109 protein-coding genes and 1 tRNA gene (1 of these 110 cut by a window edge) are annotated in these 113,803 nt (G+C 60.2%); 53 read left to right on the forward strand and 57 right to left on the reverse strand.

Translation table 11 applies throughout. The features are described from left to right. Positions 1–68, forward strand: partial view of a DUF1491 family protein gene (locus tag AC13RE_RS08775; RefSeq protein ID WP_112335631.1) — the end only. The gene continues 292 nt to the left of window position 1, outside the view; 68 of the gene's 360 nt are visible here — the last part of the coding sequence; its start codon lies off the left edge, out of view; it ends in the stop codon at positions 66–68. A gap of 7 nt (positions 69–75) precedes the next feature. Here the strand turns inward: AC13RE_RS08775 and AC13RE_RS08780 are convergent, their stop codons facing one another. Then, on the reverse strand, positions 76–1,083 hold the full coding sequence (locus AC13RE_RS08780) for a DUF2336 domain-containing protein (protein ID WP_488562670.1): 1,008 nt from the start codon (positions 1,081–1,083) through the stop codon (positions 76–78). Positions 1,084–1,525: 442 nt separating this feature from the next. After that, positions 1,526–1,732, reverse strand: coding sequence for a hypothetical protein (locus tag AC13RE_RS08785; RefSeq protein WP_015339216.1), 207 nt, complete (start codon positions 1,730–1,732; stop codon positions 1,526–1,528). 523 nt (positions 1,733–2,255) lie between these two features. On the opposite strand from AC13RE_RS08785, the gene AC13RE_RS08790 reads away from it, so the two are divergent. Continuing rightward, the gene (locus AC13RE_RS08790; RefSeq protein WP_015339217.1) at positions 2,256–2,423 is read left to right on the forward strand and encodes a hypothetical protein; all 168 of its coding nucleotides are present in this window, start codon (positions 2,256–2,258) and stop codon (positions 2,421–2,423) included. 146 nt (positions 2,424–2,569) lie between these two features. Here the strand turns inward: AC13RE_RS08790 and AC13RE_RS08795 are convergent, their stop codons facing one another. From AC13RE_RS08795 to AC13RE_RS08805, 3 genes are all read right to left on the reverse strand, one after another. Next, positions 2,570–3,118, reverse strand: a complete 549-nt coding sequence (locus tag AC13RE_RS08795) for a DUF1254 domain-containing protein (RefSeq protein WP_112335632.1) — start codon at positions 3,116–3,118, stop codon at positions 2,570–2,572. After that, entirely contained in the window at positions 3,111–3,698 is a 588-nt protein-coding gene (locus AC13RE_RS08800) for a DUF1214 domain-containing protein (protein ID WP_488562671.1), read from the reverse strand. Before AC13RE_RS08800 ends, AC13RE_RS08795 begins: the two co-directional genes overlap by 8 nt. Before the next feature lie 215 nt (positions 3,699–3,913). Next, positions 3,914–6,133: a transglycosylase domain-containing protein gene (locus AC13RE_RS08805; RefSeq protein WP_488562672.1), complete on the reverse strand. Its 2,220-nt coding sequence runs from the start codon at positions 6,131–6,133 to the stop codon at positions 3,914–3,916. A gap of 163 nt (positions 6,134–6,296) precedes the next feature. On the opposite strand from AC13RE_RS08805, the gene AC13RE_RS08810 reads away from it, so the two are divergent. Continuing rightward, positions 6,297–6,785 carry a YcgN family cysteine cluster protein gene (locus tag AC13RE_RS08810; RefSeq protein ID WP_488483554.1) on the forward strand — a complete coding sequence of 163 codons (489 nt, stop codon included), beginning with the start codon at positions 6,297–6,299 and terminating at the stop codon, positions 6,783–6,785. On the opposite strand, the gene AC13RE_RS08815 is transcribed toward AC13RE_RS08810, so the two are convergent. Beyond that, entirely contained in the window at positions 6,763–7,122 is a 360-nt protein-coding gene (locus AC13RE_RS08815; RefSeq protein WP_488562673.1) for an MmcQ/YjbR family DNA-binding protein, read from the reverse strand. The genes AC13RE_RS08810 and AC13RE_RS08815 overlap by 23 nt on opposite strands. 126 nt (positions 7,123–7,248) lie before the next feature. Between AC13RE_RS08815 and AC13RE_RS08820 the strand changes: the two genes are divergently transcribed. From AC13RE_RS08820 to AC13RE_RS08880, 13 genes are all read left to right on the forward strand, one after another. Further along, positions 7,249–7,557, forward strand: coding sequence for a Dabb family protein (locus tag AC13RE_RS08820; protein ID WP_488562674.1), 309 nt, complete (start codon positions 7,249–7,251; stop codon positions 7,555–7,557). 566 nt (positions 7,558–8,123) lie between these two features. Further along, positions 8,124–8,378, forward strand: coding sequence for a hypothetical protein (locus tag AC13RE_RS08825; RefSeq protein ID WP_015339224.1), 255 nt, complete (start codon positions 8,124–8,126; stop codon positions 8,376–8,378). Between the two features lie 123 nt (positions 8,379–8,501). Further along, complete coding sequence (locus AC13RE_RS08830; RefSeq protein ID WP_015339225.1) at positions 8,502–9,173, forward strand: response regulator transcription factor; 672 nt, start codon at positions 8,502–8,504, stop codon at positions 9,171–9,173. Continuing rightward, positions 9,163–10,560 carry an ATP-binding protein gene (locus AC13RE_RS08835; RefSeq protein WP_112335636.1) on the forward strand — a complete coding sequence of 466 codons (1,398 nt, stop codon included), beginning with the start codon at positions 9,163–9,165 and terminating at the stop codon, positions 10,558–10,560. Before AC13RE_RS08830 ends, AC13RE_RS08835 begins: the two co-directional genes overlap by 11 nt. Positions 10,561–10,651: 91 nt before the next feature. Then, positions 10,652–11,083: an RT0821/Lpp0805 family surface protein gene (locus AC13RE_RS08840; protein WP_488562675.1), complete on the forward strand. Its 432-nt coding sequence runs from the start codon at positions 10,652–10,654 to the stop codon at positions 11,081–11,083. A gap of 95 nt (positions 11,084–11,178) precedes the next feature. Then, a complete protein-coding gene (gene ccmI / locus AC13RE_RS08845; RefSeq protein WP_488562676.1) occupies positions 11,179–12,321 on the forward strand; it encodes a c-type cytochrome biogenesis protein CcmI in 1,143 nt (380 codons plus the stop codon). Continuing rightward, positions 12,318–12,767, forward strand: coding sequence for a cytochrome c maturation protein CcmE (gene ccmE / locus AC13RE_RS08850; RefSeq protein ID WP_132716150.1), 450 nt, complete (start codon positions 12,318–12,320; stop codon positions 12,765–12,767). The genes ccmI and ccmE overlap by 4 nt, the downstream gene beginning before the upstream one ends. Beyond that, complete coding sequence (locus tag AC13RE_RS08855; protein WP_488562677.1) at positions 12,764–14,752, forward strand: heme lyase CcmF/NrfE family subunit; 1,989 nt, start codon at positions 12,764–12,766, stop codon at positions 14,750–14,752. The genes ccmE and AC13RE_RS08855 overlap by 4 nt, the downstream gene beginning before the upstream one ends. Positions 14,753–14,961: 209 nt before the next feature. Further along, positions 14,962–15,417: a cytochrome c-type biogenesis protein gene (locus tag AC13RE_RS08860; protein ID WP_488562678.1), complete on the forward strand. Its 456-nt coding sequence runs from the start codon at positions 14,962–14,964 to the stop codon at positions 15,415–15,417. Between the two features lie 168 nt (positions 15,418–15,585). Next, positions 15,586–17,139, forward strand: a complete 1,554-nt coding sequence (locus AC13RE_RS08865) for a Do family serine endopeptidase (protein ID WP_488562679.1) — start codon at positions 15,586–15,588, stop codon at positions 17,137–17,139. 104 nt (positions 17,140–17,243) lie between these two features. Then, positions 17,244–18,002, forward strand: coding sequence for a response regulator transcription factor (locus AC13RE_RS08870; protein WP_041677311.1), 759 nt, complete (start codon positions 17,244–17,246; stop codon positions 18,000–18,002). Continuing rightward, positions 17,999–19,414, forward strand: a complete 1,416-nt coding sequence (locus tag AC13RE_RS08875; protein ID WP_015339234.1) for a sensor histidine kinase — start codon at positions 17,999–18,001, stop codon at positions 19,412–19,414. Before AC13RE_RS08870 ends, AC13RE_RS08875 begins: the two co-directional genes overlap by 4 nt. Before the next feature lie 255 nt (positions 19,415–19,669). Continuing rightward, on the forward strand, positions 19,670–22,630 hold the full coding sequence (locus AC13RE_RS08880; RefSeq protein WP_488562680.1) for a bifunctional [glutamine synthetase] adenylyltransferase/[glutamine synthetase]-adenylyl-L-tyrosine phosphorylase: 2,961 nt from the start codon (positions 19,670–19,672) through the stop codon (positions 22,628–22,630). Here the strand turns inward: AC13RE_RS08880 and AC13RE_RS08885 are convergent, their stop codons facing one another. Next, positions 22,631–24,946 carry a PAS domain-containing sensor histidine kinase gene (locus tag AC13RE_RS08885; RefSeq protein ID WP_132716155.1) on the reverse strand — a complete coding sequence of 772 codons (2,316 nt, stop codon included), beginning with the start codon at positions 24,944–24,946 and terminating at the stop codon, positions 22,631–22,633. A gap of 229 nt (positions 24,947–25,175) precedes the next feature. Then, a complete protein-coding gene (gene pepN / locus AC13RE_RS08890) occupies positions 25,176–27,824 on the reverse strand; it encodes an aminopeptidase N (RefSeq protein WP_488562681.1) in 2,649 nt (882 codons plus the stop codon). Between the two features lie 470 nt (positions 27,825–28,294). Here pepN and AC13RE_RS08895 point away from each other — a divergent pair, with 470 nt between their 5' ends. Further along, entirely contained in the window at positions 28,295–29,152 is an 858-nt protein-coding gene (locus AC13RE_RS08895; RefSeq protein ID WP_488562874.1) for a hypothetical protein, read from the forward strand. A gap of 9 nt (positions 29,153–29,161) precedes the next feature. On the opposite strand, the gene AC13RE_RS08900 is transcribed toward AC13RE_RS08895, so the two are convergent. From AC13RE_RS08900 to AC13RE_RS08930, 7 genes are all read right to left on the reverse strand, one after another. Next, positions 29,162–29,317, reverse strand: a complete 156-nt coding sequence (locus tag AC13RE_RS08900) for a hypothetical protein (protein WP_488562682.1) — start codon at positions 29,315–29,317, stop codon at positions 29,162–29,164. A gap of 60 nt (positions 29,318–29,377) precedes the next feature. Further along, positions 29,378–29,569 (reverse strand): hypothetical protein, encoded by a 192-nt coding sequence (locus AC13RE_RS08905; protein ID WP_041677312.1) that lies wholly within the window; start codon positions 29,567–29,569, stop codon positions 29,378–29,380. Positions 29,570–29,709: 140 nt separating this feature from the next. Further along, a complete protein-coding gene (locus AC13RE_RS08910; RefSeq protein ID WP_488562683.1) occupies positions 29,710–30,597 on the reverse strand; it encodes a uracil-DNA glycosylase in 888 nt (295 codons plus the stop codon). A gap of 54 nt (positions 30,598–30,651) precedes the next feature. Continuing rightward, positions 30,652–31,941: an Hsp70 family protein gene (locus AC13RE_RS08915; protein WP_488562684.1), complete on the reverse strand. Its 1,290-nt coding sequence runs from the start codon at positions 31,939–31,941 to the stop codon at positions 30,652–30,654. Positions 31,942–32,158: 217 nt separating this feature from the next. Beyond that, complete coding sequence (locus tag AC13RE_RS08920) at positions 32,159–35,278, reverse strand: efflux RND transporter permease subunit (protein ID WP_132716159.1); 3,120 nt, start codon at positions 35,276–35,278, stop codon at positions 32,159–32,161. Further along, positions 35,275–36,504 carry an efflux RND transporter periplasmic adaptor subunit gene (locus AC13RE_RS08925; protein WP_488483535.1) on the reverse strand — a complete coding sequence of 410 codons (1,230 nt, stop codon included), beginning with the start codon at positions 36,502–36,504 and terminating at the stop codon, positions 35,275–35,277. Before AC13RE_RS08925 ends, AC13RE_RS08920 begins: the two co-directional genes overlap by 4 nt. Before the next feature lie 426 nt (positions 36,505–36,930). Then, on the reverse strand, positions 36,931–37,719 hold the full coding sequence (locus tag AC13RE_RS08930) for an SDR family oxidoreductase (RefSeq protein ID WP_488562685.1): 789 nt from the start codon (positions 37,717–37,719) through the stop codon (positions 36,931–36,933). A 291-nt stretch (positions 37,720–38,010) separates the two neighbouring features. Here AC13RE_RS08930 and AC13RE_RS08935 point away from each other — a divergent pair, with 291 nt between their 5' ends. Both AC13RE_RS08935 and AC13RE_RS08940 read left to right on the forward strand, forming a co-directional pair. Continuing rightward, positions 38,011–39,675 carry an electron transfer flavoprotein-ubiquinone oxidoreductase gene (locus AC13RE_RS08935; RefSeq protein WP_488562686.1) on the forward strand — a complete coding sequence of 555 codons (1,665 nt, stop codon included), beginning with the start codon at positions 38,011–38,013 and terminating at the stop codon, positions 39,673–39,675. 6 nt (positions 39,676–39,681) lie between these two features. Beyond that, on the forward strand, positions 39,682–40,209 hold the full coding sequence (locus AC13RE_RS08940; RefSeq protein WP_488562687.1) for a GNAT family N-acetyltransferase: 528 nt from the start codon (positions 39,682–39,684) through the stop codon (positions 40,207–40,209). Positions 40,210–40,292: 83 nt separating this feature from the next. Here AC13RE_RS08940 and AC13RE_RS08945 read toward each other — a convergent pair whose 3' ends face one another. Next, positions 40,293–41,207 (reverse strand): DMT family transporter, encoded by a 915-nt coding sequence (locus tag AC13RE_RS08945; protein WP_488562688.1) that lies wholly within the window; start codon positions 41,205–41,207, stop codon positions 40,293–40,295. A gap of 144 nt (positions 41,208–41,351) precedes the next feature. On the opposite strand from AC13RE_RS08945, the gene AC13RE_RS08950 reads away from it, so the two are divergent. Next, on the forward strand, positions 41,352–41,825 hold the full coding sequence (locus AC13RE_RS08950; RefSeq protein ID WP_132716165.1) for an Lrp/AsnC family transcriptional regulator: 474 nt from the start codon (positions 41,352–41,354) through the stop codon (positions 41,823–41,825). 51 nt (positions 41,826–41,876) lie between these two features. Here the strand turns inward: AC13RE_RS08950 and mgtE are convergent, their stop codons facing one another. Together mgtE and AC13RE_RS08960 are read right to left on the reverse strand one after the other, a co-directional pair. Next, positions 41,877–43,250, reverse strand: coding sequence for a magnesium transporter (gene mgtE / locus AC13RE_RS08955; protein WP_488562689.1), 1,374 nt, complete (start codon positions 43,248–43,250; stop codon positions 41,877–41,879). A 354-nt stretch (positions 43,251–43,604) separates the two neighbouring features. Then, positions 43,605–44,618 (reverse strand): zinc-binding alcohol dehydrogenase family protein, encoded by a 1,014-nt coding sequence (locus tag AC13RE_RS08960; RefSeq protein ID WP_488562690.1) that lies wholly within the window; start codon positions 44,616–44,618, stop codon positions 43,605–43,607. A 104-nt stretch (positions 44,619–44,722) separates the two neighbouring features. On the opposite strand from AC13RE_RS08960, the gene AC13RE_RS08965 reads away from it, so the two are divergent. Next, positions 44,723–45,127: a winged helix-turn-helix transcriptional regulator gene (locus AC13RE_RS08965; RefSeq protein WP_488483737.1), complete on the forward strand. Its 405-nt coding sequence runs from the start codon at positions 44,723–44,725 to the stop codon at positions 45,125–45,127. Here AC13RE_RS08965 and AC13RE_RS08970 read toward each other — a convergent pair. Continuing rightward, positions 45,092–46,309, reverse strand: a complete 1,218-nt coding sequence (locus AC13RE_RS08970; RefSeq protein ID WP_488562691.1) for an MFS transporter — start codon at positions 46,307–46,309, stop codon at positions 45,092–45,094. The two genes, AC13RE_RS08965 and AC13RE_RS08970, sit on opposite strands and share 36 nt — an antisense overlap. Before the next feature lie 318 nt (positions 46,310–46,627). Here AC13RE_RS08970 and AC13RE_RS08975 point away from each other — a divergent pair, with 318 nt between their 5' ends. After that, entirely contained in the window at positions 46,628–47,575 is a 948-nt protein-coding gene (locus tag AC13RE_RS08975) for a diacylglycerol/lipid kinase family protein (RefSeq protein WP_132716170.1), read from the forward strand. A 5-nt stretch (positions 47,576–47,580) separates the two neighbouring features. On the opposite strand, the gene AC13RE_RS08980 is transcribed toward AC13RE_RS08975, so the two are convergent. Then, positions 47,581–48,921: a glutamine synthetase family protein gene (locus AC13RE_RS08980; protein ID WP_488562692.1), complete on the reverse strand. Its 1,341-nt coding sequence runs from the start codon at positions 48,919–48,921 to the stop codon at positions 47,581–47,583. Between the two features lie 288 nt (positions 48,922–49,209). Between AC13RE_RS08980 and AC13RE_RS08985 the strand changes: the two genes are divergently transcribed. Then, positions 49,210–50,577 (forward strand): aspartate aminotransferase family protein, encoded by a 1,368-nt coding sequence (locus tag AC13RE_RS08985; protein ID WP_488562693.1) that lies wholly within the window; start codon positions 49,210–49,212, stop codon positions 50,575–50,577. Here AC13RE_RS08985 and AC13RE_RS08990 read toward each other — a convergent pair whose 3' ends face one another. Both AC13RE_RS08990 and AC13RE_RS08995 read right to left on the reverse strand, forming a co-directional pair. Then, entirely contained in the window at positions 50,578–51,192 is a 615-nt protein-coding gene (locus tag AC13RE_RS08990) for an NUDIX hydrolase (protein WP_488562694.1), read from the reverse strand. A 50-nt stretch (positions 51,193–51,242) separates the two neighbouring features. After that, positions 51,243–52,262: a glycosyltransferase family 2 protein gene (locus AC13RE_RS08995; protein WP_488562875.1), complete on the reverse strand. Its 1,020-nt coding sequence runs from the start codon at positions 52,260–52,262 to the stop codon at positions 51,243–51,245. A gap of 96 nt (positions 52,263–52,358) precedes the next feature. Between AC13RE_RS08995 and AC13RE_RS09000 the strand changes: the two genes are divergently transcribed. Continuing rightward, positions 52,359–53,327, forward strand: a complete 969-nt coding sequence (locus tag AC13RE_RS09000; protein WP_488562695.1) for a lysylphosphatidylglycerol synthase domain-containing protein — start codon at positions 52,359–52,361, stop codon at positions 53,325–53,327. Between the two features lie 15 nt (positions 53,328–53,342). Here the strand turns inward: AC13RE_RS09000 and AC13RE_RS09005 are convergent, their stop codons facing one another. The 4 genes from AC13RE_RS09005 to AC13RE_RS09020 are packed head-to-tail and all read right to left on the reverse strand — an operon-like array spanning position 53,343 to position 55,719. Then, a complete protein-coding gene (locus AC13RE_RS09005; RefSeq protein ID WP_488562876.1) occupies positions 53,343–54,584 on the reverse strand; it encodes an RNA polymerase sigma factor in 1,242 nt (413 codons plus the stop codon). A 10-nt stretch (positions 54,585–54,594) separates the two neighbouring features. Further along, positions 54,595–54,972 carry a YciI family protein gene (locus AC13RE_RS09010; RefSeq protein WP_488562696.1) on the reverse strand — a complete coding sequence of 126 codons (378 nt, stop codon included), beginning with the start codon at positions 54,970–54,972 and terminating at the stop codon, positions 54,595–54,597. 14 nt (positions 54,973–54,986) lie between these two features. After that, positions 54,987–55,349: a YciI family protein gene (locus AC13RE_RS09015; protein ID WP_488562697.1), complete on the reverse strand. Its 363-nt coding sequence runs from the start codon at positions 55,347–55,349 to the stop codon at positions 54,987–54,989. A 10-nt stretch (positions 55,350–55,359) separates the two neighbouring features. Next, complete coding sequence (locus tag AC13RE_RS09020) at positions 55,360–55,719, reverse strand: YciI family protein (RefSeq protein WP_488562698.1); 360 nt, start codon at positions 55,717–55,719, stop codon at positions 55,360–55,362. Between the two features lie 156 nt (positions 55,720–55,875). Here AC13RE_RS09020 and AC13RE_RS09025 point away from each other — a divergent pair, with 156 nt between their 5' ends. Next, on the forward strand, positions 55,876–56,106 hold the full coding sequence (locus tag AC13RE_RS09025) for a hypothetical protein (protein ID WP_488562699.1): 231 nt from the start codon (positions 55,876–55,878) through the stop codon (positions 56,104–56,106). 17 nt (positions 56,107–56,123) lie between these two features. Here the strand turns inward: AC13RE_RS09025 and AC13RE_RS09030 are convergent, their stop codons facing one another. The 3 genes from AC13RE_RS09030 to AC13RE_RS09040 form a co-directional block, all read right to left on the reverse strand. Further along, a complete protein-coding gene (locus AC13RE_RS09030) occupies positions 56,124–57,626 on the reverse strand; it encodes an AMP nucleosidase (protein ID WP_488562700.1) in 1,503 nt (500 codons plus the stop codon). Positions 57,627–57,745: 119 nt separating this feature from the next. Then, on the reverse strand, positions 57,746–57,922 hold the full coding sequence (locus AC13RE_RS09035; RefSeq protein WP_015339266.1) for a hypothetical protein: 177 nt from the start codon (positions 57,920–57,922) through the stop codon (positions 57,746–57,748). A gap of 204 nt (positions 57,923–58,126) precedes the next feature. Beyond that, positions 58,127–58,465: a DUF2147 domain-containing protein gene (locus AC13RE_RS09040; RefSeq protein ID WP_112335671.1), complete on the reverse strand. Its 339-nt coding sequence runs from the start codon at positions 58,463–58,465 to the stop codon at positions 58,127–58,129. Positions 58,466–58,929: 464 nt separating this feature from the next. On the opposite strand from AC13RE_RS09040, the gene AC13RE_RS09045 reads away from it, so the two are divergent. Continuing rightward, on the forward strand, positions 58,930–59,193 hold the full coding sequence (locus tag AC13RE_RS09045; RefSeq protein WP_015339268.1) for a sel1 repeat family protein: 264 nt from the start codon (positions 58,930–58,932) through the stop codon (positions 59,191–59,193). A gap of 244 nt (positions 59,194–59,437) precedes the next feature. On the opposite strand, the gene AC13RE_RS09050 is transcribed toward AC13RE_RS09045, so the two are convergent. Continuing rightward, entirely contained in the window at positions 59,438–60,550 is a 1,113-nt protein-coding gene (locus tag AC13RE_RS09050; RefSeq protein ID WP_488562701.1) for a pyridoxal phosphate-dependent aminotransferase, read from the reverse strand. 242 nt (positions 60,551–60,792) lie between these two features. Continuing rightward, the gene (locus tag AC13RE_RS09055; RefSeq protein ID WP_488562702.1) at positions 60,793–61,545 is read right to left on the reverse strand and encodes an SDR family oxidoreductase; all 753 of its coding nucleotides are present in this window, start codon (positions 61,543–61,545) and stop codon (positions 60,793–60,795) included. Between the two features lie 97 nt (positions 61,546–61,642). On the opposite strand from AC13RE_RS09055, the gene AC13RE_RS09060 reads away from it, so the two are divergent. Beyond that, the gene (locus AC13RE_RS09060) at positions 61,643–62,551 is read left to right on the forward strand and encodes an AraC family transcriptional regulator (RefSeq protein WP_488562703.1); all 909 of its coding nucleotides are present in this window, start codon (positions 61,643–61,645) and stop codon (positions 62,549–62,551) included. Between the two features lie 16 nt (positions 62,552–62,567). Here the strand turns inward: AC13RE_RS09060 and AC13RE_RS09065 are convergent, their stop codons facing one another. Then, positions 62,568–62,966: a PilZ domain-containing protein gene (locus AC13RE_RS09065; protein WP_488483515.1), complete on the reverse strand. Its 399-nt coding sequence runs from the start codon at positions 62,964–62,966 to the stop codon at positions 62,568–62,570. Between the two features lie 310 nt (positions 62,967–63,276). Here AC13RE_RS09065 and AC13RE_RS09070 point away from each other — a divergent pair, with 310 nt between their 5' ends. Both AC13RE_RS09070 and AC13RE_RS09075 read left to right on the forward strand, forming a co-directional pair. Further along, the gene (locus AC13RE_RS09070; RefSeq protein WP_310229199.1) at positions 63,277–63,711 is read left to right on the forward strand and encodes a glyoxalase superfamily protein; all 435 of its coding nucleotides are present in this window, start codon (positions 63,277–63,279) and stop codon (positions 63,709–63,711) included. Positions 63,712–63,776: 65 nt separating this feature from the next. Further along, on the forward strand, positions 63,777–65,144 hold the full coding sequence (locus AC13RE_RS09075; RefSeq protein WP_488562704.1) for an MATE family efflux transporter: 1,368 nt from the start codon (positions 63,777–63,779) through the stop codon (positions 65,142–65,144). Between the two features lie 62 nt (positions 65,145–65,206). On the opposite strand, the gene iolB is transcribed toward AC13RE_RS09075, so the two are convergent. The 5 genes from iolB to AC13RE_RS09100 all read right to left on the reverse strand — a co-directional run bounded on the left by iolB (position 65,207) and on the right by AC13RE_RS09100 (position 71,919). Then, positions 65,207–66,004 (reverse strand): 5-deoxy-glucuronate isomerase, encoded by a 798-nt coding sequence (iolB, locus tag AC13RE_RS09080; protein ID WP_488562705.1) that lies wholly within the window; start codon positions 66,002–66,004, stop codon positions 65,207–65,209. A 68-nt stretch (positions 66,005–66,072) separates the two neighbouring features. Beyond that, positions 66,073–66,990, reverse strand: a complete 918-nt coding sequence (iolE, locus tag AC13RE_RS09085) for a myo-inosose-2 dehydratase (RefSeq protein WP_488562706.1) — start codon at positions 66,988–66,990, stop codon at positions 66,073–66,075. Positions 66,991–67,056: 66 nt separating this feature from the next. Beyond that, positions 67,057–68,907: a 3D-(3,5/4)-trihydroxycyclohexane-1,2-dione acylhydrolase (decyclizing) gene (gene iolD, locus AC13RE_RS09090; RefSeq protein ID WP_488562707.1), complete on the reverse strand. Its 1,851-nt coding sequence runs from the start codon at positions 68,905–68,907 to the stop codon at positions 67,057–67,059. Between the two features lie 25 nt (positions 68,908–68,932). After that, positions 68,933–70,867: a bifunctional 5-dehydro-2-deoxygluconokinase/5-dehydro-2-deoxyphosphogluconate aldolase gene (locus AC13RE_RS09095; RefSeq protein ID WP_488562708.1), complete on the reverse strand. Its 1,935-nt coding sequence runs from the start codon at positions 70,865–70,867 to the stop codon at positions 68,933–68,935. A 179-nt stretch (positions 70,868–71,046) separates the two neighbouring features. Then, on the reverse strand, positions 71,047–71,919 hold the full coding sequence (locus AC13RE_RS09100; protein WP_132716191.1) for a MurR/RpiR family transcriptional regulator: 873 nt from the start codon (positions 71,917–71,919) through the stop codon (positions 71,047–71,049). A 233-nt stretch (positions 71,920–72,152) separates the two neighbouring features. On the opposite strand from AC13RE_RS09100, the gene AC13RE_RS09105 reads away from it, so the two are divergent. The 3 genes from AC13RE_RS09105 (at position 72,153) to AC13RE_RS09115 (ending at position 74,851) form a co-directional block, all read left to right on the forward strand. Then, the gene (locus AC13RE_RS09105; protein ID WP_488562709.1) at positions 72,153–73,271 is read left to right on the forward strand and encodes a Gfo/Idh/MocA family protein; all 1,119 of its coding nucleotides are present in this window, start codon (positions 72,153–72,155) and stop codon (positions 73,269–73,271) included. 143 nt (positions 73,272–73,414) lie between these two features. Then, positions 73,415–74,632: an NAD(P)/FAD-dependent oxidoreductase gene (locus AC13RE_RS09110; protein ID WP_488562710.1), complete on the forward strand. Its 1,218-nt coding sequence runs from the start codon at positions 73,415–73,417 to the stop codon at positions 74,630–74,632. A 129-nt stretch (positions 74,633–74,761) separates the two neighbouring features. Beyond that, positions 74,762–74,851: transfer RNA gene (locus AC13RE_RS09115), tRNA-Ser, on the forward strand. 67 nt (positions 74,852–74,918) lie between these two features. Here the strand turns inward: AC13RE_RS09115 and AC13RE_RS09120 are convergent. Then, on the reverse strand, positions 74,919–75,830 hold the full coding sequence (locus tag AC13RE_RS09120; RefSeq protein WP_488562711.1) for a LysR family transcriptional regulator: 912 nt from the start codon (positions 75,828–75,830) through the stop codon (positions 74,919–74,921). Between the two features lie 117 nt (positions 75,831–75,947). On the opposite strand from AC13RE_RS09120, the gene AC13RE_RS09125 reads away from it, so the two are divergent. From AC13RE_RS09125 to AC13RE_RS09140, 4 genes are all read left to right on the forward strand, one after another. Then, the gene (locus AC13RE_RS09125) at positions 75,948–76,676 is read left to right on the forward strand and encodes an SDR family oxidoreductase (protein WP_488562712.1); all 729 of its coding nucleotides are present in this window, start codon (positions 75,948–75,950) and stop codon (positions 76,674–76,676) included. Next, positions 76,676–76,999, forward strand: coding sequence for an Atu4866 domain-containing protein (locus AC13RE_RS09130; protein ID WP_488562877.1), 324 nt, complete (start codon positions 76,676–76,678; stop codon positions 76,997–76,999). The genes AC13RE_RS09125 and AC13RE_RS09130 overlap by 1 nt, the downstream gene beginning before the upstream one ends. Before the next feature lie 540 nt (positions 77,000–77,539). After that, positions 77,540–78,589 carry a porin gene (locus AC13RE_RS09135; protein ID WP_112337966.1) on the forward strand — a complete coding sequence of 350 codons (1,050 nt, stop codon included), beginning with the start codon at positions 77,540–77,542 and terminating at the stop codon, positions 78,587–78,589. Between the two features lie 462 nt (positions 78,590–79,051). After that, positions 79,052–80,119 (forward strand): porin, encoded by a 1,068-nt coding sequence (locus AC13RE_RS09140; protein WP_132716197.1) that lies wholly within the window; start codon positions 79,052–79,054, stop codon positions 80,117–80,119. 121 nt (positions 80,120–80,240) lie between these two features. Here AC13RE_RS09140 and AC13RE_RS09145 read toward each other — a convergent pair whose 3' ends face one another. Together AC13RE_RS09145 and AC13RE_RS09150 are read right to left on the reverse strand one after the other, a co-directional pair. After that, on the reverse strand, positions 80,241–81,134 hold the full coding sequence (locus AC13RE_RS09145) for an alpha/beta fold hydrolase (protein WP_488562713.1): 894 nt from the start codon (positions 81,132–81,134) through the stop codon (positions 80,241–80,243). Positions 81,135–81,210: 76 nt separating this feature from the next. After that, the gene (locus AC13RE_RS09150; protein ID WP_488562714.1) at positions 81,211–83,262 is read right to left on the reverse strand and encodes a lytic transglycosylase domain-containing protein; all 2,052 of its coding nucleotides are present in this window, start codon (positions 83,260–83,262) and stop codon (positions 81,211–81,213) included. 216 nt (positions 83,263–83,478) lie between these two features. Between AC13RE_RS09150 and dapA the strand changes: the two genes are divergently transcribed. Beyond that, positions 83,479–84,363 carry a 4-hydroxy-tetrahydrodipicolinate synthase gene (gene dapA / locus AC13RE_RS09155; RefSeq protein WP_015339290.1) on the forward strand — a complete coding sequence of 295 codons (885 nt, stop codon included), beginning with the start codon at positions 83,479–83,481 and terminating at the stop codon, positions 84,361–84,363. Positions 84,364–84,494: 131 nt separating this feature from the next. Then, positions 84,495–84,974, forward strand: a complete 480-nt coding sequence (gene smpB, locus AC13RE_RS09160; RefSeq protein ID WP_015339291.1) for an SsrA-binding protein SmpB — start codon at positions 84,495–84,497, stop codon at positions 84,972–84,974. Positions 84,975–85,251: 277 nt separating this feature from the next. Here smpB and AC13RE_RS09165 read toward each other — a convergent pair whose 3' ends face one another. After that, positions 85,252–85,836, reverse strand: coding sequence for a LabA-like NYN domain-containing protein (locus AC13RE_RS09165; RefSeq protein WP_015339292.1), 585 nt, complete (start codon positions 85,834–85,836; stop codon positions 85,252–85,254). Between the two features lie 311 nt (positions 85,837–86,147). On the opposite strand from AC13RE_RS09165, the gene rpoZ reads away from it, so the two are divergent. The 11 genes from rpoZ to recO all read left to right on the forward strand — a co-directional run bounded on the left by rpoZ (position 86,148) and on the right by recO (position 95,372). Further along, entirely contained in the window at positions 86,148–86,546 is a 399-nt protein-coding gene (rpoZ, locus tag AC13RE_RS09170) for a DNA-directed RNA polymerase subunit omega (protein WP_015339293.1), read from the forward strand. A 100-nt stretch (positions 86,547–86,646) separates the two neighbouring features. After that, positions 86,647–88,878, forward strand: a complete 2,232-nt coding sequence (locus AC13RE_RS09175; protein ID WP_488562715.1) for a RelA/SpoT family protein — start codon at positions 86,647–86,649, stop codon at positions 88,876–88,878. Between the two features lie 181 nt (positions 88,879–89,059). Then, positions 89,060–89,209 (forward strand): DUF3563 family protein, encoded by a 150-nt coding sequence (locus AC13RE_RS09180; RefSeq protein ID WP_015339295.1) that lies wholly within the window; start codon positions 89,060–89,062, stop codon positions 89,207–89,209. 222 nt (positions 89,210–89,431) lie between these two features. Continuing rightward, positions 89,432–90,019 carry a DUF2062 domain-containing protein gene (locus AC13RE_RS09185; RefSeq protein ID WP_488562716.1) on the forward strand — a complete coding sequence of 196 codons (588 nt, stop codon included), beginning with the start codon at positions 89,432–89,434 and terminating at the stop codon, positions 90,017–90,019. 40 nt (positions 90,020–90,059) lie between these two features. Next, the gene (gene acpS, locus AC13RE_RS09190; protein ID WP_488562717.1) at positions 90,060–90,464 is read left to right on the forward strand and encodes a holo-ACP synthase; all 405 of its coding nucleotides are present in this window, start codon (positions 90,060–90,062) and stop codon (positions 90,462–90,464) included. 114 nt (positions 90,465–90,578) lie between these two features. After that, positions 90,579–91,325: a signal peptidase I gene (gene lepB, locus AC13RE_RS09195; RefSeq protein WP_015339298.1), complete on the forward strand. Its 747-nt coding sequence runs from the start codon at positions 90,579–90,581 to the stop codon at positions 91,323–91,325. After that, positions 91,322–92,041: a ribonuclease III gene (gene rnc / locus AC13RE_RS09200; RefSeq protein ID WP_488562718.1), complete on the forward strand. Its 720-nt coding sequence runs from the start codon at positions 91,322–91,324 to the stop codon at positions 92,039–92,041. The genes lepB and rnc overlap by 4 nt, the downstream gene beginning before the upstream one ends. A gap of 20 nt (positions 92,042–92,061) precedes the next feature. Further along, complete coding sequence (gene era / locus AC13RE_RS09205; RefSeq protein ID WP_488562719.1) at positions 92,062–93,006, forward strand: GTPase Era; 945 nt, start codon at positions 92,062–92,064, stop codon at positions 93,004–93,006. An 83-nt stretch (positions 93,007–93,089) separates the two neighbouring features. Further along, a complete protein-coding gene (locus tag AC13RE_RS09210; RefSeq protein ID WP_488483501.1) occupies positions 93,090–93,845 on the forward strand; it encodes a Crp/Fnr family transcriptional regulator in 756 nt (251 codons plus the stop codon). Positions 93,846–94,063: 218 nt separating this feature from the next. Beyond that, positions 94,064–94,546 carry a response regulator gene (locus tag AC13RE_RS09215; protein WP_488562720.1) on the forward strand — a complete coding sequence of 161 codons (483 nt, stop codon included), beginning with the start codon at positions 94,064–94,066 and terminating at the stop codon, positions 94,544–94,546. 58 nt (positions 94,547–94,604) lie between these two features. Further along, positions 94,605–95,372: a DNA repair protein RecO gene (recO, locus tag AC13RE_RS09220; protein ID WP_488562721.1), complete on the forward strand. Its 768-nt coding sequence runs from the start codon at positions 94,605–94,607 to the stop codon at positions 95,370–95,372. A 73-nt stretch (positions 95,373–95,445) separates the two neighbouring features. Here the strand turns inward: recO and AC13RE_RS09225 are convergent, their stop codons facing one another. From AC13RE_RS09225 to AC13RE_RS09245, 5 genes are all read right to left on the reverse strand, one after another. Then, entirely contained in the window at positions 95,446–96,126 is a 681-nt protein-coding gene (locus AC13RE_RS09225) for a peroxiredoxin-like family protein (protein WP_132716207.1), read from the reverse strand. A 73-nt stretch (positions 96,127–96,199) separates the two neighbouring features. Beyond that, positions 96,200–99,445, reverse strand: a complete 3,246-nt coding sequence (locus AC13RE_RS09230) for an adenylate/guanylate cyclase domain-containing protein (RefSeq protein ID WP_488562878.1) — start codon at positions 99,443–99,445, stop codon at positions 96,200–96,202. A 122-nt stretch (positions 99,446–99,567) separates the two neighbouring features. After that, complete coding sequence (locus AC13RE_RS09235) at positions 99,568–100,416, reverse strand: MOSC domain-containing protein (RefSeq protein ID WP_488483499.1); 849 nt, start codon at positions 100,414–100,416, stop codon at positions 99,568–99,570. Positions 100,417–100,425: 9 nt separating this feature from the next. After that, positions 100,426–101,079, reverse strand: coding sequence for an HD domain-containing protein (locus AC13RE_RS09240; protein WP_488562722.1), 654 nt, complete (start codon positions 101,077–101,079; stop codon positions 100,426–100,428). Between the two features lie 70 nt (positions 101,080–101,149). Next, the gene (locus AC13RE_RS09245; RefSeq protein ID WP_488562723.1) at positions 101,150–103,894 is read right to left on the reverse strand and encodes a DUF2339 domain-containing protein; all 2,745 of its coding nucleotides are present in this window, start codon (positions 103,892–103,894) and stop codon (positions 101,150–101,152) included. Positions 103,895–104,189: 295 nt separating this feature from the next. On the opposite strand from AC13RE_RS09245, the gene AC13RE_RS09250 reads away from it, so the two are divergent. Both AC13RE_RS09250 and AC13RE_RS09255 read left to right on the forward strand, forming a co-directional pair. After that, entirely contained in the window at positions 104,190–104,528 is a 339-nt protein-coding gene (locus tag AC13RE_RS09250) for a hypothetical protein (RefSeq protein WP_015339309.1), read from the forward strand. 151 nt (positions 104,529–104,679) lie between these two features. Next, on the forward strand, positions 104,680–105,192 hold the full coding sequence (locus tag AC13RE_RS09255) for a superoxide dismutase family protein (RefSeq protein WP_488562724.1): 513 nt from the start codon (positions 104,680–104,682) through the stop codon (positions 105,190–105,192). Positions 105,193–105,308: 116 nt separating this feature from the next. On the opposite strand, the gene AC13RE_RS09260 is transcribed toward AC13RE_RS09255, so the two are convergent. From AC13RE_RS09260 to AC13RE_RS09290, 7 genes are all read right to left on the reverse strand, one after another. Continuing rightward, positions 105,309–105,827, reverse strand: coding sequence for a tyrosine phosphatase family protein (locus AC13RE_RS09260; protein WP_488562725.1), 519 nt, complete (start codon positions 105,825–105,827; stop codon positions 105,309–105,311). Beyond that, a complete protein-coding gene (locus AC13RE_RS09265; RefSeq protein WP_112337952.1) occupies positions 105,824–106,441 on the reverse strand; it encodes a YfbR-like 5'-deoxynucleotidase in 618 nt (205 codons plus the stop codon). The genes AC13RE_RS09260 and AC13RE_RS09265 overlap by 4 nt, the downstream gene beginning before the upstream one ends. Then, positions 106,438–107,277, reverse strand: a complete 840-nt coding sequence (ygfZ, locus tag AC13RE_RS09270) for a CAF17-like 4Fe-4S cluster assembly/insertion protein YgfZ (protein WP_488562726.1) — start codon at positions 107,275–107,277, stop codon at positions 106,438–106,440. The genes AC13RE_RS09265 and ygfZ overlap by 4 nt, the downstream gene beginning before the upstream one ends. 177 nt (positions 107,278–107,454) lie before the next feature. Then, complete coding sequence (locus AC13RE_RS09275; protein WP_488562727.1) at positions 107,455–108,213, reverse strand: hypothetical protein; 759 nt, start codon at positions 108,211–108,213, stop codon at positions 107,455–107,457. 16 nt (positions 108,214–108,229) lie between these two features. After that, positions 108,230–108,487, reverse strand: coding sequence for a hypothetical protein (locus AC13RE_RS09280; RefSeq protein WP_015339315.1), 258 nt, complete (start codon positions 108,485–108,487; stop codon positions 108,230–108,232). A 104-nt stretch (positions 108,488–108,591) separates the two neighbouring features. Next, positions 108,592–109,026, reverse strand: a complete 435-nt coding sequence (locus AC13RE_RS09285; RefSeq protein WP_488483493.1) for a TIGR02301 family protein — start codon at positions 109,024–109,026, stop codon at positions 108,592–108,594. A 94-nt stretch (positions 109,027–109,120) separates the two neighbouring features. After that, complete coding sequence (locus tag AC13RE_RS09290; RefSeq protein ID WP_488562728.1) at positions 109,121–109,540, reverse strand: NUDIX hydrolase; 420 nt, start codon at positions 109,538–109,540, stop codon at positions 109,121–109,123. 164 nt (positions 109,541–109,704) lie between these two features. On the opposite strand from AC13RE_RS09290, the gene AC13RE_RS09295 reads away from it, so the two are divergent. Both AC13RE_RS09295 and AC13RE_RS09300 read left to right on the forward strand, forming a co-directional pair. After that, the gene (locus tag AC13RE_RS09295; RefSeq protein ID WP_488562729.1) at positions 109,705–110,025 is read left to right on the forward strand and encodes a YnfA family protein; all 321 of its coding nucleotides are present in this window, start codon (positions 109,705–109,707) and stop codon (positions 110,023–110,025) included. A gap of 44 nt (positions 110,026–110,069) precedes the next feature. Beyond that, positions 110,070–110,834, forward strand: coding sequence for an SOS response-associated peptidase (locus AC13RE_RS09300; RefSeq protein WP_488562730.1), 765 nt, complete (start codon positions 110,070–110,072; stop codon positions 110,832–110,834). Positions 110,835–110,909: 75 nt separating this feature from the next. On the opposite strand, the gene AC13RE_RS09305 is transcribed toward AC13RE_RS09300, so the two are convergent. The 4 genes from AC13RE_RS09305 to pyrE all read right to left on the reverse strand — a co-directional run bounded on the left by AC13RE_RS09305 (position 110,910) and on the right by pyrE (position 113,703). Further along, a complete protein-coding gene (locus AC13RE_RS09305) occupies positions 110,910–111,050 on the reverse strand; it encodes a hypothetical protein (RefSeq protein ID WP_015339320.1) in 141 nt (46 codons plus the stop codon). Between the two features lie 327 nt (positions 111,051–111,377). Beyond that, on the reverse strand, positions 111,378–112,238 hold the full coding sequence (pssA, locus tag AC13RE_RS09310; protein ID WP_015339321.1) for a CDP-diacylglycerol--serine O-phosphatidyltransferase: 861 nt from the start codon (positions 112,236–112,238) through the stop codon (positions 111,378–111,380). Between the two features lie 20 nt (positions 112,239–112,258). Then, positions 112,259–112,957, reverse strand: a complete 699-nt coding sequence (locus AC13RE_RS09315; protein ID WP_132716218.1) for a phosphatidylserine decarboxylase — start codon at positions 112,955–112,957, stop codon at positions 112,259–112,261. A 203-nt stretch (positions 112,958–113,160) separates the two neighbouring features. Further along, the gene (pyrE, locus tag AC13RE_RS09320; protein ID WP_132716219.1) at positions 113,161–113,703 is read right to left on the reverse strand and encodes an orotate phosphoribosyltransferase; all 543 of its coding nucleotides are present in this window, start codon (positions 113,701–113,703) and stop codon (positions 113,161–113,163) included. Positions 113,704–113,803 lie beyond the last annotated feature (100 nt).

Consider the following 113,803-nt stretch of genomic DNA (forward strand, 5'->3'; position numbering starts at 1 on the left):
AGCTTGAGACGGACGATATCGGCGATATCGTCCCCTTGGCCGGCTTCCGCGCCAATCCGTTGGATTGAGCCGTCCTTATCGACGGTTCGCCACGCGTAACGCGCGTGTGGACGCCGAATTCGGCCCGAACAGCGGTGTTGCAGGACGCTGGGAAGGTTTTTCCTGTGGCAGGTAGGTGTAGCTGTCGGCGCGGCGCCAGGCCTCGACGCGCGCCTGACTTTCTTCTGCATCGATATCATCGAGCACCAGCCATGCCCGACTGACGCTGCCGTGCCGTTCGGCCAGGTGTGGATAGAAGCGCTCGAGCGAATAGACGGCATCGGCGATACCCATGCCGAGGCTGACGAGCGTGACGGCGAGTTGTTGCCCCGAAGTGTCGAGCAGGATGCGTTCGGCGAGCCAATAGCTCGAGGAGAGGGCATCGGCGAGCGTCGTTGCGAATTGCACCGCATCGCGCTCGCGCGCAAAGCGGACGAGGAGTGCCTCCTGCGTCTCGCTGAGGCTGCGCAGACCGAGCCGGTCGCTGTCGTCGCGGGTTAGATGGCGCGCAGCCTGTTTGATCTGCTGGCGCAGGATTTCCTCACGCGATTGCCGCTCGGTTTCCGACGCCTGGGCCTGCGATGAAACCATATCAACTGGCTGCTCCGCCACGGTCATACCGCGTTCCGGCTCGGCCTGATGCAGACCGACGAGCGCGTCTATGACTTTCGGGGACAAGGACGAGCGGCGGACGATCGCGCGCACATGGGCGGCCCCTTGCGTGCGGGCAATGGTGATGAGCGTATCGTCATCGATCGCTTGCGAGCTTGTCAGGAAGGGCGCGGCGATCGCGATCGGCTGACAGCCGATGAACAGGGCAACGGCCTGCGGCACTGTCTCGCATTGGGAAAGGGCGGCAACGGCCTGTCGCTTCGCTTCGTCGGAGGACGCCTGGAAAACGGGGGTGAAAAGCTCGGCGAACTGTCGAAGCTCCGATTTAGACGGATGGCCCATGCCCTCGAAGCTGGTGATCGTCGCCATCAGAACCACGTCCTTCTTGCGGACAGTCGCAGGCTCTTCAAGGTCTCGAAACCGATCACGCACGCCAACACCCATACTGATACGCCGAACAAAAAAGCAGGGAGCCCCAAGATCGACCATGGCTTCCGCTTCAATTCACTCCAGTCGAACCTGACGACTCTTTCGATAAAGAGGGCATCGTCGGTGATGACTGTCGAAACGGGTATGGACACGGTCGTCCTTATCTGGCTTTCGCGAAAGACTAAGGCCGGCAGGGTTAATGGTTCGTGAAAACTTTATTAAAATCCGAATAAAAATTGCGCGTTAAGCTTGCGCGAGGAGCGCAGCAGCATTTTGCCCGTATGGACGGCAGTTTGGGGCGCAAGCGGGCCTGTGGAAAACCTTTCTCGGCATAGGCGCCCACAGGCAAATTCAACCTATGGGTGTTTCCAGTGCGGAGATAGTCAAAAGCGACGTCACCCGCTGCAAAAGCGGAGATCCGGCCTATCGATACCGATGGGATTCTTTAGATGCCCTTATGCTCGCGCAAGGCCGCGAGCAGCTTTTCCGAGGTGTTGTAGCCGGATTGAAAAAGGCCGATTGCCGCTGTGGCCGCGAACTGGGCTTCCGTACTTTTAATATCGATCCGCTTTTCCAGGCACCACCCGTCCAGCGCATTACGCAGGACCGTGACATCCTCCGGCGAAAAGACGGAACTGCCCGTCGCAAACATTGATTGCCCTCGAATTTCAATTCTTACATTACGTTAATTTTTCGTGGGCGCAAATAATATTTGTGTGACGCTTTTTTGCAACGCGAAGCCTCTCGTTCTATTGCGTGGAAGCTCATCGTCGCGGTTAAGTATGTAATATTATTAGACTTTATACGGAAGTCGGTTGTTGGAATTTTTCCGCTGGTAATGAAACCAAAACTGTCGCCGAAGCGTTAATAGGGCATGTCGAACGATACCGGAAATGACACGCGACGAGAATTAGCATTCTGTTAACTGCGATATGTATGAATTCCGATTGACAGCAGCCATTAGCAGAATGTGATCGAGTGTAAAGACAGCATGGGAGCCAAAAATTGGTGCTCATGCCACGGTGTAAGGGAAATGCCGTGAGAAGGCGTAGATGCCTCCATCGAAGCCCCTAGCAGAGAGGCCGGATGGAGGGAAGCGCTAGCCCGCTTCAGCAGCGGGCAGGGTGAAATCCAGTCGCAGGTTCATCCGTCTCGAGACGTTAATGGAGACGAGAATGGCAAAGATCATATCTCTTTCGGATTGGCGTTTGCGCCTGCCGCCGCGCGCCCAGAAGGAACCGGTGGAGGCGAGAATACTCTTGTTCACCGGCGTGCGTTACGAACATCTTGATACGCCAACGCATCGTCCCGGCGCGGGACCGAAGCGGGCAAAAGGGAAATAATCACTTCAAACGAGCAAGTGCGCAGTGCATTCGCGCGCACTGCCGGCTGCTGCCGCAATCAGCTGGTCGGCGCTCATCCCGGCAGCTATCCCAGATCAACCTAGCTCCAGCCGCGGTTCCAAGAATATCTCAGCCCCAGCAATATCTCAGCCATTGTCGAATTCATCGCATCCGGCTTGGGAGAGAAATTCTCTGGCCGCATCGTCGAAGCTCGCCTGCGGCGCCATCGTGCGTAGGACCGCATAGCCTTGAGACCGCGGCACTTCCACCAGGATCGATTGGGCAAGGGCGGGCGGTAGCGCCTTGCGTATGCCCGTCAGCTGAACGGGGGATGCAAGCAGCAGATCGAGCGCTCCGCCGACCGATGTGCGGTCGCTCATGCTGAACACTTCATTGGATGCCGCGTCATAGATGGCAAGCGACCAGAACGGCACCTTGCCCTTCGCAGTCAAATGAACGGGCGTATCCTCGATGTCGAAAGCGCAGACGGCTGTGCGGATGTAGGGATCAGTGTTGGAAAGTCCCGCGTCATCGTCCTTGTTGTCGAGCATGTAGAAATGGTTCTCGTCGCCCTCATCAGACACGCGCGTATAGGCGTCACGATCGGAGAAGTGCGGCAGCGACAGAATGATGATGATATGCAGCAGTACCGCACCGAATAGGCCGGTCAGGATCGCGAAGACGAATCTAAACATTGCCGCACCCGATCTTCTCGAGTTTCGGCATGCCGAGGTCAATCAGGCCGGAATTGCTGGCCGCCGGCGAATCCAGAAGCGTCCATACCAGACGGAAATTCCCGGCTGTGGGCAAGGCTAGCCAGTTGCCCGCCTGCGCAGAGGATGAAACGGTGATGTTGAAGGTCGAATCCGGCTTGCGCAGCACCACCCAGGAATTGATGGTGGAGGGGCGGCCGGCAGCATCCTCGATCGGCCGGCCGTCATTGCCGGCGATGAAGAGGGTCCACAGTCTTGCCGGCGGCGTCTGGCCGCTGATGCGGTAGGTACAGTTCGCCGTCAATCTCGCGCCGCCATCGTCGTCGGAGGCGGTAAACACAAGCCCTTCGGCGGTGCCATAGAGCAGCCGCCCGGCACGCGCTCTATGGGATTTCGCATAAGGGTCCGCATCCACCGTCTGCATTTCGGGGAAAGCCTGCCAGGCGCCAAGCTTGATCGCGCCGAAGCCGGAGGTGGCATCCAGCGCCAGAAGCGTGAACACGATCCCGCCGCCAAAGGCGATGACAAGCGAAAGCGCAACAAGAAGGGGAACTCGGAACACCCTGGGATCGTCCTCGTGACAAATCAGTGCCGATTTATTCCTGATTCTGGCGGTAGGGGGAAGGGCAAGCCACTATTTACGGCTGTCTTGAGAGCAATGGCGAAGATCGGGAATAGCAGCGGACATGCAAAACACCAGCCTCCGTCCTTCAGTTCGACGGCGGGTTTGCCACTGTCATCTGCGTCGCGCCGCGGCGCATTTTCTGGGGAAACTGGTCATTCAGGCGCCGTCGTGTTGCGATGCTCCGCCGTCGCCACCTTCTGCGCCCCGAGCGGCGTCGCGGCCTTCAGCCTCTCGCCGATATCGCGCAGGATGCTCGTGGAGTCGACCGAAAGCGAGCGCGGACGCACCAATGGTGGCAGGCCGCTATTGGCAGGGTCGGCGGGCTTCTTGGCCGCAACCGTTTGTGGTTTCTGTACGGGGAAGGGGTTGGCGATGCCGGGGATCGGCTTCAGCACGATGCCCTGATTGGCGTAATCCATGATCTTCTTGAAGGTCATGGCCGGCAGGGTGCCGCCCGTCATGTTGTTGGTGGAGGTATAGTCGTCGTTGCCGAACCAGACGGCGCAGGTGTAATTGCCCGTAAAGCCGATGAACCAGGCGTCGCGATAGGCCTGAGTGGTGCCGGTCTTGCCGCCGACCACGATGCCGTTGTCGAGGGCTGCCTTCCGGCCGGTGCCGATCACCGGAACCTGCGTCAGCATCTGGTTCATGTAGGACGTGGCTTTTTCGCTGAGAACCCGTTTTGCAGGGAACTCGTCGTGACTGAAATCGTAGAGCACCTTGCCGTCATAGCCGGTGATCTGCTCGATGCCGTGACGCCGCGACTGCATGCCGTTGGCCGGGAAGACGGCATAGGCGGTCGCCTGGTCGAGAACGGTCACTTCCGATGTGCCGATCGGAATGGTCTTGTCGTTGCGGATCGGCGTCTCGACGCCCATGGCCTTGGCCATGTTGCGGATCGGCTGAATGCCGAATTTCTCCTTGGCGAGCCGTACGGGGATGGTGTTGATCGACTGCGTCAGCGCCTGGGTGAGCGTCACCTTGCCTTCGTAGCGGTTCTCGTAATTATGCGGGCTCCAATTGCCCCAGCTGATCGGCGCATCGACGATGGTGGATGTCGGCGTCATGCCATTCTCCATCGCCACTGAGTAGGTATAGATCTTGAAGGATGAACCGGGCTGGCGCAGCGCCTTGGTCGCGCGGTTGAACTGGCTTTCGCCGTAGTCGCTGCCGCCGACCATGGCGCGCAGAGCGCCGCCGTTTTCGATGACGACGGAAGCGCCCTGTTTGGCCTTATAGCGCTCGCCGAACTCCATCAGACTGGATTGAACCGAATCCTCTGCCGCTTTCTGCAGCCCCATATCGATGGTGGTGCGCACGATCAGCGAGCGTTCGGGGAAACGCGTGGCAAGCCGCTGCACTTCATCGAAGGCCCAATCGAGGAAATAATCCGGGGATTCGATCTGGGCGCGGTCGACCACCGAAGCCGGGTTGCGCCGCGCGGCGACGACCTGTCCCTCGGTCATCAGCCCGCTCTGCACGAGATTGGACAGCACGTCGTTGGCGCGGGCACGCGCCGCCGGCAGGTTAACATGCGGCGCATATTTCGCCGGCGCCTTGAAGAGGCCGGCGAGCATTGCAGCTTCGGCCAGATTGACGTCGGTGATGCTCTTGCCGAAATAGAATTGCGCCGCCGCCGCTGCGCCGAAGGTGCCGCCGCCCATATAGGTGCGGTCGAGATAGAGGCTCAGGATCTCCTTCTTGGAGAGATTGGCCTCGAGCCAGATAGCCAGAAAGGCTTCCTTGACCTTGCGTTCGATGGAGCGCTCGTTGCTGAGGAAGATGTTCTTGGCAAGCTGCTGCGTCAGCGTCGAACCGCCTTGGACGACACCACCGGCTTGCGCATTGACTGTCACCGCGCGGAACAGGCCGATCACATCGATGCCGAAATGGTCGAAGAAGCGCCGGTCCTCGGTCGCCAGTACCGCCTTGATGAAATAATCCGGCAGCTGGTCGACCGGCACGGAATTTTCGTGAATGATGCCGCGATGGCCGATGACATTGCCGTAGCGGTCGAGGAAGGTGACGGCGAAATTGCCGCGGTTGCGCCAGTCGCCCTGGGTGGCCTCGAAGGCCGGCATGGCGAGCATCAGCATGACAACGGAGCCGGCGGTCCCCAGCGTCAGGCCCTCACCGAGCAATTCGAAAAAGATACGTTTCCAGCCGCGAACGCGGAAGCGGCGGAAGAAGATGGTGATCTCTTCCCATGCCTGGGCGAGACCGAAGCCGGCATTCCATAAAGTGGAATCGATCCATGAATCGAGGCGCAAGAAGAAATAGCGCTTTCGACGCCGTGGCTTTTCGGCCCCGTTATCCCTAGGCGTCTCGGGCCCTCTGTTCGGCCCGTTTTCTGGATTGGATGGGTCTTCCACGCTCTACTTCCCGACCACATTACTGCTGCGTGTCTCCTTGTGGCACACGCAAAGCCCATTATCTCATAGAACGGCTAATTGAATAATTGGTTGATTTAGAGAAAAGAACAAGAGACATGCATGCCGCAGCCCGAATTCCTCTCGGGTGGCGAGGACGATGACGATGACAGACGAAGTGCCCTTCTGGAAAAACAAGACCCTGGCGGAGATGACTTCGTCGGAATGGGAGAGCCTTTGCGACGGCTGTGGCCTCTGTTGTCTCAACAAGCTCGAGGAGTGGGATAGCGGCGACGTCTATTTCACCTCGATCCGCTGCAAGCTGATGGATAGCGAAAGCTGTCGTTGCACCAGCTATCCGAACCGCTGGGATTTCGTGCCGGACTGCGTGCAACTGACGCCGGAGAAAGTGCCGGAGCTGCAATGGCTGCCGCCCACCTGCGCCTACCGCCTCGTCAACGAGGGCCGCGATCTCTATTGGTGGCATCCGCTGATCTCGGGCGATCCGGAAACGGTGCATATAGCGGGTGTCTCCGCTCAAGGGCGCACCATCAGCGAAAACGATGTCGCTCTCGATGATTTCGAGGATTATGTCGTCGACTGGCCGCTGACCGTCGAGGACGACATGATGCCTAATCCTCCGGCAAAGCCATAGATTTCGGCGCTGTATTCCGCCAGGCCTGACGCACCAGCATTCTGACCTCCTCGCTTCCGGCATCGCGATGGAAAAGTCGCGTCCACCCTTTCAGGCCCCAGCTGCCGGGCACGGCGGCGACACGTTCAGGTATGATGGTCGAAGCCATCTGCTGCTGATCCGGCGTCAGCTTGACGACGCAGAAATCGGGCCCCCGAACTGTCATGAAGATCTTGCCCCGCACGCGAAAGTCACGGGTTCCGAAGTGTGAGCTCTCTTTTGCCTCCGGCAGGCCAAGGGCAAGGGATATAAGGTCCTCGTCGGTCATGGCCGCGATGATAACACGCCGCGTCGCCATGCCGTAAATGGGCGCTTGCGTGACCTGCGACGAAACGGTTCGGGAAGCGAAGGGGCCTGTTTATTGAATTGCACCCATACGCATGGTATCGCGCGATGCCCTCGCATATGCACAAGGAGCCGCCGCGTGATCCGTCATATCGTCTTTTTCACCGTTCCCGATCGCGCCAAGCTTGAGGAGGTCCGTTCCGGCCTCTCGATCCTCACGGCCATTCCGCATGCGCGGCTTTTGGAGATCGGCACGAACGTCAAGACCGATCAGCTCGGAACCGAAGTCGATCTGGTGGTCTACGGCGAATTCGACGACGAGGCGGCATTGGCGGCTTACAAGGCCCATCCGAATTACCAGCGCTCCATCGAGCGCGTTCGTCCGCTGCGCGAAATGCGCATTGCGGCAGACTATGAGACGGTGACAGCCGTCCGTAAACCTTTCTGAACGTCTGGCCCCGCAGAACCATTTCCCGCCAGCCCTTTCAACGGATTGAGCACGCGAGCGGAATCGGATTGTCGGCTACCGGATTCTCGGCTTGAGGTTCTTGAATCAACTTTTGAAGCTCCGGATTCAACTTGAGAAGAAATCGCGGCAAGCGATTCAAAGGACTCAAGGAAATCGCCACGCCTTATGTCGATAAGACGCTTGCAGGCCGGTTGCATTGGCCACGAAAGGCGACGTTTCATCCCGCCTCTATGAACCGATGATAAGCAAGAATGATTAAAAATGGCTAAGCCTTCGGCTCAGGGCGTGTGGTGCCTGCGAACGCGGATACGTATCGATTCACGCAGATCGCCGATAGATTGTATGGATGCGGCGCTCCGGAACGACAGCCGGTTGCCGTTGTCACGCTACGGCAGATTCGCATTCAATAATTTCAAATGGTTAGAGCATCATTCAGGTGGCCTCCACGCATGGCGGCCCGAAAAATTACAGCCCATTCATTTGCCATTCAGACGTGTTTAGGTAAATAATCGGCCAAGTTCATATCCCTGTGGGAAGTCCGAAGCATGGCCTCATTTTCAAGCATAGCAGCAGCGGCCCTCGTTCTGGCCGGCTCGTCTGTTCTGCCGGCGCCAGCACCGACGTCGACCTTGGTCGCGCGCGCCAACAGCGATTGCAGTGAGGCCGCTGACGAGGTCGTCGCCAAGACCGGCGGCCAGCTTCTCTCGGTACAACCATCCGGCGACAGCTGCATCATCACTGTCCTTGTGCAGGGCAACGGCCAGCGTCCGCGCAAGGTGACGATGAAGGTGCCGATGTGATCCCCGCGCGTTTTGGTGCCAACCTAAAGCCTTGAATCTTACACGAAATCTTATTGTTTCCGTGATTCCACTGCACCACGATTTGCGGTACTGTTTCTCGAACCGGGGAAATTGGATTTAGAGATGCGCATTCTCATAGTCGAAGACGATATCAACTTGAACCGTCAGCTCGCCGAGGCCTTGAAGGAGGCAGGCTATGTGGTCGATACGGCCTTTGATGGCGAGGAAGGGCATTTCCTCGGCGATACAGAGCCTTACGATGCGATCATCCTCGATATCGGGCTGCCTGAAATGGATGGCATCACAGTGCTTGAGAAATGGCGCGGCGCTGGGCGCACCGTACCAGTGCTCCTCTTGACCGCACGTGATCGCTGGAGCGACAAGGTGGCAGGCATCGACGCCGGCGCCGACGACTACGTCGCCAAGCCTTTCCATGTCGAGGAAGTGCTCGCCCGCATCCGCGCTCTCATCCGCCGCGCCGCCGGCCATGCCTCTTCGGAAATCGTCTGCGGCCCGGTGCGGCTCGACACCAAGAGCTCGAAGGCAACTGTCGACGGCAAGCCGCTGAAGCTCACCTCGCATGAATATCGCCTACTTGCCTATCTCATGCATCATAAGGGAGAGGTCGTCTCACGCACGGAGCTGGTCGAGCATATGTACGATCAGGATTTCGATCGGGATTCCAATACGATCGAGGTATTTGTCGGTCGTCTGCGCAAGAAGATGGGTGTTGACCTGATCGAAACGGTTCGCGGCCTTGGTTACAGAATCCAAGCTCCGACCAATGCGAATTAAGTCGCTCACCGCTCGCGTCCTGCTGCTGACCACGCTTTGGTCGGCCGTGGCGCTGGTGGTGATCGGCCTCGTCATCTCGAATATCTATCGCAAGAGCGCCGAGCGCGGTTTCCAGGACCTATTGCGCGCGCAGCTCTATAACGTCATCAACTCGGTGACGATCGGCGACCAGGGCACATTGTCAGGCAGCCCGCAGCTCGGTGATTTGCGTTTTGCCCAGCCGAAGACCGGCTGGTACTGGATGGTCGAGCCGCTTGGCACCTATACGGCGACGCCGCTGGTTTCGCCGTCGCTCGGCGCATCGAACCTGCCTGTTCTCTCCGTGCTGGAAGCGCCCTTCGACAAGAATTACGAACGCTATTACATCGTCACCGATGCCTTCGGAAACCGCGTCCAGGTAGCCGAAACCGAAGTCGTGCTCGACACGGACGGCCGCGCCGCACGCTTCCGCGTAACAGGCAATGTCGCCGTGGTCGAGGACGACGTCCGCAATTTCTCCCACAGCCTCTACTTCGCACTCGTCGGCTTCGGCGTCGGAAGCTTGATCGTCAATGCGCTCGCCATTCTCTACGGCCTGAAACCGCTCGATAAGGCGCGCGCCGCGCTGGAGCGCATCCGCGCCGGTGAAAGCGAACGCTTGCAGGGCGATTTCCCGCGTGAGATCCTGCCGCTTGCCAATGAGATCAACGCGCTGATCGAGAGCAATCGGCGTATCGTCGAGCGCGCCCGCATGCAGGTCGGCAATCTCGCGCACTCGCTGAAAACGCCGATAGCGGTGCTGCTCAACGAATCCCGCGTCCTGGAGCGCTCGCATGGCGATCTGGTGAAGAACCAGGCAGAAGCCATGCAGGGGCAGGTGCAATCCTATCTCAATCGTGCCCGCATCGCCGCCCAGCGCGAATCCGTGCTGGCACGCACCGAAGCCGAGCCGGCGCTGGAGCGACTGGTCCGTGTCATGCGGCGGCTGAACGCCGACAAGGAATTCGAACTCTCCGTCTCGCCCAATCTGGCGCTCGCTATGGAGCAACAGGATCTCGAGGAGACGGTCGGCAATCTCCTCGAAAATGCCGCCCGCTTTGCCGAACACAAGGTGCGTCTGGTTGCAAACGAGGCGCCGGCCGAGATCAAGGGCATCGATCCGGCGCGGCGCCACTGGGTGGAACTGGTGGTTGAGGACGACGGTCCCGGGCTGGAGCCGGATCAGATCCGCGAAGCCCTGAAGCGCGGGCGCAGACTGGACGAGAGCAAGCCCGGCACGGGGCTTGGGCTTTCGATCGTCAGCGAGATCACCAACGAATATCAAGGCCGTTTCGAACTCTCCCGGGGGAGCTGGGGCGGGCTTCGGGCGAGCCTAATTTTGCCGGGCCTGATGAAGGATGTTGCGTGAGGAACGGCATGATGCCAAAAGACGTTGTGGGTCATGATGATGCCGCAGCGCAGTACCTATTGGTTTTGCTTTTTGATACTGGTTCGGTTGTATGAAGCTTCGTACCTTTTTCCTGGTCGTTCCCTCTCTTTTCGCCGCACTTGCGCTTTCCGGTTGCTCGACGACGGGCGGCCTGGGAGGCAGCAAGAGTCTGTTTTCATCCGCGAAGCCTCCAGCCTCCGCGACCTTCATCAATGCTCTTGATGGTGGTATCGTCGAGCGCACCGGCGTCAAGCTCAGCGACAGCGACAAGCAGCGCGCGCTGGAAGCCGAATATCGGGCGCTTGAGACCTCGCCTCTCGGCCAGCCTGTGGCATGGAAGGGCAGGAATGCAAGCGGCGAGGTTGTTCCCGCCGCGCCCTATCAGGTCGGCTCGCAGAATTGCCGGCAATATACGCATATAGTCACAGTCGACGGCAAGCCGACGACGGCGAGGGGCGCGGCCTGTCGCAATGACGACGGCACCTGGACGCCGCTTGAATAGGCGTCTGCACTGAAAGGCGCGGCCAAACGCCTCAAATCTTCGTCAGATGGCCTTTCCCGGTTGGAATAAGCGCCCCGTTAAAGTATTGGGCGTCTATGCTGTTCTGGATTCTCGTGGCCGTTCTTACGGCGATTGTCGGCGCTGTGCTGCTCTATCCTCTTCTGCGTGGTGCGAAGGAGGCTGAGGGCGGTCGTTCCGGCGAGGCCGAGGTCTACCGCGATCAGCTTCGTGAACTGGAGCGCGATCTTGCCGGCGGCCTGATCTCCGCACAGGAGGCAGGCTATGCCCGCGCCGAAATAGGACGGCGGCTCATCGCTGCGGCCAAAGACGAGAAGACGGCAACGAAATCGGCGGCGCATGGCAGCTATCGCCTTGCTCAAGCCTTCATCATCGTCCTTCTTCCGGCCGTTGGTCTCTGTCTTTATCTTGTCAACGGCGATCCCGGCCTGCCGGCGCAGCCGCTGGAAGCGCGGCTGGAGAAGCCAGGAAACGATCTCGCCATCTCGATCGTCAAGATCGAGCAGCATCTGGCCAAGAACCCGGATGACGCCAAGGGCTGGGAAGTCCTGGCGCCCATCTATTTCAAGACCAACCGTGTCGGCGATGCGGAGCTTGCCTATCGCAATGTCATTCGTCTGTTGGGGCCGAATGCGGCCCGGCTTGGCGATCTGGGCGAGGTGCTGGTCGTCAAGGCCAATGGCATAGTAACGGCGGAGGCGCGCGGCGTGCTGCAGCAATCCCTAGCGCTCGATGCCGCCAATCCGCGCACGCTTTTCTATCTGGCGCTCGCGCTGGAGCAGGAGGGCAAGGCTGCCGATGCGAAGACGGCATTCGAGGCTCTGGCCAAGCAATCGCCACCTGACGCGCCCTGGATTGCTGTCGTTGATCAACACATCGTCAAGAATGGCGGCCGGCCGACGGTATCGGCGAACGACAAGGCTCCTGGCAATCCGACGGCGGAGGACGTCGCTGCGGCCAATGCGCTGAGCAGCGGCGATCGCCAGCAGATGATCCGCGGCATGGTCGACAGCCTCGATGCAAAGCTCAAGGAAGATCCCAAGAATTTCGAAGGCTGGATGCGGCTGATCCGCTCGTATGCGGTGCTGAATGATCGGGAGCGTGCAGCGGATGCGTTGAAGCGAGGTCTCGCGGCCTTTCCGGCCGATGGCGGGGAGGGCCAGCAGCTTCTGGCACTGGCGAAAGAATTGGGATTGCCGACAGAGGTGACGCAGCAATGACCCGCAAGCAGAAACGTCTGGCTGTGATCGCCGGCGGCATGGGTTTCATCGCCGCCGCCGTGCTGCTCGTGCTGTTCGCCTTCAGTCAGTCGGTCGCCTACTTCTATATGCCGGCGGATCTTGCGAAGACGCCGGTCAATGCCGGGACGCTGATCCGCCTCGGCGGCCTTGTCGGCGAAGGATCGATCGTGCGTGGTCAGGGTACGCAAGTGCAGTTCTCCGTCACGGACGGCACCGACACGATCAAGGTCAAGTATGACGGCATTCTGCCAGACCTGTTCCGCGAAGGGCAGGGTGTGGTGACCGAAGGCAGGTTCGAGCCGGGCAGCGACGTTTTTGTTGCCGACAGCGTGCTCGCCAAGCATGATGAGCGCTATATGCCGAAGCAGGTCGCCGATAAGCTGAAGGCTGATGGCGTCTGGAAGGGCGAGGAGGCCACCCGATGATCATCGAGCTTGGACATTATGCCCTCGTGCTGGCGCTCGCCACCGCGCTCATCGTCTCCATCCTTCCCGTGATCGGCGCCCGGCGCGGCGACGTGTCCATGATGGATATCGCCCCGGTCGGCGCGATCGTCATGTTCCTGCTGGTCGCCTTTTCTTTCGGCGTGCTGACCTATGCCTATGTCGCCTCTGATTTCTCCGTCCTCAATGTCTGGGCCAACTCCCATTCGCTGATGCCGCTGGTCTTCAAGATCTCCGGCGTCTGGGGCAATCACGAGGGATCGATGATGCTCTGGCTGCTGATCCTGGCGCTGTTCAGTGCGTTCGTCGCACTGTTCGGGCGCAATCTGCCCGACGTGCTGCGCGCCAACGTGCTGGCCGTGCAGTCGTGGATCTCCTCGGCCTTCCTGGTCTTCATTCTGCTCACCTCCAATCCCTTCATTCGGCTCAACCCGGCGCCGGCGGAGGGCAAGGATCTCAATCCCGTCCTCCAGGATATTGGCCTCGCGATCCATCCGCCGCTGCTCTATCTCGGCTATGTCGGCTTCTCCGTCTGCTTTTCCTTCGCTGTCGCCGCACTTTTGGAAGGTCGCATCGATGCCGCCTGGGCGCGCTGGGTCCGCCCCTGGACGCTCGCCGCCTGGAGCTTCCTGACGCTCGGCATCGCCATGGGCTCCTACTGGGCCTATTACGAGCTCGGCTGGGGCGGTTGGTGGTTCTGGGATCCGGTGGAAAACGCGTCCTTCATGCCATGGCTTGCCGGCACGGCCCTGCTGCATTCGGCTGTTGTCATGGAAAAGCGCGATGCCCTGAAGATTTGGACGGTGCTGCTGGCAATCCTGACGTTTTCGCTGTCGCTGCTCGGTACCTTCCTCGTCCGCTCGGGCGTGCTGACATCCGTCCATTCCTTCGCCAGCGATCCGACCCGCGGCATTTTCATCCTCTGCATTCTCCTGATCTTCATCGGCGGCGCCCTTTCGCTTTTCGCGCTGCGAGCACCGAAGCTTGCTGCCGGCGGACTGTTCGCGCCGATCTCGCGCGAGGGCGCGCTGGTGCTGAACAACCTGATCCTCACGGTCGCCTGCGGCACGGTTTTGACCGGTACGCTCTATCCGCTGGCGCTCGAAACGCTGACCGGTGACAAGATTTCCGTCGGTCCACCCTTCTTCAATATGACGTTCGGGCTATTGATGACCCCGATCCTCATTGCTGTGCCGTTCGGCCCGCTGCTCGCCTGGAAGCGCGGCGATCTGCTCGGTGCGCTGCAGAGGCTTTATGTCATTGCGGGCCTAGCCTTCCTGGCCGGCCTTGTCCTGTTCTATGTCGAGCATGGTGGGCCGGTGCTTGCCGCTCTCGGTCTCGCCGCCGGGTTCTTCCTGGTCTTCGGCGCCTTGGCCGATCTCTGGTATCGCGCCGGCGTCGGCAAGGTGGCGGCGGGTGTCGCCTGGCGTCGCCTGAGCGGGTTGCCGCGCTCGGCCTTCGGCACGGCACTTGCCCATGCAGGTCTCGGCATCAGCGTGCTCGGCATTGTCGCGGTGACGACCTTCGAGGCGGAACACATCACCAGCATGAAGCCGGGCGAGACAGCCGAGCTCGGCGGCTACAGCCTGCGCTTTGACGGCGTGCAGCCCGGCGTCGGCCCCAATTTCACCGAGGATCGCGCCCACTTCACGGTCAGCCGTGGCGGGGTTGCCTTTGCAGAAATGTCGTCCGCCAAGCGCGTCTTCACTGCAAGCCGCACGGCGACCACCGAATCCGGCATTCTCACGCTAGGTCTCAACCAACTCTATGTATCGGTCGGCGATGCCAGCAAGGATGGCGGCATGGTCGTGCGCATCTGGTGGAAGCCGTTCATTCTCTGCATCTGGCTTGGCGCGCTCATCATGGCGATCGGCGGTTTCGTATCACTTAGCGACCGTCGTCTGCGCGTCGGCGCCCCGAGCCGGAAGGCAAAACCGGTTCGCCCGGCGATGGAGCCGGCAGAATGATAGGTTTGACCGTCACCCCCTCATCCGCCCTTCGGGCACCTTCTCCCCGAGGGGAGAAGGGAAAACCGCTGCATTCCTCGATTGGCTTTTGTGCGATACCGGCACCACAGCGGCAATTTCCCCTTCTCCCCTCGGGGAGAAGGTGCCCCGTAGGGGCGGATGAGGGGGTATTCCGTGTCAAGAATAGCGGAGCCGGGAAGAAGGTAGCGGTGGTCGCGCGCCTGCTTATGCTGCTGGCATTGCTCTTTGCCGCGGCCCCTGCCTTTGCGGTCAACCCGGATGAAGTTTTGCCCGATCCGGCCTTGGAGGCGCGAGCGCGGACGATCTCGGCCGAACTGCGCTGCATGGTCTGCCAGAATCAATCCATCGATGATTCCAATGCCGATCTCGCGCGGGACCTGCGCTTGCTGGTGCGAAAGCGCCTGAGCGATGGCGACACTGATCAGCAGGTGCTCGACTACATCGTCTCCCGCTATGGCGAGTTCGTGCTGCTCAAGCCGCGCCTGAGCGAAAAGACATACATTCTCTGGGGTGCGCCGATCGCGCTCTTCGTAGCGGGCGCATTGGCTCTTGCCGTTTACGCACGCCGCCGCGCGGGCAAGCCCACCGGTAGCTCTCTTAACGCCGATGAAGAGGCGCAGTTGAAAGATATCCTCGGCAAGTGACGCGGCCGTCGTCTTTCGTCATAACGTTGCATCGATGCCTTACATTACGAATTTTTCATGGGGCGGACAGTTCGTTGTAAGGTGCCGTGCCCTATATCTTCATTATGACGCACCATAGCCGGTTCCACCCGGCGGAAATCCGACGAGAAACGAAAAGGTAATTCGCATATGTTCAGGAATATCAAGGACACTTTGTCGCGCAGCACGGCTATGAAGGCTTCCGTCGTCGCAGGTCTCGCTGTCGCTGCTCTGGCAACGGGTGTTCCGGCCGTTGTCACCGGTGCCTATGCCGATGCCGTCAATGTTCAGGCGCCGCAGGTTCCGAGCTTTGCCAATGTGGTGGATGCCGTTTCGCCGGCCGTCGTGTCGGTTCGCGTCGAATCCCGCGTCAATCCGGTTGCCGACGAGGACGATTCTTTCGGTCTCGGCCGCGGCTTCGATGACCTTCCGGACGATCACCCGCTGAAGAAGTTCTTCCGCCAGTTCGAGCAGCAGCAGGGCCGCGGCCAGCAGCGCGGCCAGAACCAGCAGAAGAATTCCGACGACAAGGGCCACCTGCGCCCGGTCGCTCAAGGGTCCGGCTTCTTCGTTTCGGAAGATGGCTACATCGTCACCAACAACCACGTCGTTTCCGATGGTGCAGCTTTCGTCGTCGTCCTCAACGACGGCACCGAACTCGACGCCAAGCTCGTCGGCAAGGATAGCCGTACCGATCTCGCTGTCCTGAAAGTCGACCCCAAAGGCAAGAAGTTCACCTATGTCGGCTGGGCCGATGACTCCAAGGTTCGCGTCGGCGACTGGGTCGTTGCCGTCGGCAACCCGTTCGGCCTCGGTGGCACCGTGACCGCTGGTATCGTTTCGGCCCGCGGCCGCGATATCCATTCCGGTCCCTATGACGATTACATCCAGATCGACGCGCCGGTGAACAAGGGCAATTCCGGCGGCCCGACCTTCAACCTCAATGGTCAGGTGGTCGGCATCAATACCGCCATTTTCTCGCAGTCGGGCGGCAGCGTCGGCATCGCCTTCGCGATCCCTGCAACGACCGCCAAGGATGTCGTCGCTGACCTGATCAAGACCGGCACGGTTTCGCGCGGTTGGCTCGGCGTCCAGATCCAGCCCGTCACCAAGGATATCGCCGAATCTCTCGGTCTGTCCGAGGCGAGCGGTGCCCTCGTGGTTTCTCCGCAGGATGGTTCGCCGGGCCAGAAGGCCGGCATCAAGAACGGAGACGTCGTCACCGCCGTGAATGGCGACCCGGTCAAGGATCCACGCGATCTGGCTCGCCGCATCGGCGCCATGCAGCCGGGCTCCAAGGTCGAGGTTTCCATCTGGCGCGCTGGCAAGTCGCAGTCGGTCACGGTCGAGCTCGGCACGCTTCCGGCCGATCAGAACCAGGCCTCCAATGACGACTCGCAGCCGAGCCAGCCGCAGCAGCCGTCCTCCGAGAAGGCGCTGGCTGACCTTGGCCTTACCGTCGGCCCTTCCGATGATGGCAAGGGCGTAGCGATCACGGCAGTCGATCCCGACTCCGATGCTGCCGATAAGGGCGTGAAGGAAGGCGAGAAGATCACGTCGGTCAACAATCAGCAGGTCTCCAACGCCGGCGATATTGCCAAGATCATCGAGCAAGCGAAGAAGGACGGTCGCACCCGCGCCCTCTTCCAGATTCAGTCCGGTGACGGCAGCCGCTTCGTTGCTTTGCCGATCAACGCCGGTTGATCCTTCAGACGGATGAAATGCATTGGGAAAGCCGCGCAGGCCACGGCTTGTGCGGCTTTCCCTTTTAGAACATGCCAAATGACTGGTTCCAAGGCAGGTGAAAGATGACAACCGCTAGCCAACATGCCGTGAGTTCTCCCGATTCTGGTTGTGCCGAGGCAGCGTCGGCAGGTAATGTCGCTCACATGAAGATTCTGATCATCGAAGACGATCTTGAAGCGGCGGCTTACCTTACCAAGGCGTTTCGCGAGGCCGGCATCGTTGCCGATCACGCGAGCGACGGCGAGAGCGGTCTCTTCATGGCCACGGAGAACACCTATGATGTCGCCATCATCGATCGCATGCTTCCGCGTCGGGACGGGCTGTCGGTCATCAGCGAATTGCGCCGCAAGGGCGTGCATACGCCGGTTCTGATCCTTTCCGCGCTCGGCCAGGTCGATGATCGTGTCACCGGCTTGCGTGCCGGCGGCGACGACTACCTGCCGAAACCCTATGCCTTCAGCGAGCTTCTTGCCCGTGTCGAAGTACTCGGCCGCCGCAAGGGAACGCCGGAGCAGGACGTTCTCTATCGGGTCGGCGATCTGGAACTGGACCGCCTCTCGCATGAGGTACGCCGTGGCGGCAAGGAAATCTTGCTGCAGCCGCGCGAATTCCGTCTCCTGGAATATCTGATGAAGAATGCCGGCCAGGTCGTCACCCGCACCATGCTGCTCGAGAATGTCTGGGATTATCATTTCGACCCGCAGACGAACGTCATCGACGTCCACGTTTCGCGCCTGCGCTCCAAGATCGAGAAGGATTTCAGCCAGCCGCTGCTGAAGACGATCCGGGGCGCCGGATACATGATCAAGGACGAGGGATGAGCCGCTTCCGCGTCCTCTTCAAGTCCACAGCAGTTCGCCTTTCCGCCCTCTACATCCTTCTTTTCTCGCTTTGCGCCGCGACACTGGTCTTCTACGTGACGGCCATGTCCGAGCGGCTGTTGACGGGGCAGATCCGCGATGCCGTTCAGCAGGAAGTCAGCCAGGTCAAGCGTGCCTATGACATCGGCGGCCTGAATCTGCTTCTGCGCACCATGGAGCGCCGCGCGCGCCAGCCGGGTGCCAATCTCTATGTCATTGCCGGTCCTTCCGGCGACATCCTGGCCGGTAACGTTGCTTCCGTACAGCCAGGCGTGCTCGGCCAGGCCGGCTGGACGGAGCTGCCCTTCTCCTACGAGCGCTACACTGACGCCTCCAACGATCCGGAGCGCCGTCATCTGGCAATTGCCAATATCTTCATTCTCGACAATGGCTTGCGCATCCTCATCGGCCGCGACCTCGGCGAGCCGGAGCGCTTCCGCGTGCTGGTACGCCAGGCACTGATGCTGGCACTGGCGATTATGGGGCTCGGCGCGCTGGTCATCTGGTTCGGTATCGGCCGAAACGCGCTGAAGCGCATTGATCGGATGACGGATGCTGGCCGCAAGATCATGGCGGGCGATCTCTCGCAGCGCCTGCCGGTCGGCGGTTCCGGCGACGAGTTCGACCGGATGTCGGCATCGCTGAATGCCATGCTCGAGCGCATCGAAAAGCTGAACGAAGGGCTGCGGCAGGTCTCCGACAATATTGCCCACGACCTCAAGACCCCTTTGACGCGCCTGCGTAACAAGGCGGCCGATGCGCTCGACAATGCCGATAGCGAAGGCCGCCGCACAGCGCTTGAGGGCATCATCGGCGAATCCGATCAGCTGATCCGCACCTTCAATGCGCTTTTGATGATTTCCCGCGTCGAGGCGGGTTCCGTGGCTGCAGAAATGACTGCGGTCGATCTTTCCTCCATCGTTGCCGATACAGCGGAACTTTACGAGCCGGTGGCGGAGGAGGCGGGTCTGGCGCTCACGGCCGAGATAGAGCCGGAAGTCGAGGTGCAAGGAAACCGCGAGCTGATCGGCCAGGCGTTGTTCAATCTCATCGACAATGCCCTTAAATACGCGTCGGGCTGCAACGGAAAACCGGCGATTACTTTCAAGCTGGCGCGCACGAGCGACGCGGTGACGCTCGCCGTTGCCGATCACGGGCCGGGCATTCCTGCCCATCAGCGTGCCGATGTGGTCAAGCGTTTCTTTCGGCTGGACGAAAGCCGCTCCAAGCCGGGAACCGGCCTTGGCCTAGCGTTGGTGGAAGCCGTAATGGAGCTGCATGGCGGCCGGCTGGAGCTTTCCGATACCGATCCCGAAAATCCAGATGCCAAGGGATTAACGGTCACCATGATCTTCCCCATGCAGAAACAATAGGTTAATCCTGCGCTAGAGCCGGATGATTTTAGGTCGAAACGACCTAAAATCTGAATCCGCTCTAGGGCAACTCCAGGAAAAGTGCGCAGCGGTTTTCCGTCCGGAATTGCGTCAAAACAAAGAGATAGAGCGGTTCAGAGATTCCGCGAAAAGCTGAACTGCTCTAGCGTCAAAGAAGTGGAGCATAATGCTGTCCGAAAACCCCTGACACTTTTCGGCATCATGCTCTATCCGCTTGCTGTTGGGGAGAACTGCATGACGACGACGCAAAGCGATTTGCTGCGGGAGGTTTCGGCCGGGCGGCTGCGGGCGTTGAACCAGACGGAGACGAAGTCTGTACTGGCGGATCTCAAGCAGATCGCCGGAGGCGAGCCCGTCATTGCCGATCTGCTTGCGGGCGAAAGCGCATTGCGGGATTTTGTCGTCGCTGCCCTCACTCTCTCTCCTCATCTGTGGGAAACCGCCAGTCTCGAACCGTCTCTTCTGGTTGCCGCCATCGAGAAGCCGCTGTCGCCGCAGATCGAAGCATTGGTTGGGGAAGCCCGGCAAGCCTGGCTGCCGAGGGAGGACGGGGGAGTTTCGCCTTCCGAATCCGAGGTGATGAGCCGCTTGCGCATCGCCAAGCGCCGCGCTGCCTTTCTCATCGCACTCGCCGATCTCGCTCGCATTTATGATGGCAAGCAGACCACCCGTTGGCTGAGCCGGCTCGCCGAGGCCTCTATTTCAGCGGCCATCGACCATCTGCTGCTGTCGTCGCATGAGGCCGGCAAGATCACGGTTCCCGATCCCGCCACTCCGAGCGAAAATTCCGGCCTAATCGTGCTCGGCATGGGTAAGCTCGGAGCAGAAGAACTGAACTATTCCTCCGATATCGATCTGGTGGTCTTCTTCGATGAGACCGCGGGCATCGTTCCCGATCCCGACGATGCCATCGATGTCTTCCCGCGGCTGATGCGGCGGCTGGTGCGGATCCTCCAGGAGCGCACGGCGGATGGCTATGTCTTCCGCACCGATCTTCGCCTGCGTCCCGATCCCGGCTCGACGCCGCTCGCGATCCCTGTGGACGCGGCAATGATCTATTACGAGGGCAGGGGGCAGAACTGGGAACGCGCCGCCTTCATCAAGGCGCGGCCCGTCGGTGGCGATGTCGTCGCCGGTCAGGCCTTCATCCGCGATCTCGTGCCCTTCGTCTTTCGTAAATATCTGGATTATGCCGCGATATCAGACATCCACTCCATCAAGCGGCAGATCCACGCGCATAAGGGACATGGCGCGATCGCGGTCAAAGGTCACAACGTCAAGCTCGGCCGCGGCGGCATTCGCGAGATCGAGTTCTTCGTGCAGACCCAGCAGCTGATCGCCGGCGGGAGAATGCCGGCCTTGCGCAGCCGATCGACGGAGCAGACGCTTGCCGAATTGACCGAGGCAAAGTGGATCGATGCGGAAACCCGCGACGAGCTGACCTCGGCCTACTGGTTCCTGCGCGATGTCGAGCATCGTATCCAGATGGTGCGGGACGAGCAGACGCATCTGCTGCCGGAAACCGATGCCGAGCTGAGGCGCATCGCCTATATGATGGGCTTTGCCGATGTGTCGGCTTTCTCCGAAGCACTGGTGACGACATTGAAGACGGTTGAGCGCCGCTATGCGCGCCTCTTCGAACAGGAAACGAAGCTGTCGAGCGAAACCGGCAACCTCGTTTTCACCGGCCAGGGCGACGATCCGGATACGCTGGAGACGCTGCGGCGCCTCGGCTTCGAGCGACCGTCCGACATCGCCAATGTCATCCGCACCTGGCACTACGGCCGGTATCGCGCCACGCAATCGGTCGAAGCGCGCGAGCGACTGACGGAATTGACGCCGGAGCTGTTGCGCGTCTTTGGCGAAAGCAAGCGTGCCGACAAGGCTTTGCTGCGCTTTGACAGCTTCATTTCCGGTCTGCCGGCAGGCATCCAGCTCTTCTCGTTGCTCGGAACCAATCCGGCGCTTCTCTCGCTCATTGTCAACATCATGTCGTCGGCACCGAGGCTTGCCGAAATCATCGCGGCCAAGCCGCATGTCTTCGACGGCATGCTTGACCCAAGGCTTATGGCCGAACTGCCGACGCGCGATTATCTCGCCGAACGCCTGAAAAGCTTCCTGGCCCCGGCGAGACATTATGAAGAGACGCTCGATCTGCTGCGCATCTTTGCATCCGAACAGCGCTTCCTGATCGGCATTCGCCTGCTGACGGGCGCAATTGGCGGAACGATGGCGGCCCGCGCCTTTACCTATCTCGCCGATCTCATCGTCGAGGCGGCTCTGGATGCCGTCATGAAGGAAATCCGGGCAGCGCATGGCGAATATCCCGGCGGCCGCGTCGCTGTCGTCGGAATGGGCAAGCTCGGCAGTTTCGAGCTCTCGGCCGGTTCCGACATCGATATCATCCTGCTTTACGATTACGACGATACGGCCGGCGAATCCGATGGCCCGAAACCGCTGGATGCGACGCGCTACTTTACCCGTATCACGCAGCGTCTGATCGCGGCCCTTTCGGCGCCAACGGCCGAGGGCGTACTCTATGAGGTCGATATGCGTCTGCGGCCTTCCGGCAATAAAGGCCCGGTCGCCACGCGCATCAACTCTTTCGAGAAGTACCAGCGCGAGGAAGCCTGGACGTGGGAGCATATGGCGCTTTCGCGCGCTCGCCTTATCTGCGGCGACGAGGAATTGGTGAACGATGCGGAGCGCGTCATCGGCGAGGTTCTCTCGATCAAGAGAGATGTCGCCCAGATCGCTAGAGATGTTCGCGAGATGCGCACCCTGATCGAACAGGAAAAGCCGCCGGAGAGCATTTGGGATCTGAAGCTTATCCCTGGCGGGCTGATCGATATCGAATTCATCGCGCAATATCTGCGCCTGATCGCGCCTGCACGTGGCGTCGGCATCGATGCAAACGGCCTTAGCACGGCCGAGGCGTTGAAATTGCTGGGCGGCAGCCTGATGGACCGCAACGATCTCGACGTCTGTCTGGAGGCTCTGCAGCTCTACACGGAAGTATCGCAGCTTATCCGGCTTTGCATCGACGGTACGTTCGATCCGAAAAACACGCCTTCCGGCCTGATCGAACTGGTCTGCCGCGCCGGCGATTGTCCGGATCTCCGCACGCTGGAAGCCGAGCTGAAGCGCCTGTCGAAAGCGGTGCGGAAAGTATTCCAGGCGACGGTGGGAAGCTGATCAGCTCTGATCCGGGATGCGGATCGCGATCACGGTGCCGATGCCCTCGCGGGAGCGGATGCGCATGCGGCCGTGATGCAAAGCGGTCAGTGAGCGCGAAATGGCGAGTCCGAGGCCGGAGCCTCCCTTGCTCTTCGCATATTGGCTCTGCACCTGTTCGAAGGGCTGGCCGATCTTGCTCATCGCCGATTTCGGAATGCCGATGCCTGTATCGGCGATGACGAGCATGACGGCATCCCCGATCCTGCGCGTGCGAACCGAGATGCGGCCGCCGTCGTTGGTGAATTTCACCGCGTTGGATAGCAGGTTGAGCACGATTTGCTTCATCGCCCGACGGTCAGCGCTCAGCTTGATGTCGGAAGAGATGCGCTGTTCGACGAGAATGTTCTTCTGCGCTGCCGGAATGCGGGTGAAACGCAGGCATTCCTCGATGAGCGGCGCGAGATTGATCCGCTCGCAGCTGAGTTTCATATGCCCCGCTTCGATCTTCGACATATCGAGGATGTCGTTGATGACGTTAAGTAGATGCTTGCCGCTGTCGTGAATGTCCTTGGCATATTCATTGTAGCGGGCCGAGCCGAGCGGACCAAACATCTGATCCTGCAGGATTTCCGAGAAGCCGAGAATGGCATTGAGCGGCGTGCGCAGCTCATGCGACATGTTGGCCAGGAACTCCGATTTCGCCTTGTTGGCGGCTTCGGCGCGTTCCTTCTCCGCAAGATAATTGGTGTTGGCAGTCGAAAGCTCCGCCTTCTGCTTTTCCAGAATCCGCCGCGATGCCGAGAGGTCGTTGATGGTCGCCATCAGCCGGCGTTCCGATTCGCGAAGCCGCTCCTGATTGCGCTTGAGTTGGGTAATATCGGTACCGACCGAGACGAGGCCGCCGTCGCGGGTGCGCCGCTCGTTGATCTGCAGCCAGCGCTCGTCGGCAAGCTGCACTTCCGTCGTCTGCGAGTGATTGGAGCGGCCGGGATCGACGATACGGCGCTCGATGACCGGCCGTGCGGCAGCGGCATTGACGACGGCGCGCTCGGTGCCCGGCACGAGCACATTGTCCGGCAGGCCGTATGCCTGCTGGAAATGGGCGTTGCACATGACCAGGCGATCGTTTTTGTCCCACAGCACGAAGGCTTCGGAAGTGCATTCGATGGCGTCGGCCAGGCGCTGATCGGCCTCTGCATAGCGCTGCGCCAGCCGATGCTGCTCAGTCACGTCCATGGCGATGCCGATCATGTGGACGCGGCCGGAATTGGTCCGGATCACCTGGGCGCGGGCGCGCATCCAGACATAATGTCCCTTGGCATGGCGGATGCGCAGGATCTGGTCCACTTGGCCGGCATTGCCGCGGGTGACGGTCCGGGCGAGCATATGCAGGCTGTTGTCGTCCGGATGCATCAGCCGGGCCGCGTCCGTGAAGGCCAGCGGCTTGTCGGCGACCGGCAACCCGAGCATGTCGTACATCGACCGCGACCAGAAGAACTGGCGACTGGTAAAATCGAAATCCCAGAGGCCGCAGCGGCCGCGCGACAGCGCCGTTTCGACACGCAGGTTGGATTCGAGAAAGATTTCATCCGCATCCCGGGCGCGCTTTACCTGCGTGTAATAGGCATAGAGAATGACGAGCAGGATGGAGGATATGCCGGCAAAGAGCGTGACATTCAGGGTCAGCTCGTCGCGCCAGAGCTTTTCGATCTCATCCATCGATGCGGCCGACAGAATGAAATCGCCTTTGTCGCCGATCAGAGAAATCGCGGCATAATAGGGCTCGCCGCCGATCATGGTTTCGATCACGCCGGCATGATCGCCGAAACTGCGGATGGCCGTTACTTCGGGAAAGAAGTCGGAAACCAGCATGCCGATATAGCCGGAGCCGGCGGCCGACGAACCGAATACACGGCCGCTCGACTGCACCAGCAGGACGAAGGCGCCGCTGTCCAGCCGATCCTGCGGCAGGTAGGAGGCGAGTTTTCGCTCCGCGCCACGACGGTCGCCAGCCTGAAACAGGCTAGGATCGTTCGAAAAGGCTGCTGCTGCTGCTGCGATGGAAAGCGAGGTCGTTCGGCGGGCGGAAGCCGCCATGCGGCTATGTTCCGTGATCATGCCGAAGAAATGCGAGGCGGCAACGACCATCAGGAAGGAAACGATGAGGACGGGGATGATGCGCTTGAGAATATGTTCCGTCTGCGGAAAACGACGCGAAATCGTCTCCATCCGCACTCCGGTTCGATCAGTAACGCCGCTATGCCAGGATTTCAGACCGTCGAAATTAACACGCAGCCGTCCATCGGCCGCGGTTGCCCGCCGCACGTCCACCATCGCTTTAGCCTTGTCCCTCGTGTGATTCGCTGCGCCGCTCGCCCGAATCTGCCTTAATGAATCATTCGTGATTCGGCTTGTCCAGAGGGTGCGGTAAAACTTTCTTAACCATCTGCGATTTCAGCGCATTTTACACACGCAGCGGTAAGTTGCACGCGTTCGGGACTCGTTGAAGCTGAAAAGGCCGATGCAAATCAGCCTTTGAAATCAGTGCGCCGGCTGATCGAAATCACTCCTTGAGGATACGTTCGACGATGTCACGCACGTCGGTCGAAAGACCGGCCGCGCGCTCGATCCGCATCAGCGCCGAGCGGGCATAATCGGCGCGCACGGGTTCGAGCAACCGCCACGAGCGCATCGAGGTCAGGATGCGGGCCGCAAGCTGCGGATTGCGCTGATCGATCTCGAGGATTTCGTCGGCGAGAAAATTGTATCCGGCGCCGTCCGCCCGGCCGAAACCCGTGGGATTCGCAAAGACAAAAGTGCCGATAAGCGAGCGGACGCGATTGGGGTTGGTCCGTTTGAAGAGCGGCGTTTCCATAAGCAGCCGGATGCGCTCCAACGCCCCGGCGCCCGGGATTGCCGCCTGAATGGCGAACCATTTGTCGATGACGAGCGCATTGTCGGCGAAGCGGTCACGGAAATGCGCAAGCGCTGCCGCCGTCTCCGCTGTGTCGGGGAAGCGCTGGGCGAGAATGGTCAGCGCGGCGCTGAGATCGGTCATGTTGTTTGCCGCATCAAAGGCGGCCTTCGCCCTCGCCGGCGTTTCATCCAGCTGCGACAGATAGCCCAGTGCCGCATTGCGCAAAGCGCGGCGGCCGGCGCTTGCCGCGTCGGGGCTGAACGGCTCCGGCGTCTGCATCCCATCGTAAAGCGCGGTGAAGGCGTCCTTACCGGCCTCGGCGATGCGCTTGATGATCGTCTGGCGCGCTGCATGGATGGCATCAGGATCATTGTTGCCGCCGAGTTCGCGGGCAATGTCGGATTCACTCGGCAAGGCGAGCGCCTGGGCGCGGAAAGCCGGCTCCAGACTTTCGTCGGTTGCAGCCGCCAGCAAGGCGTCGGTGAAGGCCGAGCCGCATGTTATGTCGGCACCCTGGCGGGCATCTCGCGCCGCCTGCAAGAGGTTGGGCAGGCCAAGATCGATCAGCGCCTGCCAGCGGGCGAAATGATCGGCCTCATAGCGGGCGATCAATGCGAGATCCTCAGTGCTTTGGCTGAACTGCAGATTGATCGGCGTCGAGAAGCTGCGGTTGAGGGAGAGGACCGGCCGGGAGGGAACGCCGTGGAACGTCACCGTTTGCGCCTTCTTTGTCAGGTGCAGCACGTCGTCGGTCAGCTCTGCTCCGGTCACGGATGCCGGCGTGATGAGACTGCCGTCTTCGGCGAGCAAGCCCAGGCGGAGCGGAATGTGCATCGGCTTTTTGATGGTCTGGCCCGGCGTTGCCGGCACCATCTGTTCGAGCGACAGAGTGAATGCCTTGGCATTGGCATCATAAGCGCCCGATGCGGTGACGAGCGGCGTACCGGCCTGATGATACCACAGCGAAAACTGCGTGAGATCGCGCCCGCTGACATCCTCGAAACACCTGACGAAATCTTCGATCGTCACCGCCTGTCCGTCGTGCCGATCGAAATAGAGATCCATGCCTTTCTTGAACAGATCGCGGCCGAGCAGCGTCGCGATCATGCGGGTGACCTCGCTGCCCTTCTCATAGACGGTCGTCGTATAGAAGTTGTTGATTTCGCGGTATGTCGTCGGCCGCACCGGATGGGCAAGCGGGCCACTGTCCTCCGGAAACTGTTCCGATTTCAGATGGCGGACTTCGGCAATCCGCTTGACGGGACGCGAGCGCTGGTCGGCGGAAAATTCGTGATCGCGATAGACGGTCAGGCCTTCCTTGAGGCAGAGCTGGAACCAGTCGCGGCAGGTGATGCGATTGCCGGTCCAGTTGTGGAAGTATTCATGCGCGATGATGGCTTCGATATTGGCGTAGTCGGCGTCAGTTGCCGTCTCGGGATCGGCCAGAACATATTTGTCGTTGAAGACGTTGAGGCCTTTGTTTTCCATCGCTCCCATATTGAAGTCCGACACGGCGACGATCATGAAGATGTCGAGATCGTATTCGCGGCCGAACCGCTCTTCGTCCCACTTCATCGAACGCTTCAGCGCATCCATGGCATAAGTCGCGCGCGGTTCCTTGCCGTGTTCGACATAGATCTTCAGCGCCACCTCACGGCCGGATAACGTCGTGAACGTGTCCTCGACGACACCAAGATCGCCGGCAACGAGCGCAAAGAGATAGCTCGGCTTCGGATGCGGATCGAACCAGGCAGCAAAATGCTTGCCTTCGCCATAGCCAGCACCACCGAGGAAATTGCCGTTCGACAGCAGCAGCGGGTTTGCTTCCTTGTCGGCGATGATATTGACCGTATAAGGGGCGAGCACATCCGGCCTGTCGGGGAAATAGGTGATGCGGCGAAAGCCCTCGGCTTCGCACTGCGTGCAATAGATGCCGCCGGTGCGGTAAAGGCCCATCAGCTGGGTGTTGGCTTCCGGATTGATGACGGTCGTGATCGTCAGTTCGAAAGGTGCGCTTTCCGGCAGGTTGCGGACGGTCAGGCTTTCTGGCGTCGCATCATATTGCTCCGCCGGAAGTTCGCTCTGATCGAGCAGCAGGCCGGAGAGAACCAACTCGTCGCCATCAAGCACAAGCTGCGCATTCGCATCGACACCCTCGCGCCGATGGAAGATCAGCCGCGCCTCTACCTTCGTTTCTGTCGGATGGAGATCGAAGGTGAGATCCACGCGCTCCAGAACGAAGTCGGTGGGACGATAGTCTGCCAGATTGATGATCTGGCCGGTGTCTGTGCGCATGGTCTATCCTGATCAGGCTATGCTTTGGCGGGCACGGTCCGAAGCTGTCCTTCGAACCGAAAGTGGCCGCATCATTACATCGAAATCTGAACCAAAGTTAAAGTCATATCGCAACATCAATTTGTTTTGTTATGGCACGGTAAGTATTTGCCCGCTGTGCTGTTCCCGTTTCAGCTATTCGAACGAAAAACAGAAAATCTGAAGCTGCATTTGCAGGTCAACAGTAGAATTGCTAACATAATGTTTAGGTTAAACATCATGGTTGCATTACCATCAAATGTTGACCGTTACGGTAAGGAAACGATAATTTAAAGTAAATTATCGTTTAACCTCTTGTGATATTGGCAGGCTTGCATAACTATAGCATGCTATTAGATATCGGAATTATGATCGATTCCGGCAAGTTTGTTCATAAAAATGAAACATCAACTTTCTGCTGCTTTTTAAGAAGGGCGCCCAGGGAGGCCCGATTGAGTTTTCCCATCGAGCAACTTGCTCGCCATCCCAAGTTCGTAGCGTCCTTGCGCTTTCTCTCCGAGACATTGCGTAACCGTTACGACAACGGTCCGAGGATTGCGCGTATGCTCGCCTCACATCAGCGCTGGCTGCTAAGCCAATCCGCCTATGCGCTCCATCTTGAACATGATCCAGATCGTCCCCGCTCCGGGCTGACTGTCGTCGCCCTGCGTGACCTCATCACTCATTATCGCATTGCCAGCCGCAATACGGTCTTGAGTTTTATCGAGGAGTTGTTGACCTATCGCTTTCTGGAGTTGGCTCCTGGGCCGGCTCGCCGCCCGCGGCGTTACGTGCCGACTGAAACTGCCTATTCGGCGATGTTCGGCTGGTATCTCGCCAATTTGGCGGCGCTCGATCTGATTGACGATGGTAGCCGTGCTGCTGCGCTGGTCGCCTCACCGATGCTTCTGGACCTGGCGCAGCCGCGCATGGCACGCACATGCTTAGGAGCCGATCTTTGGCGTGAGCCGCCGGAAAGTGTCGGTCTGTTTCTTTGGACGGAATCGGGAGGTCTGGTCGTCGATTACATTATGTCGAGGCTCGAGCTCGAGGGGCAGGTGGGTGATCGGATCGATATCGGTCACGTCGATGCACGCGCTTTGGCGACCCATTTCATGATATCGCGAACGCATCTGCAACGTATCCTGCGCAAGTCGGCAGATCGCGGCGATGTCGGCTGGTATGAATCCAAGAAGACCCAGATGTGGATCTCGCGCAATTTTCTCGATCAATATTGCGGCTGGCAGGCCATAAAATTGGCGGCGGTCGATGAGGCTTTTGCCTGGGCGCAATCAACCTCCCGAGGCTGATCCCGATCCTTAAAGTGGGATGCTGGCTGCCGCACTTCGTGCGTGAGAGGTTCCGTCTTTGCAGACGTTGCGCGCGCGCTCGAATTCTTCGGCGGCCCGAACCGCCGCGCCGATATGGCCGACGGAATCGAACAGGGCGATGAATGGACGCAAACCCGAAGACATGGTGTCGTTCCTGATACTCAAACTTTTTTGCTGGATTACTGGCCTAGTCGCGCCTGTCGGTCAGCAGGCGCGGAAATCGGCGAAGATCGTCGTCGGGCGGCTCACACGAGCCGATAGCCCGGTGCCTCGCGCGGTCATCTGCTCATTGGCAGCGATGCCGAGGTTGCGATGTCCATTTGATGCGCGCACAGGCTCCAGCGCGCGGCGCAGGGTATCAAACCCGCAGTGGATGGGACGAAAACGTGCAGTCATGGCCTTGGTTCCTTTCGAGATTCCTCCCAAGACACCAGCATATATTGCAATGCAACATTGATTTCGCAATGCACAACAAAAGAAGACTGCCATGCGAAAAATGCATGACTATGATCATGTTTCGTTAGTAATTGGGAGAATCAGCCTAATATTTCAGCGGCGATATAATTCTTGAAGGTAAGAAGATCGCTCCAGGCCAGCCGCTTGTTGACCGGCGCGGTCAGTAATTCCTGGGGATGAAGGCTGGCGATGGCCGGTATTACTCGACCGAGAACGCTTATTTCCCGCCACTCTCCACGCAATCCATGGATGGTTTCAGTACTTCCGAAAAAATGCCGAGCGGTGAAATTGCCCAGCAGAAGCACTGCCTTGGGCTCGGCCAGCGCAATCTGCCTTTCTATGAACGGACGGCATATCTCGATTTCGGGTGGGGAAGGGGCTCGGTTGCCCGGCGGCCGCCACGGAATGACGTTGGTCAGCAGGATCTCATCGCGCTTCAGGCCGATGGCGGCAAGCATTCTGTCGAGCAACTGTCCCGCGCGGCCGGCAAACGGCGCCCCCTCACGATCGTCGTCGGCACTCGGCATCGGCCCGATTACCATGATGCGGCCCTCCGGCGTGCCGCTGGCAAAGATCGTCGAGCGCGCGCTGTTCTTGAGATTGCAGCCGTTGAAGGCTTCGAGTGCAGTTTTCAACTCGCTGAGTGACCGCGCGCTTTCGGCAGCGAAGCGGGCCTGCTCTACAGCTTGCTCGTCAGGAATGGCGGGCGTCGCACGCGGCGGCGCTGCTGCGGGAGATGCCGTCGGCTTGGCTGCCGGGCGGCGCTCGGTTTGGGGCCGCGCCGCAGCTGCTGTAGCTTCAGGCCGAGGCTGCGTTGCCCGCGCGCCCTGTCTTGCCGCGCGCATGGCCTCGAATTCGGCAAACCGATCCACCGGCTGATCTTCCAGCAGCCAGTCGATTCCGGCATCCGCATGGAAATGCAGAAGGGCGGCAAGCTCGGCCGGTGTGAGGTCGCTGGCGGAAATCATGCGCGAACTCTATCCAATGCGGCGCACGAACGAAAGGGCAGGGTGGGTGCTATGTCAGGCCGTCCACTGGGCGATATCGTCGCGCTCGCCGATCAAGGCCAGGCCATGGGCGATGGACAGCAGTTCGCCGCCCGTCTCGATCCGCTCCTGGCCGAAGCGTTCCGTGAAGATGCGCCGAACGGCCGGCACGAAGGAGGTGCCTCCCGTCAGAAATACTTTGTCGATCGCATCGGGTGACGTGTTCGTCGTTGTCAGCACGTCGTCCAGCGCCCCTTCGATGCGGGCGAGATCGTCGGCGATCCAGCTTTCGAAGTCGGCGCGGCGAACGTGCTTGCGGCCGGCCTTGCCGAGCGGCGGGAAGTTGAATTCGGCCTCTTCCTCGCTCGAAAGCGCCATCTTCGTCGCCGATACCGCCTGATAGAGCGGATAGCCTTCGTCATGCTCGACGAGTTCGATGAAGGTCTCCAGCTTCTCCGGCTCCAGGCTGCTGCGCACCAGCGTCTTCAGGTCGGCATATTCGCGCGAGGTCTTGAAGATCGAGAGCTGGTTCCAGCGGCCGAAATTGGCGTAGTATGAGGTCGGCACTTCCAAAAGCTTGTCGAAGCTCTTGAAGAAGCTGCCCTTGCCGATGGCCGGCGAGACGACGTTGTCGATCATCCGGAAATCGAAATGATCGCCGGCGATGCCGACGCCGGAATGGCCGATCGGCGTCGCCGTCAGCTTTCCGCCGTGGGTTTCGAAGCGGATCAGCGAATAGTCGGTCGTGCCGCCGCCGAAGTCGGCCACCAGCACGGTCGCATCCTTCTTCAGGTGTTGGGCGAAGTAGAAGGCTGCCGCTACCGGTTCGTAGACGTAGTGGATTTCCGGAAAGCCGAAACGCGCAAGAGCGGCGTTGTAGCGCTCCGTCGCAAGGGCAGGGTTCGGATTGGCGCCGGCAAAGTGCACCGGCCGGCCGGTAACGATGCGCGAAACATTCTCCGGCCATCCCTCTCCGGCATAGGCGCGCAGACGGCGCACGAAGATCTCCATCAGGTCTTCGAAGCTGTGGCGCTTGGCGAAGATCAGCGTGCCCTGGAAGAGGGCGCTCGCCGCAAAGGTCTTGATCGACTGCAGGAAGCGACAGTCACCGGGATTGTCGATGAACTGTTGGATGGCCGCGTGTCCGGCTTCGACCTTGAGTGCGGCCGCGCCCAATCCCGGATCCTTCATGAAAGAGAGCGCCGTACGCATGCTGTCCGCCATGCCGGCAGCGCTGTTGAAGGCGACCGATTGTGTCGCGGGTCCATCGGCCATCGCCAGAACCGTATTCGTCGTGCCGAAGTCGAAACCAAGCGCCCGAGCCATGCCCGCACTCCCTTCCGTCCAAATTGTCTGGATTGGGGCCAAGCCCCTATGAGACGCTGACGCGCCCTGTCGCAAAGAGGGCGCGTCATGACATGGCTAAGCTTCAAGTTCAAGCCGGGATGATGCTTTTATTTTTGCCCGCAGCGACGTCAGCCGGCGGCGCTTCCGCACCCGGTTGACTGGCAAAAGAACGGGCGCCTTTTGGCGCCCGCTGACCTTATTCGGCGGCGATGGCCGCTGGCGGATCCTTGTGATGCGGGTCCGCCTCCTTGCGCTTGGTGAGACGGGCAAGGAAGTCGTTGAGGCGATTCATCTCCAGGAAGATGACGGGTGTGATGAAGAGCGTGAGAAGCTGCGAGACCACCAGGCCGCCGACAACGGCGATACCGAGCGGCTGCCGGAGTTCGGAGCTCGCGCCGCCGCCGACCGCGATCGGCAGGGCGCCGAGCAGCGCGCAGAAGGTCGTCATCATGATCGGGCGGAAGCGGCGCACGCAGGCCTCATGGATGGCCTCAGCGGGCGATATGCCTGTTGTCGAACGCAGCGTTTCCAGTGCGACGTCGATCATCATGATCGCATTCTTCTTCACGATGCCGATCAGCATCAGCAAGCCGATGAGCGCGATGATCGAGAGGTCGAAGCCGAACACCTTCAAGGCGAGAAGGGCGCCGAGAGCAGCAGCCGGCAGGCCGGAAAGAATGGTCAGCGGATGGATGAAGCTTTCATAGAGAACGCCAAGGACCACGTAGATCGTCAGCACGGCAGCCAGGATCAGGTAAGGCGTGCTGCCCTGCGACTGCTGGAAGATCTGTGCTGTACCGCCGTAGGACGTGAAAATGTCCGCCGGCATGTTGATGTCCTTCTTGATCTGATCGATCCGCGCGGTCGCATCGCCAAGCGCTTCGCCGGCCGGCAGGTTGAAGGAAACCGTCGTCGACACGAGCTGACCCGTCTGGTTGATGGTGACCGGGCCAGTCGTGCGTTGCACATGAGCGAAGTTCGACAACGGCACCAGAGAGCCGTTTGACGAAGCAACGTGGATATCCTGCAGTCTCTGGTCATCCCAGGGCTTGCTGGTGTCGAATTCGACCATCACGTCATAGCTGTCGCCAGTGGTCTGAATCTGCGCCGCATCATAGCCACCGAACGCTTCTTGCAGCGTCGTGCGGAGCTGATTGTTGTTGATACCGTATTGCGCGGCTTTCTCCGTGTCGACGACGATGTTTGCCTGCAGCGCGTTGTTCTGTTCGTCCGATGCAACGTCGGTAAAGCGCGGATCGCGCCGCATCGCATCCAGCATCTTATCGGCCCAGAGGTTGGTCTGGTCGGCACTCAGGGCTTGAATGACCAGCTGATATTGGCTGGCCGTCTGACGGCCGCCGAAGCGCAGGCTCTGCTGCGGCGTAATATAGGCCTTTATGCCGGCTATCTTGCCGATGCTGGCGCGGAGTTCGCGTAGCGTCTGGTCCAGCGGTGCCCGCTGCTCCTTCGGTTTCAATTGGACAAACATGGTGCCGTTGTTCAACGGCTGACGGACGCTGCCGCCGACGATCGACATGACGTGGTCGACGGCGGGGTTCTGCCGGACGAGTGCTGCTGCCTGGTTCTGCAGGTCACGCATCGCCGGATAGGATATGTCCTGGCGCGCCTGCGTGCTTATCTGCAGGCGGCCGATGTCCTCGGTCGGAAAGAAGCTCGCCGGCAATACCATAAAAAGATAGGCCGAGAGTGCAACCGAACCGAGGAAGCTCAGGAGAACGAAACCGCGATTGCGCAGGCACCAGGCGACGCCCTTGTCATAGCCGCGCTGCGTCCAGTCGAAGCCGCGATTGAACAGGCGTACCGGATAGGGGGGCTGGCTGTGGCCCGCCGAAAGACGCGAGCTGAGCATCGGCGTGACCGTGAGCGACACGACCGCGGAAGACACGATGGCGATGGCGACGACCATACCGAACTCGTTGAAGATGCGGCCGACCACGCCGCCCATCAGCAGGATCGGGATGAATACAGCGATGAGCGAGATGGACATGGAAATGATGGTGTAGCTGACTTCGGCCGAGCCTTTGATCGCCGCCTGCAGCACCGGCATGCCGTCTTCGACATGCCGCAATATGTTTTCCAGCATGACGATTGCATCATCCACCACAAGGCCGACAGCGAGCGTCAAGCCGAGCAATGATATGTTGTCGATGCTATAGCCGAGCACATACATCATGCCGAAGGTCGAAACCAGCGACAACGGCACGGCAAGGCCGGGGATGATCGTGGCCGTGACGTGACCGGTGAACAGATAGATCACCAGCACGACCAGACCGATGGTCAGCATCAAGGTGAATTTCACGTCCTTGATCGCATCGCGGATCGGCTGTGCCGAGTCGTTCATGATATGCGTCTGCACCGAAGCCGGAATTTCCGCATGGAGCTGCGGCAGCTTGGCGTTAATCGCATCGACCACGTCGACGGTGTTGGCATCCGGTTGACGCTGGATCGCAAGAATGATCGCCTGCTTGCCGTCATACCAGGAGCCCGCATTGGTGTTCTGCACGCTGTCCTGCACGTCGGCGACATCGCTCAGGTGGATCGGTGCGCCCTTAGGATTTGCAATGACCAGCGACTTGAACTGTTCAGCATTGGTCCTCTGCGTGTTGGCATTGAGCGTCATGCTCTGCTTGCTGTTTTGCAGGGTTCCGACCGGGACCTGGCTGTTGGCGCTGACGATTGCGGAGTTGACGGTGTCGATACCGATACCGCGAGCCAGCAGCTTGTCCGGATCGACCTCGACCCGCACTGCGTAGGTCTGAGCGCCATAGACGGTGACCTGCGCGACACCGGGCAGGGTCGACAGCGATGGTGAAATGATGTCTTCGGCAACTTCGTCGAGTTTGCTGCGCGGCATCGTATCGCTCTGCACGGCAAGCAGCATGATCGGCGCGTCGGCCGGATTCGTCTTCCTGTAGCCGGGCGGCGTCGTCAGATTGTTGGGCAATTGACGTGTCGCGTTCGAGATCGCGGCCTGAACGTCGGCCGCAGCGGCGTCGATGCTGCGGTTGAGATCGAACTGCAGCACGATGCTCGTATTGCCGAGCGAGTTCGTCGCCGAGATTTCGCTGATGCCCGGGATGGTTTCGAACTGCTTGATCAACGGCGTGGAAACCGAGGTCGCCATCGTCTGCGGCGAAGCGCCGGTCAGCTGGGCCGAAACGTTGATGGTGGGAAAATCCACCTGGGGCAGCGCGGCAACGGGCAGCAGCTGATAACCGGCGAGGCCGGCCATAACTACACCCAACGCCAGAAGTGTGGTCGCGACCGGTCGCTGGATACAGAATTGCGGGATCATTGCTGTGCTCCAACGGAAATCGTTTCGCTCTTCTGGCTCGACTGATCGTTGGCGGCGGCCACCTTCTCAGGCTTTTCGTCATTGAACTGCTCGACGACCGTCTGTCCGTCGATCAGCTGCACCTGTCCTTCAGTGACGACATGATCGCCTTCAGAAAGCCCCTTGGCGACTGCGGTGAAGCTGCCGTTCTGCCGTTCCACGGTGACGGGCGTCAAATGAACCTTGTTGTCCTTGACGACATAGGCATAGAAACCATCCGGACCGGGGCTGATCGCAACCGTCGGAGCGACGATCACCGGCTCGTTGTCGGTCAGATGAACGACGACGTTGACCGATCTGCCGGGCCAGATCGCGCCGTTGGCATTGTCGAACTTTGCCTTGACGAGGATGGTGCCGGAGGCGGTATCCACGGAATTATCGAAGAAGCTGACTGCGCCCTGGCGGGATTTGCCCTTGCTCGAATTCGGCACGGTGCTGACCGGCACCGTGCCGGCCTTCATCGCTTCCTCCAATTCCCGCAGCTGATTCTCCTGCATGTGGAATTGCACGTAGATCGGATTGTATTGCGTGATGGTCACGATGGCAGTGCCCGGCGTCACATAGGCGCCGGGGCTAGGAACGACATTGCCGAGGCGCCCGTCATAAGGGGCGCGGATCTCAGTGTTTTCCAGGAGAACCTGGTCGGATGCGAGTTGGGCCTTGTCGGCATTGACATCGGCAGCCGCGGTATCGCGGGCCGCCACGGCCTGATCGACGGTCTGCTGCGTTCCGGCATTGTTGAGCAGGCTCTTGGCTCGGGTGAGCGCGGCTTCCGCCGCAACGAGCGTCGCCTGATCCTTGATGATGGTCGCCTGGTCCTTGTCGACGGCGGCCTGCGCGGTTCGCGCATCGAGCTTGGCGATCAGGTCGCCAGCCTTCACCATCACGCCGTCCTGCGCTTCGATCGATGTAATGATGCCGGATTCCTGCGCGGCGATGGTCGTCGTATTCTGCGCAACAGCCGAGCCTGTTGCTGTAATATCGTTCGGCAGAGTTCTCTTCTCAACCGCGGCCGTCTTGACGACGGAAGACAGCGCCTTGTGTTTGCCTGCCGCCTTTCCGGCATCTTTGGTTTCTGCGGAGGCTTGATCGACAAAGGCGGAAAGGAAAGGAATACGGTCGCGATAGCTCCATGCTGCAAGGGCTGCGACGACAAGAAGGCCGAGGGGAAGCCAAAGTTTTTTCATATTTAAAGAACCGGTCGGGGCTTGTTGCAGGAAGCGCGGTGACGGTGAAGTGTATCTGCCGCGCCGCACAACAAAGACGCGCTTCGCCGCAGTTCATCACATCGCCGTCGCCGCTAACGTTCGGTAATTCTGTCCCTTTTTACGCGAATTCATGAACGCTGTTGCCGTGCAATTTATCACAGTTCCGGAGGGCGAAAAATTAAAGCTTGGAAAGCTTTGGAACAGGTTCTGTTTGTGCAGTGCAGCAAATAATCAAATGACTATTTTTTGATTGCCATTGCGTAATATTCGGCTGGAAAAACAGCCTTAGGCAGCATTTATACTCTGGAGACGTGCTGCAGCGTGTAAAGAAGCGTCGCGCCGCTCACGGAATTGTGTTGTCAGGCCCTATTGCAAGGGCCTGCACTCTGTTCGCCGGTGGCAGCCTCAAAGTGAGCGAGCAGCTCCCCCATCGCAGCGAACCATGGTGCCCGTGACGTAGCTTGCCGGTTGGCTGCAGAGGAATGCTGCCGTAGCGGCGAACTCCTCGACGCGTCCGTAGCGGCCGGCCGGGATGCGCTGCTGGCGTTCGGCGCTGACATCTTTCAGGCTTCTGCCTCCGCGCTTGGCCGTCGCGGTATCGAGCTCCGCCAACCGGTCGGTCGCAATGCTGCCCGGCAGCAGCATGTTGACCGTGACGCCATGCGCGGCCACTTCGCTGGCCAGCGTCTTGCTCCAGCCGGCAAGCGCCGGGCGTAGCGTGTTGGAAAGCGCGAGATTGGGAATGGGCTCGATGACGCCGGAGGAGGCGACGGTGAGAATACGTCCCCAGCCTTGTGCCTTCATACCTGGCAAGAGCGCATTGGTCAGGGTGATGATCCGCGACACCATCGAGATGAAATAGGTCTCCAGCCGGTCGGCAGTCATATCCTCAGTCGTCCCCGGAGTCGGCCCGCCGCTGTTGTTGACGAGGATATCGATGCCGCCCAGCTTCTCTATGGCTGCCTTGGTGACGACATCCACGAAGTTCTCATCATTGAGGTCGGCCCAGATCCAGTCTGCCCGACCCTTGCCTTCAGCATTGATGGCCTTGCAATTGTTCTCGAGCCTGTCTCCACTTCGGCCACAGAGCAAGACATTCGCGCCTTCGCGCGCCAGCGCTACCGCGATGCCATGGCCCAGCCCCTTCGACGACGCGAGCACCAGCGCGCGCTTTCCGCCAATACCAAGATCCATCTTGATCACCCTTCATGCTATTCGGATTGTCTGATCGGCATTTATAGAGCCATCGGAGGACTATGGAAGGCGCACTTTGCAGGTGGTCGCAAATACCAGCGGAATATTGACGTTAACGTAAGAGTAATTTAACTTGTTTTACGTGTTGGGCGAATTGGGGGATTGCCTGTCGCTTCCCGGCTCGACAATTCCCTCCCATTTTGACAAGAGATAACCGAAATGGGGAAGACGCCCAAAGGGGATGAGGCCGTGGTCCGAGATCATCGGACGCCGGCCAAGCGGAGAAGATGAATGACTGACGCCAGCGAGCTGCCGGAACGCGAGAGCATGGAATTCGACGTTGTGATTGTCGGCGCAGGTCCAGCGGGCCTGTCGGCGGCGATCCGGCTGAAGCAGATCAATCCGGATCTGACCGTCGTCGTGCTCGAGAAGGGAGCCGAAGTCGGCGCGCATATCCTGTCGGGCGCCGTCGTCGACCCGATCGGCATCGACCGGCTGCTGCCGGGTTGGCGCGAGGAGGAGGGGCATCCCTTCAAGACCGAGGTGACATCGGATCACTTCCTGTTCCTAGGCCCCGCCGGCTCCGTCCGCCTGCCGAATTTCCTGATGCCGCCGCTGATGAACAATCACGGCAACTATATCGTCTCGCTCGGCAACGTCTGTCGCTGGCTGGCCGAAAAGGCTGAAGCCCTCGGTGTCGAAATTTACCCCGGCTTTGCCGCGACCGAAGTGCTCTATACTGACGAGGGCGCCGTCATCGGCGTCGCCACCGGCGATATGGGCATCGAGAAGAATGGCGAACCCGGCCCGAACTATACGCGCGGTATGGCGCTCTTAGGCAAATATGTGCTGATCGGCGAAGGCGTGCGCGGCTCGCTCGCCAAGCAGCTCATCGCCAAGTTCGATCTTGCGCGGAATAGCGACGTGCCGAAGTTCGGCATCGGCATCAAGGAGCTCTGGGAGGTTAAGCCGGAGAACCACAAACAAGGCCTCGTGCAGCACTCCTTCGGCTGGCCGCTCGGCATGAAGACCGGTGGCGGCTCGTTCCTCTATCATCTGGAGGACAATCTCGTCGCCGTCGGCTTCGTCGTGCACCTGAACTACAAGAACCCCTATCTCTATCCCTTCGAGGAATTCCAGCGCTTCAAGACGCATCCGGCGATCCGCGGCACCTTCGAGGGTGGCAAGCGCATTTCCTATGGCGCGCGCGCCATCACCGAAGGCGGATATCAGTCGGTGCCGAAGCTGACCTTCCCGGGCGGCGCCCTGATTGGATGCTCGGCCGGCTTCGTCAACGTTCCCCGCATCAAGGGCAGCCACAATGCGGTGCTGTCGGGCATGCTGGCGGCCGACAGGATCGCCGCGGCGATCGCGGCCGGTCGCGGCAATGACGAAGTGATCGAGATCGAGAACGAATGGCGCTCTTCGGATATCGGCAAGGACCTGAAGCGCGTCCGGAACGTCAAGCCGCTGTGGTCGAAGTTCGGCACGGCGGTCGGCGTAACGCTCGGCGGCCTCGACATGTGGACGAACCAGCTGTTCGGCTTCTCCTTCTTCGGCACGCTGAAGCATGGCAAGACGGATGCCGCCTCGCTGGAGCCTGCCGCCCAGCACCAGAAGATCGACTATCCGAAGCCGGATGGCGTCCTGACCTTCGACCGTCTCTCCTCGGTCTTCCTGTCGAACACCAACCACGAGGAAGATCAGCCGGTGCACTTGCAGGTCAGGGACATGGCGTTGCAGGTGTCGTCGGAGCATGATGTCTTCGCCGGTCCGTCGACGCGCTACTGTCCGGCCGGCGTCTATGAATGGGTCGAAAAAGACGGCAAGGAAACCTTCGTCATCAACGCCCAGAACTGCGTCCACTGCAAGACCTGCGACATCAAGGACCCGAACCAGAACATCAACTGGGTTCCCCCGCAGGGTGGTGAAGGACCGGTCTATCCGAATATGTGAGATGCAATGACGGAGATCGAACAAGGCGCCTGGACGATCCGTTCGGCCAGGGCAGACGAACTGCATCTCCTCGCTGCCATCGAGATCGATGCCTTTTGGGCTCTGCATGAGACCGGCGCGATCGCCTGTGAGCCGACGTCGCTGCCGCTTGACGTGTTGGAGCAATCCCTTGCGGAAGGCTTGCTGTTCGTCGCCGTCGACGATGAAGATCAGCCATTCGGTTTTCTGGCCGGCGTTATGAAAGATGGCTCGGTTCACATCGCCGAAGTCGATGTCGTCAGGCGCCGGCAGAAGCAGGGCGTCGGACGGCGGCTGATGGAAGCTGCGATTGCGGCGGCGAGAACGCAAGGGGCCGCTGGCGTCACTTTGACGACGGACCGGCAGGTGGCTTTCAACGCGCCATTCTATGCGTCCGTAGGATTTCAAATCCTCGATGCTGGAGAAAGGCCGACCGCTCTCACGCAGATCCTGGAGAATGAATTGGCCCACGGCGCCGATCCGGCCAGACGCGTGGCCATGGCGCTTCGATTTTGATCCTGGCTCCATGAATTTCAGGGCAAATAGAAAGAGCGGCTCAGCACTTCGCTGAACCGCTCCATATCTCCGCAAGATGCGATTTAATGCTGGACGGCCTTCCGGGCGAGCAGGCCTGTGGAAAGGGCAACGCCGACGCCGGTCACGATTGCGGCTGCAATGCCGGCCATTCCGATTTCCTCGCCGAGCAGAAAGCCGCCGCCGATAGTGGCGAGAACCGGCGTAATTGCGGTGAAGGCTGCGGCCTGCGTGCCACCGAGAGCCTGGACGGCAAGACCATAGGCAAGCGTGGCAGCAAGACCTGACAGCAGCCCTTGGCTGACAACCTGCAGACCGATTTCCGGTAGCGGCACCGAGGCAAGCGAGCTGCCGAAGATGGCGGCCAGTGCGACATGGATCAGGAACGACCAGACGGCGATGATGGCGCTGGATTGCACGGCGCTCAGCCCGGAGCGGCGGAAGGCGTGGGTATAGGTTGCCCAGAGCAGGGCGGCAAGCGGCAGCAGCGTAAAGCCCTCCCAGGAAATCTGCACGCCATAGAGGCTGCGGACAAGCAGGATGACGACGCCGGCGACGATGCCGCCAAGACCGAGCCAGCGCGTGATGTCGAGCCGTTCGCGGAACAAAACCATGCCGATCAGGGCGGCTGCCAGCGGCATGGAGCCGCCGAGCAGAATGCCGGCCGACGATGCCGGCGTGAACTGGATGGCGAAGGTGGTGAGCTGGAAGAAGAGGGCGCCGGAGCCGCAGACCATCAGCGCCAGCAGCTTCAAAGGCACGCCCTTCGGCAGCAGGCCTGTCCGCCACCAGACGGGAGCCAGTACCAAGGCCGGCACGCCGTAGCGGATCAGGCCGAGATCGATGGTGCCCATCTGCGTTTCGGCTGTATGACGGGTGGCAAGAATCCAGTTTGCCCAGATCAAGACGGTCACGATGGCACCTGCATAGCCGACCATGGTGGGGGTTGCCTTGCGGGTGGAGAGAGACAAAGCGGTCATCGACATATCCTTTCCAACGATCCGGTTATCTTTCGAATGAAGAGAAGATAGCGCCGAAGCCCGAGGCATGTCCTTGCTAGTTATGGCTCTAAAATTGTGTTACGAGCAATGATCTGCCAAAATTTATGATTGAGTTTCCCGGAAATGCCAAAACTGGATAAATTCGATATTGCGATCCTCAACTGCCTGCAGGAGGATGCGCGCGCCACCAATGTCGAGATTGCCGAGCGCGTAAATCTCTCGCCGTCTCCCTGCCTCAGGCGCATCCGAAATCTGGAAAAATCCGGGCTCTTGCGCGGCTACCGCGCGGATATCGACCGCAAGCAGGCCGGCCTCGGCCTCACGGTCTTCGTGGAACTCAAGGTCGGTCATCATTCAAAGGAGAATTCCGAGACGCAGCAGGCAGCATTGCTCGCCATTCCGGAAGTCGTCGCCTGTCATCTAATTTCGGGCACGGCCGATTTCCTGGCTGAAGTCGTAGTGGAGGATCTTGCGGCTTATGAAAAGGTGATGTCGGAAAAGCTGCTTGTTCTTCCCGGCGTGGTGGATCTGCGTTCGAACTTCGCCATCCGCACCATCAAAACCAATGGTGCTCTGAAACTGCCAGAGCCTGAATGAAAATGAAAAGGGGCCGTTGCCGGCCCCTTTGTCGTGAGAGGTTTGTTGTCCTCAGAGCATCGTTCCACTGAGGATCAGCAGCGCGACCGAGAAATAGATCACCAAGCCGGTGACATCGACCAGCGTCGCGACGAAAGGTGCCGAGGCGCTGGCTGGGTCGAGCCGCAGTTTCTGCAAGACGAATGGCAGCATCGAGCCGGCGAGCGAGCCGAAGGTGACGATGCCGATGAGGGCAGCGAAAACCGTAAGGGCGACCAGCTGCCAGTGCGGGCCATAATCGAAGAGGCCGATGTTCTGCCAGAGCACGATGCGGGCAAAGCCGACAAGGCCGAGGATCGCGCCGAGCACGATGCCCGTCGGCAACTCCCGGAAGGCCACGCGCCACCAGTCCGAGAGCTTGAGTTCGCCGAGCGCCAGCGCCCGGATGATGAGCGATGTCGCCTGCGAGCCGGAATTGCCGCCCGAGCTCATGATCAGCGGGATGAAGAGCGTCAGCACGACAGCCTTCTCCAGCTCTCCTTCGAAATGCTGCATGGCGCTTGCGGTCAGCATTTCGCCGAGGAAGAGGGCTGCAAGCCAGCCGGCGCGCTTCTGGATCATGCCCGCAAAGCTGATCTTCATATAGGGCTGGCCGAGGGCTTCCATACCGCCGAACTTCTGGGCGTCCTCGGTGGTATCGGCGATCATCGTGTCGATGACGTCGTCGACCGTGACGATGCCGAGCATGTGGCCCTTGTCGTCGACAACAGGAAGCGCCAGCAGATCGTGGCGGCGGATCAGGCGGGCGACGTCCTCCTGCTTCATCAGCGGCGGTGCCGTGACGGGCACGCCCTTCTGGGCCACGGTCAGGATGCAGGCATCCGGCTCACCGGTGATGAGGCGACGCAGCGTCACGACATGCAGCAGCACGTGCGTTTCGTCATCGAGCACATAGATCGCATAGACGGTTTCGCGAGAGCGCTCGACCTGGCGAACGTGATCGAGCGTCTGGGCCACGGTCCAGCTCGCGAAAACGCTGACGAATTCCGTCGTCATGATGCCGCCGGCCGTGCGCGGCGGATAGCCCATCAGGCTCTGAATCGCCTGCCTTGCATGCTCGTCGAACGTTGCGAAGAGACGGACGCGCGCGTCGACATCCATTTCGAGCAGCACGTCGGCGACGCGGTCGTTTGACATGCCATGCAGCAGGCGGGCGGCATCCGCATTGCCCATGACTTCGAGAATGGCGGGGGCGTTGCGCAGTTCCGGCCGGTCGAGAATGCGCACGGCGCGCTCTTCCGGCATTTTGGCGAGAATGCGAGCAGCCTCTGCCACCTCTGTTGCGTTCAGAGCCTCGACGCGTTCCGCGATGGTAACGGCGCGATTATTATTGATGAATGCACGAGCGGCATTGCCGGCCCGCGCTGGAAAGCTGTTGATGTTCATTATAGCTCGCCTTTCCGGTCGATCCGCCGTCGCAGCGGATCGTGGCGAGCCGACAGGAGTCGGTTAGTGCACGAATGCTACTGACGGCAAAGGCAATCGACTACTACTGTCGCTAGGCATCGAAAGATGGCTCCGGTTAATCGGTATGGAAAACGCTGTTCCCCACGTGCGGAGAAGTCGCGCCGAAGGCATCAAAAGTCAAGAGGCGGACCTGCCTAAACGCTCGATCCTGCGATAAAAATTTGTTTAGGCGGCTGCAAATTTTTGCGATGCAACAAAACCTAGTGCCAATGCGTTAAAACAATGCGGCCGGACGATATTCGCCCGGCCTGATCTGTCGCGAATATTGGTCGCTCAGAAGCCGGCCAGAACGACCTTGCCCTTCATCTTGCCGGTCTCGACGAGGGCATGCGCCTTCTTGAGATTGGCGGCGTTGATCGTGCCCGCGGTCTCGGTCAGCGTCGACCTGATCTTGCCGGCATCCACCAGTTCGGCGATCTTCGTCAACAGCTTGTGCTGCTCGATCATGTCGGCCGTGTTGTAGAGGGGGCGGGTGAACATCATCTCCCAATGGATCGATATCGCCTTCCACTTGAAGGGCACGACATCGAGCGTTTTCGGATCGTCGATAAGGGCGAATCGGCCCTGGGGCGCGATGGCCTCCGCGATCGAGGCGATGTGATCCAAGGTGTTGGTCGTCGAGAAGACGAAGGCGGGGGCGCCGATGCCGAGCGCCTCGATCTGTGGCGCAAGCGGCTTCGAATGATCGATGACGTAGTGGGCGCCCAATTCCTTCACCCAGGCCTGCGTTTCCGGGCGGGATGCTGTCGCGATGATGGTGAGATCGGTCAGCGCGCGGGCGATCTGGATGGCGATCGATCCGACGCCGCCAGCCCCGCCGATGATGAGAATGGTATTGGCCGTGCCGGGAACCGGATCCTGCACCTTCAGCCGGTCGAACAGCACCTCATAGGCGGTGATCGAGGTCAGCGGCAGTGCGGCAGCCGCCGGAAAATCGAGGCTCTTGGGCTTGGCGCCGACGATGCGCTCATCGACGAGATGGAATTCGGCATTCGAACCGTCGCGATTGATGGCACCCGCATAGAAGACTTCGTCTCCCGGCTTGAACATGGTGACGTCGGGTCCAACCGCCCTGACGATGCCCGCCGCATCCCAGCCAATGATCTTGTATTCCCCCTCGGGCGGGGCAACGTTGGCGCGGACCTTGATATCGACCGGATTGACCGAAACCGCCTTCACCTCGACCAGCAGGTCATGGCCCTTTGCCTCGGGCGTCGGCAGTTCGATGTCGATCAGCGATGTCTCTGCGGAAATGGGTTGTGGTTGCTTATAGGCGACTGCGCGCATGGGAGAAGCTCCTGGGTTGGTTGCACAGAGGCTAGATGCGCATTATCCTTAAAAGGCGCAAGAATGCACAATTTCTGTACGTAGGTACAAAAAGGATACTGTCGATGTCGGTTCCCCGCTCCAAGCTCGTCGGAAATTTTCCAGGTTGCCCGGTCGAGGCGACGCTGAGTGTGCTCGACGGAAAATGGAAGGGCGTGATCCTGTTTCACCTGATGGAAGGAACGCTGCGCTTCAATGAAATCCGCCGCAAGCTGCCATCGGTGACGCAGCGCATGCTGACCAAGCAACTGCGCGAACTGGAAGAATCCGGGCTGCTGTCACGCACCGTCTTTCCGGTGGTGCCGCCTCGCGTCGAGTATGCGCTGACGCCGCTTGGCGCCAGCTTGGGGCCGATCATCAAGGCGATGGCCGTGTGGGGTGAGGAGAATGTATTTTGCCATGACGGGCGCCAGCAGCTGGGCGCCTCTGGCATGTCATGCGCGCCCGGTACGGCGCTCCAGGCCAACTGAAACGGCGAAGACTGCGAGGCCCGCGACGGAAAGCACCGCGCCGACATAGCCGGTCGCAGCCGCCGTGAAACCCCAGGAGATCACCAGCCCACCCAGCCAGGCGCCGAGCGCATTGGCGATGTTGAAGGCGGAATGATTGGAGGCGGCGGCCAGCGTCTGTGCATCCGCGGCCACATCCATCAGCCGCGTCTGCACGGCCGGGCACGCTGCAAAGCCGCAGCCGATCAGGAAGACGCATATGCAGAGCATGATCGGGTTAGCCGCCGTCAGCGAGAAGAGCGTCATGATGACGATGTTGAAGATCATCATGCCGCCGATCGTGCCCTTGATCGAGATATCGCCAAGGCGCGAACCGACGATGTTGCCGACATTCATGCCGATGCCGAAGAGAGCCAGCACAACCGGCACCATGGCGGAACCGAGTCCGGCAACATCGGTCGTCGTCGTTGCGACATAGCTGAAGATCGAGAACATGCCGCCGAAGCCGACGGCAGCGACGCCGAGCGAAAGCCAGACCTGGATGCGCTTCAGCGCACCGAGTTCACGGGCGATGCTGGCGCCTTCCTCGACCCTGTCCTTGGGAAGGAAGAGGGCGATCAGCAGCATGGTGGCGAGGCCGATGGCGCCGACCATCGTGAAGGCCGCGCGCCAATTCAGAAGCTGTCCCAGGAAGGTGGCGATCGGCGTGCCGATCAGCGTCGCGATCGTGAGACCAAGCATGACCTGGCCGACGGCGCGCACGCGGCGATGCACCGGCACCATCGAGGCGGCAACGAGTGCAGCGACGCCGAAATAGGCGCCATGCGGCAGGCCGGTGATGAAGCGAAGCGCCGTGAAGCTTTCGAAGGTCGGCGCAAAGGCGCTGGAAATATTACCGGCAGCAAAGATCGCCATCATCAAAAGGAGCAGCGTGCGTCGCGCCATCTTGGCGGCAAGCACGGCAATGATGGGCGCACCGACGACGACGCCGAGCGCATAGGCGCTGATGACATGGCCCGCTTCCGGGGTTGTCACGCCAAAGGTGTCGGCTACATTCGGCAGAAGTCCCATGATGACGAATTCACCCGTGCCGATACCGAAGCTGCCGACGGCCAACGCCAAAGTTACCAGCGCGATCGCGGTGCGCGACGGCGCTTCCAGGGCGGTTTGGGTGTCGAGGGCCTCGACGGCAATATCGCTCACGAAAACTCCTTGGGCGACATACGAAGATCACATGCCGCGAATCAGACGGTAAACTCCGGTTATGCGGTGTTCAGTGCATCAAACTGGGATATGGGACTGGCGAGGCACGGACATGCCCCGTTGATACTATCAGTGACCGAGGCGCATCTGTCGCGTGCGTTTTTTGCAGTGCAGCATGTCGGATCGCGCATAAGTGTGCTGCAGTCGAGATCGGCGAAACGGCTATAACGCTTGAAATCGGTCCATCCAAAACCATCTGAGAAGAAGCGCACGGGGCCTCAGCCCCTGATACAATTTGCGGAAAGACCGAGAGCCCCAATGAAGTTGATCGGCTTTTTCAATCGCGATGGCGGAACGTTCCGCACGACTGACATGGCTGCCTATGAAAAGAAAGCGGAACAGGTCTTCCGCGACGCCGGTCACGATTTCGAAGCTGTTGTCGTAGAGGGGCGCAACGTCGTTTCGGCGATGGAGCGCGCTGCACGCCGCGACGACATCGACGGGATCGTTGCGGGCGGCGGCGATGGCACCATTTCGGCGGCCGCGGCCATTGCCTGGAAAAACGGCGTCGCCCTCGGCGTCATCCCGGCCGGCACCATGAACCTCTTTGCTCGTTCTCTGCGCCTGCCGCTAGACATCTGGCAGACGCTGAACGTTCTTGCGACGGGGGAGGTCGACAATGTCGATATCGGCAGCGCCAACGGTCGCGCTTTCATTCATCAGTTTTCAGCGGGCTTGCATGCGCGCATGGTCCGTTACCGCAATGGTTATACTTATCGCTCGCGCATCGGAAAGATGTCGGCCAGCACGCGCGCGGCCTTCGGCGTCATCGCCAATCCGCCGGAATTCGACGTCGACTTCGAGGCCGTCGGCATTCGCGAGCGCCGGCATGTCTCGGCGATCTCGGTTTCGAACAATCCCTTCGGCGCCAATGCGCTGCTGTACGCCGATAGCCTGCGCAGCGGCGAGCTGGGCTTCTACACTGCGAAACCGCTGCGACCGCTCGGTGTCGCACGGCTTGCCATCGACATGCTGCGGGGCCGGGTTCGCGAGAATGCCGATGTCATGGTCATGCACGCGCCGGAAGTGAATCTGCACTTCCCGAAACTGCGCCAGCTCGCCAATTGTGTGATGGACGGCGAGCTGTTGCCGCTCGAGCGCGATGTGACGCTCAAAGTGCATCCCGGCGAACTCAAGGTGATGGTCCGAGAGGGGACGGCCGCCAGCGTTGCGCGCGAAGGCGCCGTCGACAGCGTCGCCCTCTGACGGCTTCAGAGGCGGGGCAGGTAGGTCCTGTAATCGAAATCGGAAACCGTGCGCAGGTGGCCGAGCGCTTCCTTATGCTTCGTCTCGCCGTAGAGCTTCCGATACCGCTCACCGAAAACATCGGCGATGAAGGCCGAGGCGCGGAAACGCTCGACGGCAGTCAGGAAATCATGCGTCAGCTTGGGCGCATCGGTCGGCACGTGAGCCGGCGTCGTCTCCTCACCGGGATCGAGGTCGTTCTCAAGGCCCAGCAACATACCGCCCAGGATCGCCGCCAGCATCAGATAGGGATTGGCATCCGCACCTGCGACACGGTGCTCGATGCGCGCGCCCGGCCCGTCTTTTTCCGGGATGCGCACGGCCGTGCCGCGATGGCCGAAGCCCCAGGTGAGATCGACCGGGGCAAACGAGCCCGGCTGGAAGCGGCGGTAGGAGTTGGCATAAGGCGCAAACACCAGCTGAGCATCCTGCAAGGTCTGCAGGAGGCCCGCGCAGATCGACTTCAGCCTCTTCGGCTCGCCGCCGGCCGCATCGAGGACATTGCGCCCCTGAGCGTCGATGATACTCGCATGCACATGCAGCCCCGAGCCGGCATGGTCGGTATAGGGCTTTGCCATGCAGGTCGATTTCAGGCCATGCTTGCGTGCCGCCTGTTCCGCCACGCGCTTCAGCATGATGCAGTCATCCGCAGCCGCCAGCGCATCCGGACGATGCAGCAGGTTGACCTCGAACTGGCCGGGGCCGAACTCCGCCGTCGTCGCATCCGCCGGCAACCCCTGCGCCCGGGCGTAGGCGCGCAGCGTTTCGAGGTAATCGTCAAGGAGATCGACGGCATCCATATCGTAGAGCTGAAAGCCGTTCGGTTCGCCCCGATAGGTCAGGGCCGGCGGCGGCGAGGGAATGCCTTTCTCACGCCAGTCTCCGGCCAGAAGGTAGAATTCCAGTTCGGTCGCGATGACGGGCGTCAGGCCGAGCGCCTTGTAGCGATCGACCACGGCCGAAAGAATGGCGCGCGGGTCCTGGAAGCTCGGGCTGCCGTCGAGCTCGTGCATGGTCGCCAGCACCTGCTTCGATCCCGCCGGCGCCCAGGGCATATCAGCCAGCGTGCGCTTATCGGCAACACAGGTACCGTCCGGATCACCGATCGTCAGCGACAGGCCTGTGATATCGTCATTGTCGTCACCCCAGATATCGAGCGATTGCGTCGAGGTCGGCAGCCGCACGGCGCCGGACCAGACCTTCTTTTCGGCTGAAATCGGGATCTGCTTGCCGCGCAGCCGGCCGTTCATGTCCGAGATCAGCACTTCGATGCGCGCGTTACCTTCGGTTGCGTTGTCGGCCGCCATGCTCTTGTAAATCCCCAATGCTCACGGCATGGTCGTAAACCAAGATAGCTTGCAGTCAAGTCCGGCTGCGTTGCGCTCCGGTGCTTAGCCCCTCACCCTAGCCCTCTCCCCGCACATGCGGGGAGAGGGAACTCTCCAGTGCTCAGCTGTGCTCAAAGCGGCATGGGGCAGGATAACCCCCTCTCCCCGTTCGACGGGGAGAGGGCTGGGGTGAGGGGCCATGCACAGAGTCGCGGCGCTCAAGGATTTGCCTGACAGGCACCAATCGCAATGAGGTGAGTTTCAACCATGTCCGATACGTCCAGCCGCTCCAATCTCGCCGCCCTCGATGCCGCCCATCACCTCCATCCTTTTGCCGATATGCGCAAGCTCAATGCCGAGGGTGCCCGCATCATCCAGCGCGGCGAGGGTGTCTATATTTTCGATGCGGAAGGGCGAAAATATCTCGACGGTTTTGCCGGCCTCTGGTGCGTGAATATCGGCTATGGCCGCACCGAAATCGCCGACGCTGTCGCCAGGCAGATGAACGAACTGCCCTATTACAACACCTTTTTCGGCACCACGACCACGCCGGCGACGCTTCTCGCCGAAAAGGTCTGCGCCCATGCGGGGCCGCAGTTCAACCATGTCTTCTTCACCAATTCCGGCTCGGAGGCCAACGATACCTGGTTTCGCATGGCGAGGGTTTATTGGGCTGCGGTCGGCAAGCCGACGAAGAAGACCATCATCGCCCGCAAGAACGGCTATCACGGCTCGACGGTCGCCGGCGCCAGCATGGGCGGCATGAAATATATGCACGAGCAGGGCGACCTGCCGATCCCTGGCGTCGTCCATATCGGTCAGCCCTATTGGTATGCCGAGGGTGGCGATCTCTCGCCGGAGGAATTTGGTCTCAAGGTCGCTCGCGAACTCGAAGCCAAGATCGACGAGCTGGGTGAAGACAATGTCGCAGCCTTCGTCGCCGAGCCGGTGCAGGGTGCCGGCGGCGTCATCATTCCGCCGTCGACCTATTGGCCCGAGATCGCGCGCATCTGCAAGGTGAGGAACATCCTGCTCGTCTGCGACGAGGTGATCTGCGGCTTCGGCCGCCTCGGCGCATGGTTCGGCCATCAGCACTTCGGCGTCGAGCCGGATCTGGCCCCGATCGCTAAGGGACTGTCGTCGGGCTATCTTCCGATTGGCGGCGTGCTGGTCAGCGACCGCATCGCCGATGTGCTCATCAATGAAGTCGGCGAATTCAATCACGGCTTCACCTATTCAGGCCACCCGGTCTGTGCGGCAGCCGCCCTCGAAAACCTGCGGATCATCGAGGAGGAAAGGCTGGTCGAGCGCGTGCGCGACGATATCGGCCCTTACTTCGCCAAGGCTTGGGGCAGCCTCGCCGATCACGACATGGTCGGCGAAGCCGTCAGCATCGGCTTGATGGGCGGCCTGCAGCTCGCCGCCGATAAATCGACGCGTCGCCGTTTCGAAAAGCCTGACACCATAGGTTCCGCCGTCCGCAACTATGCCCTGGCGAACGGCCTGGTCTTGCGCGCCACGGGCGACCGCATGCTGGCCTCGCCGCCGCTCGTCATCAGCCATGAGGAGGTGGATACCATGGTGCGGATCGCGCGTGGGGCGCTCGATGCCGTGTGGGTGGAGAATAAATCGTAGTCAGGGCTTAGGTTTCGGCACGTCCCACTTGCCCGCCTTATGAAGGGCAAGGGTCAGCGCCGCAACATGGATGACCTGGATCATCTTGCCTTCCAGCGCCAGCTCGATGGCTTGGCGGATCGGCATGCGGATCAACCGGATGCGCTCGGTCGGGTCGTCCGCCGGCCTGCTTGCAAGTTCGACATTGCGGGCAATAACGATATGCGAGTGGTTTGTATGCGTGGCAGGATTGGGTGCAAGCTTACCGACATAATCCCATTCGGTGGCTGAAAGCCCCGTTTCCTCGCGCAGTTCGCGCGCGGCCGCTTCGACCGGACTTGCATCATTCGCATCCACGGCTCCGCCAGGGAGCTCGAGCGCCACGACGCCGAGGCCGTGACGATACTGCTGAACAAGATAGATATGATCCTCGGCATCAAGCGCGATGATCCCGACCCAATCGGGATATTCCAGCACGTAATAGGGCGCGATCTCCACGCCCTCCGCTGTCACGCAGTTATCCGCACGAACCTTCAGCCAGCGATCATGAACAAGGCGTGTCGAGCTTGTTGTCCGCCATGATGGCAGGTCTGCCGTGTCCGATAGCTGGCTGTTGATGTCGTCTTTCGAGCTCATGCGCGGCTCAGCTCCTGTTGCCGATAGACGCGGGCCTAAGCACGATAGGCCTAGGCGTCCTGATGATCTCGATCGAAGATCTTGCGCACGATATAGTTCGGCGAGAGATCGTCGCGATAATAGATGCGGGCGATCATTTCGGCGAGGATGCCTGTCGTGATCATTTGCACCGACGACAGGAGCAGCACGACGCCGACCATCAGCAGCGGGCGGCTGCCGATATCGTCGCCGAAGATGAACTTGTCGATGAAGAGCCAGAGCAGGATGATGCCGGCAAGCGCGCCGAGGCCGAGGCCGAGCGAGCCGAAGAAGTGTCCTGGCCGCGCCTTGTAGCGCATGAAGAACATCACCGACAGCAGATCGAGGATGACGCGGAAGGTGCGCGAGATCCCGTATTTCGACGTGCCGTGCTGGCGGGCGTGATGGGTGACCGGAACTTCGCCGATGCGCGAGCTCGGCACGACACCAGCAACCCAGGCGGGGATGAAGCGGTGCATCTCGCCCATCAGCTTTACCTGCTTGATGATGGAGGAGCGATAGATCTTCAGGCTGCAGCCATAGTCGTGCAGCTTGACGCCGGTGATGCGGCCGATCAGGTAATTGGCGCACCAGGAGGGGATCTTGCGCAGCAGCAGGCCGTCCTGACGGTTCTTGCGCCAGCCGACGAGCAGGTCGAGCTGGCGCCGCTCCAGTTCGTCGACCATCGAAGGGATATCCTTCGGGTCATTCTGCAGATCGCCGTCCATGGTGGCGATCAGGCGGCCGTTGGCCGCATCGATACCGGCCTGCATGGCCGCGGTCTGCCCGAAATTACGCTGAAGCTCGACGATGCGCAGCGTGAGCCCTTCCTGCGAAAGCGAGCGGCGGGCGTTGACGAGCGTCGCGTCCGTGCTGCCGTCATCAACCAGGATCAGTTCCCAGGATTTGGCAAATCCGCTCATGGCGGCACAGATGCGCTCGATGAGCGGTCCGACGCTTTCTTCCTCGTTGAAGACGGGCACGACCAGCGAAAGCTCGAGAGGGCTTTCCGGATCGGCCTGGGGGAGGGTCGACTCTGCCGTTGTCTGCAACACTTCTTTCTCCTAAAAGACCGGCAGTACTTGCCGGACGAAACGAGCGAAAAGTCCGGTTTCAGCCTTCCGCTCGCATTTGGGTGCCCTAACTACATGAAGACTCCGACGGTTGCCAGCCGACAGAATTGGTTTATTCGCAACCGAATGACGCTGCTGACGCTCGCAGTCGTCCTTGCCTATGCCGTCTTCATCGAATGGTTCTGGGGCTGGACCTCGATCCTGGCGCAATGGGGTAAGGTCGGCGCCCTGCCGATCCTTCTGGCGCTGGCGCTCCTGACGAGCACCTATTTCCTGCGCACCTGGCGCATCTACGATTACTTCCCAAAGGAAACCTCCGGTCATTTCGCAGCGCTGTTCCGTGTGACGCAGGTCCATAATCTGCTGAATATCATGATGCCCTTCCGAACGGGGGAAACCAGCTTCCCGGTGCTGATGCGCTCCGAATTCGGCATTCCTCTGGCGCGGGGAACTTCGGCGCTGTTCGTCATGCGGCTGCTCGACCTGCATGCGCTGCTGGCCGCAGCCGGCGTCGGCCTTGCGCTTGCTTCGCCCTATCATGTCCTGGCCTGGATCGTATGGGCAGCCTTCCTGCTGCTGCCGGTCGGTGGCTTCGCCTCTCGTCGGCCCCTGATCCGCCTTGCCGCCCGCGCCCTGCCAAAGAAGGCGCAAGGGCTGGTGCATGAGCTTGAGCGCGGCCTGCCGGTTGATGCCGGCGCCTTTGCGCGCGCCTGGCTGACGACGATCGTCAACTGGCTCGTCAAGGTCGTGGTGCTCGCTTGGGCGCTTGGCCTCATGAACGTCACGCCGCTTTCAGCAAGCTTCGGCGGCGCTCTCGGCGGCGAATTATCATCAGTCCTGCCGGTGCATGCGCCCGGAGGCGTCGGCACTTATCCGGCCGGGATCACTGCCGGCGCCATGGCTTTTGGTGCTTCGAGCGCCAAGGAGGCAATCGAAAATCTCGCACAGGCGAGCATCAACGCTCACCTGCTGATCGTGGTTTCTGCGTTGACGGGAACGGCGATCGGATTGCTGATCTCGCGCAAGCGCGTACCCATGGCTTAAAAAACAGCAGCATTTTTAGTGCCGGATCTGGTCGCCGAGCTCGGCCAATCGCTTTCGTAGGAATGCCTGCTCCGGCGTCTGCTGGCATAGCGAAAGCGCCGTTTGATAGGATTGCCGCGCCTCATCCGTCCGGCCAAGCTGGCGCAGAAAATCGGCTTTTGCGGCGTGGGTGAGGTGATATCGTGCCATCCGTTCCTCTTGCAGCAGCCCATCGACGATGGAAAGCGCTGCCAGCGGACCGTCGCGCATGGAGACTGCCACCGCCCGATTAAGCTCGATCACAGGGGAGGGGTTCGCCGTCAGCAGCAGATCATAGAGCATCACCAGCTTTCGCCAGTCGGTATCCTCTGCAGTCATGGCGCGAGCATGTTCCGCCGCGATCGCCGCCTGCAGTGCATAGCTGCCGACGCTATCTGCCGCCATCGCTCTTGCTGACAGCGCCAAACCTTCGCGGATCTGACCATGATCCCACAGCGCACGATCCTGATCGACGAGCAGCACGAGATCGCCGGAGGTATCGGTGCGGGCATGTCGCCGCGAATCCTGCAGCAGCATGATTGCCAGCAGTCCTTCGACTTCCGAATCCGGCAATAGCTGCAGCAAAAGCCTGCCGAGGCGTATGGCCTCCACGGCGAGATCGGTCCGCACGATCGCAGCACCCGATGATGCCGAATAGCCCTCGTTGAAGACGAGGTAGATGACATGCAGCACCTGCGCCAGCCGCTCCGGCAGCTCGGTCTTGCCGGGAACCTCATAGGGAATATGTTCGGTGCGTATGCGGGTTTTGGCGCGAACTATGCGCTGAGCGACTGTCGGAGCAGGAATCAGAAAGGCATGGGCGATCTCTTCCGTCGTCAGCCCGCAGACCTCTCGCAACGCCATCGCCATCCGCGCTTCGGCTGGAATAAGCGGGTGGCAGCAGGTGAAGATCAGTCGCAGCATGTCGTCCTCGATCTCCTCGCTTTGCGATGTCTCCATTATCTCGCCCTCCGGATAGAGGCTGTCGGCAATGTCGGCCTGGGCAGCGTCGAAACGCGTGCGCCGCCTTATATTGTCGATGGCGCGAAAACGTCCGGCGGAGACGAGCCAGGCATAGGGATTGGCCGGGATGGTCTCCTCCGTCCATTGCTGCGACGCTGCTGTAAAGGCATCGTGAAGGGCTTCCTCCGCTCGGTCGAAATCGCCAAGCAGACGGATCAGCGTTGCCAGCACGCGGCGTGAATGGCTGCGATAGATGCCGTCGATGGTTTGGTTCAGCGACACGGCGTCAGCCTTCCTCTGCCATATCTCCCCGAAGGGTCAGGATACGAACCGGACGGATTTCGACGGCGCCATAGCGCGCCGAGGGAATGCGTTTGGCGATATCGACAGCGTCATCGAGGTCTGCTGCTTCGATGAGGTAGAAGCCGGCCAGATGCTCCTTGGTCTCCGCGAACGGTCCGTCCGTTACCGAAAATGTGTCGCCGTCCGGACGGACGACGATCGATTTGTCTCGGAGCGCCAGTGCATCGGAAACGATCATGGTGCCGTCCCGCCGCAAGCCCTCGTCGAAGACGAAGTGCTCGCCGATCAGATGGTTCATCTCGTTCGGCGTCAATCGTCCGTCGACATCGACTGTTGTGTAGATCAGGCATAGAAACCGCATGTCTTCTCCTCTCGCTATTCATTCGGAAAGCGGATGTCGAAGGCGGCGCGAACCTCGATCATGCCGTAGCGGGCAACGGGGAAGGTGGCGGCGATCGCGGTCGCTTCCTCCATATCTCGGGCTTCGATCAGCACGAAGCCGCCGAGATGTTCCTTGATCTCCGCGAACGGGCCGTCGGTAACGGCGGTTTCGCCCCTGCGTACGCGGACGGTTTTCGCAGTCTCCGGCTCGCGCAAGGCATTGGCGACGATGAGGTGGCCGCTCTCGCGCAGCCGGTTGTCATTGTCGACCGAATCCTGCGTCAGCTTTCGTCCTTCCTCTTCGGAAAGCTTGGCGATTTCTGCGCTCTCGAACCAGACCTGGCAAAGAAATTTCATGGTAACCTCCTCAAACGTCCGGGCCGAAATTATAGATCGGCCGTACCTCGATAGCGCCGAGCTTGGCGAGCGGAATGCCGGCGGCAATCCGAATCGCATCGTTCAGATCCTTCGCCTCGATCAGGATGAAGCCGCCAAGATACTCCTTGGTTTCGATGAAAGGTCCATCCGTCACCGCCGTCTCGCCGTTGCGGACCCGCACCGTTACCGCAGACTTCGGCGATTGCAGCGCTTCGGCGTGGATCATATTGCCGCTCGCCATCAGGTCGCGGTCATAGCCGAGCGAATCCGAATCGAGCTTGTGCTTTTCATCCTTGGTCATGACGTCGAGCGTCGTGCCATCGAACCAGACCTGGCAGAGATATTTCATCGCAGCGTCTCCTCTTTCAATTTGCTGACAGCCATAGACGAGCGGCCGCCAAGCAAATCGACATCCCGATCCGCAGCATGACAAAAATTTTCGGTGCTGTCGAAAAAGCCTGAGCCCGGTCGACCAGTTCCGTCAACACCATAAGGAGAGACGGAAATGTACAGTCTGGAAGCCGCAATCGTGCATAACTGGCAAAAGAAGACACTGTCGGAAGAGGAGCTGCTAGACGCAGCCGATGTCGGCAGGGTCGTGTTCCGCATCTGGGTCGGCTTGGCGGGCTTTGCCCTGCTGATCCTGTGCCTGAGCTGGGGTGCGCAGCCAAACGACGAGCGGCCGCAAGTCGCGGCCGCTGCTAATGCATATTCGGTGCCCGTGGATGGGCAGTAGGAAGCAAGGGCTGTCGTTTACTGGAACGCCGTTTCGAAGAAGCTGCGCAGCTTGCGCGAATGCAGTGCTTCCGGCGGCATGGCAGCCAGTTTCTGGATCGCGCGGATGCCGATCTGCAGATGCTGGTTGACCTGGGTACGATAGAAGGCGGTCGCCATGCCCGGCAGCTTCAGTTCGCCATGCAAAGGCTTGTCTGAAACGCAGAGCAGCGTGCCATAGGGAACACGGAAGCGGAAGCCGTTGGCAGCGATCGTTGCCGATTCCATATCGAGCGCGACGGCGCGGGCTTGCGACAGCCGCTTGACCGGGCCGGCCTGATCGCGCAGTTCCCAGTTGCGGTTGTCGATGGTGCCGACAGTGCCCGTGCGCATGATGCGCTTCAGCTCGAAGCCCTCATAGCCGGTGATTTCGGCGACGGCGGCCTCAAGCGCGACCTGCACTTCGGCGAGCGCCGGGATCGGCACCCAGACCGGCAGGTCGTCGTCAAGAACATGGTCCTCGCGCATATAGGCATGGGCGAGCACATAGTCGCCGAGCCGCTGGCTGTTGCGCAAGCCCGCGCAATGGCCGAGCATCAGCCAGGCATGTGGGCGCAGCACGGCCACGTGGTCGGTGATCGTCTTGGCGTTGGAAGGGCCGACGCCGATATTGATCATGGTGATCCCGGCATGGCCCTTCTTCTTCAGATGATAGGCCGGCATTTGCGGCAGTCGCGGCGCGGCCACATCGCCCTCGGGCTGGCTGGAACCAGCCTTCGTGATGATATTGCCCGGTTCGACGAACTCGGTATAGCCATCGCCGCCGCTCGCCATCAGGTCGCGCGCCCATTTGCAGAACTCGTCGATATAGAACTGATAGTTCGTGAACAGCACGAAATTCTGGAAATGCGCCGCACTGGTCGCCGTGTAGTGGACGAGGCGGGCCAGCGAATAGTCGATGCGCTGCGCAGTAAACGGCGCAAGCGGCGAGGGCTCGCCCGGCGGCGGGATATATTCGCCGTTGGCGATTTCGTCGTCCGTGGTGTTCAAGTCCGGCGTGTCGAAGAGGTCGCGCAGCGGAATGTCTTCGAAAACGGTGGCGGTTGCTTCGACGTGAGCGCCTTCGCCGAAGGCGAAATGAATTGGGATAGGTGTCGTCGATTCTGACACGACCACCGGAACATTATGGCTGCGCATCAGGAGCGTCAGCTGCTCCTTGAGATAATGCTTGAAGAGCTGCGGGCGGGTGATCGTCGTCGTGTAGACGCCGGGTGCCGTGACATGGCCGTAGGAGAGGCGCGAATCGACATGGCCGAAGCTCGTGGTCTCAATGCTGACCTGCGGATAGAAGGCGCGGTAGCGCGCGGTGATCGGCGCGCCTTTGGCAAGCTTGGTGAAATTGTCGATCAGGAACGCGGTGTTGCGATCGTAAAGCTCCGTCAGCGCTTCCACGGCCTTGCCCGGATCATCGAAGGTCCGTGGCTGGAACGGGCTGGGAGAGGAAATGTCGAGGGGTGAAAAGGGAGAGATTCTGTTGCTCATGCGCCATTATAGAGTGTCGTTGGTTACAAGCAAACGACGTTGCAACAAGCGGCCCGGATTCTCGCAGCTATTTTTAGAGCCACCCACTGGCCTGCGCGAGGATTACGCGCAGACGTTTGTTACTGTACCGTCGTGCAGTAAGGCGCGCCGGTCTGCACGCAGGTGAAGCTTGCGCCGAAATGCGATTGTGCGCCGCTGCGGCCGGCGTGTTCGACCGCAACCGAGAAGCTGAATGCGAAGACGGCAGCAAACAGCATGATAACAACGAAGCGCCGTGCGATGATGATCGAGTCCATATTCCTGGCCTACCCGTGCCCTATACTGGACACTGTTTTGCCATGGTCAGGCTGAACAGGTGCTGAGATACCGGTTCATCCGGCGTTCAGAAATATTACCGGTTTCGAATGGTCGCCGGCCACTCCTCGCAGGCTAATAATAAGAGCCCGCCGGCGCCAGGCGGCAGGCACGTCGAGTGCTTTCTGGGACAGGCAGGGGCTGTTTTAGAGCTTCGTCCAGGTCTGCGACTTGCAGAATACCTTCAGCACGCAGCCCTGCATCTTGATCTTGTTGCCGCTGACCGTGCCGGAGCCGCTATAGGTTTTGTCTTCGGAAGGGTCCGTAAGCTCGCCCGTATAGCTGTTACCTGTGCCCTGCATCTTGCCGATCTGCTTGCCGGCATATTTGCCTGTCTTCAGGGTCACGCAATAGCTGTCGCCGCAGGGAGCGATGGCAGCCGTGTCGCCAGCCACCGTTTTCCAATTGCCGACGATCGGTTCTTCGGCAAGAGCGGCACTCGCACTCATCAGCAATGCGATCGCGAGAACGGTAGTGCGGATCATGGTGTCATTCCTCCCCCAAGGCGCATCCGGTTCTGTGACCGGGAATGCAGTGAGATTATCTAACGCGAACGTAAAGGTAAATATGGTTTTCGGAGCTCAAATACCCGTTTCGGCGGGTATTCGAGCGCCGTCGAAACACGACATCGAATTCAACTGCGCTCTTTTTGTGGTGAAGAAAGAGTTTAAATCCAAATCTTAACGGAAGGTTAAACACGCCCGAAAATCCTTAATTTGCAAGGGAAGCGATGTTTAACAAAATCCCAAGTTTACCAAGCATTTGCACTTTGTTTGCATCGAATTAATCATGCATTTTAGGCGTTTTTTGAAAGCCGTCTGCGATAGTGAAGCCATCAAACGAGCGGGGCAAACCCGCCGGCCGGAAGAACCGGAAAGCCGCGTATGACGGCAAGGTTCGGACGGAAAACAGGGCAGATACGAACAGAAGTCAAACAGGGATAATAGCAATGGCACGCTTTGAAACGCCGATGTCTGGAAATGCCATGATGGGTGGTAACAGCGCCGATGCCCTTTGCGAACTGGGCGTGAACTACGCGACCGGCAGGGGCTGCAATGCGGACCTCGTTGCCGCCCACAAATGGTTGAATATCGCCGCCATCCGCGGCAGCGAGCGCGCCGCCGAGCTTCGCGCCGACGTTGCCGCGACCTTGACCAAGATGCAGCTCGCAGCAGCGCTGCGCGCCGCCCGCGAATGGATGACCACGCACTAGAGCCGGATGATTTTAGGTCTGTTCGACCTAAAATCTGAATCCGCTCTAGAATCAAAGAAATAGAGCGTGATGTCGTCCGAAAACCGCCTGCACTTTTCGGCATCACGCTCTAAGGCGTGCCGTAGGCAATGAGACTTCCTGACCTCGACGGAGGGGATATCGGCGATCGACGGGAGGCGAACGCCGAAATGATGAAAACCGCGACCAGCCGGAACAAGGCGGGCGCGGTTTCGTCGTTTTGAGCTTAACCGATCGCCTTCAACACTTTGGGCAGCGCTTCGGCAAGCAGCTCCAGATCTTGCTTCGGGCCGACGCTGACGCGGATGCAGCGATTGAGCGGCGCAACCCCCGGCATGCGGATGAAGACGCTGTGCTGGATCAGCCCGTCGACGATGGCGCGGGCATGGGCGCCGTCGCGGCCGCAATCGATGGCGACGAAATTGGTGGCGGAGGCAAGAGGCAGCAGCCCGTTGACGCGGGCGATCGTGCCGATCTCCTCGCGCGCAGCCCGGATCTTGCCGATTACTTCGGCAAGATAGGCCTGATCCTCCAGCGCGGCGAGCGCCGCTACAGTCGCGAGCCTGTTCATGCCGAAATGATTGCGGATCTTGTCGAAGGCCAGCACGGTCTCCGGCGCGCCGATGACATAGCCGACGCGGGCGCCGGCAAGGCCATAGGCCTTAGAGAAGGTGCGGGTGCGCAAGACATTCGGCAGGTCGATCAGGGTCGTGATATCAGGAAGCGAGCTGGCGGGCCCCGTTTCGCTATAGGCTTCGTCGAGGATCAGCAGGCAGTTTTCCGGCAGCGCACGGGCAAAGGCGACGATCTTGTCGGCATCCCACCAGCTTCCCATCGGATTGTCGGGATTGGCGAAATAGACGAGCGGTGCATCCTCGCGCTTCACCGCTTCGAGCAATCCATCGAGATCCTCGCGATCATTGACGTAGGGCACAGTAACGAGGCGGCCGCCAAAGCCGGCGACATGGAAATTGAAGGTGGGATAGCCGCCAAGCGAGGTGACGACGGGCGTGCCCGGTTCGATCACCATACGCGCGATCAGGCCAAGCAGGCTGTCGATCCCTTCGCCGACGGCGATATTGGCGGATTGAACGCCGAGATGGGCCGCAAGCGCCTGCTTCAACTCGTAATTTTCCGGATCGTTATACATCCAGATATCGCCGGCCCGCTCGCGCATGGCCGCGATGACGGAGGGCGCTGGCCCAAAGCCGTTCTCATTGGCGCCGATACGGGCCTTGACCGTCAGCCCGCGCTGACGCTCCAACGCTTCTGGGCCGACGAAAGGAACGGTGGAGGGAAGGGCGCTGATCAGCGGCGTGAAGCGCGAGAAGGCGGACATGCTGGCTTTGTTTCCCGAATTCGGTTGCTGGGTGCGGCAGAATAGGCGCTTGGTGGGTGGTTGCAAGAGCGGAAAAACGTTCGTTTGCATTGCCGCCATTTGCAGTCATCGCAACCGCTGGGGTCACTTTTTCGATAATCTATAAAACAGAGGAGACGCGCTTCACCTGACGGCTGGGTGTTCCCTCTAATGCACGGTCGAAGTCGGAACGGCAGCAGCTTTTTGGCTGCCACCGGTTCCGGTTACAAACCTACCTCAGCCATCCAGAGTTCAGCATCCGCACCGCCCGGAATTCGCAGCGGGGCGGATGGATCGGTGGCAGCCCGCCAAACCGCTTCCGCGACATCGGGTGCGTGAGTCACTGGACCAGTATCGTCCTGCACATTCTTGATGAATTGCTGAATGAGCGGCGCATAGTCCGGATCGTCCAGACCACGCAAATGTGGACGCGCATTCTCCCCAAAGCGAGTTTCCGGCGACCGGCCTGGCAGGACAATATGCACCCGCACGCCAAATGGCTCCATCTCCACCGATAAGGACTCGGTGAAGGCGTTCACCGCTGCCTTGCTCGCCCGGTAGATCCCGATCACCGGCAGAGTCTTGACCGTCACCGTAGAGGTGACGTTGACGATGACTCCGGCCCGACGTTGACGCATCTGGGGCAATACGGCCTGAACCATCGCCAATGTGCCGATCGTATTTGTCTGGAACAGCGACTGCACCGTCTCCGGCGCAGTCAGCTCGATCGGTGAGGGCGCTCCGAAACCGGCATTGTTGACCAATACGTCTATCGGACCGGCGGCCTTCACGGCGTCCGCGATGCTTGCCGGATTGGTGACGTCGAGCGCGAGAATACGCAAGCGTTCGGAAACCGATAGCAGCTCGGGTTTGGGCGTGCGCATTGTCGCGATGACATCCCACCCTCGTTCAAAAAACAGTTTCGCAGTCTCCAGGCCGAAGCCAGACGAGCAACCAGTAATCAATATCGTGGACATGAGCCTCTCCAAACAAAAGGAATGATGCCATGGTAGTGACCGGGCGAGAGACTTTATATATGCTATAGTCTCCATTTCTTTAGCGTTAGTCCTGATTATGACCGTCGATCCCCTTGCCGAAATCGTCACGCTGCTGCAGCCGGCCGCACGCTTTTCGAAGCTGGTGGAATGCGCCGGCGCCTGGCGAATTCATCGCGAGGCCACGGGCGAGCCATTCTACTGCGCAATCCTTGAGGGGCGTTGCCGCGTAACGTTTGGAGGACATCAGCCTTTCATCCTGCGAGCCGGCGATTTCGTGCTCGTGCCGGCCATGCGCGAGCTTGTCAGCGAGAGCGTAGACGCACCGGCCGGTCTGTCCGCCATGGTTCCAACGCAGTTGAGTGGCGGTCATTTCCGTGTCGGCCGCCTCGAGGGGCCGGCGGATATGCGCATGCGCATAGGGCATTGCAGCTTCGGCGCGCCGGATGCGGCCTTGCTCGTTTCCCTCTTGCCTGATGTCGTTATCGTTCGTGACGAGCCCCGACTCGCGACGCTGATGCAATTGGTCGGTGAAGAAACGCGCGAGCGCCGGCCGGCACGCGAACTCGTGCTGGAACGGCTGCTGGAGGTGTTGTTGATCGAGGCATTGCGATCCGGCACGGAAACAACCGTGACGTCGAGCTTGAGTCGCGGCCTTGCCGATGACCGCCTAGCCGCAGCACTTCACGCAATGCATGCGCGTCCTGCCCATCCTTGGACTGTCGCGGATCTTGCGACCGAAGCGGCCCTGTCCCGATCGGCTTTCTTTGCGCGTTTCAGCCGCGTCGTTGGCCTGCCGCCAATGGAATATCTATTGGCTTGGCGCATGGCTCTTGCAAAGCAGCTATTGCGCAGCCGCGAATTGGGGATGGATCAGGTAGCTGAACGCGTTGGCTACGGATCGGCAAGCACTTTCAGCGTCGCCTTTGCGCGATACGCAGGCATGCCGCCTGCACGATATGCCCGCGGCGACGTGCGAAGCGATTGAGGACGTGAAGCCGAATTTATACCGGCCGCCGCTTGCCGCGTGCAGCCAGGGCTTCGACATTGCCGATCATGAAATCGGCGCGCACGACGCGGCGAAGCGTCTCCGGTTCGATCAGGTTGATAAAGCGGACATGGACGCGGTTGTCGATGCGGCTGACCTCGGCGCAGGCGATGCGGTAGGCGAGACCGAGGATGTTCAGATAGTAGTGGGTCGGCAGGCCGACCGTCGTGGCGACGGTGAAGCTGGCGCCGCCGCGCGAGATGTCGGTAATTTCGGCGCTGCGCACCGAAATGCCTGTTAGGCAGGGACGAACCGCCACGAGACGCGCCGGCCGCTGGACGTAGAAACGTTCCCAGCTGCGTTCGTAGACTTCGGATTTGACTTTCGCCAGATGGGTTGCGCGAAGCATTGTCATTCCCTGTTGGAAAACAGACCGAATTCATCTCGGTTACAGCATGAACCTTGCACGGAGATTTTGCGGAAGCGTCAATTGCATTGGTAGAATTTTAACGGGTTCGTCTTTTGTACCGATTTGGGCGCATCTTGACAGGCGCATCGGCTTCGATCATACGAACGAGCGGTTCGAGGCACCTGCCGCTCGCGGATGAAAATCCAAGGTGAAGTCCTCGCTGTTTTAGGTCACGGCCATTCAGGGCATGCTGACTGACGGTAATGCGAGCTCCGTTTCACAGTCATAATTGCATGCCTTAGCAAAGGCTGATCCTATGACGACGTATCCGTCCATAGATGAATTGAAGGCTCAGGCCCGGCGTCTGCGTCAGGCCATGGCCGAGCGCGGCGACGACATGAGCCACTCGACAGCGCTGGAGCTGATCGCGAAGCAACACGGGCTGCGCGATTGGAACACGCTCTCGGCGCTTGCGGCAAAACCGAATGACGGGCCTGATGCGCCCTTCGATGTCGGCTCCGCGGTGCGTGGACGCTATCTGAACAAGCCGTTTACCGGCAAGGTTCTGGCGATGTCGGCGAAGTCGGGCGGGCTCTACAGGATTACGATCCACTTCGACGAACCGGTCGATGTGGTGGAGTTCGAGAGCTTCTCCGCGTTTCGCCAGCGCATCAACGCCCAGGTCGATGCCGACGGCATTTCGCCGCGCAGGACATCGAACGGCGTGCCGCATCTGGTTCTCGACCTTTAATCTTCATCCCTGCTTGTTACGCCGCTATCTTTGCCGCTCGCGAGCGATTCCGTCCGGATACCACCATGACGCACACCCTCGAAAACAATATGTTTCTCACCGGCTGGCTGCCTGGCGTCTTTGCCAAGACAGCCGCGCCGATCATCGTCATCACCACTGTCAGCGGCCTCTTTGCTGTCGTTGACGCCTATTTTCTCGGCGTCTATGTCGGCGCCGAGGCGCTCTCCGCCGTCAGCCTCATCTTTCCCGCGCTGATGCTGCTGATCGCGCTGCAGACGCTGGTTTCAAACGGCATGGCGAGCATTCTCGCCCGCTGTCTCGGCGCCGGAAATCGCGACGCCGCGAAGTCCGTGTTTACCGGCGCCCATACGCTGGCGCTCGCCGTCGTGGTCGCGGTCAATCTCATCTATTGGCTCGTAGGGCGACAGTTCATTGCCGTGGCAGCGGCGGGAAATGTCGATGTCGCCCGCAGTGCCGAGGCCTTCATGGGCGTCATGGTCGCCTTCGCGCCGATCAGCTTCTTTCTTTCGATCCATCTCGACGGGCTGCGTTGCGAAGGAAAGCTCGGCTTCATGACGCTGGTGACGCTTGCCTCGACGCTGCTCAACATCCTGGCAAACTGGCTGCTGATCGCGGTCTTTCAGTGGGGCGTCGTCGGCTCCGCCGGCGGCTCGGTGCTGGCGCAATTCATCTGCCTAATGATCGTCATCATCTATCGCCTGCGTCGGCCGAATGGCCTTTGGGTCGACATGGCGCTGCATGTTCGCGAGTGGCGCGGCATCTTCGCCTTCGGCGCTCCGATGAGCCTCGGTTTCATCGGCATTTCGCTGAGCTCGGCGGCGATCCTCTTCAACGTGTCGATCTGGCATGAGCGGGATTATGTCGCGACCGTCGGCGCCTATGGAATCGTCACAAGAGTAATGACCTTCGCCTATTTGCCGCTGCTGGGCTTGAGCATCGCGTTGCAGACCATATCAGGCCATAATCATGGTGCCGCCCTTCCAACCCGCGTCGGTCATAGCGTCCTGATCGCCCTGATTTCGGCTCTTGTCTATTGCGGCGCCGTCGAACTCATCGTCGAGCTGCTGGCGGGGCATATGGGTTCGATTTTCGTAGGCGATCCTGTGATCGTCACGGAAGTCGGCCGCATCCTGCCCTGGACGATCGGGGCCTACTTCCTCTTCGGCCAGGCGATCATCCTGTCGTCCTATTTCCAGTCGATCGGCGATGCGAAGCGTGGAGCGATCTTCGGTCTGTCGCGGTCCTATCTGTTCACCTTGCCGCTGACATTCCTCCTGCCGCTCGTCTTCGGCGAACGCGGGATCTGGATGACGCCGATCTTCGCTGAGATAGGAATGATCCTGCTCACCTGGCTGGTATTGTCGCGCAATGCCAGGGATCGCAAATGGCGCTATGGCTTGTTGCCGGCATGAGAATGGAAAAGGCCGCGCTTTCGGGCACGGCCTTTTCGCTATGAGCCTATATCAGGCGTCATTCAGGACTTTAGCAGCCATTCATGTTCCACGGCATTGTGGAACTTCCAGATGCGCTTTGGGCCGGCCATGACATTCAAGTAATAGAGGTCGTAGCCGTGGCAGGCGGCGCAAGGGTGATATCCTTTCGGCACCAGCGTCACGTCGCCATCCTCCAGCACCATGACTTCGTCCAGCGACCGGTCGTCGGTATAGACACGCTGGAAGCCGAAGCCCTGCGGCGGGTTTAGGCGGTGATAATAGGTCTCCTCCAGGAAGCTTTCGTGCGGAAGATTGTCCTGATCGTGTTTGTGCGGAGGGTAGGACGAGGTGTGTCCGCCCGGCGTGATCACTTCGACGACCAGCAGCGAATGCGCGGCGCCATCGTCTTCCGGCATGATGTTGTTGACGTGGCGGACATTGGTGCCCTTGCCGCGCGTCAGCGCCGGATGTGTGCCCGGCGGAATGGCGCGCGCTTCATAGGAGCCGCCGCCCGGTGCCGAGCAGACGGCCAGTTCCAGATCGGTCTCGGCGATCACCGACCAGCTCGAGCCTGCTGGAATATAAAGCGCGTGGGGTGCGCCCTCGAAGGGACTCATGCGGCCGCCGAGCGAGCCGAAATCCTTTGTACCCGCCTTGGCGCTTCCCTTGCCGCTAACCCATACGAGGCAGACCTCGCGATCGCCGGTCTCGGCCGAAGCGGTTTCGCCCGGCTTCAAGCGATGCAGGTCGAAGCCGACATAGGTCCAGCCGGCGCTTTCGGGCGTGACATGGGTGACGCGGCCATGCGAGCCGCTAGGTTTGACCTTCAGATTGGGCATGGTCTTGCTCCATTGCTTGGAGAGTGCCTCTCGCCAACCTGTGAGGGAGGAGAGGGGCACGTCTTCCGTTATCCCTGGGGAAAGCCTTCGGTTTCAACCGTGTAGCCTGCGGCCGTCATCACGCGCATCAGCTCGGCATAGCCGATCTCGGCCATCTTCTGTGGCGGCGCTTTGCGCGGGTCCTGTTCGGCCTCGACCACGAACCAGCCTTCATAGCCGTAATCGGCGAAGCGCTGGACGATCGCGCCGAAATCGAGCGATCCATCGCCCGGCACCGTGAATGCGCCGAGCGCGACGGCATCGAGGAAGGACTGCCGGCTGCGGTCCAGCCCGTCGACGACAGACTTTCGGATATCCTTGACGTGGACGTGGTTGATGCGGGCGTGGTGACTATCGATGGCGCGCAGCACGTCGCCGCCGGCAAAGGCGAGATGGCCGGCATCGAGCAGCAGCGGAATGCCTTCGCCGGAATTGCGCATGAAGGCATCGAGTTCCGGCTCGGTTTCGACCACGGCTGCCATATGATGGTGATAGGAGAGCGGCATGCCCTGGTCGGCACACCATTCGCCGAACTCGGTGACGCGGCGGGCATAGGCCTTCATCTCGTCATCCGAAAGGCGCGGCTTGGTGGCGAGCGGCTTGGAGCGGTCGCCCTGGATGGAGCGGCCGACTTCGCCATAAACGATGCAAGGCGCGTTGACGGCCTTGAACAGTTCGATCATCGGCGCGATGCGATCCTTGTTGGCGGCAAGCTCCTCGTTGACGAGGGTGCCGGAGAACCAGCCGCCGCAAAGCGTTACATCGGCGGCACGCAGGATCGGCAGCATTTCATCGGGGTTGCTCGGGAAGCGCCGGCCCTGTTCCATGCCGGTGAAGCCCGCACCGCGCGACTGGCGAAGGCATTCCTCGAGGGATACGTCGTCGCTGAGCTCAGGAAGATCGTCGTTCCACCAGGCGATGGGCGACATGCCGAGTTTGGCCTTCATCAATGGTCTCCTTGAAACATGGTTGGAGGAGCGTCTCAGCTCCTCCGAAAAAATGAAAGAAATCGATCAGCCGATGCGCTGGGCGGCACGGGCTTGTTCGTAGGCGGCGCGGGCCTTGTTGACCTCGGCACGCGGGCTGACCTCGGGAACGGCGACGTCCCACCAGTGGCCGCCTTCATCCGTGGTGATCAGCGGATCGGTGTCGATGACGATGACCGAGCTGCGATCGTTCTTCTTCGATGCTTCGATGGCCTGTTCCAGCTCAGCGATGGAAGAGACCTTCACGGCGATCGCACCCATGCTGGCCGCATGCGCCCGGAAGTCGATCTCCGGCATCACTTCGAAGCGCGAGTCCTTCAAGAGGTTGTTGAAGTTCGCGCCGCCGGTCGCCATCTGCAGGCGGTTGATGCAGCCATAGCCGCGGTTGTCGAGCAGCACGACGGTGATCTTCAGGCCGAGCATGACAGAGGTCGCCAGTTCGGAATTCATCATCATGTAGGAGCCGTCGCCGACCATGACGACGACATCCTTCTCCGGCCGCGCCATCTTGACGCCGAGGCCGCCGGCAATCTCATAGCCCATGCAGGAGAAGCCGTATTCCATGTGGTAGCTGCCGGGTGCGGTCGCCGGCCAGAGCTTATGCAGCTCGCCGGGCAGGCCGCCCGCTGCGCAAACGAGAATGCTGTCCTTGCCGCCGAGCGTGCGCGTAACAGCGCCGATGACCTGGGCGTCGGAGGGCAGAGCGGCGTTCGTAGTTGCCATCGCCTTGGCGGCGGCCTCCATCCAGACCTGCTTTTCTTTCGTCGCCTTTTCGGCCAGCGACGCCGGAGCGCGCCAATCCGCCAGGCCGGCGGAAAGCGCCTTCAGCCCCTCGCGCGCATCCGTCACCAGCGGGTGACTATTGTGCTTGAGAGCGTCGTAGGCCGCGATATTGAGGCCGATCATGGCCAGCTTTTCGTTCTTGAACAGCGCCCAGGAGCCGGTGGTGAAATCCTGGCAGCGGGTTCCCACAGCGATCACCAGATCCGTGTCTTCAGCAATGGCATTGGCCGCCGATGTGCCCGTCACACCGACGGAGCCGAGCGCGAGGGGGTGCGTCTCGTCGATGGCCGATTTGCCGGCCTGTGTGACGACGACGGGAATACCATGAGCTTCGGCAAAAGCGGCCAGTTCCTTCGTCGCCTGCGAATAGAGCACGCCGCCGCCGGCAAGAATAACCGGCTTTTCGGAGCGGCGGATCAATGCAATGGCATTGGCAAGTTCATCTGCATCCGGCTGCGGACGGCGCGGCACCCAGACATGCTCCTCGAAGAAGCTTTCCGGATAATCGAAGGCTTCGGCCTGCACGTCCTGACACAGCGAAAGCGTCACAGGACCGCAATCGAGGGGATCGGTCAGCACCTGCATGGCGCGCTTCAGCGCCGATATGATTTGTTCCGGCCGCGTGATGCGGTCGAAATAGCGCGAGACGGGGCGGAAGGCGTCATTGGCCGACACGGTGCCGTCACCGAAATCCTCGATCTGCTGCAGTACCGGATCGGGGGCGCGGTTGGCAAAGACGTCGCCGGGCAGGAAGAGAACGGGGATGCGATTGACGTGTGCGACGCCGGCGGCTGTCACCATATTCAGTGCGCCAGGACCGATGGAGGTCGTGCAGGCCATGAAGCGCTGACGGAAGCTTGCCTTGGCATAGGCAATAGCAGCATGGGCCATGCCCTGCTCGTTGTGAGCGCGGAAGGTCGGCAGCTCCTCGCGTACCTGATAGAGCGCCTCGCCGATGCCGGCGACGTTGCCGTGACCGAAGATCGCCCAGACGCCGCCGAAAATCGGCTGCTTCTGCCCGTCGATGATGGTCATCTGCTTCTTGAGGAAATGCGTGACGGCCTGTGCCATCGTCAATCGGATCGTCTTGCCCATCGGGCGCCTCCCAAATGCTTGTTTCTTACAGGCCGCGGGTTTTAAGCCACGCTTGCGTCAATTGCCGGAAGCGGCCGGCCATATCGGCAATCGCTTCCTCGTCGTTCATGCCGCCCGACAGCCACGCGCGGGCCGCATCGGAGAAAATGGTCCGCCCTACGGCGAAACCCTTGACTGCAGGGGCGGCCAGCGTCGCCTCGAAACTGCGGATCAGTTCCTCCGCTGGTGCCTCCAGGCCGAGCAGCACGATACCTCGGCACCATGGATCATTTTTGGCGATCACGGCATCGATTTTTTTCCAGGCAGCCGTCGATTCCTGTGGCTCCAGCTTCCACCAGTCCGGCTTGATGCCGAGCGCATAGAGCTCTTCCATAGCCGTCGGAATCGTATCGTCGGTCAGCGGTCCGTTCTTGCTGGCAATGATTTCGACCAGAAGCTCGCGGCCAACCTTGCGCGCGGCCTCGAACAGTGTCCGCAGCTTCTCCTGCTGCTCCGCCTTGAGCTCCTTCGGATCGTCTGGATGGTAGAAGCACAGGCATTTGATGCAATGGTTGAGCGGCCATTCGACGAGCTGCGAGCCGATATCCTGGCTGAACTCGAATTTCAGCGGCTTCGATCCCGGCAGCTCGACGGGGCGGCCGATCCAGGAGAAATTCTTGGTTGCCGCATCGAAGAAGGCGTCGCGCCCGAAGCGTTCATCGATCAGCATGCCATAGCCCTGGCGGCCGTCGGCCACACGCGCCGCAGCCTCGACCGCGAGCCGCTTGAAGGCGACGATCCTGTCGTAACCGACGCTTAGCTCATCGCAGACGCTGACGAGCTGCGAACGATGGTCGATCGCAAGCGCCATCAGCAGCGGGATTTCGTCGCCGCGACGGGTCGTCGCCCAATGAATGTGATTGATCGCCTCGTCCTTGCGCAGCGCCCTGTGTTTGCTGCCCGTCTTCAGGAAGAAATCGAGTTCCGTCCAGGTCGGATATTCCGGTGAGCAGAGCAGGCGGGAGACGGCGAAGGCGCCGCAGGCATTCGCCCAGGTGGCGCAGGTCTTCAGCGGCTCGCCGCGCAGATAGCCGCGCAGGAAGCCCGACATGAAGGCATCGCCCGCGCCGAGAACATTGAAGACCTCGATCGGGAAACCCTGGCCAACGATGCCGGATTCGAGATCGTCGGAGATCGGGCCGTCGTAGACGATGCAGCCCATCGCGCCGCGCTTGAGCACGATGGTCGCTGGAGAAAGGCGGCGGATTTCCTTGAGCGCGCCGAGCACGTTGTCGACGCCCGAGCCGATCATGATCTCTTCTTCCGTGCCGACGATCAGGTCGCAATCCGGCAGCGTCTCCCTCATCTTCGAGGAAACGCGATCCGATTTCACATAGCGCTCGAAGCCCTCGGCATGGCCGGCAAGACCCCATAGATTTGGCCGGTAGTCGATGTCGAAGATCACCTTGCGGCCGTTCGCCTTGGCGATGCGGATCGCCTTGCGCTGTGCCGCTTCGGTATTGGGTTTGGAGAAATGCGTGCCGGATACGAGAACGGCGCCCGAAGACTTGATGAAGCCTTCGTCGATATCGTCTTCGTTCAGCGCCATGTCGGCGCAGTCTGAGCGATAGAAGATCATCGGCGAGACGCCTTCGGCCTCGACCGCCAGCAGCACCAGCGCCGTCAGCCGCTCCTTGTCCGTCGCGATCCCATCGACGGCCACGCCCTCGCGTGCCGCCTGTTCACGGATGAAGCGGCCCATCTGCTCGTCGCCGACGCGGGTGATGAGGCCGGATTTCAGGCCGAGCCGCGCGGTGCCGATGGCGATATTGGCCGGGCAGCCGCCAACCGACTTGGCAAAAGAGGCTATGTCTTCCAGGCGCGAGCCGATCTGCTGGCCGTAAAGGTCGACGGAGGACCGGCCGATAGTGATCACATCGAGTTTTGTCTCCGGCTGTGCGCCAGGATTGTCGTGTGCCATGATGTCCTCCCGTCGGGGCATGACCTCTTCTGCTTTTCAGCCTGCGCCGAGATCATGCGTTATTGAAAGTGCCGGTGCTCGTTTCGTCCCGGCTGCTATGGATCTGGCGGCCATCTCCCGCGGCCGTGATCTTGGTTGTAGTGAAACATTGGTTCCGAGATTTTGTCAATTCGGAATGTTTATTCCATTTTCGTTTTATCGGCTTTTGTCGCAGCTTTTCGCCGGCGCTCGGCAATGGCAACCGGAAACGCCATGATCAGCGCCATCGATGCCGACAGCGAGCGGAAACCGGCAAAATCGGCTTCCGCCACTTCAAACCAGTAATCCGCGCAGGCGGTAAGCGGCGAGAAGGCCGAATCGGTAATGGCGATGACGGGCACGTTGCGCGCAGCGAGGTCCTGTGCCTGCGCCAAACTGTCGGCTGCGTAGGGGGAAAAGCTTGCGGCGATCGCTGCGTCCTTCTCCGTGGCGAAGCGTGTGATCTCGCCGTCGATGCCGTTCGGCGAGGCGACGATCTGATGACGTATGTTGAGCTTGGAAAAGGCATAGGTCATATGTGCCGTCAGCGGATAGGAGCGGCGCTTGGCGATCAGATAGATCGTCTCGGCCGCTGCAAGCACGTCGATGGCTTTGGCGAAGGTGTCGGTCTCGATGGTTGCGGCGAGCTTGTTGACGGATTGGCTCGCCGCAGAGAGGAAGCCCGAGAGAATAGTGGCCTCTTCGTTCTCTACGCCGGAGCGTTCGAGCGTTACCAGCCGCTCCTCATAACTCAGCGTCCGGTCGCGCAGCCGTTCGCGAAAGATGCTCTGAAGATCGGAAAAGCCCTCATAGCCGAGGTGATGGGCAAGGCGCACCAGCGTGGAGGGTTGAACTTCGGCGGCAGTGGCGATGCTCGCCGTCGTGCCGAAGGCGATCTCATCGGGATTGCCGAGCGCGAAGGCGGCGACCTGCGCGAGGCGCTTTGGCATGGCGTTCTTGCGCTCGATGATGATGCTGCGCAGGCTTTCGAAGTCGCGCGGCACCCTGGTTTGCGTCTCGACATTATTGTCCATGCGCCGTCCTTCAGCTCCCCACATGCCCGCAATGAAACATATATTCCATATTTACAACGATACCGGATTTTGAATCGTTCGGCACGAATAATTTTAAGCTAATGAATTTACATATATAAATACGGGTTTTCGTCATTTCGGATTGAAGTCGATACCATGAGTGCGCTTGTCAAAACGGTCTAAATATTCCAAAAATCATCCACTTCGGGAGAAGATGTGAGGAGGAAAGGCAAATGAAGCCATTGGGCGTTGGATTGATCGGCACCGGTTATATGGGCAAATGCCATGCGCTAGCCTGGAATGCGGTCAAAACAGTATTCGGTGATGTCGCGCGGCCGCGCCTGGTGTATCTTGCCGAAGCCAATGCCGATCTGGCAAAGGCGCGTGGTGACGAATTCGGCTTCGAAAAGGCAACGGCCGACTGGCGCGATCTCATCGCCGATCCCGATGTCGACGTCGTCTCGGTCACGACCCCCAACCAGTTCCACCCGGAAATGGCGATCGCAGCCCTTGAAGCTGGCAAGCACGTCTGGTGCGAAAAGCCGATGGCGCCGTCCTATGGCGATGCCGAGCGCATGCTGGCCGCAGCCAAGGCCTCCGGCAAGGTCGCCATCCTCGGTTACAATTATATCCAGAACCCGGTGATGCGTCACATCAAGGCGCTGATCGCAGAAGGGGCGATCGGCGCGGTTAATCACATCCGCGTCGAGATGGATGAGGATTTCATGGCCGATCCGAACGGTCTCTTCTATTGGAAGAGCGAACTTGCTTCCGGTTACGGCGCTTTGGATGATTTCGCCGTGCATCCGCTTTCGCTTCTCTGGTTCCTGTTCGGCCATGTCGAGGCTGTCATCACCGATATGGTGAAGCCTTATGCCGAACGGCCGCTAAAGGACGGGGGCAGCCGCGCCGTCGAAAACCACGATCTCGCCAATGTGCTGATGCGGCTTGGCGGCGGCATTTCCGCCGTGCTCATGGCCAACCGTTCTGCCTGGGGCCGCAAGGGCCGGATCGCCCTGCAGATCTTCGGCTCCAAGGGCTCGATCTCCTATGATCAGGAGCGCATGAACGAATTCGAGCTCTATCAGGCCGAGGGCAGGGACAGTGAACAGGGCTTCCGCAAGGTGCTGGCCGCACCCGCGCACAAGCCCTATGACCGTTTCATCCCGGCACCCGGTCATGGTCTCGGCTTCAACGATCTGAAGATCATCGAGTGCCGGGAGTTGATCCGCGCCATATCAGGCGAGGCTGCGTCAGTCGTGGCTTTCAAAGACGGCCTGCGCATCGAAAAATCGGTACACGCCATGGCCCAATCCTTCCACGAACACCGCTGGGTCGAAATATCAAGCTGAGCGTTTGGCCTAATTTTCTCCCGATCCGGGGCGCAGGGTCAGCCGTGATTGACGCTTGCGGATGCAGGCGTTACCCCTGAAGTCCAAAGGCGGCCTTCCGCGCAACGCGGAAGGAGCGCCATAATAACAATGGAGTACGGATCGTGACGGGCAGATTGGTCATTGTCGGGGCCGGGCAGGCGGGTTTCGCGCTTGCGGCCAAGTTGCGTGGGCTGGGTGATTCTCGGCCGATCACCATCGTCGGTGCCGAGGAAAACCTTCCCTACCAGCGCCCACCTTTGACCAAGAAGTACCTGCTCGGCGAGATGGCTTTCGATCGCCTGCTGTTCCGGCCCGAACATTGGTACACCGACAACAATGTCGAGATCCGTGTGTCCACCTGGGTCGAGCAGATCGATCGTGTCGCAAAGCAGATCGTCATGCAGGACGGCTCCAGGCTGGATTACGAGACCCTAGCGCTTGCGACTGGCTCGACGCCGCGCCGCCTGCCGCCCTCCGTCGGCGGCGCGCTCGAAGGCGTCTATCTCGCCCGTGACAAGCGAGACGCCGATCTTCTTGCCGGGGAAATGCGTCCAGGCCGCCGGGTGCTCATCATCGGCGGCGGCTATATCGGGCTTGAGGCCGCTGCTGTCGCGCGCCATCGCGGCCTTGAGGTCACGCTCATCGAGATGGGCGACCGGATATTGCAGCGTGTGGCGGCCAAGGAAACGGCCGATATTTTCAGAGCCATTCATCAAAAGCACGATGTCGTCATTCGCGAGAAGACCGGCCTGAAGCAGCTCATCGGTCGCAACGATCATGTCATCGCCGCCGAATTGTCCGACGGGTCTACCATCGACGTCGATTTCGTCGTCGTCGGCATCGGCGTCGCCCCGAATGACAGGCTCGCCAAGGAGGCCGGTCTCGAGGTCGGCAACGGTATCGTCGTCGATTCGTTCGCCCGCACCTCCGATCCCACGATCTTCGCCATGGGCGATTGCGTAGAATTGCCCTGGGAGGGCGGCCGCATTCGGCTCGAATCGGTGCAGAACGCCGTCGATCAGGCTGAGGCCGCGGCGGGAATCATAGCCGGCGGCGAAAAAGCCTATGATCCAAAGCCGTGGTTCTGGTCGGATCAATATGACGTCAAGCTGCAGATCGCCGGCTTCAATCTGGGTTACGACGAGACCCTTCTGCGTCCCGGTGCTCGCGAGGGCGCGGCTTCCGTCTGGTATTTCAAGCAGAACCGCTTCATCGCTGTCGACGCGATAAACGACGCGAAGGCTTATGTGACCGGCAAGAAGCTGCTGGAAACCGGCGCCAACCCATCCAGAGAGATCCTTGCCGACCCGGCCGCGGATTTGAAGCAGCTGCTGGCTTGATGTGAATTTTCGAGCCGGCCGGAGCATGGTTCGGTCGACAATCGCCTGTTGCTGAATCATGGAAAGAACGTACACAAGCGCGAAAAAGCGCTTGCGTCGATAAATGAATGGCCCTATCAGGGCCGCACCGGAGAGGTGGCCGAGTGGTCGAAGGCGCTCCCCTGCTAAGGGAGTATACCAGAAATGGTATCGTGGGTTCGAATCCCATCTTCTCCGCCATTTTCCTGATTATCCTACCTTGCAGGCGACGACCCGCGATCTTGGCGCTGCGCCAAGCCGATCAAGGTCAGTTATTTCGGCCTGCAAAGCCTTCGTAGCGTTTCAGATATGCTATCAGCGCCCTCAGCTTCGGAGCCATGTTCCGTCGGTTGGGATAGTAGAGGTAGAAGCCCGGAAAATAGGGGCAATATTCCTCCAGGATCGGCACCAGTTCGTTTCTGCCGATGAAGGCGCGGAAGCTTTCCTCCATCCCGAAAGTGATTCCCGCTCCGGCGACAGCTAGCCTGATCATCACGCCCATGTCATTCGTCGTCACCTCCGGCGCGACCTCCACCCGGAATTCCTTGCCTTCCTCGGCAAACTCCCATCGATAGGGGACAGCCTTTGGTGAGGATCGCCAGCCTATGCATCGATGCATCGAGAGTTCTTTCGGATGCGTGGGGATGCCGAATCGGTCGCGATAGGCCGGGGAGCAGACGGCCAATTGCCGCTCGTTGCCGGCGATCGGTACGGCAATCATGTCCTGTTCGATGACTTCGCCAAGCCGGACGCCTGCGTCGTAGCCTTCCGATACGATGTCGAATTCCTCATCCGTGATGGTGATGTCGAGCTGAATCTCGGGATTGGCGTCCGCAAAGCCTGCGAGAAAGTCGCCGGCGAGAAAACGCTCCGCGATCGACGAGACGGCAAGCCGTAATTGACCGCGAGGTCGGCTGCGCAAAGTCTCCGTCTTTTCCATAGCGGCGCGTATGTCCGAGACTGCCGGCTCCACCTCCGCATAGAGCCGTTCGCCAGCCTCGGTCAGGCTGACGCTGCGGGTTGTGCGCTGCAGCAGCGCGATGCCCATGCTCTCCTCCAATCGCCGTATCGTCTGGCTGACTGCCGAGCGGGTAACACCGAGCCTATCGGCAGCGGCGCGAAAATTGCGCTCCTGAGCGACCAGGATGAAGACGGAGAGAGCATTGAGATCGGGCCACATTGGTAACTATTGCTTTCCAAGCTGTCACTGAATGGATGTCTTATCACGACAATGAGGCTCTGTATTCTTCCTGTAGCCGGTTCCAAGAGAACCGTTCACATAGCAAGGAGTGATCGCATGCCTATCGATAAAGTCATTCTCATCACCGGTGCCTCCAGCGGCATCGGTGCGGGCATCGCCCGCGAACTCGCTTCTGCCGGCGCAAGGGTCATGCTGGGCGCCAGGCGCATCGACAGATTGGAAGCATTGGCGGCCGAGATACGAGAAAAGGGCGGCACGGTCATGACCCGCCGGCTCGATGTCACCGACAGGGCTGACGTGGCTGCCTTTGCGGAGGCGGCACGCCTGGCCTGGGGCGGCGTCGATGTGATCGTCAATAATGCCGGCATTATGCCGCTTTCCCTGATGGCTTCGATGAAGGTCGAGGAGTGGGACAGAATGGTCGACGTTAACATCAAGGGCGTGCTTCATGGCATTGCGGCGGTCCTGCCGGAAATGACGGCGCGTGGTTCCGGCCACATCATCAATATCGCCTCGATCGGGGCGCTGGCCGTCTCTCCGACCGCCGCCGTCTATTGCGCGACCAAGTATGCCGTTCGGGCGATCTCCGATGGGCTGCGGCAGGAATGCCGCGACATCCGGGTCACCTGCATTCATCCGGGCGTCGTCGAGAGTGAGCTCGCCGATACGATCACCGATCCGGCGGCGGCCGAAGCGATGAAATCCTATCGAGCCGTTGCGCTGACTCCCGATGCCATCGGTCGGGCGGTGCGCTTCGCCGTCGAGCAGCCAGATGATGTCGATGTCAATGAGGTCGTCGTGCGCCCGACGCGGGCGGCGCATTGATCCGCTCCCTTGCTCTCATTCTCATCCTGGCAGGCATCCTGTTCGCTTCGCCGGCACTTTCCGAGGATCGAATCCAAATGAAGAAACCGACTCACACTTACGCCGGCATGTGGGTGACCGCAGATGGTCATATCCGCCATGAGCTCCTGCCGAACGGCCGCTATATCGAGGCGCGGGGCAGCCGTGAGCGTGCCTATCAGGGGCGCTACGTGTTGACTGGGGATCATATCGACTACTGGGACGACACCGGTTTCACCGCAGATGGTGACTTTATCAATGGCGTGCTCCATCACGCCGGGATGATCCTCTATCGAAGGAAATGATGGTTCGGAGCGGCGTTTGGTGTTCAGCGGCCCTTCCTTTTCCAATGGCTGCTTGCACTTATCCGAATCGCTCATCCTGGAATCACCCGCGTCCTTGCTTCGTTTTGGGACGCGGGTGGACGTCACCAGGGGCTATTTGTCCGGCGACGAAGCGACGCCAGTGCCGCAAAGAGCTTGCCGGACCGCGCAAAAATCCGCCGGTTAGCCATGGAATGGCCATTTCCCCGCCTTTTTCCAGCTGACTGAAGCTATTCCAGCCGTTGGCGTAAGTACCCGTAGATTAAGACGTTTCTTAACGAAGTCTAAATAAATGTGGCCACCGTGTCGCCGACTTGTGTCCTTTCAGCAACAGGAATTGCGGAAGGCTTACCCAAATCCCCCTTTCGGAGAAGATGTCGATTGCGTGACAGGCCGCGTCTTGTATTTTCACTCTCGGAAGCGAGGGCGATTGATCGTCCACTTCTTGAAACACGAGGATGGGACAGGGAATGCCTTCGGGTAGTTCTCATTCTTGAGATAAAACTTTGACTGGAGGTCAATATGAACATCAAGAGCCTTCTTCTCGGCTCCGCTGCTGCGCTGGCAGCAGTATCCGGTGCTCACGCGGCTGACGCGATCGTCGCTGCTGAGCCCGAGCCGTTGGAATACGTCCGCATCTGCGACGCATACGGTGCTGGCTACTTCTTCATCCCGGGCACCGAAACCTGCCTCAAGATCGGCGGTAAGGTTCGTACCGAAGGTAAGTGGTACGATGCTTACGACGCAGACAGCCACAATGGCACTCTCTGGCACACGCGTGCTGAGCTGCAGCTGCAGACGGCAACCGACACCGAATACGGTCCGCTGAAGACCAACACTGAACTGCGTTGGGACTGGAACGACGGCAACGCGACGTCGACCAACCTGCTGCATGCCAGCATCAGCCTCGGTGGCTTCACCGTTGGTAAGGAAGACTCGCAGTTCAACGTCTTCACCGGCTACGCCGGCGACGTCATCAACGACGACGTGGTCTATGACGGTCCGTACGAACTGAACCAGATCACCTACAACTACGACGCCGGCAACGGCTTCACGGCTGTAATCTCGGTTGAAGACTCGAACTCCGGTAAGTTTGCAACTGGCGCAAACGGCGAAGACAGCACGAACCACTACCTGCCTGACGTTGTTGCCGGTGTTGGCTACAAGGCCGGCGCATGGGCCTTCAAGGTCGTTGGCGGTTACGACTCGATCGTCGAAGAAGGCGCTATCAAGGCTCGCGTAGACGCTGACTTCGGCGTATTCTCGGCCTTCTTGATGGGCGGCTGGAACACCGACGGCGACAAGCTGAACAAGTACGCTGGTGCAGGCAGTGAAGGCATCGGCTGGGGCGACTGGGCAGTTTGGGGCGGCGTTGGCGTACCGGTCAACGAAAAGCTGAAGTGGAACCTCCAGCTCGCTTACACCGACTCCAAGGTCTTCGCCGCTACCACGAACGTCAAGTGGAACCCGGTTAAGAACCTGCTCATCGAGCCGGAAGTCTCCTACACCAACTGGGACTCCATCAACAAGGACCAGTGGGCTGGTATCCTCCGCTTCGAGCGCTCGTTCTAATCTGATTTGACTTCGGTCATATGAGATTTCTCACTTCGGTGAGGAAAAGCCCGGTCGAAAGGCCGGGCTTTTTGCGTTATCGGCAGCCGCATTTCTTTTGATCTTGAAGATGATGCGACCATTTTGGTATGGCGCATTTTTCTCTGCGGATATTGCCCTCCGCGCGAAAGTTGTTTCCGTGTAATTTTAAGCAGAATTCGCTCCGGGTGCTTCGGAAGTATGACAGATTTGCGACGTGATTTTTGTGCAACGCACTCTTTTGAAACAGCTGTCACAATTGCTCATAGTTTGTCTCTGATATTGCTCTGAAAAAAACGATCTGTAGGTTCCAAATCGGAAGCAAGACTTAGCGTCTTGGTTCTCCCGGATCAGGGGTCAACTTTTAAAGCTAGGTGGGGTAGGGCGCGTCGTTTTTTGCGATGTGATTTCTCATACCTAATTGATATTGAAACTGGAGTTACTATGAACATCAAGAGCCTTCTTCTCGGCTCCGCTGCTGCGCTGGCAGCAGTATCCGGTGCTCACGCGGCTGACGCGATCGTCGCTGCCGAGCCCGAGCCGCTGGAATACGTTCGCATCTGCGACGCATACGGTGCTGGTTACTTCTTCATCCCGGGCACCGAAACCTGCCTCAAGATCGGCGGCCGCGTTCGTACCGAAGGCGGCTGGTACAACGCCTACAAGGCTGGCCAGGACGCTGGTGGCCGCGGCACCTATTGGCATACCCGCGCTGAACTCTCTCTCGACACCGCGACCGACACCGAATACGGCCCGCTGAAGACCAATACCGTTGTTCGTTGGGACTGGAATGACGGCAACGCGACCACGACCAAGTTGCTTTGGGCCAACATCAGCCTCGGCGGTTTCCTCGTCGGTAAGGCTGATTCGGTCTACTCGACCTTCACCGGTTACGCCGGCGACGTCATCAACGACGACGTGATCGAATACGGCATCAACAACACCGACGAACTGAACCAGATCACCTACAAGTACGACGCCGGCAACGGCTTCACGGCTGTGATCTCGGTTGAAGATAGCAACTCGGGCGCTGGCGCCAAGGGTGCAAACGGCGAAGACAGCACGAACCACTACCTGCCTGACGTTGTCGCTGGTGTTGGCTACAAGGCCGGCGCCTGGCAGTTCCGCGTCGTCGGCGGCTACGACTCGATCGTCGAAGAAGGCGCTGTCAAGGCTCGCGTCGATGCCGACTTTGGCGTTCTCACCGCTTTCGTTATGGGCGGCTGGAACACCGATGGCGACAAGCTCAACAAGTATGCCGGTGCTGGCGGTGCTGGCCTCGGCTGGGGTGACTGGGCTGTCTGGGGCGGCGTTGGCGTTCCGATCAACGACAAGCTGAAGTGGAACCTGCAGCTTTCCTACGACGATCTGAAGACTTTCGCTGCAACGACGAACGTCAAGTTCAACCCCGTCAAGGACCTGCTGATCGAGCCGGAAGTGACCTACGTCAACTATGACGCCGTCAACAAGGACACCTGGGCTGGTATCCTGCGCTTCCAGCGCACCTTCTAATTCGGTCGCCGAATCGAATTTGACAGATCTTCCGATCAGACCTCCGATCGGAAGAGGGAAGGCCCGGTTTCCCACCGGGCCTTCTTGTTTCATGAGGACTGAACGATTTCAGGCTTTGTCCTCAAAGCCGCGAGATGAAAGCGCCGATTGCCTCTGGAATGTCGCTGAAATGCAGGATGGGAGCGTGTCCTTGTCCGTCGGCGATCTTAACGACGATGCCTGGATGCCGTTTTGCCATTTCATTGGTCGTGGATTGCGTCAGCAGCTTCGAGTTCTCACCGCGAATCACCATCAGCGGAATATGCTGAAATCCTTGGAACTGCGCCCATAAGTCGGGAATCGGCGCGTCCAGATCGAGTACCTGCATCTGGAGCGCGATGGCAGGATCGTAGTCAGCGACAGGTTTCTCGTCGACAACCGTGTAGATCGCTCGGGCCATGTCCCACCAGTCCTCTTCGGCAAGCGCGGTAAAGGCATTCCCATGGTTTTCGCGCAGGATTTCGACCGCCTCGCTCCAGTTGGCGGGCCTCTTGTCACGATTTAGATAATCGCGGATATCCGCCAGCCCATTCCTCTCCAGGAGGGGGCCAATATCGTTGAGAATGACCGCTTTCAGGATGTCCGGCCGACTGGCCGCGATCATATGCAGAACCAGCCCACCGCGTGAGGTGCCGATGAAGATGGCTTGCGAGATATCGAGAGCGGCGCAAACGGTCAGGACGTCCTGCGCTTCGACGGCGAGATTGTAGTGGGACTTGTCGGGATCTCGTTCGGATAGGCCGCGTCCGCGGGCGTCGAGTGTAATCACCCTGTGTGGGCCTAAGGAATCCTGCGATAGAAGCAGCGCCAACTGGTGAAAATCGCGCGAGTTGCGTGTGAGCCCCGGCAGGCAGAAGACAGACGGCCGGTTGTGCGCCGTCGCTTCGCTGCAGGCATAATCCCGCACATAAAGCTTCAAACCGTCCCCGGCCGCGATCGTTCTGGCAAGGAAGCCGCTTTCATCGTCGCTGCGCATGTATCACTCCCTCAAGTTTCGGATATTGCGAGGGATGTAACGGCATTTCCGCAGCACGCACAACTGGGGTTACCGGCTAGCCGCGACCGCTTATCAGATCGTGTACGATGTCGGCTTTCTGCCCCAGTCGCGCCTTGTACATCTGATAGTTTTCCATCACGCGCTGCACGTAGTTGCGGGTCTCCGGGAAGGGGATGCGCTCGATCCAGTCGATCACGTCGTCGAGCGACTTGCCGCGCGGATCGCCATAGCGGCTGATCCATTCCGGCACCTTGTTCGGCCCTGCATTGTAGGCGATGAAGGTCAGGATGTAAGATCCGCCGAAGGTGTCGATCTGCTCGCCGAGATAATGGGCGCCGAGCGTGGCGTTATAGCCGGCATCCTGCGTCAGCTTGTCGGCGGAATAGGTTATGCCGTGCCGGCCGGCAACGGCCTTTGCCGTCTTCGGCAGCAACTGCAGCAGGCCGCGGGCATTGGCAGAGGAAACGGCGGCCGGATTAAAGGCGCTTTCCTGCCGGGCGATGGCATAGGCGAGTGCCTTGCCCGAGCCCGAAATATTGGCGTTGTCCGGAATGACGCCGATCGGGAAGGCGAGGGCTGCAACGTCGATGCCGCGCCCATAGGCGATCTTGCCGATCTGCAGCGAAAGCTGGTGATTGCCGGAACGCTCGGCGCGGGCGGTCAGCATGGCGACTTCGCCGGGGCTATCCAGCTGTTTGGCGAGAGCGCGATAGAGCGCGTCGGCACGCCATCCGTGCCCGGCCGCCTCAAGCCGCGAAATCGCCTGCACCGCCTCGCGTGTCTGGAAGCGCTGGCGATCCGTAGCGGAGGGCGAGGGATAGGTGACATCAAGGGTACGGCGGCCAAGTTTCTCAGCGGCAAGTTGGCCGTAGAAAGTGCTCGGATAGGAGGCGGCCTTCGCATAGAAATCGGCAGCCTTGCCCGGTCCGCCTACCTCTGCTGCCCGGCCGAGCCAATACCAGCCGCGCGATTGCGAGATCGGTCCGTTCGAGACCTGCAGTATCTTGCGGAAATGGGCTGATGCGTTTGCGCCGTCCTGCAAGCCGCGCAGAGCGTACCAGCCGGCGTGGAATTCGGCCTCGCCGATATCCTGCGGGCTTTCTGCAACGCTGGCGTCGACGATGCGATAGGCAGCCTTGAATTCACCCTGATCCACCAGTCCGCGGCTGACGATGCGCTGCTCGGCCCACCATGCGCCGGGGCTGACAAGCACGCTGCGGTCTTTGGGCATCTGCGCCAGAAGATTGGCGGCATCGTCATATTTGTTCTGGCGGCGCAGGTTCTCGATCCGCATGAAGAGGTAGGCGGGATCCGTGCGCAATTGCGCATCTACGCCTGCAATCAGCGCATCGGCTTTCGGCGAGCGGTCATTGACGGCCGCCCACGCCTTGTAGAGTGATTGCGCCCTGCCGAGATCGCCGAAGCGTTTGGCCTGTGCCGTCCGGTCGCGGTAAAGCAGATAGTCCATGCGGGCCTTGTGATCGGCGGGCGAAAGCAGGCTGGGGAATTCCGCGAGGATCTTGTCTTCGAGAGACTTGTCCAATGGCTCATCGCGCCAGATCTTGCGGATCAGTTTTCCGGCCTGCGCCGACACGCCGCGCGCCATAAGAGCACGCGAGAGGATGATGCTGCCCTCCACGGTCTCCGGCTGCGAGTTGCCGAAGGCGGCCAGGACCTGATCCGTCGCCGGATTTTCCGTGTAAAGCGCCCGCTCGGAATTGGCGCGCAGGTTGCCAAGCCCCGGCCAGCCGACAAGCTCGCGAGCGGCGGCGGCAATCTCGCCGGAGGGGATGCCCGGCTGGCCTGAAGTGGCGATTGCCCAGGTCAGGATATGGCGGTCGAGCGTGCCTTCGCTCATGCCATTGCGAATAGCGAGCGCCTGCATCGGGTTCTTATTGGAAAGCGCGTCGAGTCCTGCCTTCAGGTCGCCGTTGACGGGGGCGATGGCGCCGCTGCGCGGGATCGCGGCCGTGCTCATGGGATCCGGCGCCATCGCGACATAGGCATTGGCGCTCGTCGGTATCTGCTGGCCGGGAAATTGCGAGGCAACGGCGCCCCGGGCGACCGCCAAGCCCACGGCGGTCCAGATCATGACAGGTCTCTTCATCCGGCTACTCACAAAACAAAAGGCCCCTTCCATTTGCCAAATGCAATATTAACGAAACCTTACCGGTGGTCCGAATTTCAATCAATTATGATATCGGAAACTGCCCTTTACCATTCAAAGCGTGCTTGTCGCCGTCAAGCGTGCGCTTTATGGTGCGCGGATTCATAACCATGGATTGCGGCTGAAGCATGAATGCCGCGCCGCTAGGAGACTTGCATGTTCCAGGGATCCATTCCCGCTCTCGTTACGCCCTTTACTGACGCCGGCAAGGTGGATGAGGCTTCTTTCGCCTCGCATGTCGACTGGCAGATAAAAGAGGGCAGCAAGGGACTGGTGCCCGTGGGTACGACGGGTGAATCGCCGACCCTGTCGCATGACGAGCACAAGCGCGTCGTCGAGCTCTGCATCGAGATCGCCAATAAGCGGGTCCCTGTCATGGCGGGCGCGGGTTCGAACAATACCCGCGAGGCGATCGAGCTGGCGCAGCATGCCGAAAAGGTTGGCGCCAATGCGGTTCTTGTCGTCACGCCCTACTACAACAAGCCGACCCAGAAGGGGCTTTACGCGCATTTCGCCGCGATCGCGGAGGCGGTGAAGCTGCCGATCTATATCTATAACATTCCCGGCCGTTCGGTTGTCGACATGACGCCGGAGACGATGGGCGCGCTTGCCAAGTCCTATTCCAATATCGTCGGTGTCAAGGATGCGACCGGCAAGATCGAGCGCGTCTCCGAACAGCGTATCAGCTGCGGCCGCGATTTCCGCCAGCTTTCCGGCGAGGATGCCACGGCGCTCGGCTTCAACGCCCATGGTGGCGTCGGCTGCATCTCGGTCACGGCCAACGTCGCACCGCGTCTTTGCGCCGAATTCCAGGCGGCGACGCTCGCCGGTGACTATGCCAAGGCTCTGGACTATCAGGATCGATTGATGCCGCTGCACAAGGCTATCTTCCTCGAGCCTGGCCTTTGCGGTGCCAAATACGGTCTCTCCCGGCTTGGCCGCATGAGCCGCAATGTGCGCTCACCGCTGCTGTCGACCCTGGAGCCAGGCACGGAGGCTGCGATCGATGCGGCCCTGCGCCACGCCGGCCTCTTGAACTGACGCTATTCGAGGCCATTGCCAAACTCTGCCGGACCGCTCTCTTCACAAGGAGGGCGGTCTCGCTTATTTAGGGACTAGGATGTGGCGCACCTCTGTTGCTGCCGGAACGACGCAGGAAAAGAAGAAGAATCATGGCACCCAAAGGCAGCCAGCGCGTGGTGAACAAGGTCGTGGCGGAAAACCGCAAGGCCCGCTTCAACTACGAGATCATCGATACCTATGAGGCTGGTCTCGTGCTGATGGGCACCGAGGTCAAGTCGCTGCGTGAAGGCAAGGCCAATATCGCCGAATCCTACGCTTCGGACGAAGGCGACGAAATCTGGCTGATCAACTCGTATCTGCCGGAATACCTGCAGGCGAACCGCTTCAATCACGAGCCGCGCCGTCGCCGCAAGCTGCTGCTTTCCAGCCGCGAAATTGGCCGGCTGCGTTCGGCGATCAACCGTGAAGGCATGACCTTGGTGCCGTTGAAAATCTATTTCAACGACCGGGGCCGCGCCAAGCTGGAATTGGCTCTCGCCAAGGGCAAGAAGCTGCATGACAAGCGCGAATCCGAGAAGGAACGCGATTGGAACAGGCAGAAGAGCCGCCTGCTCAAGGACAATGGGTGAGGGTGAGAAGCGATCGGGCAAAGCCCGAGCAATCGATCCAGTGAATCGATTGCAGCGACGAACGCCCTGAGCCCTAGCGAAGGGCAGGCTGCCGCGGCAAATGCAAATGCTTCCACCGCGCGCAAATATCCCTGGGCAAGGCAGCTACGCATGAATCGATTGCAGCGACGAGCGCCCCTTCAGCAGGCTCAGGATGCCCTAGCGAAGGGCCGGCTGTCGCGGCAAACGCGAAACGCTTTCTGCCGCGTGCAGCGAACCCGTCTAATGCAGTCCCTAATTACTCCTCGGATTCCGCAGCGGTGTGACCTCCCTCGGGAGCGCGTGCAGGCCGTTCCGAGGCTTCGCGGCCGATCTCGGCCTTCAGCGAGACAAGGTCGATGAAATGGTCGGCCTGGCGGCGCAGATCGTCGGCGATCATCGGCGGCTGGGTCGACATGGTCGAGATCACCGAAACCTTGCGTCCGCGGCGCTGAAGGGCTTCCACGAGGGTCGTGAAGTCGCCGTCGCCGGAAAAGATCACCAGATGGTCGACGGTCTCGGATTGCTCCATGGCGTCGATCGCCAGCTCGATGTCCATGTTGCCCTTGATCTTGCGGCGTCCCATGGAATCCGTGAATTCCTTGGCCGGCTTGGTGACGACCTTGTAGCCGTTATAGTCGAGCCAATCGATCAGCGGGCGGATGGAGGAATATTCCTGATCTTCGATGAGAGCGGTGTAATAATAGGCCCGCAGCAGATAGCCGCGTTTCTGAAATGCCTTCAGCAGCTTGCGGTAATCGATATCGAAGCCGAGGCTCTTGGACGCAGCGTAGAGATTGGCGCCATCTATAAAGAGTGCAATTTTTTCGCGTGGGTCAAACATTGCTTACTTATCCACTGTTATAAAAACGTAATCACTTCATTCAAACGCTAGCTAAAACAATGCCTTGTAAGGCGTTGCAGAATAATTCGTATTACTTTATGAATTATTCATATAACCGAGATTTAGGGCACGCAATGGGATATTCCAAGCAACTTCCGGTGGAAATCGCCGTTTGTCTAGGGGAATTTTAGCACTTTCCCGGGGGCTGCAAAGGCGCTGAAACAGGAAAAACTTGAATTTGCCATCGTTTGCTTGTATCGGCGTGCTACTCCGAGACATGATGACGACATCACGACCGCAAAGGACAGGCAATGGCCCGTGTCACAGTAGAAGATTGCATTGATAAAGTAGAGAACCGGTTCGAGCTCGTGCTGCTCGCCAGCCATCGCGCCCGTCTGATTTCGCAGGGCTCGTCGATCACCATCGACCGCGATAACGACAAGAACCCGGTCGTCGCGCTGCGCGAAATCGCCGACGAGACCCTGTCGCCTGATGATCTCAAGGAAGACCTGATCCATTCGCTGCAGAAGCATGTCGAAGTCGATGAGCCTGAGCCCGATCCGGCAAGCCTCCTGGCAGCAGGTGCTTCTACCACCAGCGAAGAGGAAGAAGACGCTCCTGAAGCCGTTACTTTCGACCAGATGTCGGAAGAAGAACTTCTGGCCGGCATCGAAGGTCTGGTTCCGCCGGAAAAAAGCGACGATTACTGATCGTCGATCTTGATGCTCCGGGCAGGAGCGATATGATGGCAAGATGCGTGCGCCGGTCAGATGACTGGCGCGCTTTTGTTTTTGCGGGAGTAGCTTCGGAATGATGCGGCAATACGAGCTTGTTGAGCGCGTGCAGAAATACAAGCCCGATGCCAACGAAGCTCTTCTCAACAAAGCCTATGTTTATGCGATGCAGAAGCATGGCCAGCAGAAACGTGCCAGCGGCGATCCCTATATTTCCCATCCTCTCGAAGTTGCTGCGATCCTGACGGATATGCGTCTGGATGAATCGACCATCGCAGTCGCGCTTCTCCACGATACGATCGAGGATACGACGGCGACGCGCGCCGAAATCGACGAGATGTTCGGCGAGGATATCGGTCGCCTGGTCGAGGGCCTGACGAAGATCAAGAAGCTGGATCTCGTCACCAAGAAGGCCAAGCAGGCCGAAAACCTTCGCAAGCTGCTGCTTGCCATTTCCGACGACGTACGCGTGCTTTTGGTCAAGCTTGCCGACCGCCTGCACAATATGCGCACGCTCGATCACATGTCGCCGGAAAAGCGCGCGCGCATTTCCGAGGAGACGATGGAAATCTATGCGCCGCTCGCCGGCCGCATGGGTATGCAGGACATGCGCGAGGAGCTGGAGGAGCTCTCCTTCCGCCATATTAATCCGGAAGCGCATGAGACCGTCACCAAGCGCCTGGAGGAGCTGTCGCGCCGTAATGAAGGGCTCGTCAAGAAGATCGAGACCGAACTGCGCGATCTGCTTGTTGCCAACGGTCTTGCCAACGCCATGGTCAAGGGCCGGCTGAAGAAGCCCTATTCGGTCTTCCGCAAGATGCAGTCGAAGTCGCTCTCTTTCGAGCAGCTTTCCGATATCTACGGCTTCCGTCTTCTCGTCGACGATATTCCGTCCTGCTATCGGGCGCTCGGCATCGTCCACACCCGCTGGCGCGTCGTTCCCGGCCGCTTCAAGGATTATATCTCGACGCCGAAGCAGAACGACTACCGCTCGCTGCACACGACGATTGTCGGCCCTTCCAGTCAGCGCATCGAGCTGCAGATCCGCACGAAGCGCATGCATGAGATCGCCGAATTCGGCATCGCCGCCCACACGCTCTACAAGGACGGCACGAATAGCAACGGCAATGGTGCGGATGGTGAGCTCCTGTCGCGGGAAAGCAACGCCTATTCCTGGCTGCGCCATACGATCGAGGCTTTGGCCGAGGGCGACAGCCCGGAAGAGTTCCTCGAGCACACGAAGCTCGAACTGTTCCAGGATCAGGTCTTCTGCTTCACGCCCAAGGGCAAGCTGATTGCCCTGCCGCGCGGCGCGACGCCGATCGACTTTGCCTATGCCGTCCATACCAATATCGGCGACACCACCGTCGGCGCCAAGATCAATGGCCGTATCATGCCGCTCGTTACGCGGCTGAACAACGGCGATGAAGTCGAGATCATCCGCTCGGGCGTGCAGGTGCCGCCGGCCGCCTGGGAAGAAATCGTGGTCACCGGCAAGGCGCGCGCCGCCATTCGCCGCGCAACCCGTCTTGCCATCCGCAAGCAATATGCCGGCCTCGGCCACCGCATTCTGGAGCGCACCTTCGAGCGCGCCGGCAAGGTCTTCTCGCGCGATGCCCTGAAGCCTGCCCTGCATCGCCTCGGCCAGAAGGATGTCGAGGATGCGATCGCCGCTGTCGGGCGAGGGGAGATGTCGTCGCTCGATGTCTTGCGCGCTGTCTATCCCGATCATCAGGATGAGCGTGTGACTGTGAAGCCTGCCGGCGACGAAGGTTGGTTCAACGTTCGCAGCGCCTCGGGCATGATCTTCAAGATCCCCGGCAAGAACAAGGCCGAGGTTTCCGACGGCGCCGATCTCGATGCGCCGCCGATCCGCGGTATCTCCTCGAATGTCGAGGTGCTTTTTGCGCCGACCGGCGCCGTCCCAGGCGACCGTATCGTCGGCATCATGGAAAAAGGTAAGGGCATTACCATATATCCCATCCAGTCGCCGGTCCTGCAGCGGTTTGACGACGAGCCCGAGCGCTGGATCGATGTGCGCTGGGATCTGGACGAAGCCAACAAGTCCCGCTTTGCCGCCCGCATCCTGATCAATGCTCTCAACGAGCCGGGCACGCTTGCAAAGGTGGCGCAGACCGTAGCGGACGTCGACGTCAACATTCGCGTGCTCAATACCGTTCGGGTTGCGGCCGATTTCACCGAAATGGCCCTCGACGTCGAAGTCTGGGATTTGCGCCAGCTCAACCAGCTTCTGGTGCAGCTCAAGGAACTCGATTGCATTGCGACGGTAAAGCGCCTCTACGAGTGATGTCGGCCGATCTCAAAGCAGCCTGCATATTTTGTGATCATTTTATGACCAAATTCGAGCGCATTTCCGGATAGGTATGCGCTATGCGCATGGCTGCGTATATTTCAAAGCGGTGGTAATTAGCCTTTGTCGCGCCTATCTTCTGGTCATCGAAGAAACGAAACTGAAATGAGAGAAGACAATGTTTAGCCCGATCAAGAAAATCGCCCGTGCTCTGCGTGTTCCGAGTGTTGAAGAACGCGAAATGGCTTACCTGAATGGTTCGCATGACCGTTTTGACCTTGAGTATCGTCAGCGTCAGGTCGACCGCGGTCTGTTCCGCACGCGTTAACAGCCATTAATACTTGAAAGACCAGGAGGGGCGCGTCGTTGTTGCGCCCTTGGAGCATCCCGATCTTGCGGGATTGCTGCCCGCCGCTGAAGGGGAACGTCCATTTTCTGCTTCAATAGCAGCTGATGTTGCAAAAAAGAGCCGTACTTTCGGTTCTTAATCGGTGCATGATACGCTTGGCCGCTCTTGTCACGACGGCCCCCATTGCACTAGATAAGCCGCATGCTGTTTCGCCGCCGAAAACCACTGACATTCAAGGAAAAACTGCGGGAGCACCTTTGGCCCCGCAAGGGTTTTGTCCGCTCGTTCCAATATTTCGGCAAGCGCCTCGTTCGCCTTGCCGCATCGCCGCATTCGGTCGCGGCCGGTTTTGCCGCGGGTATTGTCGTGTCCTGGACGCCGTTCATCGGTGTGCATTTCGTCATGGCGATCATCATCGCATATCTGATCCGCGGCAATGTCATCGCTTCGGCGTTGGGCTGTCTGGCCGCCGGTAATCCGATTACCTACCCCTTCATCTGGGCCCTGACTTGGGAGATCGGCCATCTGATCCTGTCACGCGATAGCGGCGGCCAGGGCGGCAGCATCGACCTGCCCGCGCTTTGGCATAAGGGCGATCTCTCGCAAATCTGGGACCCGGTGTTGAAGCCGATGCTGATCGGCGGCATTCCGCCTGCCATCGTGACGGGCGTGATCGTCTACGCGCTGACTTATTATGGTGTGAAGACCTTCAAGACCCGCCGCAGGGAGCGCCTGATGGAGCGCGCCCGCGAGCGGCTGGCGATTGCCGAGAACGCATCGAGCGTCTGACCCAGACTGACCTTGTCCGGGCCGCCAGGAGGGCCTTCCCATGATTATCGGCATAGGCAGCGACCTTATCGACATCCGCCGGGTTGAGAAGACGATCGAACGTTTCGGCGCCCGGTTCACGGAGCGCTGCTTTACCGATATTGAGCGCGCCAAGTCCGAGCGTCGCAAGAACAAGGCGGCCTCCTATGCCAAGCGTTTTGCTGCCAAGGAAGCCTGCTCTAAGGCTTTGGGCACAGGATTGGCGCAGGGCGTCTTCTGGCGCGACATGGGTGTCGTCAATCTGCCAAGTGGAAAGCCGACCATGCAATTGACCGGCGGTGCCGCAGAAAGGCTGGTTTCCATGCTGCCAGCAAATCACCGCGCTGCCATTCATTTGACGATAACGGATGATTTTCCTCTTGCTCAGGCCTTTGTGATTATCGAAGCGCTGCCGATGGATGCCTGAATCACGGCTGTATGTCGCTTTTGGCATCCGCGCCATTGCCGCGATGATATGAAGCGAGTAGACAGTGCCTGAATATAAGTGCGCCGGTGGGGTGCGAAAAAGGAAAAAGACTGCGTGTCCGAGAAAGCCGTAAAACAGCAGAACGCCCTGTGGGAGAACATTAAGGTCATCGTTCAGGCGCTCGTCCTGGCCATGATCATCCGCACGGTTCTCTTTCAGCCATTCACCATTCCGTCCGGCTCGATGATGCCGACGCTTCTTGTCGGGGACTATATCTTCGTCAACAAGTTCGCCTACGGCTACTCCAAGTACTCGCTGCCGTTCTCGCCCGATCTGTTCAGCGGCCGCATTTTGGGCAGCGAGCCGAAGCGTGGCGATGTCGTGGTCTTCCGCTTCCCGCCGAATCCGGATGTCGACTACATCAAGCGCGTGATCGGCCTGCCGGGCGACCGCATCCAGGTCAAGAACGACATTCTCTATATCAACGGCCAGGCCGTTCCGCGCGAGCCGCATGGCACTTTCTCGTCCGACTATAGCCAGGAGCCGGGTGACCATATCGCCGTCTACAGCGAACGTTTGCCGGATACAGGTAAAGTCTTCGACACGCTGGATCTTTCGCCGAATTCGCGTGGCGACAACACCCAGGAATATGTCGTTCCGCCGGCCCATTACTTCATGATGGGCGACAATCGCGACAATTCCGACGACAGCCGTTTCGATGTCGGCTATGTCCCAGCTGAGAACCTGATCGGCCGTGCCAGCGTCATTTTCTTCTCGCTGGGTCACGACACCTCGTTCCGTGAAATCTGGAAATGGCCGACCAATATGCGTTGGGACCGTATTTTCAAGGTTGTCGAATGACGAAGGCACTGACGCTCTCCCAGGCGGATCGTGCCAGGCTTGAGGTCGTTATCGGCCACGAATTCGCCGAAAAGGAGCGTCTCGACCGCGCGCTGACCCATGCCAGCGCGCGTACGCACAAGACGGGCAACTACGAGCGGCTGGAATTTCTCGGTGACCGTGTTCTCGGCCTCTGTATCGCGGAATTGCTTTTCAAGACCTTCGGTGCGGCGACGGAAGGCGAGCTGTCTGTTCGCCTCAACCAGCTCGTGAGTGCAGAGACCTGCGCCGAGGTTGCCGATGAAATGGAGCTGCATCTCTATATCCGCACCGGCGCCGACGTGAAGAAGCTGACGGGCAAGCGGATGCTCAACGTGCGCGCCGATGTCGTCGAAAGCCTGATCGCAGCACTCTACCTGGACGGCGGACTTGAAGTCGCCCGCGCCTTCATCCTGCGCTTCTGGGAGCCCCGCGCCATCCGGCCGGAGGGCGCAAGGCGCGACGCCAAGACGGAGCTGCAGGAGTGGGCACATGCAAAATTCGGCGTCACCCCGGTCTACAGGGTTGATGATCGCAGCGGACCGGATCATGATCCGCGCTTTACAGTGACTGTGGAAGTCAAGGGAACGGCGCCTGAAACGGGAATAGAACGCTCTAAGCGTGCGGCCGAACAGATGGCGGCGACACGGATCCTGGAGCGTGAAGGTATTTGGCAGCCTCAGTTGACTGAGAAGTGACTGCCGGGGAATAGTGGAAAATGACCAATCAGCAGGACACGCCCGCCGAAGACGGCGCGGTTGAACATATCGGCCCGACGCATTCGGGCTTCGTTGCCCTTATCGGCCCCACCAATGCCGGTAAGTCGACGCTCGTCAACCGGCTCGTCGGCGCAAAGGTCTCGATCGTCAGCCACAAGGTGCAGACGACGCGCGCCATCGTGCGCGGCATCGCCATTCACAACAACGCGCAGATCGTTTTCATGGACACGCCCGGCATCTTCAAGCCGCGCCGCCGTCTTGATCGCGCCATGGTGACGTCCGCCTGGGGTGGCGCCAAGGACGCCGATCTCATCATGCTGCTGATCGACAGCGAGCGTGGTCTGCGCGGCGATGCCGAGGCCATCCTGGAAGGGCTGAAAGATGTTTCCCAGCCGAAGATCCTCGTCTTGAACAAGATCGACCGCGTTCGCCGTGAGGACCTGCTGGCGCTTGCCGCCGCCGCCAACGAGAAGATCGCCTTCGAGCAGACCTTCATGATCTCGGCGGAAAACGGCTCCGGCTGCGACGACGTCATGGATTATCTGGCGAAGACCTTGCCGGAAGGTCCCTGGTATTATCCGGAAGACCAGATTTCCGACCTGCCGATGCGCCAGCTTGCCGCCGAAATCACCCGCGAAAAGCTGTTTCTGCGTCTGCATCAGGAGCTTCCCTATTCCTCGCATGTCGAAACGGAAAAGTGGGAAGAGCGCAAGGACGGCTCCGTGCGCATCGAACAGGTGATCTATGTCGAGCGCGAAAGCCAGAAGAAGATCGCTCTCGGCAAGGGCGGCGAAGCGATCAAATCGATCTCGACCGCATCACGCAAGGAACTCTCCGCGATCCTGGAGCAGCCCGTGCACCTCTTCCTCTTCGTGAAGGTCCGTGAAAACTGGGGAGACGACCCCGAGCGCTTCCGGGAAATGGGCCTCGACTTCCCGCATTGACGAGAGTTTGCGTTCCTGCAACGCTTAATATTACAGTGGCTTATTGGGCATTCTGTTTGCCGCTGTAACTTGAGGGGTGTTTCATGGCGAAAGCAGCAGCGACGGTGCATGGACGACGCACGCCCTGCCAGCAATGTCCGCTGAGATCACTGCCTCATTTCCGGGAATTCCAGCGCGACGAGCTGAATTTCATCAGCGGCTTCAAGAAGGGGGAGCTTCTTGTCGATGCCGGTGCCACGATCTTCCTCGAAGGCGCGCATAGCGCTCACCTTTTCACCATCCTCTCCGGCTGGGGTTTTAGATACAAGACGCTGGAGGATGGCCGCCGCCAGATCCTGAACTACGTGATGCCCGGCGATCTTATCGGATTGCAGGGGTCGATCATGGGGGAGATGCAGCATTCGACGGAAGCGCTCTCGCCGATATCGCTCTGTGTTTTCGAGCGCACGGAGTTGATGACACTCTATAATTCTCACGCCTCGCTGGCCTATGATCTGACCTGGATCGCATCGCGTGAGGAGCGGATTCTCGATGAGCATCTGCTGAGCATCGGCCGCCGCTCCGCGATGGAGCGTGCCGCTTATCTCATTGCGTATCTGCACCAGCGCGCCAGCACTCTGCGCCTTTTCAACGGCAGCAAGGTTATCCCCATTACGCAGCAGCATGTCGCCGATACACTCGGCCTTTCCGTCGTCCATACCAATAAGACTTTGAAAAAGCTGGCGGCCCGAGGGTTGCTCCTTTGGCAGGAGAAGGGCTGCGAAGTTCTGGATGGGAAGGGGCTCGCAGAACTTGCGGGCTGGGACGGTCTTGATTCGGGCAAGCGCCCCTTCATCTAGGCACTGCCTTTTTAGCAAACGCATGTCTTTTTTAAATGCCGGCAATAACTGTATCAGCATAGATTACTGTTATCGTCACTTTTCTACCAGTTTCACCTTTTACTAACCCCGGCGACAAAAGCGATTGGAGCATAATGACGAGCCCATAGTACCGCAGTGCAAAAAGTGCGAAGCGGGTTGGAGGCAAGGTCATGTCACAAGAGACTGAGCCAAGGCGGATGGGGCAAACCATCCATTCAATACGGGCCGATGATTGGCGCCGGAGGGATAGATGCGGGACTTTTTACGGGCTGCGCCAACTGGCGCATACGTGCAGGGATGGCGCTGATATGACGTTTCAGCGCGTGCTTATACTGGAAGATAATCTCATTATTGCAATGGAGACTGAGGAAATCCTTCGTCTTGTAGGTATCCAGCAGATTGAGATTGCTTCGAATCTGGAACAGGCGGTCAACGCAATCCATTCCGAACATTATGATTTTGCGATGCTTGACGTGAATCTTGGAGAGTCGACGAGCTTCGGCTTTGCCAGATTGCTGATGGAACGCGGCATTTCCTTCGGCTTCGTCAGCGGTTATTCCGATACGCTCGATTTTCCGGCCGATCTGCGGCATGTGCCGCTTTTGAACAAGCCCTTCGACGAGCAATCCATGCGTCTCTTTGTCGACGCCCTGGCCGGCGGCTCCTCTCTTGCCATGTGACAGCTGCGGCCGTTTGCCCTAAACTCGAATCGCGGAAATTTTTCGGGGCAGCCGGCCGATGCAATGGCAGGACCATGCGATCATTCTGGGTGTCAAACGTCTCGGCGAGACCAGTGTCGTCGCCGAGGTGATGACGCGTGGCCGCGGCCGCCATATGGGGCTGGTGCGATCCGGCCGCTCGCGCGCCATGCAGCCGGTGCTACAGGCCGGCAATCTCGTCGAGGTCACTTGGCGGGCCAGGCTGCATGAACATCTCGGCGAGTTTCGCATGGAGCCGGTCACGCTCAGGGCCGCGCGGTTGATGGAGACCGCGACCGCCGTCTATGGCGTGCAGGCAATGGCCGCATTGTTGCGGCTCTTGCCGGAGCGTGATCCGCATCCACATCTCTACGATGCGCTCGATGTCATTCTGGAAAACCTGCAGAACCCTGCCGATGCCGGCGAACTCTTCGTGCGCTTCGAACTTGCCGTGCTGAACGATCTCGGCTTCGGCCTCGATTTGACGGAATGCGCAGCAACCGGCGTGCGTGAAGATCTGGCTTTCGTTTCGCCGAAATCCGGGCGTGCCGTTTGCCGGGCAGCCGGCATGCCCTGGGCGGACAAGATGCTGGCATTGCCGCCGTTTTTGACGACCGGAGCCCTGATCGCCGCGGATCGGGAAAGCCTTTCCGCCGCTTTCCGCCTGACCGGCTTCTTCCTGCATCGCCATGTCTACGAACCGCGCGGCATAGAGATCGCCGCGGCGCGCGAGGGCTTCATTCAGGCCGCAATGAAGGCACTGAATACGGTGTCACGGGAACGGTCAACCGTTGCAGCCAAAAGATAGAGCAAGCCGCGCAAAAGTGCGCGGCAAATAGGATCGCGCTCAACGCGTGTTCGGAGCCGAAAGACCGCTCGCTTCAAACCGCCATATTCGACGCCGCCGACATCACCTCCCGCGGGGCGGGAATACCGAACATATGACGACCGGCCTCTTCGACTTCCGTGAAACACCAGCGGATGACGCCATCCCGATCGAGCAGGAATTCGCCGACGAGCTGACCTTCGCCGGTAGCAATCATATGTTTGTCGTCCTGCGTGAATTCGTAGCCATCCGCCTTGTCGAGGAACTCCGTCGCCGCCATCGGATCCATCGGTTCGGGAAGCTCGCCCGGCATCTCGATGCGCATCGATCGCACCGCATTCATTCCGACCTTGCGCGGCCAGTCGGTCTCGTCTTCGGTGAACTGGATATTCGGCAAGCCGAAGGCCCTGTGCGATACCCGTTCAGGATCGGAAGCGGCCAGTAGGTTGGGAAGCGGATGAAACCGGAAGTAGAGCCGGGCGCGTTCGATCGGTGTGTTGACGACGGTCAGGCTATCGATGCCTTTCTCCTGCAGGGCTCCGGTGAGTTCGGACATCGCGGCGATCTGCCGGCGGCAGAAGGGACAATGCAGTCCACGGAATAATCCGACAAGGACCGGCCTCTGGCCGCGAAAATCGTCGATGGCGATCTTGCCCTGGCGAGTGATTGCATCCAGCACGACATTCGGCGCGCGATCTCCAGGCTGCAATGGTCTTTCGGTGTGGTTCTCCTGCATGTTTCGTTCCTCCCTTTATATATTTGAACCGGTTCTCCCAACCAATCGCCTAAGATCGTCACAATGAAGACAGTCAGTCGAGAAACGGCAATACGACGAGTGTGCCTGGATCGAGGTTGTGGCGGATGCACACATCCTGTGCCAGCGTGAAATACCGTTCCGCCTCGTCCATGTCGTCATGCTCGAGGCTCAGTGTCGCCAAGCCATCATAGCACGGAAAAAGCAGCTGCGGCTCATCGATCTCCTTTGCGACCTCAAGGGCTTCTTCGTAAAACCTGCGGGCTAGCTTCGGCTGCCCGTGGCATTGATGAATCTGTCCGAGGACGATCAGCGGTACGGAGAGATGATCGCGCTGATCGAGCGCCCGGTCGATTTCCACTGCCTTCTCCGCCGCCGGCACGCCTTCGGCGGCGCAGCGGTCGGTAAAGGTACAGCAGGAAACGGCGAGGTTGGCGAGAAGGCGAGCCTGGAAGCCGAGATCGCCGATGCGGGTCGCGACCTCAAGCCCGCGTCGGCAGATCTTAATGGCGTGGGCCGGATCCACAATGGTGTAGAGCACGCCGAGGTTGGAATAGGCGCGACAGGCGGCACTTTGCAGATCGGCCTTTTCGGCGACAGCAAGGCTGCGCTCCACTTCCTGCACGGCATCGCGGCGGCGGCCGAGCCGCGCAAGTGCCGCGCCCTTGGTGTTCAGTGCCTCCGCCATCGCCCGCGCCGCCTCTCGTCCGGCCTCGGTCGAACCGTCGATGGGGAGCGTTTCCAGCCGTTGCAGGGCCTGCGTCGCCCATTCGGCGGCCGCGGCCTGGTCGCCCATGCGGAAGGCCATATGGCCGCGCTCCTGCAGGAGATGCGCGTGTTCGACTGGGGCATCGATCGTCGCGATCAAAGCCTCGGCCTCGGCGCAATGCGCTTCCGCCTGATCGCGGCGCCCCGCCTCGTGATGCAGCCGGCCGATTTTTCGCAATATCCTCGCTGCAGCGATCCGATCGTCTCTCTTGCGGTGGATCGCAAGCGCTCGCTGATAATGGTTCAGGGCAGCGTCGCGGAGACCGGCAGGGCCGCAGAGATCGGCAAGACGCTCCAGAAGCGCCAATTGCTCCGACGTCACCTCCGGCTCGTCTGCGAAGGCGGCAAGAGCCTGACGGTAGAGGCGCATTGCATCGTCATTGGCATAGGTCATGCGTGCCAGATCACCCGCCGCCATCAGATAGGTGGCTCCCTTGGCTTTCTCGGTGGTTAGGCTGAAGTGATGGCCGAGCTGCGCCAGATGCTCGGGGCGATCGGGCGCCGAGCCATATTGGCGTTCCAGAACCTGACCGATCCGGTGATGAAGGTCGGTGCGCCGCTGCAACAGGAGATTATGGTAGATGACATCGTGCAGCAGGGACTGGCTGAAACGATAGGTGGGTGAGGCGCCGGCATCCGGCGCGCGCAATTCCTCGACGATATCTGCATCGCAGAGATAGTCCAATGCGGCATCGATGGCAGCCGGGTCGGTGGCGATGCTGCGGAGCAGAGCGGTGTCGAACTTCGGGCCGACCACTGCCGCCTCCTGCGCCAATCGTCTGATCTCCTGTGGCAGACGATCGACACGGGCAAGCAACAGGGCCTGCAGATTGACCGGAATATCGACATCCGTGTCTTCCGCCGCAACTTGCCAGCGCTGACCGTCATTGTGCAGCCTGCCCATGTCGATCAATCCCCGAAGGATCTCCTCGATAAAGAGAGGATTGCCGCCGGCACGATCGAGGATGCGCTGACACATCGCGACCGGCAGCTTGCCATGGCTCTCGCCGAAAAAGGCCGCGAGCAGCTTCCGCCCGTCGGCTGCGACGAGTGGGCCGAGACGTTGCACGGTAACACTGACCCGATTGGAATCCAGCGGATCGATCCGCGATGTCGGCCGATAGATCGCCAGCAGCATGAGCCGGCTGCGCTCCAACCGATCCATCATGAAGCGAAGTACTTCCAGCGAGGCGGCGTCTGCCCAATGCAGATCCTCGATGACAAGCAGCAGCGGACCTTGCGCCAGCCGCCGCTCGAAGACGGTGCGGACCGCATAGAAGATCTGCCGCCGCAACTGTTCAGGCTCGATATGTCGCAACGCTCCGTTGAGATCGCCGAGGCCGAGGACATGCAGGAAAAGCGGCAGAAGCCCGTCGATATCCTCCTGGGTGAGATCGAGCGCGCGGAATCCTATCGCCAGCAATTGCCGTGTCCTGTCGAGATTGTCCCGCTCGCCGATGCCGTAGGCGCTGCGCACCACCGCGGCAAGCGTCCCATAGGATTGTTCGCCGAGAGGCGAGCAGGTCGCCTTGCGGATGGCGAGACCTGGAAAGCGGGCCGTATTGCCGGCAATGGCGATGAACTCGTTGGCCAGCCGCGACTTGCCGATACCCGCTTCGCCGATGAGGCGGACAAGTTGAGCCGCACCACCGCAGGCAAGGTCGAGACAGGTTAAAAGCCGCGACAGCTCCGTATCTCGTCCGATCATCGGTGCCTGGAGGCCGAAACTTTCGAGCCCACGCGCCGTATGCGGCGCTTCCAACGGTCCCGTCAGCCGATGAACAAGCACATTGCCGCTTTTGCCGCGCAAGGCTTGGGCGCCGAGGCTGTCGAAGGCGAAGGCATGGCGGGTGAGGCGATAGGTCAGCGGCCCGACGAGGATATCGTTTTCACCCGCCATGGATTGCAGCCGTTGGGCGGTATTCACCGTGTCGCCGGTCACGGAATAGGATTTGGTACTGACCGCGCCGAAGCCGCCGGTGACGACCGGGCCGCTATTGATGCCGATATGCAGACGCAGCGGCACGCCGGCGCGCGGTTGCCAGCGCTCGCCCACCTGCGTTGCCCGATCGATCATATCGAGCGCTGCGTTCAGTGCCCGCACCGGATCGTCCTCATGGGCGACCGGCGCGCCGAACAGCGCCAGCAGCGCATCGCCGACGAACTTGTCGACGAAGCCGCCATAGGCCTCGACTGCTTGGGTCATCTCTTCGAACAATTCGTTCTGCAGCATCCGCATGACTTCGGGGTCGATCTGCTCGCTCAGCGTCGTAAAGCCGCAAAGATCTGCAAAAAGCACGGTCACCGGCCGCCGGTCGGCATCATCTTCGGATTTTGCCGATGCAGCCTTGATGACCGGCTTGGCCGCGGGTTGCGCCTTGTCGGAAATCGCAGCGCCGCATTTGGGGCAGAAGGCAAAATCGGGCTGGCAAGGGTTGCCACACGCGGCACAGGAGATTGGCTGCTTTGTGCCGCATCGCGGACAGAAAGCAAAGCCGCTTTGAATATCGAAACCGCAGCCGGCGCACTCCATCGGACGCACCTCAACCAAGCCCGCGCACCACGGCTGTTTCAGCCGTAACCGCCGGGTTCAAAATGAGCGATAAGCATGCGCCTGCTGTCTTAGGTCCGCAAGCTAAACAAACGGCGGAACGACTATCGCCGCTTGAGCGCCCAGCCCTCCGGCCGTTCCTCAAGTACCGTCACTGCATCGCCGATCTTCACCGAGCCTTCGCTGCGCGGCACGGCATTCCAGCCGAAGAGCGGGCCGGGGACGCGGCGGTCGGCGGACATGCGGATGCGGCCCATGGCGGGCATGGGATTGGGCACATCGCGCGAGCCGGTCTGCTGGTCCTGCGTCGTCATGATGCAGCGCGAGCAGGGCTTGACGAGATCGAGGCGAATGCCGCCGATCTCGATTGCCGCCCAGCGGTCCTCCGGCCACTCCTCGTCGATATCGATGACGATATTCGGGCGGAAGCGCTCCATGCCGACGGCGCCTTCGCCGTGAGCGGCGAGATTGGCGTTGAGCGCCTTCAGCGAGCCGGTGGTGGTAACGAGAATCTGATAGCCATCGGTAAAGGTGACGGGCGTATCCTCTCCCGCCCATTCCGGACTGGCGATGCGCTTCGCGAGCCTGTCGAAGAAGACCATTTTGACTTCGCGGCCCATCCATGTCGACAGCGCCTTGTTGGTGTCCTCATCCGCGACGGAGGCGTTGACGGCTGATTTCCAGACGACGATGTCCATACGGTTGTCGGGATGCGGCGGCGGCACGATGATGTCGGGCCTGCCCTCCATCTTCAGGCGCAGATGGGAAGGCGCCGGCTGGATGTCGATCCGGGCCAGTGCCTGCAATTCGCGTTGGGTGATGAAGTTGCCCGAGGGATCGACCAGCATGGCGCGGCGGTCGCCGGCGAGACCGAAAGCATCGACGGCGGCCGACGGAATGGCGATGCCGCGCGCGCTCTTGAGGGGATAGATGAAAAGATCGCTGACGCGCATAGGTGGCCCTCAGATTTCGTCAATGAACATTGCCAGCACGGTTTTCAGGCGGTCGTGCCGTGCTTCGGCAAACCTGGCTCCGGTCTCGGTCTGGAATCCATCCGCCAGTTTGAACAGCTTTGTCTCGAAATGGTCAATGGCGAAGCGCTTGTCGTCAAGCGGCCGCTCTGTCGCAAGCGGATCGAACGGGTCGTACAGGCCGGAGCCGAGACGCCCGGCAATATAGAAACAACGCGCAGCGCCCACCATGCCGATGGCATCCAGCCGGTCGGCATCCTGCAGGATCTTCGCTTCCAGTGTTTCCGGCGGCAGGTTGGCGGAAAAACTATGGGTGGTGATCGCATGCGCAGCAGCGGCAATGTCGTCGTCTGCCCAGCCGAGTTGCTGCAGAATGCCCGAAGCTTTCTCGGCCGCAAGCCGCGAGGCCTGCGCGCGATGCGGCGAATTCTTTTCGACGGCGACGCAATCATGCAGCAGCACGGCGGCTGCGAGAATGCGCGCATTGCCGCCTTCTTCGGCCTGGATGGCCATGGCATTGCGGAAGACGCGCAGGATATGGGCAATATCATGCGAACCGTCATCGCCATCCGCGGCGTGGGGAATGAGATCCGCAGCCAGTACTTCGAACGGGGCGAAAGCCCGCGCCATCTTGTCGGTGTCCATAACTGCACTTGCTCCGGGATAATCAGTCGGCGGGTTTCATTGTCCTATCGGGTCGATGTATCAGCTGCAATCACTCCGTCGCCTTCTTACGCGTCAGGATTTTTTGGTAGAACAGGCCGATACCGATCAGGACAGCGCCGAGGCCGATGAAGGATAGCGCCCGCAGGAAGCCTTCGAGATTCGCCATGTCGATGAGGAAGGCCTTGACGACGGCGATGAAGACCAGCACCGCCGAGGCGATGCGCAGGCTCCGGGCCTCGAAGCGGGCGCCGAGCCCGAGAAGCGCGATGCCGATCAGCAACCAGACGACAGAGTAGGAATAGAGCTCGCCCTGGATGAAGCCGTTCCAGAAGGGAATGTACTCGCCCTGCCAAAAGCGCCGCACCGACAAGGTTGCCCATGCGAAGGCCATCACGGCCGCCGCGACGGCCAGCATTGCGACATAGGGGAGAGGACGCCGGTTGCGAGCAAAGAGCGCCAATCCGCCATAGGCGGCAGCAGGCAGAAGATAGGCTAGCAGCAGCAGGTTGAAGAGTGGGATGCGACCGGTGCTCTCGCCTGTCATGAACGGGTTCAGTCCCAGCAGATGCAGGGTGAGGATCATTGCGACCGAAATGACGCCGAGGGCCATGCCACCATAGCGGAAGACAGGGCTCGCGGCGCTGAGATCGAGCGCCATCAGCGTTGCGGAAGCACCGATTGCCAGCAGCGTATAGATCGACTGCTCCCCGAGCGTTGGAGCCGCATCGTTCAGAACGCCGCCGTTCATGGCGTGGCGCACGAGGATGGCGATCGTTAGCAGTACGAGGAAGCAGGCGAGCGCCTGCAAAGCATTGCGCAGCCGCAGGCTCGGCGAATGACGCGTAATGAACGCCGCAAGGACGGCAAGGGCAGCCGGAATGCCGTAGCCGGCAAGCAGCATGTTGAAGACCGGCGTCGTGCCGAGCTCCGAGGGATCGACGATCGTCGGTTGCCAGGCGATGCGCCCCATAGTGATGACAAGCGCGGCAACCATGGTCCATGGCAGAACGGGCCAATTGCGCAGGCGTCCGGCCAAAAGATAGGCGATGCCGAGAACCGGCAGCAGGATCGTCGCTGTGGCATGATGCGCAAGCGTATGCAGGGCGAAGACTGCTGCGGCGAAGGAGCCGGCCGCGAGGATATTCGTCGGCGGGTTCAGCTCTTCTCCGTCGCTGCGATCCCGCCATTCCGCAAGCCCGATGAGAACTAGCGCCAGTCCGATGCCGTAGAGCCCATGCAGCCAGTCGAGCGTCCAGTTGCCGAAATTGACGAAGCTGATCGTTGCGATTGCCAAGGGCGTGGTGGCCATGACAAGGCTCCAGAGAGCGGCATAGGGCTTCTCCGCCTGGGCGAAGCGCCGGAGGAAGAAGGCGCCGATCAGCACGAAGAGGGCGCCGAGGCCGAGGACCTCATAGAGCACCGTGCTCTGCAGGTTGGCGGTTCCATCCGCCGTGGATTCGATCCCGGCGATCCAGTTGGTCAGAATGCCGGACGTGCCGACTACGGCGACGAGCGCGGACAGGATCGTTGCCCAGGCTGCATGCAGGCGGCCGGCACCGAAGGCTGCCACCGCTGCGACGATCGCCGCAAACATGAACGTCGCATCGACGATTGGATATCCATATCGAAGGCTGAAGCTGACGATGCAGAGTGATACCGTGAGCGCACCGATGGCGGCCGTTAGCGTCATGCCGAGGGGCTGTCGGGCGAGAAATGCCGCCCATTCCATACCGGCGCTTACTCGCTGGGGCGTGTCTTCGGCCGGTGCCGTTGTTGCGTCTTCTTTCGCTGCTTCCGAGACTGGATAGCGTCCCGGCCACAGGAAGACGGTGCCGCCGATCATGGCCAGCATGGAAAGCGTGACCGGCGCGAGATCGACGACCGGGCTGAAGGTAATGTAGAGCAGCGGCCACAGGCTCAGAAGCCCATTTGCGAGCGACGGCGCGATCAGCCAGCGGCGCAGGCGCGACGTCAAAAGGGTCGCAAGCCAGGTCAGAACGAGATAGCCGAAGAGTGTCCAGGGACGTGGCGCGGTAGAAGCGATGAGGGCAGGGGTCGCCATCGACGCCAGCAGGCCGAGGCCGGCAAGCGCCTGCCCATGCAACAGCGAGAGTCCGAGCGTGGCAAGCGAGATGAGCGCGAGAAGAATGAAGGCGGTTGCGGGGCCGATGAATTCGTAGATTGCATGCGCCGCATAGGTCGAGCCGAACAGGGCGACGACACCGGCTGCCGTCAAGACGCCAGGGATCATCGCATTCTGAAAGGCGCTGTTCAGAACCGGCGCGGCGCGGCGGCGGATCACTTCGCCCGCGGCAATCAGGACAAGGCCGAAGAGGGCCGCAAGAGCCAGACGCACCCCGGGGCTGAGAAGGCCGCTCTCGATCGAATATTTGACCATGAAGACGCCGCCGAGTGCCAGGGCGATGCCGCCGACCCAGACGGCCCAGCGTGCGCCGATGGTGCTTTCCAGGCTTTCCTTCGGTGGGGTGGAGGTCTGGCTCGCAAGAGGAGCGTCTTTTTCCTGGCCCGCATCTGCAATGTTGCGTGCAGCGAGAGCGGGCGCCTCGATTTCGGGCGCGGAAGTATCTTCGATCGCGACTTTCGGTTCGTCGTCCATGGGTTGTGCGACGGCATAAGCCGCCGGAATCGATTCGCCCGTATCCGGCGTCAGCACCTTGCCCTCGAGAGCGTTTTGCAGCTCCCGAACGCGTGCCTCAAGCTGCTTTATCCTTAGGTTGTGGCCCCGCAATACCACGATACCGACAATCAGGATGACGAGCGGCAACAATTCCATCGTGTCCCCTCCATGGGCAATCCGTCGCACCATATACGAAACTGTTCATCGAGTAAGGCTGGATAGCCGGATTTGCCTATGATTCCAGGGGATTATACCCCGTCGCCTGACGAAGCATCACAAAACCAATATTAGAAAATCTGGATTTACCGCTCGGGAACTATGGTTAATACTCATTAACAATTTGTCTTTACCGGCAGCGCGAAGCAGCTTAATACCTAGTTCATAGTTTAGCTCTGAATGTATTGAGTACAAACGACGTCGCATGAGGCGGCTCCTACCCTAGGAGGTTTGTATGTCCCATGTTTCTTCCATATCCAATAGCTCCTATCCGTATCGTGGCACGCTCTCGCGCCTTGATGCGAACGACGACGGTCTTTTGAGCGAAGGGGAGCGCGCGGCGGCCGAGCGCCCCGGCATTCTCGAAGCCGACGATCCCGGTGCTGCAGCCGATGGTTCCAGCAGCGCTTTGGGTAACCTGATCGCCAAGCTCATTCAATTGCCGGGCGCCGACGCTGCCTCTACGGCAAAGTCGCCGGAATCCAATGCCGTCTACGATCTTAATCTGCTGTCACCGATGGATGCCTACAACAGTACCTACGGCCAATATGACGCCGATAGCGTAGCGGCCTGATACGTACTTCACCATCCGATGAGAGGGCGGCGTGCCGGCACACCGGCAAGCTGCCTTATCATTTTGATGTAGGATCATTTTTTCCAGTTACCGGAACCGTCATGCCTGCCATGCGTTGGGCAACAGCCACGCAGAACAGGGAGGGTGTTCCATGAAGCGGATAATGATCGTTGCAATTTTCGCTCTTGCCGCAGCCGCGCCCGCGGCAGCACAAACCCAAAGTCAAAATACTGCTACTGCCGATTTCGTCGGCCTCGACGGTAAGCAGGCCGGTCGGGCGACGTTGACTGAAGGTAAAAAGGGCGTGCTGATCGAATTGGAAGTGTCAGGCATGCCCGCCAATCGCTGGGTCGCCTTCCATATCCATGAAAATAGCCGGTGTGAGCATACGCACGGCTTCGAGTCCGCCGGCGGGCATTTCAATCCCACGAAGGCGGAACACGGCTTTCTGGCTGCCAGCGGGCCGCATGCCGGCGATATGCCCAACCAGTATGTCGATCAGGATGGCAAGCTGCGCGCCCAGGTCTTCAACGGCATGGTATCGCTGAACGGCAAAGACGGCATTCGCGGCCGCACGCTGATGATCCATGCGGAGTCCGACGATTACCGCAGCCAGCCCGTCGGCGGTGCCGGCAAGCGCCTGGCATGTGCCGTCATTCAATAGGGGGCCGGCGGCCAGAAAAGCGAAAGTGAGTCCAGTCATTGAAGCGGTCGGTGTCCGGCAGCGATTGTTCTGCCGAGGGCGTGTCTGCTGGTGATGATTTGATGGCCGTCGACGCGCTAGCTGTCCAAGGACAGTGTGAAAGGCGCATTGCCGTCGGCATCCGCGCCACGGCCGATCTCTTTGACTGCGGCGACCAGGCGCCCCTGGCGCCCCAGCAGCTCATCGCCGATGGCGACAAGCCGGGTGTTCGGCGTAACGAATGGTGAACTTACCCGCAGCCGACGCACCAGCACTAAATCGTCTTGCTCGGGGTGAACGGTCAAAGCCGCGATCAGCGCTGCCGCCGGCGAGCGGGAGACGCCCATCCAGCAATGGATGAGCAAAGGCGCGCTTCGATCCCAGCCGGAGGCAAAATCGATAATCGCGCGAACATGCGCCTCCTGTGGCGCGACGAGATCGCCTGTCCCGGCAAAACTGATGTCGTTCATGTGGAGCATCAGATGCCGATCCGCCTGGATGACGGCGGGACGGTGGAAGCTGTGCTCCTTGGCCATCAGACTGATCATTTCGCGCGCGCCATGATGAACGGCCATTTCGGCAATGCGCGCGAGCGGCGATACGACGATCCTGGTCACGCCCCAACCCTCATGGCAGCGCGCTCCGCCTCGATCGCTTCGAAGCGCTTCAGAAACAGCCGTTGCGCTTCGATTGCCGGCATCGGCTCGATCGGCAGCATCTCGCGCGTGATGTCGCGCGGCTGGCCGAAGAATTTGCGGGCTTCATCGGGCGTGAAGCCTGCAAGCAGCGTTGCCTCGAAATAGGCAGAGATCGTGTCGGCCTTCTTGATCTTTTCCTTGAGCTTCGGCGCGCAATGCGGAGGCAGGGCGAAGCGCCTATAGATCGCCGCCTCGAGCCGCTTCTCCACGACCTTATAATCGCCGCCGACAACGGACTTGAAAGGCGAGATCATGTCGCCGATCACATATTCCGGTGCATCATGCAGCAGGGCGGCAAGCAGTTCGTCCGGTGTTGCCGGGTTGAGATGACGAAAGATCGCTTCCACCACAAGGCTGTGCTGCGCCACCGAAAAGGCATGGTCGCCGGAGGTCTGGCCGTTCCAGCGCGCGACACGGGCAAGCCCATGCGCAATGTCACTGATCTCGACATCGAGCGGCGACGGGTCCAGCAGGTCGAGTCTGCGCCCGGATAACATGCGCTGCCAGGCGCGCGCAGTCGTCGCCGATGTCATGCCGACGCCTCATCGGCGCGAGTGGGGAAGGAGAGGCCGGACCAGGCCGGCAGGGACACGGTGACGTCGATATTGCCAGCCCTTATCGGAGCCTCTTCGGCAATGGCTTCGCCGGCCCGATCGATACGGACGATGGCAAGGCCCATGTTGCCGGCGGTCGAGCCGAGAGTTCCGATCGGCTTGCTGCCGACGGTCAATTCCGTGCCGGAGGCGGGCAATTCGGCACCGCCGCTGACGATGACGACACGCCTGCGCGCCGTGCCGCGATGATGCATGCGCGAAACCACTTCCTGGCCGATATAGCAGCCCTTGCGGAAGCCGAGGCCGTCGTTCAGATCCATCAGCACATCATGCGGGAACGCATCCTGCAAGGCGAAATCGGCGCCGGAAACAGCAATGCCGTTGGCGATCCGCAGCACATCATAGAGTGAATCGGGATCGCTGCCATGTTCACCGGGAGTCCGGCTCAGCACAATTCCCGCCTTGGCGAAGCGGCTGTCCTTTGGTCCATGCGTCGCATTATCTTCCCACGCGACCGTCACCCCCTGGGTATCCTCTGCGACGAAATCGACCTTGGCGCGCAGCCGATACATGGTGAGGCGCTTCAGCAGACCTTCCCGCTGTGCCGTGTCGGTTTCGAGTAGAAACCCTGCACCATCCCGCCAGATCATGAAGTCGAACAGGATCTTGCCCTGCGGCGTCAGCAACGCGCCGGGGCGAGCCTCATCGGCGCCAAGCGAGACGAGATCGGTGGTGATGAGATTGTGCAGAAACGCTTCTGCTTCCGCGCCGGTGATGCGGATGAAGGAGCGCTCTCTGAGGAATACGGCTGGCATGATGGTTCCGCTGATTTGGCCTGAAGCACGGCGCGATTTCTAAGATTCGCTTCCTGTACTTCAGGTCTTTGAACTTGCGCATGTCGTTGTCGCAAAACCGCTGTGCACTTTTGCGCGACATGCTTCATCACGCAGAGGTAGGGCCTTCGGCGGGGAACCGCAAGTTCTCCGGCCGGATCATTCGCCCGAGGTGAAGAATTTCCAGCGGCCGTCCGGCGTGATGCCGACGCGATAGAAATTATAGCCGCCGAATTCCTGCATGTCGGCATAGTCGCCGGCCGTCACGATACGCATCAGATCGACCTTCTCCGGCGTGGAGAGGGTCTTGATGTCCTTTTCGGCGAAATAGGGCCAGACATAGACCTCATCCGGAGTTCCCTGGCCGACATGGGCAAAGCCTGACGACATGATGTCGAGGAGAATGGACTGGATTTCTATGCCGTCGGGATCGCCCGAAAGGTCATGCAGCGTCTTGATCGGATCTTCGCCGGGATCGTCGGCCGTAACCTGGGTCTGTTTCAGACCTCCTCCGATGTTCATCAGCGGGCGCAGACGCTCAAGATCGCCGGAAGCGGCGGCCTCGACGATCGCGGTACGGAGCTTCTTTACCGGCTCGGGCGCCTTGTCGATATCGAAGAGGAATTCGACCGATTTGCCGGTACTGGAAGCGCTGCCGCTGCTCTGTGCAGCCTGCTTGTTGATCAAGGGATCGGGCGTCGGCAGCGCATTGTTGGCGGGTGCTTCCAGCGCCTGCTCGATCGGTTTCTCGTTTTTCTGTTGTGTGGACTTTGCTGTATCTTTCGCCTGGGGGGCTGGCGGATTGAGCTGAGAAAAGGCGCTGGCCGGTAGCGGCAGGACCGTGCTGCCCAAAAACAGGGTTACGGCAGCGAAGGAGGCAATGGAACAGGTGAGCGCATTGCCTGGAAAGATACGCATAAGCAATCTCTGGTTGTTATTGCAGGGTCCGGTTCGGAGAGAATTCGCCTGCGAGCATGCGTTCACGCAGCGATTCGAGCAAGGCTTCGGCGCCCTGTTCCCCCTGAATCCGGATCGTCTCGCGAATTGCATGGGCAATGGCAGCGTCGGCGATGATTTCAGGCTCGATACCGTCAGCCATGCCGTCTGCCCAGGCTTCGTTCTGGTATTCCAGCGCTGCCTGCATCTTTTCATGAACGATCATGTCGTCGATTTCGTTCAGGCTGGCTTCCATTGTTTCTTTCCTCGAGACGTTCATGTCCTTACCACTTGCTTAATAACTTTATCAGCCTTTTCTCAAAACGACACGGCTCGCTGTCAAAAGAGGTTAATAAATCGTCAATTTCCAAAGCGCGCGGTGATTTCTGTTGCCAGTGTTGCACCTTCGTTACGGTATCGCTCTTCCGCAGTGCGGGCCTGCGGCGTGCAATTCGTGTAAACCGACGCAAAGGACCGATACCCACGGTTGAAAGCCGCCGTCAGTCTTTCTCTTCGTTTCGGCTCGTTCTTGGTTTCCGTGTCGAGCAATTGCTGCATATCGCCCCGCCAATCATCCTCCCGCGTCGGACTGCAGAGGTTGCGCAGATAGTCGATCGAGCCGAGGATTTCGGAGAGCCGCGACAGCTGTTCGTCGTAGGGTACAGGCTGTTCCGCACTCCCGCTATCGGGCACCTGTGCCGGCGGCGCGCTTGCTGCCGGCTGTGCGGCAGCGGGAAAGGCGGCGGCAAGCGCGATGCAGATCAGAAGCGGTCGGCCAAGGTTGTTATGAATCATGTAACCATGTTGACCGGACAAGCATGACGGGAACAAGGCGCAGAAGGTGGTTTCCACCCCGATATTGCTCAGCATCGTTAATTTCGGCGCCGAGCTATGCGTTTTCTGCAGCAAGCCGTTCCACGCATTCGAGCACGCTGGCCGGAACGGGCAGGGCGCGCACCTCCTCCACCGTGTACCAGCCGATGGCAGCCGCATCGTCGGCGGCCTCGGCGACGGCATCCTCATCGGCGTCCACGAGGAAGACCGAGAGCAGGAAGTGGCTCGTCAGCGTTCCGTCTGCAGCATGGGAGCGGAGATCGTAAGTTTCGAACAAGCGAGGATTGCGGGCTGAGATGCCGGTTTCCTCCTTGAACTCGCGCAGTGCCGCGTCGGCCGGCGTCTCTCCGTTTTCTGCTCGCCCGCCCGGAAAGGCATACATGTCGGCGGACGGCGGATTGCTGCGCAAGACAAGTAGGAAGCGGCCATTGCGCTCGAGAATGGCAGAGGAGGCAGGGCGAGGATTGGAGGTCATCGGTCGCTTTGCATTTGGATGGAAGGTTGGGGGTGCAACGATGCTAGGTCATCGGCGAGCAATCTCTACAGGAAACGCCGCTTGCTGTCCCGCGGGAAAGCCCCTTAACTCGCTTCCGGCGGAAGCCGCGATTCTGAACGCGCCGAATATGGGACCGATCCGGGATGATCTACGGGCTATATGCTTTGGCGGCTATTGCCGAAATTGCAGGCTGCTTTGCCTTCTGGGCGTGGCTGCGTCTGTCGAAGCCCGTCTGGTGGCTGGCGCCTGGCCTGATGTCGTTGATGCTCTTCGCCTGGCTGCTGGCACTGGTGCCGAGCGAGGCGGCGGGGCGCACCTTTGCTGCCTATGGCGGCGTCTATATCGTTGCCTCCATTCTCTGGCTCTGGCTCGCCGAAGGGCGGCTGCCGGACCGGTGGGATATTTCGGGCGCCGTCATCTGCCTTGCCGGCGCGGGGATCATTCTCTTTGGTCCGCGCGGCTGACATCAGACTTGACCCCTCCGCTTCTCGGGTGCAACACAGGCCTCATGTGCGGACGTTTCGCTTTGACATCGACGGCAGATCACGTGGGGGAAGCGCTCGGCGTCCTGCTGAACGAGGCTTTTCCCGCGCGCTACAATATCGCGCCGACGCAGCCGATCCTTGTCGTGATATCGGGCGACAGGCAGAGGCCGGGCAGTAACCTGCCGGATCGCCGTGCTCTGCTCGTGCGCTGGGGCTTTATGCCCGACTGGGTGAAGGACCCCAAGGATTTCCCGCTGCTGATCAATGCGCGAGCGGAAACGGCGATAGGCAAAGCCTCCTTTCGCGCGGCCATGCGCCATCGCCGTATCCTCATCCCGGCATCCGGCTTCTACGAATGGTATCGACCGCCGAAGGAAAGCGGCGAGAAGTCGCAAGCCTACTGGATCCGGCCCCGCAGTGGCGGCATCATCGCTTTTGCCGGGCTGATGGAAACCTGGTCGTCGGCCGACGGTTCCGAGGTTGATACGGGTGCGATCCTGACGACGGCGGCAAACAGTGCTATTCGATCGATCCATGACCGCATGCCCGTCGTCATCAAGCCGGAAGATTTCGCCCGCTGGCTCGATTGCAAGACGCAGGAGCCGCGCGATGTCCTTGATCTGATGAAGCCGGTTCAGGAAGATTTTTTCGAGGCGATCCCGGTTTCGGATCGCGTCAACAAGGTCGCCAAAATGGGGCCGGAGGTGCAGACACCCGTAGTGCTCGATCCGGTCAGAAAACCGCCGAAGAAGGCGGATCCGGGCGATGGCCAGCTAAGCCTTCTCTGAGCGGCCGCCATTCGGCGGCCAGTGATCGGAAATGCTGCCTGCCGGTATCGGTCGGCGGCGGGCAGAACTGTAGTCTCAGGCGATCTTCTTCTTGAGAGGCTTCGTCTTCAGCATCAGATGTGCTGCAAGAACGGCTTTCAGGCCCAGCGGACGATAATGCTTGCTGGGGTCGATCTTTGCCTGCGGTTGTGCCGGCTGGTCTTTCTTCTGCGTCATGTTTCACTCCTCACCATGCTCCCCCGGAGCATTTTTCGATTCACAGTCGAGTAGTGGTTTTTGTCGTAAATCATGACAAATCGAAGGCGTTTTCCAATCAGCTTTTGTAAACAACGACCATATTTCGAGAGATTAGCACCGAAACCTCGTGTAGAATCCGCACTGCCGCAATGTTTGAATCTGCGGAAATATCGTGCCGCACCGGCTCCCCATTGCGCCGCTGAGCGATCACCATGTCTCTGATCGATAAGGAAAACTTACAGACTAGTGGTTGCAGCGCAGCGGCGCCGCCAGAGGACTCTTGTACAGCGAGGTGATATGCCGTCGTTAGATATGCCGGCCGATGTCGTCGTTGGAATCGTCGACATTGGGATCGGCGGGGCCGTTGATGGTGTAGGTGCCGTATTTCTTCGCCCAGGAGCGCGCACCGAAGGGAAGGGACAGCAAATAGATGACGACGGTCACGACCATGACATGCCACGTATAGCTCATCAGCAGCGCGACATAGACGACAAGACCGAGCATGATCGGCAGCACCAGATCACGCCTTACGCCATTGCCTTCCGATTTGCCGGACCATACCGGCAGACGGCTGACCAGGAGAAAGCCGATGAGGACGGTGTAGGCTGCACCCCATAAGGCGAAGGTGCGGTCCGGCGTAAGGCCGAGAAAACCGAGATAAACAGGCAGCAGCACCAGCATGGCGCCGGCAGGCGCAGGGACACCGACGAAATATTCCGACTGCCAGGAGGCCTTATGCTCGCGCTCGGCCATGACGTTGAAGCGGGCGAGCCGCAGGCCGGCGGCGATCGTGTAGATCAGCGCCGCGATCCAGCCAAGCGAGCGGGCCTGGTCGAGCAGGAAGACGTAGACGACGAGCGCCGGCGCAACGCCGAAGTTGACGATGTCGGCGAGCGAATCCATCTGCGCGCCGAACTTCGAGGTGGCCTTCATCAGCCGCGCGACGCGCCCGTCGATGCCGTCGAGGAAGGCGGCGACCAGCACGGCCACGACGGCGAGCTCGTAGCGGTTTTCGAAAGCGAGACGAATGCCCGTCAGGCCCGAGCAGATCGCCAGCACGGTGATCATGTTCGGCACGATCAGCCGCAACGGAATTTCCCGGAGACGCGGTCCGCGTGCTTCGTCGTTAGGCCCGTGTGGCTCGAAAGGCGGAAAAGGCGTCTTCATCTCGCTCGTGTTCCTACACTTCAGCTGCGGCGGCTAAGCGTTGCGCCCTTGGCCGAGCCGAATTCGGCAATGACGGTTTCGCCGGCGATCGCCCGCTGGCCGACGGCAACGCGCGACGAAGCGCCTTCCGGCAGGAAAACATCGAGGCGCGAGCCGAAGCGGATGAGGCCGATGCGCTCGCCGGCATCCAGCGGCTCGTTCGGATGGACAAAGCAAAGAATGCGCCGGGCAACGAGGCCGGCAATCTGCACGACGCCGATTTCGCCATGCTTCGTTTCGATCACGAGGCCGTTGCGCTCGTTCTGTTCGCTGGCCTTGTCGAGTTCGGCATTGAGGAAGCTGCCCTGGCGATAGGCGACGTTGGTGATGCGGCCGCGCATCGGCGAACGGTTCACATGGCAATCGAAGACGTTCATGAAGATCGAGATACGCAGCATCGGCTGGCTGCCGAGGTTGAGCTCAGCCGGCGGCGTCACCATCTGCACGCTCGAAACCTTGCCGTCGGCTGGCGATATCGCCAGATCATCGTCCTGGGGCGTCATGCGTTCGGGATCGCGGAAGAAATAGGCGCACCACAGCGTCAGGATCAGGCCGATCCAGAAGAGCGGCTTGAAGATCCAACCGAGCACCAGCGACGCGACGAAGAAACCTGCAACGAAAGGATAGCCTTCCTTGTGTACGGGAACGATGACATTGCGTACGCTGTTCATCAAGCTCATCTATGGCCTACTCCGTTAGGGCATTCCCGCCAGAAACCAGGCTCCGGTTCTCCGTCAAGATCATGCCAGTCAAAAGAATGAGAACAAGATAAGCGGTCTTGCTCTGAATACCAGTCGAGCGTGACTACAGGCAAACTCTGTCATGGGCAATGCTTTCGCACGCTCGTCCTCAACGCAATCATATTTCTGGCCGTTGTGTATGGCTATCCGGCGTTTTCCAGATCTGCTCTCGTGAAAACGGGCAAGACGGAAAGCTGAGGTAGTCCCTGGATCGTGGGGGCGCCTTCTCCACGCCAGATCGCACAGACAACGGCAAGAATGTGCGCCTGCGAGCCGATTGCCAGATGATAGGCATCCTTTACCGCGCCGCCTGTCGAAATCACATCCTCGATGAATGTTACGCGGCGGCCGGAAACGTTTTGTCCCTCGATTGCCTGGCAGGTCCCATAGGTCTTTGCCTCTTTGCGAACGAAGGCCGCGGGGAGGCCGGTCTCCAGCGAAATGGCCGTGACAAGCGGGATGCCTCCCAGTTCCAGACCGGCAACGATCTCGGTTTCGGTCGGGATGATATCGGCCATGGCGCGTGCAAGCGGCTTCAGCAGCGAAGGCATGCCTTCAAAGCGGTATTTGTCGAAATATCGGTTGGAGATCTGGCCGGAGCGGAGTTCGAATTCGCCTTCCAACGTCGCCACCTCGGCAATGCGCCGGGCGAGCCCACTTCTGGTTTGGATTACCTCATCCGTCATCGCTCAATCTCCTTCGTCGCAAAGCTTCCCGCGTATACGCGCGAATCATGCAGCCGCAAACCACATGTTGTTTTTGGGAGGCGCGTTTGGGCGTTCTTGC

The sequence above is a fragment of the Martinezella sp. CNPSo 3959 genome, assembly GCF_057784355.1.

Coding starts and splice junctions, on each gene's coding strand:
- AC13RE_RS09215 (WP_488562720.1), top strand. CDS start 94,064: ATGGGGCAAACCATCCATTCAATACGGGCCGATGATTGGCGCCGGAGG.
- AC13RE_RS08910 (WP_488562683.1), bottom strand. CDS start 30,597: ATGATTTCCGCCAGCGACCTCACACCGGCCGAGCTTGCCGCCCTTCTG.
- AC13RE_RS08915 (WP_488562684.1), bottom strand. CDS start 31,941: ATGGCTCGGGCGCTTGGTTTCGACTTCGGCACGACGAATACGGTTCTG.
- rpoZ (WP_015339293.1), top strand. CDS start 86,148: ATGGCCCGTGTCACAGTAGAAGATTGCATTGATAAAGTAGAGAACCGG.
- iolB (WP_488562705.1), bottom strand. CDS start 66,004: ATGCCCAATCTGAAGGTCAAACCTAGCGGCTCGCATGGCCGCGTCACC.
- AC13RE_RS08905 (WP_041677312.1), bottom strand. CDS start 29,569: ATGACTGCACGTTTTCGTCCCATCCACTGCGGGTTTGATACCCTGCGC.
- ccmE (WP_132716150.1), top strand. CDS start 12,318: ATGACCCGCAAGCAGAAACGTCTGGCTGTGATCGCCGGCGGCATGGGT.
- AC13RE_RS09015 (WP_488562697.1), bottom strand. CDS start 55,349: ATGAAATTTCTTTGCCAGGTCTGGTTCGAGAGCGCAGAAATCGCCAAG.
- AC13RE_RS08815 (WP_488562673.1), bottom strand. CDS start 7,122: ATGGCGACGCGGCGTGTTATCATCGCGGCCATGACCGACGAGGACCTT.
- AC13RE_RS09025 (WP_488562699.1), top strand. CDS start 55,876: ATGTACAGTCTGGAAGCCGCAATCGTGCATAACTGGCAAAAGAAGACA.
- iolD (WP_488562707.1), bottom strand. CDS start 68,907: ATGGGCAAGACGATCCGATTGACGATGGCACAGGCCGTCACGCATTTC.
- pssA (WP_015339321.1), bottom strand. CDS start 112,238: ATGAAGACGCCTTTTCCGCCTTTCGAGCCACACGGGCCTAACGACGAA.
- AC13RE_RS09245 (WP_488562723.1), bottom strand. CDS start 103,894: ATGGAATTGTTGCCGCTCGTCATCCTGATTGTCGGTATCGTGGTATTG.
- AC13RE_RS09255 (WP_488562724.1), top strand. CDS start 104,680: ATGAAGCGGATAATGATCGTTGCAATTTTCGCTCTTGCCGCAGCCGCG.
- AC13RE_RS08865 (WP_488562679.1), top strand. CDS start 15,586: ATGTTCAGGAATATCAAGGACACTTTGTCGCGCAGCACGGCTATGAAG.
- AC13RE_RS09145 (WP_488562713.1), bottom strand. CDS start 81,134: ATGCGCAGCGACGATGAAAGCGGCTTCCTTGCCAGAACGATCGCGGCC.
- AC13RE_RS09045 (WP_015339268.1), top strand. CDS start 58,930: ATGGCACGCTTTGAAACGCCGATGTCTGGAAATGCCATGATGGGTGGT.
- AC13RE_RS09315 (WP_132716218.1), bottom strand. CDS start 112,957: ATGAGCTTGATGAACAGCGTACGCAATGTCATCGTTCCCGTACACAAG.
- AC13RE_RS09030 (WP_488562700.1), bottom strand. CDS start 57,626: ATGAGCAACAGAATCTCTCCCTTTTCACCCCTCGACATTTCCTCTCCC.
- AC13RE_RS08900 (WP_488562682.1), bottom strand. CDS start 29,317: ATGTCTTCGGGTTTGCGTCCATTCATCGCCCTGTTCGATTCCGTCGGC.
- AC13RE_RS08990 (WP_488562694.1), bottom strand. CDS start 51,192: ATGAGCTCGAAAGACGACATCAACAGCCAGCTATCGGACACGGCAGAC.
- AC13RE_RS09175 (WP_488562715.1), top strand. CDS start 86,647: ATGATGCGGCAATACGAGCTTGTTGAGCGCGTGCAGAAATACAAGCCC.
- AC13RE_RS09035 (WP_015339266.1), bottom strand. CDS start 57,922: ATGGACTCGATCATCATCGCACGGCGCTTCGTTGTTATCATGCTGTTT.
- acpS (WP_488562717.1), top strand. CDS start 90,060: ATGATTATCGGCATAGGCAGCGACCTTATCGACATCCGCCGGGTTGAG.
- mgtE (WP_488562689.1), bottom strand. CDS start 43,250: ATGAACATCAACAGCTTTCCAGCGCGGGCCGGCAATGCCGCTCGTGCA.
- AC13RE_RS08825 (WP_015339224.1), top strand. CDS start 8,124: ATGGCCTCATTTTCAAGCATAGCAGCAGCGGCCCTCGTTCTGGCCGGC.
- AC13RE_RS09095 (WP_488562708.1), bottom strand. CDS start 70,867: ATGGCACACGACAATCCTGGCGCACAGCCGGAGACAAAACTCGATGTG.
- pepN (WP_488562681.1), bottom strand. CDS start 27,824: ATGCGCACAGACACCGGCCAGATCATCAATCTGGCAGACTATCGTCCC.
- AC13RE_RS09180 (WP_015339295.1), top strand. CDS start 89,060: ATGTTTAGCCCGATCAAGAAAATCGCCCGTGCTCTGCGTGTTCCGAGT.
- AC13RE_RS09040 (WP_112335671.1), bottom strand. CDS start 58,465: ATGATCCGCACTACCGTTCTCGCGATCGCATTGCTGATGAGTGCGAGT.
- AC13RE_RS08960 (WP_488562690.1), bottom strand. CDS start 44,618: ATGCGCGCAGTCGCCTATAAGCAACCACAACCCATTTCCGCAGAGACA.
- rnc (WP_488562718.1), top strand. CDS start 91,322: ATGACGAAGGCACTGACGCTCTCCCAGGCGGATCGTGCCAGGCTTGAG.
- AC13RE_RS09290 (WP_488562728.1), bottom strand. CDS start 109,540: ATGACCTCCAATCCTCGCCCTGCCTCCTCTGCCATTCTCGAGCGCAAT.
- AC13RE_RS09075 (WP_488562704.1), top strand. CDS start 63,777: ATGACGCACACCCTCGAAAACAATATGTTTCTCACCGGCTGGCTGCCT.
- AC13RE_RS08875 (WP_015339234.1), top strand. CDS start 17,999: ATGAGCCGCTTCCGCGTCCTCTTCAAGTCCACAGCAGTTCGCCTTTCC.
- AC13RE_RS09120 (WP_488562711.1), bottom strand. CDS start 75,830: ATGTGGCCCGATCTCAATGCTCTCTCCGTCTTCATCCTGGTCGCTCAG.
- AC13RE_RS08930 (WP_488562685.1), bottom strand. CDS start 37,719: ATGGATCTTGGTATTGGCGGAAAGCGCGCGCTGGTGCTCGCGTCGTCG.
- AC13RE_RS09105 (WP_488562709.1), top strand. CDS start 72,153: ATGAAGCCATTGGGCGTTGGATTGATCGGCACCGGTTATATGGGCAAA.
- ygfZ (WP_488562726.1), bottom strand. CDS start 107,277: ATGCCAGCCGTATTCCTCAGAGAGCGCTCCTTCATCCGCATCACCGGC.
- AC13RE_RS09300 (WP_488562730.1), top strand. CDS start 110,070: ATGTGCGGACGTTTCGCTTTGACATCGACGGCAGATCACGTGGGGGAA.
- AC13RE_RS09165 (WP_015339292.1), bottom strand. CDS start 85,836: ATGTTTGACCCACGCGAAAAAATTGCACTCTTTATAGATGGCGCCAAT.
- AC13RE_RS08830 (WP_015339225.1), top strand. CDS start 8,502: ATGCGCATTCTCATAGTCGAAGACGATATCAACTTGAACCGTCAGCTC.
- AC13RE_RS09265 (WP_112337952.1), bottom strand. CDS start 106,441: ATGACATCGGCGACGACTGCGCGCGCCTGGCAGCGCATGTTATCCGGG.
- AC13RE_RS09185 (WP_488562716.1), top strand. CDS start 89,432: ATGCTGTTTCGCCGCCGAAAACCACTGACATTCAAGGAAAAACTGCGG.
- AC13RE_RS09150 (WP_488562714.1), bottom strand. CDS start 83,262: ATGAAGAGACCTGTCATGATCTGGACCGCCGTGGGCTTGGCGGTCGCC.
- smpB (WP_015339291.1), top strand. CDS start 84,495: ATGGCACCCAAAGGCAGCCAGCGCGTGGTGAACAAGGTCGTGGCGGAA.
- AC13RE_RS08880 (WP_488562680.1), top strand. CDS start 19,670: ATGACGACGACGCAAAGCGATTTGCTGCGGGAGGTTTCGGCCGGGCGG.
- AC13RE_RS08980 (WP_488562692.1), bottom strand. CDS start 48,921: ATGGCGGCCGACAACGCAACCGAAGGTAACGCGCGCATCGAAGTGCTG.
- AC13RE_RS08945 (WP_488562688.1), bottom strand. CDS start 41,207: ATGACCGCTTTGTCTCTCTCCACCCGCAAGGCAACCCCCACCATGGTC.
- dapA (WP_015339290.1), top strand. CDS start 83,479: ATGTTCCAGGGATCCATTCCCGCTCTCGTTACGCCCTTTACTGACGCC.
- AC13RE_RS08950 (WP_132716165.1), top strand. CDS start 41,352: ATGCCAAAACTGGATAAATTCGATATTGCGATCCTCAACTGCCTGCAG.
- AC13RE_RS09010 (WP_488562696.1), bottom strand. CDS start 54,972: ATGCGGTTTCTATGCCTGATCTACACAACAGTCGATGTCGACGGACGA.
- AC13RE_RS09060 (WP_488562703.1), top strand. CDS start 61,643: ATGACCGTCGATCCCCTTGCCGAAATCGTCACGCTGCTGCAGCCGGCC.
- AC13RE_RS09050 (WP_488562701.1), bottom strand. CDS start 60,550: ATGTCCGCCTTCTCGCGCTTCACGCCGCTGATCAGCGCCCTTCCCTCC.
- AC13RE_RS09125 (WP_488562712.1), top strand. CDS start 75,948: ATGCCTATCGATAAAGTCATTCTCATCACCGGTGCCTCCAGCGGCATC.
- AC13RE_RS09235 (WP_488483499.1), bottom strand. CDS start 100,416: ATGCGCGTCAGCGATCTTTTCATCTATCCCCTCAAGAGCGCGCGCGGC.
- AC13RE_RS08870 (WP_041677311.1), top strand. CDS start 17,244: ATGACAACCGCTAGCCAACATGCCGTGAGTTCTCCCGATTCTGGTTGT.
- AC13RE_RS09000 (WP_488562695.1), top strand. CDS start 52,359: ATGAAGACTCCGACGGTTGCCAGCCGACAGAATTGGTTTATTCGCAAC.
- AC13RE_RS09065 (WP_488483515.1), bottom strand. CDS start 62,966: ATGACAATGCTTCGCGCAACCCATCTGGCGAAAGTCAAATCCGAAGTC.
- AC13RE_RS08785 (WP_015339216.1), bottom strand. CDS start 1,732: ATGTTTGCGACGGGCAGTTCCGTCTTTTCGCCGGAGGATGTCACGGTC.
- AC13RE_RS08935 (WP_488562686.1), top strand. CDS start 38,011: ATGACTGACGCCAGCGAGCTGCCGGAACGCGAGAGCATGGAATTCGAC.
- AC13RE_RS09140 (WP_132716197.1), top strand. CDS start 79,052: ATGAACATCAAGAGCCTTCTTCTCGGCTCCGCTGCTGCGCTGGCAGCA.
- AC13RE_RS09100 (WP_132716191.1), bottom strand. CDS start 71,919: ATGGACAATAATGTCGAGACGCAAACCAGGGTGCCGCGCGACTTCGAA.
- AC13RE_RS08885 (WP_132716155.1), bottom strand. CDS start 24,946: ATGGTGGACGTGCGGCGGGCAACCGCGGCCGATGGACGGCTGCGTGTT.
- AC13RE_RS08985 (WP_488562693.1), top strand. CDS start 49,210: ATGTCCGATACGTCCAGCCGCTCCAATCTCGCCGCCCTCGATGCCGCC.
- AC13RE_RS09295 (WP_488562729.1), top strand. CDS start 109,705: ATGATCTACGGGCTATATGCTTTGGCGGCTATTGCCGAAATTGCAGGC.
- AC13RE_RS09285 (WP_488483493.1), bottom strand. CDS start 109,026: ATGATTCATAACAACCTTGGCCGACCGCTTCTGATCTGCATCGCGCTT.
- AC13RE_RS09240 (WP_488562722.1), bottom strand. CDS start 101,079: ATGGACACCGACAAGATGGCGCGGGCTTTCGCCCCGTTCGAAGTACTG.
- pyrE (WP_132716219.1), bottom strand. CDS start 113,703: ATGACGGATGAGGTAATCCAAACCAGAAGTGGGCTCGCCCGGCGCATT.
- ccmI (WP_488562676.1), top strand. CDS start 11,179: ATGCTGTTCTGGATTCTCGTGGCCGTTCTTACGGCGATTGTCGGCGCT.
- AC13RE_RS08790 (WP_015339217.1), top strand. CDS start 2,256: ATGGCAAAGATCATATCTCTTTCGGATTGGCGTTTGCGCCTGCCGCCG.
- AC13RE_RS08920 (WP_132716159.1), bottom strand. CDS start 35,278: ATGATCCCGCAATTCTGTATCCAGCGACCGGTCGCGACCACACTTCTG.
- AC13RE_RS09055 (WP_488562702.1), bottom strand. CDS start 61,545: ATGTCCACGATATTGATTACTGGTTGCTCGTCTGGCTTCGGCCTGGAG.
- era (WP_488562719.1), top strand. CDS start 92,062: ATGACCAATCAGCAGGACACGCCCGCCGAAGACGGCGCGGTTGAACAT.
- AC13RE_RS08975 (WP_132716170.1), top strand. CDS start 46,628: ATGAAGTTGATCGGCTTTTTCAATCGCGATGGCGGAACGTTCCGCACG.
- AC13RE_RS09275 (WP_488562727.1), bottom strand. CDS start 108,213: ATGCGTATCTTTCCAGGCAATGCGCTCACCTGTTCCATTGCCTCCTTC.
- AC13RE_RS09230 (WP_488562878.1), bottom strand. CDS start 99,445: ATGGAGTGCGCCGGCTGCGGTTTCGATATTCAAAGCGGCTTTGCTTTC.
- AC13RE_RS08795 (WP_112335632.1), bottom strand. CDS start 3,118: ATGTTTAGATTCGTCTTCGCGATCCTGACCGGCCTATTCGGTGCGGTA.
- AC13RE_RS09135 (WP_112337966.1), top strand. CDS start 77,540: ATGAACATCAAGAGCCTTCTTCTCGGCTCCGCTGCTGCGCTGGCAGCA.
- AC13RE_RS08840 (WP_488562675.1), top strand. CDS start 10,652: ATGAAGCTTCGTACCTTTTTCCTGGTCGTTCCCTCTCTTTTCGCCGCA.
- AC13RE_RS08810 (WP_488483554.1), top strand. CDS start 6,297: ATGACAGACGAAGTGCCCTTCTGGAAAAACAAGACCCTGGCGGAGATG.
- AC13RE_RS09280 (WP_015339315.1), bottom strand. CDS start 108,487: ATGGAAGCCAGCCTGAACGAAATCGACGACATGATCGTTCATGAAAAG.
- AC13RE_RS09020 (WP_488562698.1), bottom strand. CDS start 55,719: ATGAAATATCTCTGCCAGGTCTGGTTCGATGGCACGACGCTCGACGTC.
- AC13RE_RS08835 (WP_112335636.1), top strand. CDS start 9,163: ATGCGAATTAAGTCGCTCACCGCTCGCGTCCTGCTGCTGACCACGCTT.
- AC13RE_RS09210 (WP_488483501.1), top strand. CDS start 93,090: ATGGCGAAAGCAGCAGCGACGGTGCATGGACGACGCACGCCCTGCCAG.
- AC13RE_RS08925 (WP_488483535.1), bottom strand. CDS start 36,504: ATGAAAAAACTTTGGCTTCCCCTCGGCCTTCTTGTCGTCGCAGCCCTT.
- iolE (WP_488562706.1), bottom strand. CDS start 66,990: ATGAAGGCCAAACTCGGCATGTCGCCCATCGCCTGGTGGAACGACGAT.
- AC13RE_RS09070 (WP_310229199.1), top strand. CDS start 63,277: ATGACGACGTATCCGTCCATAGATGAATTGAAGGCTCAGGCCCGGCGT.
- recO (WP_488562721.1), top strand. CDS start 94,605: ATGCAATGGCAGGACCATGCGATCATTCTGGGTGTCAAACGTCTCGGC.
- AC13RE_RS09305 (WP_015339320.1), bottom strand. CDS start 111,050: ATGACGCAGAAGAAAGACCAGCCGGCACAACCGCAGGCAAAGATCGAC.
- AC13RE_RS08855 (WP_488562677.1), top strand. CDS start 12,764: ATGATCATCGAGCTTGGACATTATGCCCTCGTGCTGGCGCTCGCCACC.
- AC13RE_RS09225 (WP_132716207.1), bottom strand. CDS start 96,126: ATGCAGGAGAACCACACCGAAAGACCATTGCAGCCTGGAGATCGCGCG.
- AC13RE_RS08965 (WP_488483737.1), top strand. CDS start 44,723: ATGTCGGTTCCCCGCTCCAAGCTCGTCGGAAATTTTCCAGGTTGCCCG.
- AC13RE_RS08940 (WP_488562687.1), top strand. CDS start 39,682: ATGACGGAGATCGAACAAGGCGCCTGGACGATCCGTTCGGCCAGGGCA.
- AC13RE_RS09250 (WP_015339309.1), top strand. CDS start 104,190: ATGTCCCATGTTTCTTCCATATCCAATAGCTCCTATCCGTATCGTGGC.